The sequence below is a fragment of the Alsobacter metallidurans genome, assembly GCF_014636935.1.
Lineage (GTDB): Bacteria > Pseudomonadota > Alphaproteobacteria > Rhizobiales > Beijerinckiaceae > Alsobacter > Alsobacter metallidurans.
On sequence record NZ_BMES01000002.1, the window covers coordinates 1011749 to 1124632 of the forward strand.

General features: G+C 64.9%; 110 protein-coding genes and 5 pseudogenes (2 of these 115 only partly in view). 81 read left to right on the top strand and 34 right to left on the bottom strand.

Going from position 1 to position 112884, the window contains the following annotated elements; genetic code table 11:
• The 6 genes from IEV99_RS14970 to IEV99_RS14995 form a co-directional block, all read left to right on the top strand.
• Positions 1–1332 carry the 3' portion of a TRAP transporter large permease gene (locus IEV99_RS14970; protein WP_188518555.1) on the top strand. 558 nt of this gene lie to the left of the window's left edge, so the window shows 1332 of its 1890 coding nt (coding positions 559–1890); the start codon falls outside the window, past its left edge; the stop codon is at positions 1330–1332.
• 344 nt (positions 1333–1676) lie between these two features.
• Complete coding sequence (locus IEV99_RS14975) at positions 1677–2327, top strand: acetyltransferase (RefSeq protein ID WP_188518556.1); 651 nt, start codon at positions 1677–1679, stop codon at positions 2325–2327.
• Positions 2328–2330: 3 nt separating this feature from the next.
• Positions 2331–4160, top strand: a complete 1830-nt coding sequence (locus IEV99_RS14980; RefSeq protein WP_188518557.1) for an AMP-binding protein — start codon at positions 2331–2333, stop codon at positions 4158–4160.
• Positions 4161–4177: 17 nt separating this feature from the next.
• Positions 4178–4999, top strand: coding sequence for a hypothetical protein (locus IEV99_RS14985; protein ID WP_188518558.1), 822 nt, complete (start codon positions 4178–4180; stop codon positions 4997–4999).
• The gene (locus IEV99_RS14990) at positions 4996–6087 is read left to right on the top strand and encodes an MBOAT family O-acyltransferase (protein ID WP_188518559.1); all 1092 of its coding nucleotides are present in this window, start codon (positions 4996–4998) and stop codon (positions 6085–6087) included. The genes IEV99_RS14985 and IEV99_RS14990 overlap by 4 nt, the downstream gene beginning before the upstream one ends.
• Positions 6088–6551: 464 nt before the next feature.
• Positions 6552–6755, top strand: a complete 204-nt coding sequence (locus IEV99_RS14995) for a YgaP family membrane protein (RefSeq protein WP_188518560.1) — start codon at positions 6552–6554, stop codon at positions 6753–6755.
• A gap of 5 nt (positions 6756–6760) precedes the next feature.
• On the opposite strand, the gene IEV99_RS15000 is transcribed toward IEV99_RS14995, so the two are convergent.
• Entirely contained in the window at positions 6761–7102 is a 342-nt protein-coding gene (locus IEV99_RS15000) for an ArsR/SmtB family transcription factor (protein ID WP_188518561.1), read from the bottom strand.
• Between the two features lie 113 nt (positions 7103–7215).
• On the opposite strand from IEV99_RS15000, the gene IEV99_RS15005 reads away from it, so the two are divergent.
• Both IEV99_RS15005 and IEV99_RS15010 read left to right on the top strand, forming a co-directional pair.
• Positions 7216–8205, top strand: a complete 990-nt coding sequence (locus IEV99_RS15005; protein WP_188518562.1) for an efflux RND transporter periplasmic adaptor subunit — start codon at positions 7216–7218, stop codon at positions 8203–8205.
• Positions 8202–11447: an efflux RND transporter permease subunit gene (locus IEV99_RS15010; protein WP_188518563.1), complete on the top strand. Its 3246-nt coding sequence runs from the start codon at positions 8202–8204 to the stop codon at positions 11445–11447. The genes IEV99_RS15005 and IEV99_RS15010 overlap by 4 nt, the downstream gene beginning before the upstream one ends.
• Positions 11448–11644: 197 nt before the next feature.
• On the opposite strand, the gene IEV99_RS15015 is transcribed toward IEV99_RS15010, so the two are convergent.
• The 5 genes from IEV99_RS15015 to IEV99_RS15035 are packed head-to-tail and all read right to left on the bottom strand — an operon-like array spanning position 11645 to position 17424.
• Positions 11645–12988 carry an MFS transporter gene (locus tag IEV99_RS15015; RefSeq protein WP_188518564.1) on the bottom strand — a complete coding sequence of 448 codons (1344 nt, stop codon included), beginning with the start codon at positions 12986–12988 and terminating at the stop codon, positions 11645–11647.
• Between the two features lie 56 nt (positions 12989–13044).
• A complete protein-coding gene (locus IEV99_RS15020) occupies positions 13045–15360 on the bottom strand; it encodes a xanthine dehydrogenase family protein molybdopterin-binding subunit (RefSeq protein WP_188518565.1) in 2316 nt (771 codons plus the stop codon).
• Positions 15357–15857: a (2Fe-2S)-binding protein gene (locus IEV99_RS15025; protein ID WP_244643887.1), complete on the bottom strand. Its 501-nt coding sequence runs from the start codon at positions 15855–15857 to the stop codon at positions 15357–15359. The genes IEV99_RS15020 and IEV99_RS15025 overlap by 4 nt, the downstream gene beginning before the upstream one ends.
• Complete coding sequence (locus IEV99_RS15030) at positions 15854–16738, bottom strand: FAD binding domain-containing protein (protein WP_188518566.1); 885 nt, start codon at positions 16736–16738, stop codon at positions 15854–15856. Before IEV99_RS15030 ends, IEV99_RS15025 begins: the two co-directional genes overlap by 4 nt.
• Before the next feature lie 8 nt (positions 16739–16746).
• Positions 16747–17424, bottom strand: coding sequence for a GntR family transcriptional regulator (locus IEV99_RS15035; RefSeq protein ID WP_188518567.1), 678 nt, complete (start codon positions 17422–17424; stop codon positions 16747–16749).
• A 140-nt stretch (positions 17425–17564) separates the two neighbouring features.
• On the opposite strand from IEV99_RS15035, the gene IEV99_RS15040 reads away from it, so the two are divergent.
• Positions 17565–18353, top strand: a complete 789-nt coding sequence (locus IEV99_RS15040) for an alpha/beta fold hydrolase (protein WP_188518568.1) — start codon at positions 17565–17567, stop codon at positions 18351–18353.
• Positions 18354–18688: 335 nt separating this feature from the next.
• The gene (locus IEV99_RS15045; protein WP_188518569.1) at positions 18689–19579 is read left to right on the top strand and encodes a PhzF family phenazine biosynthesis protein; all 891 of its coding nucleotides are present in this window, start codon (positions 18689–18691) and stop codon (positions 19577–19579) included.
• A gap of 161 nt (positions 19580–19740) precedes the next feature.
• Here the strand turns inward: IEV99_RS15045 and IEV99_RS15050 are convergent, their stop codons facing one another.
• Positions 19741–20460: a GntR family transcriptional regulator gene (locus IEV99_RS15050; protein ID WP_188518570.1), complete on the bottom strand. Its 720-nt coding sequence runs from the start codon at positions 20458–20460 to the stop codon at positions 19741–19743.
• Positions 20461–20683: 223 nt separating this feature from the next.
• Here IEV99_RS15050 and IEV99_RS15055 point away from each other — a divergent pair, with 223 nt between their 5' ends.
• The 11 genes and pseudogenes from IEV99_RS15055 to IEV99_RS15105 all read left to right on the top strand — a co-directional run.
• Positions 20684–21742, top strand: a complete 1059-nt coding sequence (locus IEV99_RS15055; RefSeq protein WP_188518571.1) for an ABC transporter substrate-binding protein — start codon at positions 20684–20686, stop codon at positions 21740–21742.
• A 2-nt stretch (positions 21743–21744) separates the two neighbouring features.
• Entirely contained in the window at positions 21745–22626 is an 882-nt protein-coding gene (locus IEV99_RS15060; RefSeq protein WP_188518572.1) for an NAD(P)-dependent oxidoreductase, read from the top strand.
• Positions 22617–23426, top strand: a complete 810-nt coding sequence (locus IEV99_RS15065) for an ABC transporter ATP-binding protein (RefSeq protein WP_188518573.1) — start codon at positions 22617–22619, stop codon at positions 23424–23426. Before IEV99_RS15060 ends, IEV99_RS15065 begins: the two co-directional genes overlap by 10 nt.
• Entirely contained in the window at positions 23423–23743 is a 321-nt protein-coding gene (locus tag IEV99_RS15070) for a hypothetical protein (RefSeq protein ID WP_188518574.1), read from the top strand. Before IEV99_RS15065 ends, IEV99_RS15070 begins: the two co-directional genes overlap by 4 nt.
• A complete protein-coding gene (locus IEV99_RS15075; protein WP_188518575.1) occupies positions 23743–24585 on the top strand; it encodes an ABC transporter permease in 843 nt (280 codons plus the stop codon). The genes IEV99_RS15070 and IEV99_RS15075 overlap by 1 nt, the downstream gene beginning before the upstream one ends.
• Complete coding sequence (locus tag IEV99_RS15080; protein ID WP_188518576.1) at positions 24582–25361, top strand: ABC transporter permease; 780 nt, start codon at positions 24582–24584, stop codon at positions 25359–25361. Before IEV99_RS15075 ends, IEV99_RS15080 begins: the two co-directional genes overlap by 4 nt.
• Before the next feature lie 11 nt (positions 25362–25372).
• Complete coding sequence (locus IEV99_RS15085) at positions 25373–26917, top strand: sulfatase (protein ID WP_188518577.1); 1545 nt, start codon at positions 25373–25375, stop codon at positions 26915–26917.
• Positions 26917–27876, top strand: coding sequence for a Bug family tripartite tricarboxylate transporter substrate binding protein (locus IEV99_RS15090; protein WP_188518578.1), 960 nt, complete (start codon positions 26917–26919; stop codon positions 27874–27876). The genes IEV99_RS15085 and IEV99_RS15090 overlap by 1 nt, the downstream gene beginning before the upstream one ends.
• Before the next feature lie 54 nt (positions 27877–27930).
• Positions 27931–28602 carry an SDR family oxidoreductase gene (locus IEV99_RS15095; RefSeq protein ID WP_188518579.1) on the top strand — a complete coding sequence of 224 codons (672 nt, stop codon included), beginning with the start codon at positions 27931–27933 and terminating at the stop codon, positions 28600–28602.
• A 417-nt stretch (positions 28603–29019) separates the two neighbouring features.
• The gene (locus IEV99_RS15100; protein WP_188518580.1) at positions 29020–29238 is read left to right on the top strand and encodes a hypothetical protein; all 219 of its coding nucleotides are present in this window, start codon (positions 29020–29022) and stop codon (positions 29236–29238) included.
• Positions 29239–29246: 8 nt separating this feature from the next.
• Positions 29247–29369 (top strand): annotated as a pseudogene (locus tag IEV99_RS15105) (SDR family NAD(P)-dependent oxidoreductase); the annotation flags it as partial.
• Positions 29370–29378: 9 nt separating this feature from the next.
• On the opposite strand, the gene IEV99_RS15110 reads toward IEV99_RS15105, so the two are convergent.
• Both IEV99_RS15110 and IEV99_RS15115 read right to left on the bottom strand, forming a co-directional pair.
• Complete coding sequence (locus IEV99_RS15110) at positions 29379–30221, bottom strand: NADPH-dependent oxidoreductase (protein ID WP_188518581.1); 843 nt, start codon at positions 30219–30221, stop codon at positions 29379–29381.
• Positions 30222–30278: 57 nt separating this feature from the next.
• Positions 30279–31295 (bottom strand): alpha/beta fold hydrolase, encoded by a 1017-nt coding sequence (locus IEV99_RS15115; RefSeq protein ID WP_188518582.1) that lies wholly within the window; start codon positions 31293–31295, stop codon positions 30279–30281.
• An 18-nt stretch (positions 31296–31313) separates the two neighbouring features.
• Between IEV99_RS15115 and IEV99_RS23980 the strand changes: the two genes are divergently transcribed.
• Positions 31314–31610 carry a winged helix domain-containing protein gene (locus tag IEV99_RS23980; RefSeq protein ID WP_371875794.1) on the top strand — a complete coding sequence of 99 codons (297 nt, stop codon included), beginning with the start codon at positions 31314–31316 and terminating at the stop codon, positions 31608–31610.
• An 827-nt stretch (positions 31611–32437) separates the two neighbouring features.
• On the opposite strand, the gene IEV99_RS15120 is transcribed toward IEV99_RS23980, so the two are convergent.
• Positions 32438–33451, bottom strand: coding sequence for a MurR/RpiR family transcriptional regulator (locus tag IEV99_RS15120; RefSeq protein ID WP_188518583.1), 1014 nt, complete (start codon positions 33449–33451; stop codon positions 32438–32440).
• Positions 33452–33516: 65 nt separating this feature from the next.
• Here IEV99_RS15120 and IEV99_RS15125 point away from each other — a divergent pair, with 65 nt between their 5' ends.
• The 6 genes from IEV99_RS15125 (at position 33517) to IEV99_RS15150 (ending at position 38248) form a co-directional block, all read left to right on the top strand.
• Positions 33517–34296 (top strand): transporter substrate-binding domain-containing protein, encoded by a 780-nt coding sequence (locus IEV99_RS15125; RefSeq protein WP_188518584.1) that lies wholly within the window; start codon positions 33517–33519, stop codon positions 34294–34296.
• Between the two features lie 90 nt (positions 34297–34386).
• Positions 34387–35073: an ABC transporter permease gene (locus tag IEV99_RS15130; protein WP_188518585.1), complete on the top strand. Its 687-nt coding sequence runs from the start codon at positions 34387–34389 to the stop codon at positions 35071–35073.
• On the top strand, positions 35073–35795 hold the full coding sequence (locus tag IEV99_RS15135; protein WP_188518586.1) for an ABC transporter permease: 723 nt from the start codon (positions 35073–35075) through the stop codon (positions 35793–35795). Before IEV99_RS15130 ends, IEV99_RS15135 begins: the two co-directional genes overlap by 1 nt.
• 40 nt (positions 35796–35835) lie before the next feature.
• Entirely contained in the window at positions 35836–36951 is a 1116-nt protein-coding gene (locus tag IEV99_RS15140; protein WP_188518587.1) for a succinylglutamate desuccinylase/aspartoacylase family protein, read from the top strand.
• A 31-nt stretch (positions 36952–36982) separates the two neighbouring features.
• A complete protein-coding gene (locus IEV99_RS15145; protein ID WP_188518588.1) occupies positions 36983–37792 on the top strand; it encodes an ABC transporter ATP-binding protein in 810 nt (269 codons plus the stop codon).
• A gap of 165 nt (positions 37793–37957) precedes the next feature.
• Entirely contained in the window at positions 37958–38248 is a 291-nt protein-coding gene (locus IEV99_RS15150; protein ID WP_188518589.1) for a hypothetical protein, read from the top strand.
• Between the two features lie 35 nt (positions 38249–38283).
• Here IEV99_RS15150 and IEV99_RS15155 read toward each other — a convergent pair whose 3' ends face one another.
• Positions 38284–40119 (bottom strand): methyl-accepting chemotaxis protein, encoded by a 1836-nt coding sequence (locus IEV99_RS15155; RefSeq protein WP_188518590.1) that lies wholly within the window; start codon positions 40117–40119, stop codon positions 38284–38286.
• Between the two features lie 1062 nt (positions 40120–41181).
• Between IEV99_RS15155 and IEV99_RS15160 the strand changes: the two genes are divergently transcribed.
• From IEV99_RS15160 to IEV99_RS15190, 7 genes and pseudogenes are all read left to right on the top strand, one after another.
• Entirely contained in the window at positions 41182–41931 is a 750-nt protein-coding gene (locus IEV99_RS15160; RefSeq protein WP_188518591.1) for an SGNH/GDSL hydrolase family protein, read from the top strand.
• A gap of 432 nt (positions 41932–42363) precedes the next feature.
• Positions 42364–43647 carry a TAXI family TRAP transporter solute-binding subunit gene (locus tag IEV99_RS15165; RefSeq protein ID WP_188518592.1) on the top strand — a complete coding sequence of 428 codons (1284 nt, stop codon included), beginning with the start codon at positions 42364–42366 and terminating at the stop codon, positions 43645–43647.
• Between the two features lie 127 nt (positions 43648–43774).
• Positions 43775–44131 (top strand): hypothetical protein, encoded by a 357-nt coding sequence (locus IEV99_RS15170; protein ID WP_188518593.1) that lies wholly within the window; start codon positions 43775–43777, stop codon positions 44129–44131.
• Between the two features lie 287 nt (positions 44132–44418).
• Positions 44419–45045 carry a helix-turn-helix transcriptional regulator gene (locus tag IEV99_RS15175; protein ID WP_188518594.1) on the top strand — a complete coding sequence of 209 codons (627 nt, stop codon included), beginning with the start codon at positions 44419–44421 and terminating at the stop codon, positions 45043–45045.
• A gap of 135 nt (positions 45046–45180) precedes the next feature.
• A pseudogene (locus IEV99_RS23775) lies at positions 45181–45522 on the top strand (SDR family oxidoreductase); the annotation flags it as partial.
• Positions 45523–45528: 6 nt separating this feature from the next.
• Positions 45529–45837 (top strand): annotated as a pseudogene (locus IEV99_RS15185) (response regulator); the annotation flags it as partial.
• A gap of 291 nt (positions 45838–46128) precedes the next feature.
• Positions 46129–48144, top strand: a complete 2016-nt coding sequence (locus IEV99_RS15190; protein WP_188518595.1) for an ATP-binding protein — start codon at positions 46129–46131, stop codon at positions 48142–48144.
• Positions 48145–48662: 518 nt separating this feature from the next.
• Here the strand turns inward: IEV99_RS15190 and IEV99_RS15195 are convergent.
• The 11 genes and pseudogenes from IEV99_RS15195 to IEV99_RS15245 all read right to left on the bottom strand — a co-directional run bounded on the left by IEV99_RS15195 (position 48663) and on the right by IEV99_RS15245 (position 59873).
• Complete coding sequence (locus IEV99_RS15195) at positions 48663–49718, bottom strand: alcohol dehydrogenase (RefSeq protein ID WP_188518596.1); 1056 nt, start codon at positions 49716–49718, stop codon at positions 48663–48665.
• A 22-nt stretch (positions 49719–49740) separates the two neighbouring features.
• Positions 49741–50652, bottom strand: coding sequence for an alpha/beta hydrolase (locus IEV99_RS15200; protein WP_188518597.1), 912 nt, complete (start codon positions 50650–50652; stop codon positions 49741–49743).
• Entirely contained in the window at positions 50649–52265 is a 1617-nt protein-coding gene (locus IEV99_RS15205; protein ID WP_188518598.1) for a flavin-containing monooxygenase, read from the bottom strand. The genes IEV99_RS15200 and IEV99_RS15205 overlap by 4 nt, the downstream gene beginning before the upstream one ends.
• 69 nt (positions 52266–52334) lie before the next feature.
• Positions 52335–53552: an ABC transporter substrate-binding protein gene (locus tag IEV99_RS15210; RefSeq protein WP_188518599.1), complete on the bottom strand. Its 1218-nt coding sequence runs from the start codon at positions 53550–53552 to the stop codon at positions 52335–52337.
• Between the two features lie 160 nt (positions 53553–53712).
• Positions 53713–54054, bottom strand: a complete 342-nt coding sequence (locus tag IEV99_RS15215) for a helix-turn-helix domain-containing protein (RefSeq protein ID WP_188518600.1) — start codon at positions 54052–54054, stop codon at positions 53713–53715.
• Positions 54054–55220 (bottom strand): acyl-CoA dehydrogenase family protein, encoded by a 1167-nt coding sequence (locus tag IEV99_RS15220; RefSeq protein WP_188518601.1) that lies wholly within the window; start codon positions 55218–55220, stop codon positions 54054–54056. Before IEV99_RS15220 ends, IEV99_RS15215 begins: the two co-directional genes overlap by 1 nt.
• 39 nt (positions 55221–55259) lie before the next feature.
• Complete coding sequence (locus IEV99_RS15225) at positions 55260–56291, bottom strand: NADP-dependent oxidoreductase (protein ID WP_188518602.1); 1032 nt, start codon at positions 56289–56291, stop codon at positions 55260–55262.
• Positions 56292–56300: 9 nt separating this feature from the next.
• A pseudogene (gene kce, locus IEV99_RS15230) lies at positions 56301–57232 on the bottom strand (3,5-dioxohexanoate:acetyl-CoA acetone transferase).
• 24 nt (positions 57233–57256) lie between these two features.
• Entirely contained in the window at positions 57257–58525 is a 1269-nt protein-coding gene (locus IEV99_RS15235) for an acetyl-CoA hydrolase/transferase family protein (protein WP_188518603.1), read from the bottom strand.
• Complete coding sequence (locus IEV99_RS15240; protein WP_188518604.1) at positions 58525–59418, bottom strand: HpcH/HpaI aldolase/citrate lyase family protein; 894 nt, start codon at positions 59416–59418, stop codon at positions 58525–58527. The genes IEV99_RS15235 and IEV99_RS15240 overlap by 1 nt, the downstream gene beginning before the upstream one ends.
• The gene (locus tag IEV99_RS15245) at positions 59415–59873 is read right to left on the bottom strand and encodes a MaoC family dehydratase (protein WP_188518605.1); all 459 of its coding nucleotides are present in this window, start codon (positions 59871–59873) and stop codon (positions 59415–59417) included. The genes IEV99_RS15240 and IEV99_RS15245 overlap by 4 nt, the downstream gene beginning before the upstream one ends.
• Positions 59874–59979: 106 nt before the next feature.
• On the opposite strand from IEV99_RS15245, the gene IEV99_RS15250 reads away from it, so the two are divergent.
• The 15 genes from IEV99_RS15250 to IEV99_RS15320 all read left to right on the top strand — a co-directional run bounded on the left by IEV99_RS15250 (position 59980) and on the right by IEV99_RS15320 (position 76456).
• Entirely contained in the window at positions 59980–61389 is a 1410-nt protein-coding gene (locus IEV99_RS15250; protein ID WP_188518606.1) for a phosphotransferase family protein, read from the top strand.
• Complete coding sequence (locus IEV99_RS15255; protein ID WP_188518607.1) at positions 61382–62344, top strand: DUF7064 domain-containing protein; 963 nt, start codon at positions 61382–61384, stop codon at positions 62342–62344. The genes IEV99_RS15250 and IEV99_RS15255 overlap by 8 nt, the downstream gene beginning before the upstream one ends.
• An 11-nt stretch (positions 62345–62355) precedes the next feature.
• Positions 62356–63594 carry a CaiB/BaiF CoA transferase family protein gene (locus tag IEV99_RS15260; protein ID WP_188518608.1) on the top strand — a complete coding sequence of 413 codons (1239 nt, stop codon included), beginning with the start codon at positions 62356–62358 and terminating at the stop codon, positions 63592–63594.
• A 15-nt stretch (positions 63595–63609) separates the two neighbouring features.
• On the top strand, positions 63610–65628 hold the full coding sequence (locus tag IEV99_RS15265) for a hydantoinase/oxoprolinase family protein (RefSeq protein WP_188518609.1): 2019 nt from the start codon (positions 63610–63612) through the stop codon (positions 65626–65628).
• A gap of 1 nt (position 65629) precedes the next feature.
• Entirely contained in the window at positions 65630–67399 is a 1770-nt protein-coding gene (locus tag IEV99_RS15270; RefSeq protein WP_188518610.1) for a hydantoinase B/oxoprolinase family protein, read from the top strand.
• 38 nt (positions 67400–67437) lie between these two features.
• Positions 67438–68664, top strand: a complete 1227-nt coding sequence (locus IEV99_RS15275; RefSeq protein ID WP_188518611.1) for an ABC transporter substrate-binding protein — start codon at positions 67438–67440, stop codon at positions 68662–68664.
• Between the two features lie 59 nt (positions 68665–68723).
• Positions 68724–69614 carry a branched-chain amino acid ABC transporter permease gene (locus IEV99_RS15280; RefSeq protein ID WP_188518612.1) on the top strand — a complete coding sequence of 297 codons (891 nt, stop codon included), beginning with the start codon at positions 68724–68726 and terminating at the stop codon, positions 69612–69614.
• Entirely contained in the window at positions 69601–70632 is a 1032-nt protein-coding gene (locus tag IEV99_RS15285; RefSeq protein WP_188518613.1) for a branched-chain amino acid ABC transporter permease, read from the top strand. Before IEV99_RS15280 ends, IEV99_RS15285 begins: the two co-directional genes overlap by 14 nt.
• Positions 70629–71357: an ABC transporter ATP-binding protein gene (locus tag IEV99_RS15290; protein WP_188518614.1), complete on the top strand. Its 729-nt coding sequence runs from the start codon at positions 70629–70631 to the stop codon at positions 71355–71357. The genes IEV99_RS15285 and IEV99_RS15290 overlap by 4 nt, the downstream gene beginning before the upstream one ends.
• On the top strand, positions 71354–72070 hold the full coding sequence (locus tag IEV99_RS15295; RefSeq protein ID WP_188518615.1) for an ABC transporter ATP-binding protein: 717 nt from the start codon (positions 71354–71356) through the stop codon (positions 72068–72070). Before IEV99_RS15290 ends, IEV99_RS15295 begins: the two co-directional genes overlap by 4 nt.
• A gap of 54 nt (positions 72071–72124) precedes the next feature.
• Entirely contained in the window at positions 72125–72865 is a 741-nt protein-coding gene (locus tag IEV99_RS15300) for a FadR/GntR family transcriptional regulator (protein WP_188518616.1), read from the top strand.
• Positions 72866–73009: 144 nt separating this feature from the next.
• Positions 73010–73975, top strand: coding sequence for a Bug family tripartite tricarboxylate transporter substrate binding protein (locus IEV99_RS15305; protein ID WP_188518617.1), 966 nt, complete (start codon positions 73010–73012; stop codon positions 73973–73975).
• Between the two features lie 33 nt (positions 73976–74008).
• Entirely contained in the window at positions 74009–75343 is a 1335-nt protein-coding gene (locus IEV99_RS15310; protein ID WP_188518618.1) for an acyclic terpene utilization AtuA family protein, read from the top strand.
• Between the two features lies 1 nt (position 75344).
• Positions 75345–75674, top strand: coding sequence for an AtuA-related protein (locus tag IEV99_RS15315; protein ID WP_188518619.1), 330 nt, complete (start codon positions 75345–75347; stop codon positions 75672–75674).
• Positions 75671–76456 (top strand): SDR family NAD(P)-dependent oxidoreductase, encoded by a 786-nt coding sequence (locus IEV99_RS15320; protein WP_188518620.1) that lies wholly within the window; start codon positions 75671–75673, stop codon positions 76454–76456. The genes IEV99_RS15315 and IEV99_RS15320 overlap by 4 nt, the downstream gene beginning before the upstream one ends.
• Before the next feature lie 61 nt (positions 76457–76517).
• Here the strand turns inward: IEV99_RS15320 and IEV99_RS15325 are convergent, their stop codons facing one another.
• Positions 76518–77711 (bottom strand): ABC transporter substrate-binding protein, encoded by a 1194-nt coding sequence (locus IEV99_RS15325; protein ID WP_188518621.1) that lies wholly within the window; start codon positions 77709–77711, stop codon positions 76518–76520.
• A gap of 130 nt (positions 77712–77841) precedes the next feature.
• Between IEV99_RS15325 and IEV99_RS15330 the strand changes: the two genes are divergently transcribed.
• The 18 genes from IEV99_RS15330 to IEV99_RS15415 all read left to right on the top strand — a co-directional run bounded on the left by IEV99_RS15330 (position 77842) and on the right by IEV99_RS15415 (position 92465).
• Positions 77842–79023, top strand: a complete 1182-nt coding sequence (locus tag IEV99_RS15330) for an ABC transporter substrate-binding protein (protein ID WP_188518622.1) — start codon at positions 77842–77844, stop codon at positions 79021–79023.
• Between the two features lie 65 nt (positions 79024–79088).
• Complete coding sequence (locus tag IEV99_RS15335) at positions 79089–79964, top strand: branched-chain amino acid ABC transporter permease (protein WP_188518623.1); 876 nt, start codon at positions 79089–79091, stop codon at positions 79962–79964.
• Positions 79961–81748 (top strand): branched-chain amino acid ABC transporter ATP-binding protein/permease, encoded by a 1788-nt coding sequence (locus tag IEV99_RS15340; protein ID WP_188518624.1) that lies wholly within the window; start codon positions 79961–79963, stop codon positions 81746–81748. The genes IEV99_RS15335 and IEV99_RS15340 overlap by 4 nt, the downstream gene beginning before the upstream one ends.
• Positions 81749–81771: 23 nt before the next feature.
• Positions 81772–82515 (top strand): ABC transporter ATP-binding protein, encoded by a 744-nt coding sequence (locus IEV99_RS15345; protein ID WP_188518625.1) that lies wholly within the window; start codon positions 81772–81774, stop codon positions 82513–82515.
• 263 nt (positions 82516–82778) lie between these two features.
• The gene (locus tag IEV99_RS15350) at positions 82779–83462 is read left to right on the top strand and encodes an alpha/beta hydrolase family protein (protein WP_188518626.1); all 684 of its coding nucleotides are present in this window, start codon (positions 82779–82781) and stop codon (positions 83460–83462) included.
• A gap of 264 nt (positions 83463–83726) precedes the next feature.
• The gene (locus tag IEV99_RS15355; RefSeq protein WP_188518627.1) at positions 83727–84038 is read left to right on the top strand and encodes a hypothetical protein; all 312 of its coding nucleotides are present in this window, start codon (positions 83727–83729) and stop codon (positions 84036–84038) included.
• 227 nt (positions 84039–84265) lie between these two features.
• The gene (locus IEV99_RS15360; RefSeq protein ID WP_188518628.1) at positions 84266–85492 is read left to right on the top strand and encodes a tyrosine-type recombinase/integrase; all 1227 of its coding nucleotides are present in this window, start codon (positions 84266–84268) and stop codon (positions 85490–85492) included.
• Positions 85493–85589: 97 nt separating this feature from the next.
• Entirely contained in the window at positions 85590–86465 is an 876-nt protein-coding gene (locus IEV99_RS15365) for a hypothetical protein (protein ID WP_188518629.1), read from the top strand.
• A 179-nt stretch (positions 86466–86644) separates the two neighbouring features.
• Positions 86645–86881, top strand: a complete 237-nt coding sequence (locus IEV99_RS15370) for a helix-turn-helix domain-containing protein (RefSeq protein ID WP_210318665.1) — start codon at positions 86645–86647, stop codon at positions 86879–86881.
• A complete protein-coding gene (locus IEV99_RS15375) occupies positions 86881–87171 on the top strand; it encodes a helix-turn-helix transcriptional regulator (RefSeq protein ID WP_188518630.1) in 291 nt (96 codons plus the stop codon). Before IEV99_RS15370 ends, IEV99_RS15375 begins: the two co-directional genes overlap by 1 nt.
• Before the next feature lie 396 nt (positions 87172–87567).
• Positions 87568–88959: a replicative DNA helicase gene (locus IEV99_RS15380; protein WP_188518631.1), complete on the top strand. Its 1392-nt coding sequence runs from the start codon at positions 87568–87570 to the stop codon at positions 88957–88959.
• Complete coding sequence (locus tag IEV99_RS23985) at positions 88956–89843, top strand: helix-turn-helix domain-containing protein (RefSeq protein WP_188518632.1); 888 nt, start codon at positions 88956–88958, stop codon at positions 89841–89843. Before IEV99_RS15380 ends, IEV99_RS23985 begins: the two co-directional genes overlap by 4 nt.
• Positions 89840–90085 carry a hypothetical protein gene (locus IEV99_RS15390; protein ID WP_188518633.1) on the top strand — a complete coding sequence of 82 codons (246 nt, stop codon included), beginning with the start codon at positions 89840–89842 and terminating at the stop codon, positions 90083–90085. The genes IEV99_RS23985 and IEV99_RS15390 overlap by 4 nt, the downstream gene beginning before the upstream one ends.
• 101 nt (positions 90086–90186) lie before the next feature.
• Complete coding sequence (locus IEV99_RS15395; RefSeq protein WP_188518634.1) at positions 90187–90390, top strand: hypothetical protein; 204 nt, start codon at positions 90187–90189, stop codon at positions 90388–90390.
• A gap of 802 nt (positions 90391–91192) precedes the next feature.
• A complete protein-coding gene (locus IEV99_RS15400; RefSeq protein WP_188518635.1) occupies positions 91193–91615 on the top strand; it encodes a DUF5681 domain-containing protein in 423 nt (140 codons plus the stop codon).
• On the top strand, positions 91612–91839 hold the full coding sequence (locus IEV99_RS15405; protein ID WP_188518636.1) for a hypothetical protein: 228 nt from the start codon (positions 91612–91614) through the stop codon (positions 91837–91839). Before IEV99_RS15400 ends, IEV99_RS15405 begins: the two co-directional genes overlap by 4 nt.
• Positions 91840–91848: 9 nt before the next feature.
• Positions 91849–92187: a hypothetical protein gene (locus IEV99_RS15410; protein ID WP_188518637.1), complete on the top strand. Its 339-nt coding sequence runs from the start codon at positions 91849–91851 to the stop codon at positions 92185–92187.
• 2 nt (positions 92188–92189) lie between these two features.
• Positions 92190–92465, top strand: a complete 276-nt coding sequence (locus IEV99_RS15415) for a hypothetical protein (protein ID WP_188518638.1) — start codon at positions 92190–92192, stop codon at positions 92463–92465.
• A 44-nt stretch (positions 92466–92509) separates the two neighbouring features.
• Here IEV99_RS15415 and IEV99_RS15420 read toward each other — a convergent pair whose 3' ends face one another.
• Positions 92510–93412 (bottom strand): extensin-like domain-containing protein, encoded by a 903-nt coding sequence (locus tag IEV99_RS15420; protein ID WP_244643888.1) that lies wholly within the window; start codon positions 93410–93412, stop codon positions 92510–92512.
• A gap of 507 nt (positions 93413–93919) precedes the next feature.
• On the opposite strand from IEV99_RS15420, the gene IEV99_RS15425 reads away from it, so the two are divergent.
• Positions 93920–94798, top strand: a complete 879-nt coding sequence (locus IEV99_RS15425) for a YihY/virulence factor BrkB family protein (protein WP_280514682.1) — start codon at positions 93920–93922, stop codon at positions 94796–94798.
• A 208-nt stretch (positions 94799–95006) separates the two neighbouring features.
• Positions 95007–95639 (top strand): L,D-transpeptidase, encoded by a 633-nt coding sequence (locus IEV99_RS15430; protein WP_244643889.1) that lies wholly within the window; start codon positions 95007–95009, stop codon positions 95637–95639.
• 27 nt (positions 95640–95666) lie between these two features.
• On the opposite strand, the gene IEV99_RS15435 is transcribed toward IEV99_RS15430, so the two are convergent.
• Positions 95667–96326: a recombinase family protein gene (locus IEV99_RS15435; RefSeq protein WP_188518641.1), complete on the bottom strand. Its 660-nt coding sequence runs from the start codon at positions 96324–96326 to the stop codon at positions 95667–95669.
• A gap of 268 nt (positions 96327–96594) precedes the next feature.
• Here IEV99_RS15435 and IEV99_RS15440 point away from each other — a divergent pair, with 268 nt between their 5' ends.
• The 4 genes from IEV99_RS15440 (at position 96595) to IEV99_RS15450 (ending at position 99022) form a co-directional block, all read left to right on the top strand.
• Positions 96595–96852, top strand: a complete 258-nt coding sequence (locus IEV99_RS15440; protein ID WP_188518642.1) for a response regulator — start codon at positions 96595–96597, stop codon at positions 96850–96852.
• Between the two features lie 364 nt (positions 96853–97216).
• The gene (locus IEV99_RS15445) at positions 97217–97714 is read left to right on the top strand and encodes an ATP synthase subunit B family protein (RefSeq protein WP_188518643.1); all 498 of its coding nucleotides are present in this window, start codon (positions 97217–97219) and stop codon (positions 97712–97714) included.
• A 544-nt stretch (positions 97715–98258) separates the two neighbouring features.
• Positions 98259–98393, top strand: coding sequence for a hypothetical protein (locus tag IEV99_RS23865; protein ID WP_280514676.1), 135 nt, complete (start codon positions 98259–98261; stop codon positions 98391–98393).
• Positions 98394–98662: 269 nt separating this feature from the next.
• Complete coding sequence (locus tag IEV99_RS15450; protein WP_188518644.1) at positions 98663–99022, top strand: response regulator; 360 nt, start codon at positions 98663–98665, stop codon at positions 99020–99022.
• A gap of 270 nt (positions 99023–99292) precedes the next feature.
• Here the strand turns inward: IEV99_RS15450 and IEV99_RS15455 are convergent, their stop codons facing one another.
• Positions 99293–99913: an ATP-dependent DNA ligase gene (locus tag IEV99_RS15455; RefSeq protein ID WP_188518645.1), complete on the bottom strand. Its 621-nt coding sequence runs from the start codon at positions 99911–99913 to the stop codon at positions 99293–99295.
• Between the two features lie 361 nt (positions 99914–100274).
• Between IEV99_RS15455 and IEV99_RS15460 the strand changes: the two genes are divergently transcribed.
• From IEV99_RS15460 to IEV99_RS24025, 4 genes and pseudogenes are all read left to right on the top strand, one after another.
• Positions 100275–101546: a pilus assembly protein TadG-related protein gene (locus tag IEV99_RS15460; RefSeq protein ID WP_188518646.1), complete on the top strand. Its 1272-nt coding sequence runs from the start codon at positions 100275–100277 to the stop codon at positions 101544–101546.
• Positions 101547–101591: 45 nt separating this feature from the next.
• Positions 101592–102029, top strand: coding sequence for an EamA family transporter (locus tag IEV99_RS15465; RefSeq protein WP_188518647.1), 438 nt, complete (start codon positions 101592–101594; stop codon positions 102027–102029).
• A 54-nt stretch (positions 102030–102083) separates the two neighbouring features.
• A complete protein-coding gene (locus tag IEV99_RS15470; protein ID WP_188518648.1) occupies positions 102084–102653 on the top strand; it encodes a phosphatase PAP2 family protein in 570 nt (189 codons plus the stop codon).
• Positions 102654–102765: 112 nt separating this feature from the next.
• Positions 102766–102996: pseudogene (locus IEV99_RS24025) on the top strand (TSCPD domain-containing protein); the annotation flags it as partial.
• A 20-nt stretch (positions 102997–103016) separates the two neighbouring features.
• Here the strand turns inward: IEV99_RS24025 and IEV99_RS15475 are convergent.
• The 7 genes from IEV99_RS15475 to IEV99_RS15505 all read right to left on the bottom strand — a co-directional run bounded on the left by IEV99_RS15475 (position 103017) and on the right by IEV99_RS15505 (position 110472).
• Positions 103017–104177 (bottom strand): acyl-CoA dehydrogenase family protein, encoded by a 1161-nt coding sequence (locus IEV99_RS15475; protein WP_188518649.1) that lies wholly within the window; start codon positions 104175–104177, stop codon positions 103017–103019.
• Between the two features lie 9 nt (positions 104178–104186).
• Positions 104187–105413, bottom strand: coding sequence for an MBOAT family O-acyltransferase (locus IEV99_RS15480; RefSeq protein ID WP_188518650.1), 1227 nt, complete (start codon positions 105411–105413; stop codon positions 104187–104189).
• A 138-nt stretch (positions 105414–105551) separates the two neighbouring features.
• Positions 105552–106703, bottom strand: a complete 1152-nt coding sequence (locus tag IEV99_RS15485; protein ID WP_188518651.1) for a hypothetical protein — start codon at positions 106701–106703, stop codon at positions 105552–105554.
• Positions 106703–108220 carry a class I adenylate-forming enzyme family protein gene (locus IEV99_RS15490; protein WP_244643968.1) on the bottom strand — a complete coding sequence of 506 codons (1518 nt, stop codon included), beginning with the start codon at positions 108218–108220 and terminating at the stop codon, positions 106703–106705. The genes IEV99_RS15485 and IEV99_RS15490 overlap by 1 nt, the downstream gene beginning before the upstream one ends.
• A 16-nt stretch (positions 108221–108236) precedes the next feature.
• Positions 108237–109499, bottom strand: coding sequence for a type III PLP-dependent enzyme domain-containing protein (locus IEV99_RS15495; protein ID WP_244643969.1), 1263 nt, complete (start codon positions 109497–109499; stop codon positions 108237–108239).
• 2 nt (positions 109500–109501) lie between these two features.
• Positions 109502–109759, bottom strand: a complete 258-nt coding sequence (locus tag IEV99_RS15500) for an acyl carrier protein (RefSeq protein ID WP_188518654.1) — start codon at positions 109757–109759, stop codon at positions 109502–109504.
• A gap of 59 nt (positions 109760–109818) precedes the next feature.
• Positions 109819–110472 (bottom strand): GNAT family N-acetyltransferase, encoded by a 654-nt coding sequence (locus tag IEV99_RS15505; RefSeq protein ID WP_188518655.1) that lies wholly within the window; start codon positions 110470–110472, stop codon positions 109819–109821.
• 709 nt (positions 110473–111181) lie between these two features.
• Between IEV99_RS15505 and IEV99_RS23990 the strand changes: the two genes are divergently transcribed.
• Positions 111182–111607 (top strand): helix-turn-helix domain-containing protein, encoded by a 426-nt coding sequence (locus tag IEV99_RS23990; RefSeq protein ID WP_188518656.1) that lies wholly within the window; start codon positions 111182–111184, stop codon positions 111605–111607.
• An 86-nt stretch (positions 111608–111693) separates the two neighbouring features.
• A complete protein-coding gene (locus tag IEV99_RS15515; protein ID WP_188518657.1) occupies positions 111694–111855 on the top strand; it encodes a hypothetical protein in 162 nt (53 codons plus the stop codon).
• A gap of 215 nt (positions 111856–112070) precedes the next feature.
• On the opposite strand, the gene IEV99_RS23675 is transcribed toward IEV99_RS15515, so the two are convergent.
• Entirely contained in the window at positions 112071–112232 is a 162-nt protein-coding gene (locus tag IEV99_RS23675) for a hypothetical protein (protein WP_188518658.1), read from the bottom strand.
• Positions 112233–112356: 124 nt separating this feature from the next.
• Here IEV99_RS23675 and IEV99_RS15525 point away from each other — a divergent pair, with 124 nt between their 5' ends.
• Positions 112357–112884, top strand: partial view of a class I SAM-dependent methyltransferase gene (locus IEV99_RS15525; protein ID WP_188518659.1) — the 5' portion only. It continues 441 nt past the right edge of the window; 528 of the gene's 969 nt are visible here — the first part of the coding sequence; its start codon is at positions 112357–112359; its stop codon lies off the right edge, out of view.

Here is a 112884-nt window from a genome sequence, read left to right on the forward strand (position 1 = left end):
GCGCTGGGCCTTTATCTCGCCGCGCCGCTTCTGGTAACGGCCGGCAACTGGTCGCTGATGGTGTTTTTCGTCGGCCTGCTCGGAGCCGGCGTTCTGGCCGGCGTACCAATCGCCTTCTCGTTCGCGCTCGCTACGGCGGCCTATCTCCTCACCACCACCTCCACGCCGCTGACCATCGTGGTCGGCAGGATGGACGAGGGGATGAGCGGGCTCATCCTCCTCGCCATTCCGTTGTTCGTGTTGCTGGGGCAGCTCGTCGAAGTCACCGGCATGGCGCGGGTCATGGTGGCGTTTTTGGCTTCCCTGCTCGGCCACGTGAAGGCCGGCATGTCCTATGTGCTGCTGGGCGCCATGCTGCTGGTGTCGGGGATTTCGGGCTCCAAGACGGCCGACATGGCCGCAGTCGCGCCGGTGCTCTTCCCGGAAATGCGGCGTCGCGGCATGAAGGACGGAGAGTTGTTGTCTCTGCTCGCCGCCTCGGGCGCGATGAGCGAGACCATCCCGCCCTCCATCGTGCTGATCGCGATCGCTTCGGTGACGGGCGTGTCCATCGCGGCCCTGTTCACGGCCGGCATTATGCCGGCGCTGGTGCTGGCGCTCGTGCTGGCCGTCGTGGCGCGCTGGCGCGCCGGGCGCGAGGAGGACCAGACGGTGGTGGCCCGCGCTCCCATGAGCATCGTCGTCAAGTCGCTGGCGATCGCACTCCCGGCGCTGCTCCTGCCCTTCCTGATCCGCACCGCCGTGGTTGAAGGCTTCGCCACAGCCACCGAAGTGTCGACCATTGGCATTGCCTATTCGCTCGTGCTTGGCATCCTGGTTTACCGTGGCGGCCTTCGCTGGCGCGCCGCGATCCCGATGCTCGCCCGCACGGCGTCACTCTCGGGGGCCATCCTGTTCATCGTCGGCGCCGCCAGCGCCATGTCATGGGCGCTGACGCAGTCGGGCTTCTCCCACGCGCTGGCGGCCGCAATGGCGGCGGTTCCGGGCGGTCAGACCGGCTTTCTGCTGGTCTCGGTCGTCGCTTTCATGGTGCTCGGAAGCCTGCTCGAGGGCATCCCGGCCATCGTCCTCTTTGGGCCCCTGCTGTTCCCCATCGCCAAGCAGTTCGGGGTTCATGAAGTGCATTACAGCATGGTGGTAATCCTTGCGATGGGCCTTGGCCTCTTCGCGCCGCCCTTTGGCCTTTGCTACTACGCCGCCTGCATCATCGGCCAGGTCGCGCCAGAAGCCGGCATGCGGCGAATTTGGATCTACCTGGGCTCCTTGTTTGTAGGGCTGCTGTTCCTCACCTTCGTGCCGTGGTTCTCGATCGGATTCTTGCCGGGGAAGTAGCCGACCGCGGGGCGCTTTTTTCGCGCTGTCGGACCCAGGTCATTTTTACCTCCCGGAGTCATGCCGCAGTACTGCTAGTCGTTCAAACACGGAGAAGCGGTTTTCCGAGCCACGGCGAGAGCACAGTGAGCGATTTGGATTGAGACAACACGGATCCGGTGTTTTCGCCACCGTGAGGCGTGTTGGCGCATCCTCCCGAACTCACGAAAGGCGCCTCGAGACCGCGTCAGGAGAAATGATGATCCCTAGTACATTTGGAGGCGTAGCGCGATTTTGGTTAAGCGCACTAGGCTTGCGAAAGCAGAGATGTCAACTCCTCTGCGCGCAAGGGTGGAGACGCAGCGGTGATCTTGTTCGGAGTTCGATCGCCGCTGGCCTGTGAGTATGAAGAAACTTGCCATCGGCTCGGCTTGATCATCACAGCCGCAGTCAGCCTGAACGGAATACCGAGGCTGGTCGATCGCTCCGTCGTCGTCGAATTGGACGTCCTTCTGTCCGAGCACACAAGCGACGTTTTCCTGGCCTGCGCTTTCGCGCCGACACGCCGAGCCGCCCTGGTGAAGCAGGCCGCCGATCTCGGCCTGACGCTCGCCCCCGCACTGGTGGATCCGACTGTGATTACCGCCCGAACCGTACGGGTCGGCGCGGGAACGTTCATCAATGCCGGCTGTGTGATCGGCGCCCTTTCGATTATCGGCGAGGGGGTGCTCGTCAATCGGGCTACATCGCTGGGACATCACACCGTCCTGGGCGACTTCGTGAGCATCGGCCCCGGCGCCACGCTCGCCGGAAATGTCCATGTGGGCGCGGGAGCCATGATTGGCGCCGGGTCCGTGATCTTGCCGGACGTCCGGATCGGCGAAGGCGCCCTCGTGGCCGCTGGCTCCGTCGTTCGCCGCAATGTGCCCGATGGGGCTTACGTAGCCGGTCAACCAGCGATCGAAAAGCTGTTTGATCCGACGCGCTCATCGCTCCACGTCGAAGGCGGAGAATAACCGTTGTTGAGTCTTGCAGCGCTCTGGGAACGCGCCAATGCGAATCCATCGTCCGATTTCCTTTGCGGCCTGACGCGCAAGCTGTCGTTCGGCGATTTTTCGCATCTCCTCGGCCGGTTGCTGAAAATCTTCGACGCGCACGGGGTATCGTCGGGCGATCGTGTCATGATCCTGACCTCCAACGAGGAGCTTGCCGTCGTGGCTTTCACGGCGGCGCTCTTGGACGGTGTCGTTCCGGTTATGCTGACGCACGACACCGCGGAGCTCCGAGCCCAGGCGGTTGGTCACTCGGTCGAGCCGAAGCTCGTGATCTGCGACCTAGTCCGCCAACAACAGTCTTGGACCGAGGCTCACCCGGTTACATTCGCCGGGTCGCCGGCTGAGGCGCCGCAGAAGAGCTGGCGCCTATTCGGGTCAGGCAAAGTCGAGGATGCGGCGCGACGACTTGGCCTCGATCTGCCGCTCCAGGGACGAGAGCCGCGCCTGCCCGAAGCGTTGGACGAGATCGCCTATATCCTTTTCACGTCCGGCACGACGCAGTCGCCCAGCGGAGTCATGCTGAGCCGACGCAATCTCCTGGCCAATCTGGCAACGCTGTCACGTCTCTTTGCCTATGATCCCAGCTCGAGGATCTTCAACGACATGGTCCTCGCCCACGGCGATGGCTTGGTGCAGGGACCGATGCTCGCGCTGGCGAATGGCTGCGCGCTGATCCGGTCGGGCGGGTTCACGGTTCCGGGGTTGGAGAACTGGCTCAACCGGGTACGGCAGGAACGCGCCAGTCACGTCATCACAGTTCCGGCTGTCTGGTCCTTGATCGACCGCTACGCGCAGCACAACGACTACTTTGACGCCCCCGAATGCAAGGGACTGCTTTCCGTTGCGGCCCGGCTCGATCCCGCCCTCTGGCTCCGTCTCGAAACGCGGTTCGGCAGGCCCGTTTTCAACCAGTATGGTCTCACCGAAACTGTGGCGAGCGCGCTTTACGCCGGACCACAGGCGGAAATGGGCGCATTTGGAACAATCGGCCGCCCGGTCGACTGCGACGCCCGCATAGCGCCGTTGCCGGGCGGCGCGGCCGCTGATGGCTCGGGAGAGTTGCAGCTTCGCGGCGACAATGTTTTTCCCGGCTACTGGCGGGATGCTGCTCGCACCGCCGCGACGTTCACGCCGGACGGCTGGATGCGCACCGGCGACTTGGCGGTCCAAGGCCCGGAACAATCCTTCGACATCGTCGGGCGAATTAAAACCGTGATCATGTCTGGTGGTTTCTTGATCCGGCCGGACGAAATCGACGAGGCGATGCTCGCGCACGAGAACGTCATCGAGTCGGCGACGGTGGCCCTGCCGGACGAAACCTTTGGAGAAGTTCCGGTGACGGCCGTTGTGATTGAAGGATCGATCAACGAGGCGACGCTCACGTCTCACGCGCGCGCCAATCTGGAGCCGCTGAAGGTCCCCAAACGGATCCTCGCGTTGCCCGCGATCCCGCGTGGCGACGCTGGCAAGCCGAACCTGGGGCTGCTGCGCGAGGCGATTGCGGCATCGCTCGCGCAAGAAGGAAAGCAGTCAGACGGAGACGGCCGGACCACCGGGGCTGCCGCCCTCGCCACGCAGGTTCTCGGCCTCGCCGCGGAAGTGTTTCGCGTCGAACCGACATCGTTGAGCACGACTTCAACTCCGGCGTCGGTCGCCGCGTGGGATAGTTTTTCGCAATTGTCGCTCGTCTTTGCTGCGGAAGAGCGGTTCAAGATCAGGATTCCAGCTGCGCGCGTCGCTGGCCTCCGCAGCCTGGCAGATCTTGTGCAACTCGTTTCAGAGTCGAAGCGGTGACCACAAGACAGCTAGGCGTGATCTGGGCGTTCGCGGGGCTGTTGTCCGTCGCCATCCTCATGAGCTGCGCGGCGCTGGGACGTGCGGCCGCTGCTCGTCCTCCCGAGACCGGAAGCGCGGCCGTGGTGGCCATCGGCTCGTCGCTTCTCCGCTACAGCATCCCGCCGCGCGGCTCAGCGCAACAGTCGTTGTTGGGCGATGGCGCGGAGCATGTTCGGCTTGCTCTGGATCAGATCACCGAAACGGAGCAGATGGAGTTGCTCGGCAAAGCTCTGAGCAGCCGCGCCAAGACGATCCTTCTTGAAGTGAACCCGCTCGTTTTCGACTTCCGTGACCAAACGCCCGAACGTCACGCCAGCAGGTCGCTCAGCGAGCGACTGGGCGCTTGGCAGAGACGGCTTGGCGAGTGGGTGCGCAGCGGACTGAAAAACCTGTTGGGAGCGACGCAAACACCGCTCGCCCTCACGGAAGCGCCCAGCCTCAATCAGCCGAACCGGATCAGCAGCGCCAAACTGGCGGCCTTGTATCCGCTCTCCTTGCATAGACCTCGCGAGGAGGGAACGCTGCAGACGATGATCGCGCAAGCCAAGCGTCAAGGCGCAACCATCGTGCTGATTTGTCCGCCGCGTTCGCAAACAGCGGCAGAATTCATGGGTCCGATCGCAGCCGAGACCCTCCGCGCGCACATTCAGGCAACCGCCGACCGGCTCGGGCTGCCCCTGTTTGCTCCAGCCTTCGCTTGGCCCGACACCTATTTCATCGATCAAGGCCACATGAACTGGCAAGGGCGACGCAAGTTCATGGGAGAACTGGCGAACTGGTGGGCGCGCCGCGGGTGAACACGAACGTCGCCCTGCTGATCCTCGCATCCCTGCTTGCGACGCCCCTCGCCTGGCTTCTGCCAAGGCGATGGGGGCTGGACGCCGTTGTCGCCGTGACGGCGCTCACCTTGGCGCTCTTGTCGCCGTTCTCAGCGCTGTGGATGACGGCCGCGATCGCCAGCGCAGCCTTGGCGATGAAGCTCGGCGACGCCTTTTCGCGACGTGGCCTGTTCGCGTCGCTGGGGGCCGCGGGGCTGCTGGCGGCGCTCGTCTTGTCGCGCTCGCGCGTGGACGTCCTATGGATTGGCGGGGCCTATTTTACCCTGCGCATTCTCCATGTCCTTTTCGATTGGTGGATGGGCCGACTGGCGGCGCCAGGCGTCGCGCGGCTCGTTCGATACAACTTCTTTCTGCCCGTATTGGCGACCGGACCGATCAACCGCATTCAGCACTTCGAACGCCAAAGCGAGCGGAGACGGTGGGATCCTTCGGCCTTTTACACAGGGGCCGAGCGTGCTCTTTTTGGGCTGGCGCAGGCCACCGTTCTGGGAGTCTGGTTGATCTCCCATGTGGAGCGCGCCGTGGCCGGGGCCACAAGGGAATGGCCTCCGTTCTTGCAGGATTGGTCCGTATCGGTCATCGATTGGATCCAACTCTATCTCAATTTCGCGGGGCTCAGCTCGGTCGCACTTGGCCTGTCTCTGATGATGGGGCTCAGGCTCGAAGAAAACTTCAATAGCCCTTGGACCGCGACCAATCTCATCGCCTTCTGGACGCGATGGCACATGACCCTCTCCTTCTGGTGCCGCGATTATGTTTTCAACCCGGTAACAGCGCTCACACGGTCGCCGCTTGCAGGCTTGGCGGCGGCCATGCTGGCGATCGCGCTCTGGCACGAGATCTCAACCTACTATCTGTTCTGGGCGTTGTGGCAGGTCACCGGTATCGTCATCACCCGTGGCTGGCGCACATGGTCGGCGAACCGGCATCCTGATTTGCCGACAGCGACGCTGTGGTCCCGTATTCTCGGTCCCATCGCGGTTCTCGGGTGGCTGTCGCTGGCCCGACCGACTCTCGCTCATGTTTTTGGGATCGCGCCGCTATGACGCCGCTGACCCTGTTGCTTCAGCGCCACCTCCCGCGACGTTTCGTAGGCGTGACCTTGTTCATCATCTACACCCTGGTGGCGGTGGCGTGCTTGATCACGATCGGCCTGCCGACCGACCGCTCCTACTACGTCGACGTAGGGCGTTAGCTGTGGTCCCGCTACGTTCTTTTTGCCGCCACGATCCGCATAAGCGATGGAGAGACAGTCGCTGAAGGCTCCTCACCAAAAAGGCGAACACCGCGGCAACTTGATAAAATCGTTATTTCGAATATATGATTTGTTGTGACGGATGAAGCGTGGAAGGCGGGCGGCCTGAATTTGGAAACGCCACGCGAATTGCTGGCGTGGCGAAAACGCCGAAACCTTTCAAGCCAAGCTTGCGCTCGCCATGCTCGGGACCGGCAAGCTCAGCGACATTCACCAGGAGGCGGCGCGAGCGGCCTCCCCATCAGGAGATCGAACATGACGATTGACCGCGCCGTTCTGGTTTTCGCCGGGTGCATGGTCCTGCTGTCCGCAGGGCTCGTGTATTGGGTCTCATCCTGGTTCTTGCTGCTCACGGCCTTTATCGGCCTGAACCTGATCCAGTCCGCGTTCACGGGCTTCTGCCCGGCCGCCCTGGTGTTCAAGGGGCTTGGCTGCCGCGTCGGCGAAGCGTTCCGCTGATCCCTTCAGGCGTCGGCTTTCGCTTTGCCGGCCTGCTGAGTGGCCGGCGCAGGGCAGAACGTGGCCTGCAGGACTTCCATGACGCTGATCACGCGCATGTCCGCCAGCGAATACCAGATCGTCTGGCCGTCACGCCGGGTCTTCACCAGGCCGTCCTTGCGCAGCAGCGCGAGATGTTGGGACACTACGCTCTGGCGCACGCCCAGCAGCTCGGCCAGTTCGCCGACGGACGCCTCCTGCCCGGTGATCGAGCACAGGATGCGCAGCCGCACCGGGCTCGCCAGGGATTTCAGGAACTCGCTGGCTTCGTCGGCCGCGGCGGACAGGATGTCGACATCGATGTTCATGCTTGTACATTTGCGGACATTCGAATATATGTCAACCGGAGGCGGAGCCGCTTGGGCGGCGCGCTGATTTAGCCGAACACGGCGGTCCGCTGGATCGCCACAGGAGACGCCCCATGCGGATGGCCCTCGCCCCCGTAGCGCTTTCGCTCGCCTTGCTGACGCTTGCGCCCGCCGCGCAGGCGGGCGAGTTCATCGTCCAGCGATCGACCGTGCAGGACATGAAGGCCGTATTCGGCCAAGTGCAGAGCCGCGACACGGTTTCGGCGCGGGCCCGTCTTGGTGGCGTGCTGATCTCCCGCACCGTCGAGGAAGGCAGCGCCGTGAAGGCCGGCGAGGTCATCGCAACCGTGGGCGACGAAAAGCTCGCCCTGCAGGCGCAGGCCATCGACGCGCGCATCAAGGCTTTGGAGGCCCAACTCGCGAACGCCCGCTCGGATCTGGAGCGCTCCCAGGCGCTGATCGCGCGCGGGGTTGAGACCCAGAGCCGGCTCGACCAACTGCGCACCGCCGCCAACGTGCTGACCAACCAGATCGAGGCCGCCAGGGCCGACCGCGCCGTAATCGCCCAGCAGACCGCTGAGGGCCAGGTCCTCGCCCCTAAAGATGGCCGCGTGCTCACCGTTCCGGCTGCGCCGGGCGGCGTCGTGATGCCCGGCGAGACGGTCGCCCGCATCGCGGCGGGCGGCTACTTCCTGCGCGTCGCTCTGCCGGAGCGGCACGCGGCGCGCATCAAGGTGGGCGATGTGGTGAGCGTCGGCGAGCGTGGACCGGGAGTCCCGGATCAGGGGCTCGCCTGGCGTCAGGGCCGGATCGTCAAGGTTTATCCCGAGCTCGACGGTGGGCGCGTCATCGCGGACGCGGAGGTCGAGGGCCTGGGCGACTACTTCGTCGGCGAGCGAGTCGCGGTGTGGATCGCGGTTGCCGAAAGGCAGGCGATCATAGTCCCGGTCGCGGCCGTGCGTTCACGGGCAGGGATCGACTATGTCCGGGTGATGGAGGGCGCCGACGCTCTCGATGTTCCGGTGATCATCAGGCCTCTGGCCGACGCCCGCGTCGAGATCCTGTCCGGCCTGCGCGCCGGCGACAAGGTTCTGACGCCATGAGCCCGCCGCCCGCCAGTCCGCATCGCCTCGGCGCCGCCGGCGCATTGACGCGGTTCTTTATCCGCTCGCCGCTGACGCCGCTGGTCCTGCTCGCGTCTTTTGCGCTCGGGCTCGTGGCTCTCGTCACGCTTCCGCGCGAGGAGGAGCCGCAGATCTCCGTGCCCATGGTGGACATCCTGGTACGGGCCGACGGCCTCAAGGCCGAGGACGCCGCCAAGCTGGTGACCGAGCCGCTGGAGACCATCGTCAAGAGCATCAACGGCGTCGAGCACGTCTACTCGCAGACCAAGGACGACGCCGTGATGGTGACGGCCCGGTTCCTGGTCGGCACGAGTTCCGACACCGCCGTGCTGCGCGTGCACGAGAAGGTCCGCGCCAACATTGACCGGATCCCCGTCGGCATTCCCGAGCCGCAGATCATCGGCCGCGGCATCGACGACGTCGCCATCGTGGTGCTCACTCTGACGCCCAAAGCCGAGGCGGCGTCGCGCTGGGACGCCAACGGGTTGACCCGCGTCGCCCGCGAATTGCGCGCATCCCTGGCCAAGCTGGAGGACGTCGGCCTCACTTACATCGTCGGCGAGCAGCCGGAGGAAATCAGGGTCGAGCCGAACCCGGAGGCCCTGGCCCGCACCGGCGTCACCCTGCAGCAGCTCGCCGCCAAGCTGGAGGGCGCCAACCGGTCGTTCCAAGCCGGCCAGGTGCGCGTCGATGGCCGCCAGCTGTCGCTCGTCGCCGGCCAAACACTGCAGAGCTTCGAGGAAATCGGCAACCTGCTGGTCACGACGCGCGACGAGCGGCCCGTCTATGTCCGCGACGTGGCGACGATCACGCTCGCGACCCAACCGGCCGAAGCCCTCACGTCGAGCCTCGTCCGCGAGGACAAGGCCACGTCCGGCTTCGTGCAGACGCCGGCCGTGTCGATCGCGGTCGCCAAGCGCGCGGGCGCCAACGCGGTGGTGATTTCCGAGCGGATCGTCGAGAGCGTCGCGCGCCTGAAGGGCGGCCTCATCCCTGCCGATCTCGACGCGACGGTCACCCGCAACTACGGCGAAACCGCCAACGAGAAAGCTAATGAGCTCCTGTTCCACCTGGGGCTCGCGACGGTCTCGATCGTGCTGCTGATCGCGATTTCGATCGGGTGGCGCGAAGCCATTGTGGTCGCCGTCGTGATCCCGACCACGATCCTGCTGACGCTCTTCGCAGCGCGGATCATGGGCTATACCCTCAACCGCGTCAGCCTGTTCGCGCTCATCTTCTCTATCGGCATCCTGGTCGACGACGCTATCGTGGTGATCGAGAACATCTCACGGCACTGGGCCATGCGGGACGGACGCAAGCCGACGCAGGCCGCTGTGGACGCGGTGGCGGAGGTCGGCAATCCCACCATCGTGGCGACCCTCACGGTCGTGGCGGCGCTGCTGCCCATGCTCTTCGTCTCGGGCATGATCGGCCCCTATATGAGCCCGATCCCGGCGAACGCCTCGGCCGCGATGGTGTTCTCGTTCTTTGTCGCCGTCATTCTCACGCCTTGGCTGATGCTCAAGATCGCCAGCAGGGCCTTCGCAAGCGGCGCGCCGCATGTGCCGGAGGTCCGCAATGGGCATGCCGGGATCGGCGCGCTGGGGCGCGCCTATCTGCGTGTCGCCAAGCCCCTGCTCGCCTCGAAGGCCCGCGCGTGGGTGTTCCTAGCCCTGGTGGGCTTCGCCACGATCGGCTCGCTGGCGCTGTTCGCCACGAAGCACGTCACCGTCAAGCTGCTGCCCTTTGACAACAAGTCGGAACTGCAGGTGATCGTCGACCTGCCGGAGGGCTCCTCGGTCGAGGACACCCACCGGACCCTGCAGGCAATCGCCCAGCGCCTCTCGGACGTGCCGGAGATCACCGCGTTCCAGACTTATGCGGGCACGGCTGCGCCGTTCAACTTCAACGGCCTCGTGCGCCACTACGCCCTGCGGGTTTCGCCGGAGCTTGGAGACGTTCAGGTCAACCTCACGCCCAAGGAGGCGCGCGGGCGCACAAGCCACGCCATCGCGCTGGAGCTGCGTCGCCGCCTCATCGACCTTCCGGTTCCAGCGGAGACCTCCGTCAAGGTTGTGGAGCCGCCGCCCGGCCCGCCCGTCCTGGCGACGCTGCTGGCCGAGATCTATGGTCCCGACCCCGAAACCCGCCGCGCCGTCGCGGCCAGGGTGCGCGCAGCCTTCGCGAGCGTGCCCTTCATCGTGGACGTGGACGACAGCTACGGCCATCCGGCTCCGCGCATCCGCGTCGCCATTGACCAGGACAATCTTGAATTCCATGGCGTCGAGCAGCGCGACGTTTACGACACGCTGCGCGCCTTGCACGGCGGCGCCACCGTGGGCTATTCGCACCGCGGCGGCGGACGCCCGCCCATCCCGATCCGGCTGGAGCTCTCCAAGGAGCATCGCGTGCTGGACGAGCGCGCGTTGTCGACCCCCGTCCCGGCCAACCTGCTGCCCGGCAATCGCACCGTCGTGGAACTTGGCGATGTCGTGAGCCTGCGGCGGGAAGCCGCCTCGTTCCCGATCTTCCGCCACAACGGCCGCGCCGCCGAGATGGTGACGGCCGAGCTGGCCGGCGCCTTCGAGGCGCCGATCTACGGCATGCTGGCCGTCAACGACGCGCTAGCAAAAATGGATTGGGGCGCCCTGCCCCGGCCTGAGATCGCCCTCCACGGCCAGCCCTTAGACGAGAGCAAGCCGACGCTGCTGTGGGACGGCGAGTGGGAGGTCACCTGGGTGACGTTCCGCGACATGGGCGGCGCCTTCATGGTGGCGCTGCTGGGGATTTACATCCTGGTGGTGGCCCAGTTCGGCTCGTTCAAGCTGCCGCTGGTCATCCTCACGCCAATCCCGCTCACCTTCATCGGCATCATGCTGGGCCACTGGCTCTTCAACGCCGCCTTCACAGCCACCTCGATGATCGGCTTCATTGCGCTGGCCGGCATTATCGTCCGCAACTCGATCCTGCTGGTGGACTTTATCCGCCATGCTGATCGCACGGGCCGCAGCCTCCACGACATCGTGCTGGAGGCCGGGGCCATCCGCTTCAAGCCCATTCTGCTGACGGCCCTCGCGGCCATGATTGGCGCAGCCGTGATTCTGACCGACCCCATTTTTCAGGGCCTCGCCATCTCGCTGCTGTTCGGCTTGGCGTCGTCGACGCTGCTCACCGTGTTGGTGATCCCGGCGATCTACTTGGTGTTGCGGGGCGACGCATAGGGCGCCGTCCCACCACCCTTGATCGCATGCGCTAGATCTTCCGCCATCAACGGAAGATCGCGAGTTGCAGGGCTGCTGCTTTACCTTGTTTGTCCAAGTCAAACAGCTGAGAGGACCGAGTGGTCAGCAGCAGGACGTCTTTCGCCCGCCGGAGATCGATCGGTTTCGAAATCCGACGGGCGCGTTGCGCACGGCCCTCACGCCACTTCCTCAAGGCCGCGACGCGCCGGCTCGATGCCCCAGAGCGCCACCACGACGATCTGGATCGCCAGGAGTGCGATCATGAAGAATGTGACGCCGCTGACGCCATAGCCCTTGAACAGAGCCACCACGATGAACGGCGACACCACGGTCGCGCCCCGGCCCAGCATGTTGCAGATGCCGTTGGCCCGCAGCCGCACCTCGGTAGGGAACAGCTCGGGCGTGTAGACGCCGTAGAGCAGCGCCACCAGCACGTAGATGGCCAGCAGCAGCACGAAGCCGGTCGGGATCAGGAACATCGGGTCGACCGCGTAGGGGTAGAGCGCGCCGAACAGGATCGTCACCAGCGAGGCCCCGATGATGGTGGGCTTTCGGCCCAATCGGTCGGCCAGCACAGCCCCGAGCGCGCAGCCGATGGGCGCCGCGAACGAGATCGCGACCGTGTAGTTGAACGAGCGCACCAGCGTCAGGCCCTGCTGCACGAAGAAGGTCGGCAGCCAGGTCACGAATCCGAAGATCAGCGTGTTGATGACGATCAGCACCGCCGAGCCGACGACCATGCGGGGCAGCAGCTTGGGGCCGAACAGGTCGCCGGCCGCCACCGGCGCCACCGCGGGCGCGGCGGGCAGGACGGGACGCTCGTTGACGCCCGATTCACGTTCGATCGCGGTGACCAGCGCCTCGGCCTCCTCGGCGCGGCCGCGCGATTCAAGCCAGCGCGGCGATTCCGGCATGGACTTGCGCATCTGCCAGACCACCAGCGCGCCGACGCCCGCGAGCGCGAACATGGGCCGCCATCCGACGAGCGGAATGATGACGGCGCCGAGCAGCGTGGTGACCGGAAGGCCCGACACCACCACCATGGCCATCAGCGACAGCCAGCGCCCGCGCCGGGAGGGGGGCACGAATTCCGACAACGTGGAATAGCCGACCACGATCTCGGCCCCGAGGCCGAGCCCCATCAGGAAGCGGGCCGCGATGAGCCAATCCATGCTGGGGGCCAGCGCGGCCGCGAAAGATGCGATGCCGAAGATCAGCAGGTTGGTCTGGTACGTGAACCGGCGGCCGTAGCTGTCGCCCAGGAATCCGGCGATGAAGGCGCCGATCGTCATCCCGAGAAAGGTCATCGAGACGAACTGGGCGTTCTGGGCCAGCGTCGAGAAGCCGCTCGACACGGTGGAGCCGAGCACGCTGGTGCCGACATACAGATCATAGCCGTCAAAGAACATGCCGGCTCCGATGAGCCAGAAGATGCGCTTGTGAAAGCTCGAAATCGGCAGGCGGTCGAGCCTTGGGCCCGACTGCACAGACGCCAGTGGCGGACGCGGCGCAATGGTCATTGTAGTTCCCTCCCCTGCCCCGGCGGACTGCGCCGCCTGGTGCGTCGTTTTTCGCGTTAGTCGAGCATCGCCACGATGTCCTGCGGCGAGATTGGATGATGGGCGACAAAGGGCGCCGCGGGTCCGAGCGCATCCTGGATGGCCGAGATCACGCAGGCGGCGGCCGGAATGGTCCCGCCCTCGCCCGCGCCCTTGACGCCGAGCGGATTGCGCGGCGACGGCGTCTCGATGTGGTGCACCTCGATGCGCGGCATCTCGGTGGCGATCGGCAGCAGGTAATCCGCGTAGGTGGTGGTGAGCGGCTGCCCCTCGGGGTCGTGCAGCATGCGCTCGAACAGGGCGTTGCCGATGCCGTGCACCACGCCACCGATGATCTGGCCATCCACGATCTGCGGGTTGATGAGCCGGCCGCAGTCGTGAACCACCACATAGCGGACCACGCGCGCGTCACCCGTGTCGGGGTCGATCTCCACCTCGCAGGCGTTGGAGCCATACGCGAAAGTCAGCCCCTGCGACTCGAAATAGGCAGTGGCGGCCAGGTCCGGCTCCATGCCGTAGGGCGTGCTCATGCCGGCGGCCCCTGCCAGAGCCCGCGACACCTCGGCGAGCGTGATCGACATCCCAGGCACGCCCTTCACCTGGATTGCGCCGTCGACGATCTCGAGATCCTGCTCGCCGGCTTCCAGCCGGTTGGACGCAAATCGCAGGGCCTTGGCGCGCACCTTCTGGGCCGCCATCTCGACCGAAGATCCGGCCGTCACCGCAATGCGGCTCGCGATGGTGGAGATGCCGAGCGGAAACTTGTCGGTGTCGGCCGCGTCCACGATCACGTCGTTGATGTCGACGCCGAGCGCGTCGGCGGCGATCTGGGCGAACACGGTGCGATGGCCCTGGCCCTGGCTGGACGCGCCCGTCGCGATCACGACCTTGCCGGCCGGCGTCACCCGCACAGTGGCGCCCTCGAAAGGACCGAGCCCCGTGTCCTCGACGCAGGACGCCATGCCGAGGCCGAGCAGCTTGCCGCGCCGGAGGGCGGCCTCGCGCCGGGCCGGGAAGCCCGCGACGTCGATCTTGCTCAGCGCAAGGTCGAGCGCCTGCCGATAGTCGCCGCTGTCATACGAGATGGGCGAGCCATCGCGCGCCTTGCCGCCGGTCTCGTACGGCATCTGGTCGGCGCGCACGAAGCTGCGGCGGCGGACCTCCTCGCGCGGCAGGCCGAGATGGGCCGCCACCCGATCGGCCATGCGCTCCAGCACGAAAGCCACGATGGGGCGCGACGCGCCGCGCACCGGGCTGGTCGGCACCATGTTGGTGAGCGCGACGTCCAGCGTGACGTCCAGGGCTTCCAGCGCATAAGGGCCTGGGAAGCAGCCGAGCGCATTGATGGGCAGGATGAGCCCGTAGGGCGCATAGGCGCCGTTGTCGTGCACGCCGCGCCCGCGCAGCCCCAGCATGCGGCCCTCGGCCGTGAAGGCGACCTCGACGGTCCAGATCTGGTCGCGCTGCTGGGTGGTGGTGAGGAAGTGCTCCTGCCGGTCCTCGATCCACTTCACCGGGCGGCCGAGCTTCAGCGCCGCGAGCGCGACCGCGAACTCCTCCGGGTAGACGTTGGCCTTGGGACCGAAGCCGCCGCCGACGTCCGGCGCGACGACGCGGACGTGACGCTCGTCGCGGCCGAGATAGGCGGCGAGAATGCGCCGCACCAGAAACGGCGACTGCGACGACGTGTAGACGGTCAGGTCCTCGCCCATCGCGTCCGGAACCGCCACGACGCCACGACACTCCATGGCGTGGCATCCGCCGCGATGGGTCACGATGGTTTCGGCCACCACATGGTCGGCGCCGGCGAACACCGCATCGGCGTCGCCGAACTTGGCGGCGAGGCGCGCCGCCAGATTGGAGTCGCGATCCGAATGCGCGCGGGGCGCATCGGCGGCCAGCGCCGCGATGGCGTCGGCCGCCACCGGCAGGGGCTCGATGTCGACCTCGACGGCCGCCGCCGCGTCCTCGGCGGCGTGACGGCTGTCGGCCACCACCATCGCGATGGCCTCGCCGACATGCCGCACCTCGGTGGCGGCGAGCGGCCAATATGTGATGGGCGTCTTGATGAGCGGATGCGGCGCCAGCGGCGGCATCGGCCCCGACGCGAGATCGGCGAAGTCCGCCATGGTGAACACCGCGACCACGCCGGCCATGCGGGCGGCCGCGCCCGCATCGACGCCCCGGACCAGGCCGTGGGCGCGCTGCGAGCGCACGAACGCCACATGCAGCAGACCGGCGGGATGCAGGTCGTCCACGTAGCGGCCGGCGCCCGAAACGAGCTTCGGGTCTTCGAGCCGGTTCACGGCGGCTCCGAAGTAGCGCGCGCTCATGCGGGCTCTCCCTGCCGGTCTTTGGCGGCCGTGAGGGCGGCCTCAACGATGCCCTGGTAGCCCGTGCAGCGGCAGATGTTGCCCGAGATGGCGTCGCGAACGTCCGTCTCGGTCGGGTTCAGCACGGTGCGAAGCAGCGCCTCCAGCGTCATCAGCATGCCGGGCGTGCAGAAGCCACACTGCAGCGCATGATGCTCCGAAAAGGCCCGCTGCAGCCGCGACAGCGAGCCGCTGGCGCCAGTAAGCCCTTCCACCGTCTCGACGGCGGCGCCGTCGACCTGCACGGCCAGCATCAGGCAGGACCGCACCGGGCGTCCGTCGACGATCACCGTGCAGCTGCCGCACACCCCGTGCTCGCAGCCCACATGCGTGCCCGTGAGCCCGACTTCGTGGCGCAGGAAATCCGCCAGGTGCATGCGCGGGTCGGCCGCGCGCTCCACCGGGCGGCCGTTGATGGTGGCCGTGATGACGAGCGGCTGTTGCATCGTCTCGCTCATGCCTTGGCCCCCGTGGCGCGGGCGAGCGCATCGGCGAACGCGCGGCCGATCATCACGCGCGCCAGGCGGCGGCGATAGACGGCGTTGACGTGGATGTCCTCCATGACGTCCAGCGCGTCGACCTCGCCGAGATGCGACGCAGGATTGAAGCCCGCGGCGGCTTGGCCCAGGGACGCGGCCTCCAAGGCGGGCAGTCGCGTCGGCGACGGCTCGACGCCAAACAGCACCACGGCGGCCCGGCCGATCGCGCCGGCTTGGTCGACCCGCACCAGCGCCGCGCAGCCCACGATGGCGTAGTCGCCATGGCGGCGCGCATATTCGGCGAAGCCGTAGCCGCACCGGCCATCGGCGCCGTCGCGCCAGGGCGTGAAGCGGATCGCTTCCAGGTACTCGTCGTCGGCCAGCGCCGACTGGAGCATGCCGACGCTCCAGTCCGCCGCCTCGACGGTGCGCCTGCCGGCCGCGCCCACCACGTGGAAGCGGGCGTCATACAGCGCCGCCATGGCGGGCTGCTCCGAGGAGGGATCGAGGTGGCAGCAGCTGCCCCCATAGGTGCCGCGCGAGCGCGTCTGGATGTGGCCAACATGGCGCAGCGCCTCGGCCAGCACGGGCAGGCGCTCGGCGACGACCGACGACGCGAGCACGTCGGCCTGGCGCGTCATCGCGCCGACCACCACGTCCTCGCCCTCCACCTTGATCCCGGCGAGGCCCTCGACGCGGTTGATGTCGATGAGGTGGTCCGGAAAGGCCAGCCGCAGATTGAGCATCGGCATCAGCGACTGGCCGCCGGCCAGCACCTTGGCGTTCTCCAGCGAGCCCAGAAGCGCGGCGAGTTCCTCGCCGGTCGTCGGACGGTGATAGGTGAACGGGGGAGCTTTCATGACCGCGCCTATGCGACCACGGCAAAGCGCGACAGGGCCGCGAGCACGCGCTTGCGCGCCTTCACGACGTGGTCGGCGAGCAGGCGCCCGGCCTGCCGGCCGTCACGCGCCTGCAAGGCGTCGATGATCGCGCCGTGCTCGGCAAGAAGCTTCTCGGGGCCCTGCGCGGCGGGCTGGCTCACGCTCATGATCACCAGCCGGTCGAACTGCTCGATCAGCTCCACGGTGGCGTCTCGCAGCCTCCGGTTGGCCGAGAGCCCCGCCAGCGTGATGTGGAAATCGCGGTTGTAGACCACGAAGGGCGGCTGCTCGGCGCTGTTGCGCAGCCGCGCATAGGCCTGGAGGCTGCGAAACGCATCCAGGCGCGACAGCTCGGCCTCGGGCGCGCGCGCCACGGCGTCGCGGGCGCAGGCGGGCTCCAGGATGGCGCGCAGGTCGAACAGGTCGGCGGCGTCCGACAACGAGATCGCGGCGGCCTGATATCCCCGGCGCGGATGCACCACGACGAGCCGCTCGGTCTCGAGCTTCAGAAGAGCGTCGCGAATGGGCGATTTCGACACCCCGTAGCGGTCCGCAAGCTCACTCTCGCGGAGCTCGGCCCCTGGCGGGATGGTGCAATCGAGGATTTGCCGCCGGAGCTCGCGGTGGACTTCATCGCGCATCAGGTTGGACGTTTGCAAGGACATGTGGAATATCATACGGCGGGTTGCGGCGAACACAAGCGTCCGTCGAGCAGGATCGGTCGGCCTAACCCACACGGTATCTACTTGGCATTTGACCCTTAAGCGAATGCTGGTGAGATATCACGGAATGGAGGAAACAGTTTATGGTGGATGTCAGGCAGATCGAACTGGGAGCATCAGGTCTCACCGCGGCGCGTACGGGATCCGGGCCGGATCTGGTCGTCATCCATTCGCTCCTGGCTGATCGCACCGCCTTCGACGCGGTTCTGCCCTGGTTGGCGGAGCGCTTCACGGTCACGCTCGTGAACCTGCCGGGCTTCCATGGCTCTCGCGTCATCGAGCCCGGCATCGAGCGCTATGCGGACCATGTCACGCAGGGATTGAGGGAGGGCGGCGTGCGCGAGGGCGCGACCGTGCTGGCCAACGGCTTCGGCGGCACCGTCGCGCTGGCGCTCGCCCTGCGCCATCCAGCCGCTTTTGGAAAGCTCCTGCTGTCGGACGCAGCGGCCGGCTTTCCTCCGGCCGGCGCCGACGCGTTCCGGGTGATGGCCGAGAAGGTGACCGCCGAAGGCATCGGATCAGTGGCGACGATTTCGGCCAACCGGGTGTTCCACCCGGCCTATCTGGCGGCACACCCCGGCGCCGTGGACGAGCGTCGAAGCGTGCTGATGGCGATGGACCCAGCCGCCTTCGTGGCGGCGTGCCAGACGCTGATGAGGACCAACCTGGTTTCCGAGTTGTGGCGGATCCAGGCGCCCACCCTTGTGGTCTGCGGCGAGCTCGACGCCGCAACGCCGCCAGCCCTTTGCCGGCAGGTCGCGCAGAACATCCCGGGCGCGGAGTACCGTGAACTGCCGGGCTGCGGCCACTGTCCACCCCTGGAGCAACCAGACGCGTTCATCGCCGCCGTGGAAGGGTTCCTGGCGCGTTGAGTCCGCCACGGCCCAGGGCTTTGGGCGCTACCGGGCTGGCGCCAAAGCGGCTTGATGATCCAAAGAGTGGCTTCCCTCCCCGATTTAAGCCGCGCCAGCGTTAAGGAAGTAACGTTTAGCGCGCAATTACTAGGATGACATTATCTTAAGACGCTCAGGTTCGCCGAGCCGCCGTCCGCATTCGTGCAGGTCGCCGATTGTTGATCTTGAAGTGCGCCTCAGCGCTGGCCCTTTTGCAGGACAGCGCCGGTGATCCTTAGCATTCCAATACTTCATTGGATTTCAACCGGCAGCGGAGGCACCAAACTCGGAGCCAACAAGGTAGGGGGTCCGCCATGCCGCGATTTCCATACGAAACAGTCGACGTCTTCACCGACAAACCCTTCGGCGGCAATCCGCTCGCTGTGTTCACGGATGCGCGTGAGCTGACTGACGAGCATATGCAGTCTCTGGCCGCGGAGATGAATTATAGTGAGACTACATTCGTCCTGCCCCCAGACAATCCGTCCAATGATGCGCGCGTCCGCATCTTTCATCGTACGGCCGAGATGCCGTTTGCCGGCCACCCGAATGTCGGAACAGCCTATGTGCTGGCTCGCAACGGACAGGGTGGCGAAGGCCGTCTTCGCTTTGAACAGAAAGCAGGTTTGGTGGAGATTGCCGTGGAGCGGGATCTCTCAGGTGAGGTGACGGGTGCGGTAATAGCCGCGCCCCAGAGCCTGTCGTTGGGCGTCGAATTTCCGGCTGCGTCGATTGCGGCATGCGCCAACGTTTCAGCTGATGCGGTCATCACGACGGCGCATAATCCCGTGCAAGCCTCAGTGGGGGTCGCCTTCGTGTTGGCGCAAGTCACACCCGAAGGCCTTGGAAGCGCCGCTCCCGATCTAGCGGCTTTTAAAAACCTCGCCCGGCAGCACGCCGAGCTTGCCGGCCGTTTGTCTCTGTTCCTGTATTCGCGCACCAACGAGGGTATCCGAGCGCGGATGTTCGCCCCACTCGCCGGGACCTGGGAGGATCCGGCAACCGGAAGCGCGAGCGCCACGCTCGGCGCACTGCTGCTCTCGATCGAGGGTGGCGACAAGGCGACGTTCACCATCACGCAGGGTGTCGAGATGGGTCGACCCAGCCTCCTCAGGGTGATGTCGCGCCGCGCGCAGGACGGCTTTCGGTCCCGTGTCGGCGGCAACTGCGCGCCCATGTTCCGTGGCGAAGCGCTGTTTCGATGACCCGTGAGGCCTTACAGCGGCAGATACTGAGGACGTTTATGAGCCAGCATCGCGGTCGACGCGGTGCTCCGACACGGCCAAACTGACCGCTGTGTTTGGAGGGCGGCCCCGATCGGCCGTGCTCGACTGAGATGAGTGATCCAGCTCCGTTAAGCTCGGAACTATCTCGCTGCGTCGCGCTCGAGACTTCTCACGATATGATTTGACAGGGCTTCCGAAGCCTCCGCGATATCGCCGGCGGACAAGGATCTGATGATGTCCTGGTGTTCGTGAGCGATCAGCTCCCGGTCAGGAATGCCGGTTTCAAAATGAACCCGGGAAAACTGGGCGCCTAACCAGATCTGGTCATAAGCCTTGATCAGGAACGGGTTCGCTGACATCCCGATGAGCTTGCGATGAAATTCCCGGTTCAGCTCTGAAAAGAGCTTCACCCCTGCGAAGTCTTTTCCGAAATGGGCGTGGGCGATCTGGTCGTTAAGCTTGCGCAGCATGGCCAGATCCTCGGGCGAGACACGCGTTGCCGATGCGTTCAGGGCGCCGACCTCAAGCACGAGACGCGCCTGCATCCAGTGATGATAGTCCGCCATGCTGGGCAGCGGAGCGACTCGGTAGCCGAAGTTGTTCGTGAACGTCGCGACGCCTTCGGCGTGCAGCCTGGCCAGCGCCTCGCGAACCGGTGTCTGACTCACCCCGAACTCTCGGACGATGGCTGCGATTACGAGCGGCTGGTTCTCTTCCAGTTGCCCTTCGGTAATTTTTCGGCGGAGCGCCTCATAGACCTGGCCGGCAAGGCTGGACGCCCTGATGAGAGGTGGCGCCGTTCCTCGTTGGGGCTGGCTGGCGCCAACACGCTCCGAGATTTCGGTCCCTCGTTTGGACATTTCCAAATCCCCCTCGACCGAGAATGCGACAGGCGCGTTTGAACTCGAGCATTGTGCCTTTGCAGCTTGGGTAGCTGAACCGCGCCCGCGTCACTAGCCCCGTCCGCTACGGCCGCCCGCAACCGGGCAAATGATCCGAACCCCTCTAGACTGGACAATAACATATATCGTATATGATTATCGCACAAACAGGCCGACAGCGCCTGATGCGGGAGGATGACCGATGATCGGACGCCGGGACTTCATCACAGGAACGCTCGCGGGCGTGGCCCTGGGCGCGGCAGGCCAACGCGCCGTGGGCCAAACGACGAATACGCTTCCGATCAAGGTTGGCGTTTCGACGTCGTCCGAATTCGTCGTGATCTATTACGGGGTTGAAGCCGGCATCTTCGCGAAGCATGGGCTGGATGCAAAGCCTGTGTCTTACCCGTCCGGCGTCGAGATGGTGAACGGCCTCATTGCGGGCGCCCAGGACGTCAACACGATGGGCTCCCTCCCCTTCCTGTCGGGCGTCGCGCGCGGCTTTCCGATCGTGCTCATCGGCCATCTGCATGGCGACCCGATCGCGACGAGCTACGCGCCCAACCAATCGATTGTCGCCGCCCCCAACCTCAAGGCGGCGCCCGGCGATCTCAAGGCGTTGATCGGCAAGACGGTCGGCATGCCGCGCGGAGCCTCGGCGGAAGGCTATCTGCGGGGCATGATGCGGCAGAACAAGATCGCCGACGATCAATACAAGCTGGTCAATCTCGCGCCGCCCAACATGATCGCGTCCCTGCGGGGCGGAGATGTGGACGCCATCGCGGTCTGGGAGCCTTGGGCCGAGGGCGCGCTGCGGGCGGTCGAAGGAACGGTGCGCCTGTCGCTCGGCGGCTGCGACACCTGCTACGATCCCGGCACAATCCTGACCACGAAGGCGCTGACGACGTCCAAAGCCGAGGAACTGCGGCGCTTCATGCTCGCCGTTGCCGAGTGCCAGCAATGGGTTAGGGCCAACAAGGCCGGCGCCGCTGTGGATGTTGCAATGCGGTGGATTCCCGGCCTGACGCCCGACGCCTGGCGGGCCGGCATCCCGATCGTCAACTACGACCAGCGGATCTCCAAGCGCACGCTCGAAAACTACATGTCCAAAACCATTCCCGACCTCGCCAGCATGGGCGTGCTGCGGAACACGCCGGATATGAAGGATGCGATCGACCCCCAGTTCACGCGCTTCGCGCAGGAGAAAGGCCCGCAGTTCTTCTCCGACCTCGCGCCCATCCCGGCCGACTTGAGGGTTTGACGATGAACCCGACTGCGACGGTCGCGTTCGTCGGGCTCGGCGTCATGGGCCTGCCCATGGCCGCGAACCTGGCTCGCGGCGGCTTTCGCGTGCTCGGCCACGACCTCGCGCCCGGCGCGCAGGCCGCGGCTCGCTCGCGACAGGTTGGCTGGTCGGACACGCTGCCGGCTGCCGCCGAGGCGGCGGATGTGGTCATCACGATGCTGCCCAATGGCGCCGCGGCGCACGACGTGGCCGAAGTGTTGACGCAGCACATGCGGCCGGACGCGCTCTACATCGACATGAGCACGATTGCGCCTGACGACACCGACAAGCTGAACCTGCGCTTCACCGAGCGCGGGATCCGGATGGTGGACGCCCCGGTGGCGCGGTCGTCCAAGGAGGCCGAGGAAGGCCGGCTCCTGATCATGGCCGGCGGGCGGGACGAAGACATCGATCGTGCGCGTCCGCTGTTCTCCCTGCTGGCCGACACGGTGATGCATTGCGGGCCGGTCGGCAGCGGCAGCCGCATGAAGCTCGTCAATAACTACATGTCGCTCACCATCAATGTCGTCACGGCCGAGGCCCTCGCGATGGCGCAGCGCTCGGGGCTGCAGCTCGATACGGTGTACGGCGTGCTGTCGCAAACGGTGGCCGGCAAGGGACACCTCACCACCACCTATCCGGCCAAGGCCTTCAAGGGCGATCTCGAGCCCGGCTTCATGATCGACCTCGCCAGAAAGGACATCGGCCTCATTCTCGCGATGGCGGAGAGCGCCGGCGTCCCGGCCGCGACGGCCCGCGCCGCCCTGACGGTCTATGACACGGCAAGCCGCAACGGCAGAGGCCGGCAGGACCATACGGCGGTCTACGAAATGTGCCTGAAGGGTGGCCCATGGAGCTGAGCGGCCTGTCGTCTCCCGTCAAGATCGCGGTTCGCGGCCTGACCATCGACTATCCGGGCGCGGCGCCGGCCGAACGTCAGCGCGTGCTGGACGGCGTCGACATCGACCTTCACGATGGCGAATTCCTGTGTGTGGTGGGCCCGAGCGGCTGCGGGAAATCCACGCTCATCAGCGCCATTGCGGGCTTTCTGACGCCGGAGGCGGGCTCGATCAGCCTTGACGGCAAGCGGGTCCAAGGCCCCGGCGCGGATCGCGGCGTCGTGTTTCAGGAATACGCCCTCCTGCCCTGGCGCTCGGTGCTCGACAATGTGGCGCTAGGCCTGAAGATTCGCGGCATGCGCCGGGAGGAGCGCGAGGCCAAGGCGCGTCATTTCCTGGAGCTCGTCGGGCTCGCGGACGTCGCGGCAAAGTATCCGCACCAGCTCTCGGGCGGCATGAAGCAGCGGGCCGCCGTGGCGCGGACGCTGACCAGCGAGCCCGAGATCGTGCTTATGGACGAGCCCTTTGCGGCCATCGACGCCCAGAACAGGCTGATCCTCCAGGAGGAGGTTCTGCGCCTCTGGTCCACGCTCGGCCTCACGATCCTGTTCGTCACCCACAGCGTCGACGAGGCGGTGTTTCTCGGGGATCGGGTGATCGTCATGGCCCCGCATCCTGGCCGCGTCGCCTCCGTCGTGGCCGTCGACATCCCGCGAGAGCGCCGGCGCTGGCCGGCGATCGGCTCCGATCCGGATTTCATCCGCCTTCGTGACGACGTGCTGGCCAGGGTGCGCGCCGAACATGGGGCGCGTCGCCAGTGAACGGGATCCTGCGCGCGCCGGCCTTCTGGATCACGGCCGCGATCGCGGTGATGGTGCTGGGTGACGGCGTCATCCAGCGGTTCGACGGCGAAGCCAAGCGAAGAGCGGCGGGGCTCACGGAGACGACCGGCCCGGAAAACGTCGCCGTCACGCTCACGGTCGCGCCGGAGCAATTCCACATGAGCCGGCTTCAACAATGGGGCACGATGACGGGCGCCGAAGGCCGCACCGTCCGGCTGCGCAACGTTTCGCCGGCCAACATCGACGCCCTCGCGAGCCGGTCCTGGGTGGCCGGCATCCAGAGGCTCGACCGCTGATGACGGCCGCCGCGGAGCTCGGCACGACGCCCCCGCGCGCGATGCGCCGGGATCGCTGGTGGGCGCGAGCCTGGCAGGACGGCGTCGAGCCGCTGCTGGGCTTCGCCATCGTGATCGCCGCCTGGCAGGCGGGGTCCAGCCTCTCGGGCGTACCAAAGGTCCTGTTCCCCTCCCCGGCCGACGTGGTTTGGGCGCTTCTCGACCTTTTCAACACCGGGATCCTGGTCGAGTACGTCAAGCTCAGCCTGCTGCACTACCTTACCGGCGTGGCGATCGGCGCCCTGGCGGGAGTCGCGCTGGGCCTCGCCATCGCGTCCAACAGACGCGTGTCCGATCTCCTGATGCCGTTGGTGAACTTCACCTACGCCATCGTGGAGGTCGCCTGGATCCCGCTGCTGATCCTGTGGTGGGGCTACGGGCCGTCCATCATCATCGTCGCGGTCGCGTATGTGGTCGCGTCGCCGCTGGTCCATAACGTGGTGACGGGTGTGCTATCCGTGCCGCCGGTCTATGGCCGGGCCATTCGATCACTCGGCGGCGGCTCCTGGTCCGTTCTGCGCGAGGTGACGCTGCCGGCCATCCTGCCCTCCGTTTTCAACGGCGTGCGCGTCGGCGCTGGCTTCGGCTTCCGGGCTCTGATCTTCGCCGAGATGATCGCCCAGCAGGAGGGCGTCGGCTACCTCATCTTCACGTCCGCCGCGACCCAGCAGACCGCCCGCACGGTGGCCGGAATGGTTGTCATGGGCGTGCTCTGGCTGTTTCTCGACCGCGTTTACCTGCGGCCGCTCGAACGCGCCTCGGTGGAGCGTTGGGGCCTGACCAGCGATGCAGGCGAGCGATGACGGGACGGCCAAAGCTCCAATCCGCTCTGCTCGGCCTGACGCCGTTCGTCGCCCTGGTGCTGATCTGGCAGGTCGCGCCGTCCGTGTTCAGCTATCCGGCCTACATGCTGCCGACCGTCTCGGAAGTCGGGCGGCGGTTCATCGAGCTCACGCTGAACGGCGAACTCGCGCGGTCGGTCGGCGCCAGCCTGCTCCGCCTCGCGGCCGCATTCGTGGTCGGCAACCTCATCGCCATTCCGCTCGGCGTGCTGCTGGCCATGAACGCGCGGGTGTCGCGGATTGTAATGCCGGTCGCCGTCTTCCTGCAGGCGGTCGCCGGCATCGCCTGGGCTCCGCTCGCGGTGCTGTGGTTTGGCCTCGGCAACACGGCCGTGACGTTCCTGGTGGTGAACTCGGTTTTCTTCAGCTCCTTCTACAACGCCATCTCGGGCGTCCGCTCCATTCCGCCGGTGCTGTGGCGCGCGGTGCGATCGCTCGGCGCCTCGCCCTGGCAGGTCGTGCGCGAGTTGGTCCTGCCCGGCGCCATGGTCCAGCTGCTCCTTGGCCTGCGCACATCGCTGGCGCTCGGCTGGAGAGCGCTCGTGGCGGCAGAACTCATCATCGGCACCAACGGCATCGGCTTCCTAATGATGGACGCCACCAAGTGGTACGGCACCGACACCATTATCTGCGGCATCGTGGTCATCGGCGTGCTCTGGCTGGCTGTCGATCGCTTCGTCTTCGCGGCGATCGAACGCAACACGGTCCGCCGCTGGGGCATGGTCAACGACAACTGAGAGAACGGCGCATGCGGCTCGTCTACCTGCTCTTCGACTCCCTGAACCGCCATGCGCTCGGCTGCTATGGCGGCGACGCCATTGAGACGCCAGCCTTCGACCGCCTCGCGCAAAAGTCGGCTGTGTTCGACAACGCCTATGTGGGCAGCCTGCCCTGCATGCCGGCGCGGCGCGACCTCCACACCGGACGGCTGAACTTTCTCCATCGGCCATGGGGGCCGCTGGAGCCGTTCGACAACTCTTTTCCGCAGATCCTGGGCGAGCGCGGCGTCTACTCGCACCTGATCACCGACCACTACCATTACTTCGAAGATGGCGGGGTCGGCTTCCATGGGCGTTACTCGTCGTGGGAGTTCGTCCGCGGCCAGGAAAAAGACAAGTGGCAGGGCGTCGCCAAGCCGGATCTCGCCGGCTTGCAGCAGGACTACCATCCGCTCGTCTTCAACGGCCAGACCGGCCCGAACTCCAATCTGCCCTATGTGCTGTCCCGCGAGGCTATCTCGGGCGAGAGCGATTTTCCCCTCGTGCAATGCTTCGAGGGCGCGCTGAAGTTTCTGGAGCGGAACAAGCGCGACGACGACTGGATCCTCCATCTCGAATGCTTCGACCCGCATGAGCCCTTCTTCGCGGCCAACCGTTTCAGGCAGGGTCTGCCGACTGGCTACCAGGGGCCCGTGCTCGACTGGCCACCCTATGGCCGCATGGACCTGTCCGGCCCGGAAGGCGACGAGTTGCGCGCCAACTACCTGGCTCTGGTGAAGATGTGCGACGAGTACCTCGGCAGGCTCCTCGACTACTTCGACGAAAACGATCTCTGGTCCGACACCGCGCTGATCGTTTCGACAGACCACGGCTTGTTGCTGGGCGAGCATGAGTTCTGGGGCAAGAACCGGCCGCCCTTCTTCAACGAAGTAACGCACATTCCGCTGTTCATCCACGATCCCCGCCAACCGTCGGCGGACGGCCAGCGACGCTCGGCTTTAGCGCAAACGACCGACCTGATGCCGACGGTGCTCGATCTGTTCGGAGCCCCCATCCCGCCGGAGGTGCGCGGTCGCTCCCTGCTGCCGACTGTCGGAGACGACAGGCCCGTGCGGCCCGCCTGCATTTACGGGCAGTTCGGCGGCGCCGTGAACGTCACCGACGGGCGATACACCTACTTCCGCTATCCGGAGGGCGACGAACAACTCTATCACTACACCTTGATGCCGGTTCACATGCGCAGCTTCTTCGAGCCGATCGAGCTCGCGCAGGCCACGCTGTTTGGACCCTTCGATTTCACCAAAGGCTGTCAGGTCCTGAAGCTGCCGGTGGTCGCGGACGCCAAAGCCAACATGGTCTCGCGCTATCCGCTCCTCGAGGCCGAGACGGCGCTCTACGACCTGTCCAGCGATCCCGGCCAGACCGTCCCACGCCGCCTCGCCGAGGTGGAAGAACGGATGATCGGACTGCTCATCGGCGAGATGCGGGCGCATGACGCGCCCATCGAAGTTTATCGAAGGCTTGGGCTGCAAGAGCGCAATGCCGCAATGGCCGATAACAAGGAGAATGCATAATGAAAAACTTGTTTGCGGCCATTCTGCTGCTCGCCTCCGGCGCAGCCGCCGTCGCGGACACTTATCCGTCAAAGCCGATCACCCTGGTGGTGGGGTTCGCGCCAGGCGGCGGCGTGGACGTCGTCGCACGGCAGCTCGCCGAACAGCTCAGCAAGCAGATGGGCCAGCGTGTCACGGTCCTAAACAAGGCCGGCGCGGGCGGGAACATCGCGGCTGAGACCGTCGCGAAGGCGGAGCCGGACGGCTACACGCTCCTGGCCGAAAACCTCGGCATCGTGTCGATCAACCCCTACCTTTACGACATGAAGTCCTTCGACCCCGAAAAGGACTTCGCCCATATCGCGCGCACCGTTGTCACGCCGCTGCTGATTGCGGTGCCGAAAACATCCCCGGCGAAGACGGTGGCCGATTTCATCGCGCTCGCAAAGGAGAAGCCCGGCGCCCTCAACTACGGCTCGGGCGGCGTCGGCAACATCAACCATCTCGCCGTCGAGCTGTTCGCCAGCCGTGAAGGCGTCAAGCTGCAGCACGTGCCGTTTCGCGGGAGCGCCCCGGCGATCAACGAACTCGTAGCGGGACGCATCGATCTGATCGTCGATGGCGTGAACCTTGTGCAACCCTTCGCCGAATCCGGCGACATCCGGGCGTTGGCGCTGACCGGCGCTGCCCGATCGAATACCGCGCCAGATGTTCCGACAGCGGCCGAGGCGGGCGTCAAGGACTTCGTCGTGCTGGGGTGGCAAGGCCTCGCGGCCCCCGCCGGAACGCCAAGGGAGGTGCTTGCGCGCCTCGACGCCGAGGTCCGGGCTGCCTTGGGGGATCCGGTTCTCGCAAACGTCCTTTCCAAGCAGGGCACCGACCCCGCCTATCTGGGTCCAGACGCATACGCGTCCTTTATCGCGGCGGAAAAGCAGCGCTGGAAGACTGTCGTTCAAGAGACGGGCGCGCAAATCAAATAGGCGCCGTCCTCCGGTGCAGCGCGCCCCCGGAAGGCACAACACAGGAGGGCCGATTTGCCCACGGTTCTGATCACCGGATGCGACACCGGACTCGGACGGGAGTTCGCGCGCCAATACGCGGCGGACGGCTACCGCGTGTTCGCGACGTTCCTGGATCCCGCAAAGGCCGCGAACGCGTCCGATCTCGCCGGGAATGTCGAGGCGCTCAGCCTCGACGTCACGGATCATGCCGCCATCTCTGAGCTCGCCGCGCGCCTTTCCGGCGAGCCGATCGACATTGTCGTCAGCAATGCGGGAATTGGACATCCCCACAAGCCTTTCGGGCAAATGGACTACCCTCACTGGCGGCGTGTGCTCGAAACCAACCTGATCGGCCCGATGAAGATCGCCGAGTCCTTCGCCGATCACGTGGCGCGCAGCGATCTCCGCCTGATGGCGTTCGTGTCCAGCCGGATGGGATCGGTCAACCTGAACCTGACCGGAGGAGCCTATGCGTACCGCACCAGCAAGGCGGGGCTGAACATGATGATCCGCTCGCTCGCGGTGGATCTCGCCCCGCGCCGGATATGCGTCATGGCGCTTCACCCAGGCTGGGCGGCCACCGAGCCAGGCGGTCGTGTTCCGGTCGAGGAAAGCGTCGCCGGCATGCGAGGCGTCCTGCACAGGGCCGGCCCCCATCACAGCGGTAGCTTCGTGACCTACCATGACCAGCTGCTTCCCTGGTGAGGAGGCGTCGCCGAGTACCCTGTCCGCTCAGCGCCCGAAGCTGAAGTTCGCCAGAGCCGCCCAAGCGGACCCAACTGCCGCAACAGAGAGTGCGCGCAGTCGTCCCTGTCACAGCTACCTTGGCGGCAGCGAGATATCGGCCGATGGCCAGCCCTTTCTCAGCCCAGTGTCGCGCTTGGCCGCCGACGCCGTCCTCAAATTCGAAGCCGGCTTCTGATCGCTCCAGCAACGGCCCAAGCACCCGAAGTTCAGGCGCCGCCGCCATGCAGTTCACGATGAAGGCGTGCGTGAACTGGAGAACGATGCCGCGCCGGGCGATCACTTCGCCACGCGGCACGTCGCTGATCCAATTATGCGGCAGGTTCGGGCCGGTCATCACGAGATTGCCGGGCCGGAATGTCCCGATGAAGGGCGGCCATGCTGGGCGCGGTCGCGGGCGGCGTGCATGCCAACCTGCATGCCGGCATGGACGCCATGTCGCCGGAGGCCGTCGCTTACGAGCCCGCCGCGGGCGACCTCGCACAGGTTCACCAGCAGCGTTACGCCGCTTTTGAACGACTTGAGCGATGCGCCCGCGAGGCGATGCTGACCGATCTCGCGAGGCCCGCCAGCACCCCACAGGGAGGCGCGCTGTGACACAGGACATGGAAGGAAGGGTCGCGGCGATCACCGGAGCCGCATCCGGCATCGGGCACGCCTGCGCGCTCCGGCTCCTGAACGCCGGAGCGCAGGTGATCCTGATCGATCGCGACAGCGCAGCCCTGGCCCAAAGCCTGTTACTTCAAGGCGAAGCCCCGGGCGGCAAGCGCCTCGCGGAGACGGTGGCGGCCACTCAGGGACTCCGGGCCGCGCACACGCTGCAAGGCGGTGTCCGACCAGCCGTTTGCCGCTATTCCTTGTTCGAGCTGAAAGCTGCGCAGCGCAGCATCGTAGCCGGCGACGAGGTCTGCGGAGGGTGGTCCGCCGTAGCACTCGGCATGGAGTACCGCCTCGACCGGGAGGCGTGGTTTAACCGAAGCAGGGCAGGCTTCGTCCGGGAGCCCGACGCACAGACCGAACACCGCCACCACGTCAGCCGGCAGGCCGAGCGTCGCCGCAACCTCCTCCGGCCGGTTGCGCATGCCGCCGATGTAGACGGTTCCATAGCCCAGCGACTCCAGGGCTACGACTGCGTTTTGGGCGGCAAGGGACGCATCCACGACTGCCACGAGAAGGCTTTCCAGATAATCGAGCCCGTCCGTGGCACGGCCCCGTTCCGAGCCAAGCACCCTTAGGCGCGACAGGTCGGCGAGCCAGACCAGGAACAAGGGGCATGTTTCCACGTGCCGCTGGTGTCCGGCGAGCTCAGCGAGGCGCGCCTTTCGCGCCGGATCCTCGACGGCCACGACGCTCCAGACCTGGAGGTTGGATGAGGTGGGCGCGGATTGGGCCGCAGCCACCGCCGTGCGGAGCACGGCCGGAGGCACGGGATCTGGGCGATAGGCCCTGACGCTGCGATGGGTCAGGAGCGTGGCGAGCGCCGCATTCCACGGAGTGTCGGCCTGCTTCGGATCAGCACGGTAGCGGGCCGCGAGAGCCGCAACAGCGGCCTCGCGGCTGGTGGACTGCACATCGGTCATGAGCGCCTTGAGCGTTTGGGTCCGGTCAGTAGGGTGAGCAATGTTCTGCGCGCGACCTTAAGTGCGCGAAAGCCACTCGCGCACCGCGTTTCGCAGGAAAGCCGCATCGGCCGGGTTGGTTGCGGGATTGCCGGCCCGATGTCCCCAGATACTCGGTATCGGCCGCAGTTCCGCATGGCGAAGGTGGGCCATCTCGCCTGCGTTGTCAGCCACGGGGAAATATAGGTCCGTGCGCGACGGCATAAGCAGCATGCGAACCCTTATAGACTGGAGCGCCAGCACGAGATCCCCTTGGTAGAGCGCGTTGGCGCTGATGTCGGAGGCAAGCCAGGTGGAGCACTGGGCGTAGAGGTCCTCCGCCTTGCGGCGCAGGAACCCGGGCGCCCAAACGCGGTCGAGGAAGTCGTCAAGCGAGGCGGCGCCGGATGGAGTGAGGTGCAGGTTGGCGCGGTACCAGTCCTGGCTCAACGCCATGGTGGCGTAGATCCTGGCGAAGGCGCGCATGGCCGCGTCGGGTTGGGACGAGAAGCGGCCGCCGCCAAGATGCTCGGGAGCCGCCTCCAGCGTAGCCTGGAGAGCCTGCAGGAAAACCTGGTTGTGAACCGCGGTCCGCGCGCTGCCGCAGACCACGATGGCCCTCTCCACGGCATCGGGATAGAGCGCGGCCCAGTGATAGGCCTGCTGCCCGCCCATTGAGAAACCGTAGACACAGGCTACGGCGTCGATGCCGAACACGTCGGTGAGAAGCCGCCGCTGCATGCGGACGTTGTCGGCCGTCGTCACCAGCGCCGGATAGTCAGGCGCGTGGCTCGGACTGGACGACAGCCCGTTGCCGAACATGTCCGGGACGACGATGAACCATCGCGTTGGGTCGAGGATCCCGTCGGGGCCGATCAGCCACTCTTGGTCCCTATGCTGGGCTGAGTAGCTCGTGGGAAACACGATGACGTTTCCGCGGTCGGCCGAGAGCGTTCCGTAGCTCTTCCAGTTCAGGGAGGCGTTCCTCAAGACCTCGCCCGAACCGAGCACGATGTCGCCCGGCTCATAGCGCCCCGTCTGTGTGTCCCAATCCATCAGCGTCTTGGCTCCCGCATGTCAGCCTCCGGCAACTTAGGGCGGCAGGGAGCAACGACCAGCCGCTACACACGAGGTCAACCTGGCGGGAACACGGTCCACCTGCGCGACCGCCACGGCGGCGTCATTGGGACCATCGTGGAAACGCACGGCGCCTTCTACCGCGGCCGTCATAATCGTTATGTGCTGCGCTGCCGGCTGGATCTGCTCTCGGTAGAGCGACGAGGGCGGGAAGCCGCCCCGGCTTTCCTGACGTCACATAGAGGCGCTGGGCGGCCCTTCGGGACTGCCCATCCAGAAGAGAACCATGGCTGATCTCTCCCCGCCGACTGCGAGGGCAACGGCTTACACGGAGCGCCCCGCAACGTCACCGTGCATACACGCAACCAGACCATACAGGGGGGCAGCACCATGGCCGATAACCTCTTCCCTCGGCGAGCAGCCCGGAGACTTGCAATGACACGCATCAAGGCGGCGGTCGGGAGTGCGCTCACTATCCCGATAAGGGAAAGTTCAGGTGGCATTCATGGCGTGCTTGAGGTGGGGACGGTCCCGGCCACTTCGTGCGATTGGGGTCGCTATGCTGGCTTTGTCATTGACGTCCTGCGGGCTGCCCCGCCTGGAGGCAATCAACAAGGCGACGGAATCCCGACAGCTTTCAGGAGTCACAGATGAATTGCTCTGCAGCCCACTTGTAAGAACCACCCCACCTGTAGCGGCAGAGAGACAGCAACGCGGGCTCGGTGATTGCAAAGTTTTCTGGGAGTATTCCTGGGAACACCCGTGGGGACCTAATCCGCCCGGTCCAATGGTTGGCGGAGCAGGAAATATTGTTTTCATTCCTTTCATGATACAGGACCTCAATGAGAGGGGAAAAGACCTTCAGACCGTTTCGTCGGCAACTTGTCCTTGGTTTCCCGGAAAGACGGTTTCGAACCCAGGGTGTCCCAACACAAGAAAGCGCTCAGGGCTCGCCAAAAGCTTGTCCGACAAACAAGCAACCAACGCCCCGGGACCTGACATCCATGTCCATCGACGCCTGTTCGACGACCGACCCGCGGCTTTTCTCGCCCGCCTTGGACGCGTGCGGGATCGCGCCCGATCGCACTCAGGAGACGAAGCCTCCCACCTCCTTTGCAGAATCAACCAGGACGTTCGCTTGTTTTCAAACTGCGCCGCCTGACTGGTGAGCGGGAACCATTATCGCCGAACAGGTAAGACGAGATCGCCTCGGTGAGTTTTGCCGCCTGGTCGACATTGGCCTGGTTCGAGGTCATGAGCGCCGCCACGATGGTCTCCACCACAACGACGAGGCCGAGCGTGCTGCTCGACAAGATCGGGTGGCTGCTGCGCGCCAGCAGAACGCAGTCCGCGAGCGGAATGAGAGGCGAGGCCGACGAGTCGGTGATCGCGATGACCGAGGCCTTACGGTCGCGGGCGTAGGCGGCGAGATGGACGGCGTCGCTGGCGTAGCGTGGGATGGACAGCGCCACGATGACGTCGCCTTCCCCGACATTGAGGAGCCGCCCCGCCGCGACTTCAGTCCCGCCGAACTCCACGACGTTCTGGACGCCATGGCAGAACGGCTGCAGACCGAGCGTCAGCACGCCGGCCACATGGGCGCTCAGGCCGAACCCCATGACATAGACATTGCGGGCCGTCGTCAGGCGCTCCACCACCTCGGCGATGAGGGCGGGATGCAGCCCCTCGGCCGTTCCGCGGACGTTGGAGAGCGCAGCCTCAAGGCTGTCCGACAGGGGCGTCGGCGCGTTGGCGGGCTGAGCGTCGAAGCGGCCGCGCAACTTCTCAACGGGGTTGATCATCGCCTCGACCGTGGCGGCGACGTCGCTGCGCAGCGCGGCGTAGCCCGGATAGCCGAGCAGCCGGGCGAACCGGCTCAGAGAGGCGGGCGAAACCGCCGCGACCTCGGCGAGGCTCTCGATGCTCCACGAGGTCGCCTGAACCGGATGACGCAAGAGTATGTCCGCGATGGCGCGGTTGGCGGCGGAGCCCTTGTCCAGCATGGCCCTGAGGTGGGCGCCCAGAGGCGACTGGGCGAAACGCATCTCGGCGCTGGCTGCGCTCGCGGGAGCAGGCTGCGGAGAGGCCGACGTCCGTGCAGTTTCGATGCCGCCGCTATCGTTGGTTTTTTTCATCTGTTGATTCTATGAAAATTTCCGGTCACATTGAAGTCGCAATTTCATCCGGCAGGAGACATCGCATGTTTCGTCGTTCGTTCTTTGTGGCCGCGCTCGCCGCCCTGTCTGCGTCCCTGATCCATTCTCCCTTATCTGCCCAGTCGGCGAAGCTCCGTGTCGGCGTGGAGGGAAGCTATCCCCCGTTTTCGCAGATCAGCCCGGACGGCAAGCTCTCGGGCTTCGACATCGACATCGCCAACGCGATCTGCGCCGAGATGAAAGCGGACTGCGCGTTCGTGCAGCAGGAATGGGACGGCATGATCCCTGCGCTGAACGCCAAGAAGTTCGACATGATCGTGGCTTCCATGTCGATCACCGAGGAGCGCAAGAAAGCGGTCGAGTTCTCGGACCCCTACTACGACGTCCCGTCTCGCTGGGTGGCCAAGGCCGGCGCCTTCACGGAAGCCACGCCGGCCTCGCTGAAGGGCAAGACGATCGTGGTGCTGCGCAACTCGCCTCGGGCCAAGTGGGTGCAAGACACCTACAAGGACAGCACTGTCCTGCTCGCCGGCAAGGAGCCAGAAGTCTACATGGAGCTGGCGGCCGGACGCGGCGACATCGCCTTCGGGTCATCCGTGGTGTCGGGCGAAGCGTTCCTGAAGAAGCCGGAGGGCAAGGGCTTCGCCCAGGTTGGCCAGCCGGTGCGCCTCGACGCGGGCGGCGGCGGCGTGGGCATCGCGCTGCGCAAGGCTGACGGCGAACTCCGCGAGCGCGTCAACGCGGCCCTGAAGGCCATCAAGGCGAATGGCGTCTACAGGACGCTGCAGGACAAGTATTTCGACTTCGACATCTCGGGCGGCTGACCAGGCGGCGGCGCGGCTCCTGCAGGGCTGCGCGCGGCCGAACCGGCTCCGAATTCCGTCGCCTTCCGCTCCAGCCGGAACATGTTGCGCATGCTGTACGGATACCTCCCGGCCGTCCTCGAGGGTCTCGTCACGACGCTGAAGGTGTCGGCGCTTTCGCTGGCGATCGCCTGCGTGTTCGGCCTCGTCGGCGCCGCGGCGCGCCTGTCGGAATCGCGGATCGCGCGGCTTCTGGCGGGGGTCTACACCACCCTGATCCGGGGACTGCCTGAGCTCGTGCTCATGCTGATGATCTTCTATGGCGGGCAGATGGGCGTCAACGCGTTGTCGGATCGCCTGGGTGGCGGCTACGTCGATATCGACCCCTTCGTGGCCGGCACGGCCACCCTTGGGTTCATCTTCGGCGCCTACCTGACGGAGACGTTCAGGGGCGCCATCCTGGCCATCCCCAAAGGGCAGATCGAGGCGGGGCACGCCTTCGGGCTCACCCGGCTGCAGGTCGCGCGCCGCATCGTCGCGCCGCAGATGGTGCGCCACGCCATCCCGGGCTTCGCCAACAACTGGCTGGTGATGGTCAAGGCGACGGCGCTGGTCTCGGTGATCGGCCTCGACGACATGATGCATCGCGCGGGTCTCGCCTCCGCGTCGACGCGCCAGCCTTTCACGTTCTACGCCGCGATCGCGTGCATCTACCTGGCCGTCACGACGGTCTCGCTGCTCGCTCTCCACGTCCTGGAGAAGCGCTTCTCGCTTGGCGTGCGCAGGGTTGATTTCTGATGGATGCGCCTCCGGTCGACTGGTCCGTCATCTTCGGCGCGCTGCCGAACTTCTGGCGCGGTCTGCAGATCACGCTGATGCTGCTCGCGATCTCGATGTCGTCCGGGCTCCTCCTGTCGATCCCGCTCGGCGTGCTGCGGGTGTCGCCGCGGCGCTGGGTCTCGGGCTCGGTGTGGTTCTACACCTATGTGATCCGCGGCACGCCGCTGCTGGTGCAGCTGTTCATGATCTACTTCGGCCTGGCGCAGTTCGAGGCCGTGCGCGAGAGCGTCGCCTGGCCGTTGCTCAAATCGGCCTGGTTCTGCGCCTGGCTCGCCTTCACCCTGAACACGACGGCCTACACCACCGAAATCGTCGCCGGCGCATTGCGCGCCACACCGCCGGGCGAGCTCGAGGCGGCGCGCAGCCTGGGCATGGGCACGGCGGCGATCTACCGGCGCATTCTGCTGCCGGGCGCCCTGCGACGGGCGTTGCCGCAATACGGCAACGAGGTGGTGATGATGATGCACGCCACGGCCCTGGCCAGCACGGTCAGCATCGTGGAGCTGACGCGGGTCGCCCGCGACGTCTATTCCGATCATCTGCTGCCGGCCGAGGCGTTCGGCACGGTGGCGGTGTTCTACTTCGTGCTCACCTTCACCCTGGTGGGGATCTTCAAGCTGCTCGAACAACGCTATCTCGCCCACCTGCGGCCCAAGCAGCCGGAGCGCAAGGCCGGCTAAACGTGAATCCAGAACCGCATCCACAGCTATCGAAGGCATCATGGCAGTCGAATTCATCGATCTTCAGTCCGACCTCCCGGGCGCCCGCCAGTCTCTGGCCGTCCACCGCTTCGGCGTTCCCGGCGCGCGGCCGCTCGTCTACGTGCAGGGCGCGCTGCACGCCGACGAGATCCCCGGAATGGCGGCGGCTCGCGCGCTGGCGGACCGGCTCGAGGCGCTGGATCGCCAGGGCCGCGTGCGGGGCGAGATCGTGGTCGTGCCGGTCGCCAACCCCATAGGGCTTGGCCAGCGCATCCATGGGCACGCTCATGGTCGTTTCGACCTGGCCACCGGGGTGAACTTCAACCGCGGTTACGCCGCCCTCACGGACCGGCTGGCGCAGCGACTGGAGGGACGTCTCGGGGCCGACGAGGACGCCAACCGGGCGCTCATCCGCGAGGCGATGCGCCTCGAGATCGCCGTGATCGAAGCCGTGAGCGCCACGGACAGGCTGAAGCGCACGCTGCTCTCGCTTGCGGCCCCGGCCGATGTGGTGCTCGACCTGCATTGCGACAGCGAAGCCGTGGTTCATCTCTATACGCTCACGCCGTTCGCGGACCGGATCGGGACGCTGGGCCGGCTGCTCGGCGCCCAGGCGATTCTGCTCGCGGTGGAGTCGGGCGACGAGCCCTTCGACGAGGCCGCGAGCCGTCCGTGGCTGGAGCTGCGCGATCGCTTTCCGGGCGCGGCCATCCCTCTCGGGTGCTTCGCCGTCACCGTCGAGCTGCGTGGCCAGCAGGACGTCGACGCCGCAACCGTCGCGGCGGACGCCGATGCGCTTGTCGCCTTCCTGGTTCATGAGGGCGCGATCGAGGGCGCCCTGCCGGATTTGCCGGACGGCCGCTGCGAACCAACGCCGCTGGCGGCCTCCGAGCCGCTCACCGCCTCGACCTCCGGCATCGTGATGTTCCACGCGGCTCCCGGCGACCGTCTCGAGGCGGGCGCGCTCGTCGCCGTCATCGTCGATCCCGTCACAGGCGCGCAGACGGAGGTCCGTTGCCAGTCGGCCGGCCTGCTCTACGCCCGCAGCGCCGCGCGCTTCGCCGTGCCTGGCCAGAGGCTGGGCAAGGTGGCCGGTTCGGCCGTTACGCGGTCGGGCAAACTGCTCAGCCCCTGAACCCATCGCATTTTTGATCGAAGGACCCGCCATGGCCATCGCCACCACGGTTGCACCCCAGACATCGACCACAGCCCCGGCCCTCGAAGCCGAAGGCGTCCGCAAATCGTTCGGCGCGGTCGAAGTGCTGAAGGGCGTCTCAGTGGCTGCGGGCTCCGGCGACGTCATCGCGATGATCGGGTCGTCGGGCTCGGGCAAGAGCACCTTCCTGCGCTGCCTCAATCTGCTTGAGCGTCCCAGCGCCGGGCGCATCCTGCTTGGCGGCGAGGAACTGGCGTTGCAACCGGGAGGCGACGGAAGCCTGGGGCCGAGGGACCCGGCGCAGCTTCAACGCTTCCGAAGCCGCATCGCCATGGTGTTCCAGCAGTTCAACCTGTGGGCGCACATGACCGCGCTCCAGAATGTCATGGAAGCGCCCGTGCAGGTGCTCGGTCTGGGCAAGGCCGAGGCGCGCGACCGGGCGCTGCGCTATCTGGAGCGCGTCGGCGTAGCGCATCGCAAGGACGCCTATCCGGCGCATCTCTCCGGCGGCGAGCAGCAGCGCGTGGCCATCGCGCGCGCCCTGGCGATGGAGCCGGACGTCATGCTCTTCGACGAGCCGACGTCGGCGCTGGATCCCGAGCTCGTCGGCGAGGTGCTGCGCGTGATGCGATCTCTCGCCGAGGAAGGCCGGACCATGATCGTGGTCACCCATGAGATGAGCTTCGCCCGTGACGTGAGCAACCGCGTTCTGTTCTTGCATCAGGGCGTGCTGGAGGAGGACGGCGCTCCGGATGACCTTTTGCGACATCCCCGCAGCGAACGCCTGAGGACGTTCTTGGCGTCGACCCTGCACGCTTGATGCGCTCCGTCGAAGGCGAAGCCCAGACCCAAGCCGTCGTCTTCAGGCCGAACGTGACACGGGATCCTTCAGATTGCCGTTACGGCTCGTAATGCCAAGCCGCACTACACGCCTGAAGGCGGTGGAGGTCGTTCAGTCCGGGACTGAGCAGAGCGGAGAGCGATGATGAAAAAGACCGGGGAGCGGTCCGAGTTGGCGGCGGGCGGCAAGCGTGTGACTTACTACGTCGCGCTGCCATTCACGCGCGACGCGGAAGGCGAGTTGGCCGCCGGTGAGGCCGCCGAGTTCCAGAGCCCGGGCGCCGCAACGCAAGCTGCGAACGCGCTGTCAAAGAAGCACGGAGGGGCTGTAGCGTTCTCCCGATCGGGCGATCCCTCAAGCGGCGAGTTCGACGACGCCGTCGTGCTAATCCGAGTTGGCGACGTGCCGGCTGACCTTGAAAGCTTTACCAGCTAGAACGCAGTGGGCGCATAGAGCCGCGGCCGGTGCGCTCAGGCGCCGGCCCGCACCTTGCGGATGAAGCCTTCCAGATCGTCCCGGATGCCTTGGACACGATCGGCGTGAAATTGCGTGCCTTTCGCCAGGCGCGACGCTCCATCCACCGCGGCGAAGATCTGCTCGTCCGTACGCTCCAAGAGTTCGGCCATCTGTTCCACTTGCTGGGACGAGATCTCGGACGCTGATCCAATTCGATGCGTGCTTTCAGCACACACGTTGGCTGCGGTCGCGAGGTTGGCTGCCGTCGACTGCATTTCGGCTGAGATAGATGCGACGTCGTCGATCTCCTCCAGAGAACGCGTCACAAGTTCCTGGATGCTGCCGACAAGCCTGAAAATGTGCTCCGCCGCTCCAGCTGACTGGGTCGATAGTGCCTTTACCTCACCCGCAACCACGGCGAAGCCGCGGCCGGCGTGGCCAGCTCTCGCAGCTTCAATGGTGGCATTCAGGGCCAACAGATTGGTCTGAGCGGCGATGTCCTGGATCGCCGAAACGATGCGCTCGATCTGTTCGGAGTCGTGAGCAAGGTGTCTCACTGTCGCGAGACACCGCGCGACCTTCTGCGCGCTAGCTTCCGCCGCATTCGCGACGGTCGACGACATCACGGCGACGTCTTTGACGGAGGAAGACAGGGCTTCCGCCTCAGCGGCCAATTCTCCAGACCGCTTCACTGTTCCGGCCGCTACGCCTCGAGCCATCACGGTCGCAGTGGACGCCTCGTGAGCTCGCTCAAGCATCGTATCCAGTTCGGTGCTGATCTCCGCGGCGGACGTCGCAATCGACTGGACCGCCCCGCCGATGTTCCTCTCCAGCCGAGCTGCGGTGTCTTCCAGGGCGCGGTGCTTTTCGAGTTGACGGCGCTCCTCCTCGGCAATTCGATCCGAGACGTCGACGATGACACCGTCCCACAACAATCGATCGCCCTCGGTTCGAGGCACAGCGTCCCACTGGAGCCAGAGCGTCTTGCCTTCAATCACATACCGGCCGCAAAAAGTGCTCGGCGCCATGGTGCGCGCCGATTGCTCCATCGCGTCCCTACACTGCGCCCGATCATCATGATGAATGGTAGCCAAGAGCCGTCTCGGGTTCTTCAGCAGTTCGGATGGCGACATGTGCAGGAGAGATAAAACGCCGTCGGACACATAGGTGAAGCCAATCTGACCACTTTTGTCGCTGAACATCTGGAACACACAGCCCTTCATGTTCTGGACGACGGCCTGCAGGCGGCGATCGGTGTCCGCTAGCGCTTGCGTCGTGCGCATCTGGGCGAAATGCCAAAGCAGCAGACGTCCCAAGACGTACGCGACCATGAAATTGGCGGCGCTCGCCAGCAGGAGCAGAAGCCACAAGGAGCGTATCTGGTCAGCGCTACCGAGAGTGATCGTGCCTCCTCCGGTGGCGATCCCCGCAAGAGCAGCATATCCGAACACGTCGTTGCGAAGGCGCCCGGGGCGGAGCGCCGCCAGCAAGGCTGCGGTTATTGAAACGATCCCGATGCTGGCCAGCCCCGGCCACATCCCGACACCGCCCATGTAGGCGCGCACTGCGCTGACTGTGGCTCCAGACAGCAATACAGCCACTGGCCCGCCCCATCCGGCGACGATGGCGAGAACTGCATTCCGTCCATCGAAGCGGAAGCCGCCTTCGACAATAATCGGATCGGACATGCTCAGGACAGCTATTACGGTTCCCAGAGCACCGATCACGACAGGACCAAGGACATTTCCGAGCCGATCGATGCGGCGGCATAATATGCTGGCCGCCAGAACCGCGCACACCAGCTGCGACGTGTTGTGGAAATAGCTGAAGGCGACTTGTGCGGCGTTCATGTCGCAACCTGAACACGAACAACTAAGTCTGAGGTTAACTGGGACGCGGTCGGCCAAGCGACAGCGGCCCACCGATACGACGCTCGTGATGAGGAGGCCGACGGTACGCGGGTAAGGCGGGAACTTGTGATTGGCCCAGACGAATGCGTTCCCCTAAAACTGACGAACGTCAATATGGATACTGACGTCTCAATGTATTCTGCAGTCTTCTTACGCCAGCCTCTACAGAGGTGAAGCCTGCCTGCTGGGTGATCTGATGAAGACGTTTCACGCCCTTTGCGCGGCGCTCTCGGCAGCCGCATCGCTGGCAGCAACTCCCGCCATGTCTCAACGGTGGCACGGGCCCAGTCTGGGTCGAACCTATCACGGGATTGGCCACCAAGGAGGCAATGTCGCCCTCCGTCATGCCGCGTTCCGCCCCGGGGTGGGTTATGCGGGTCGTGGATATCGCGGGCACTATCCGAGATATGGATACGGCGCGTATTACCGGCGCAGTTATCCCTATGCCGTCGCAGGCGCACTTGTGGGCGGGCTGACGGTCGGAGCGTTCGGCAGCTACGGAGGAACGTATTACTACGGCTATCCTGGATACCCCTACACGATCCCGGACGGCGCGTATTACGATATGGGATATGGCGAGGACTGTGTTTGGCAACGCGTCCAAAATCGGTGGGGCAGGTTTGTAAGCGTTCCGGTATGCCGCTAGTAAAAGGGTCAGCCTGAGTTCTCGTCCTTACGGGATATGCCTAGCTTTTCTTGAGGCGCGCAGGGCTGGCTTTACCGCCACCAGATCTCTTCGGCATTGCGTTGAACCACTGACAACGATCGCCTACGTCCAGCCTGATGACAGATCTATGGAGGAAAGTCCTGCGCAGTTGGCTCGTGGCGACTTTGGTGGCCAGCGTAGCCGCATCGACGTTCATAGCTGCGGTAGATCCCTATGATGCTGAACCGATCCCCGGTTTCGGGCTAGGCTACACGCGGGCGCAGGCACCACGCACGGCGCATGCAAGTCGCGCCCGGGATCCGGCGTTTGACGCTGCGATCATAGGAAATTCGCACGTGCAGCTTCTCAATCCGCTTCGCCTTGGGCAGGCGACCGGCGCGCGATTCGTATCGTTGGCGGTCCCGGGATCCGGCGTGCCGGAACAAAAGGCTTTGCTGGATTATTTCCTGCGAAAGCATCCCGAGCCCCCGAAGGCGGTTGTGATAGGGATCGACGAGTACACGTGCCGGGCAGGCCCTATCAAACGGGAACAGTTGCAGGGTGGCCCTTTTCCTTTCTGGCTCTACGCTTCTGATCTCTTGACCTACGCCAAGGGCGCGTTCCGGTCGGCTGTGTTCGAGGACGCTGTTGCGCTTGCGCTCGGCGTTGGGGGCGCGAACGTGCTGGCCGGCCGCGACGGATACTGGAATTACGAGTCGGGAAGGACATGGCGCGCTCCTGAGGCAGCAGTGGCGGCCAGGACGATGTCGCTGGCGGACAGCCCAGGACCATTCCGAGGTATTGAGATTCTGCGAGACATGCTCGACGCAATCCCACCGCTCACGCCAGTTATCCTCGTGATCACACCAGTTTATGCCCCGTGGCGCCCCCCCTTGGAGACCCCAGCGGGTTTGTCAGAGATCGCTTGCAAGGACGCCATCCGCGCGATAGCGGCGCGTATAAATGTACGAGTGCTCGATTTTCGACGCGATATCCCCCTAACGCGCGATCCGCACTCTTTCTGGGACGGCTCGCACATGACTGAAGCGGCGGCGCTGCTTATTGAAGCGGCGATCTCGGAGGCATTTCAAGCCATGAAAAAATGATTGGTAGCGATCAAGAAGTGACGATCGACCCGGCGATCGGGAATTCACTCTCAGTGTAGCAATCCAGGTCCATCAAGCCCTTTGCGCCCCGCAAGAGGAAGCAATGCGGGCTTCCGATGGGGTGCCGAGATTGACTGTCCATCAAGCCCTCCCGTTCTGGATCTGCCAACCGCCTTAGCGTTGGCCGGACGGCTGCTCGGGACGCAGGGGCGGGCCCGGTTGGGTCGCCTAGGCTGCAGCATCGGGGGATCATCCGCGGCGGTTCTGGCGTTTTCTGCTGTTCTCCATTCATTACTACGACCCCGATCAGAAAATCTTGGGGGTCGCTAGCCGGCGTCGCTCAGCGCGGAAGCCAATAACTGCGCGTGATCAGGCGCCGCGGCATCGTATGCGCCAAGCTGTGCCTCCGATTATCCCTTTCGGGAGCAGCCCGTGAGCCGCTCGCTTTTCTACAGCGTAACAGCTGGCGTCCTGGTCGCGGCCTGCGTTGCAGGAATCGCGTTCTATCTTGGGTCGCCGCACGACCGCTTGCGGATCACGGCAGGCCCGGTTGGCGGCGCCGCCGAGCGGTTCGTCGCCGCGATGATCGCTGTTGCCAAGAAACAGAACCCGCTAGTCTCCTTTGAGCCCGTCGAGACCGGGAGCCTTCAGGACAGCAGCGCCCTTCTGGATGCGCGCAAGGTCGATCTTGCCATCGTGCGCTCCGACGCCTCACCGCCCGCCAACGGCCAAACCATCGTTATTCTGCGGAGAGATATCGCCGCCATCCTCGGTCTCCCCAAGTCGAAGGTGGAGGGCTTGGCTGGGCTGAGCGGAAAGACCGTGATCATGCTCGCGAGCCGCGTGCAATTCGCCGACGAGGCGCTGCTCGACGCGCTGCTTGGCTACGCAAACGTTTCGCCTCAATCGGTTTCCCGCATGATCGTGCGCCCCGAGAATCTTGGCAAAGTTTTGCGCGAAAAGTCCGTCGCGGCCGTGTTCGCTGTTGGGCCGGTCGGGGCCGGGGGACTTTCCGATATCGTCACGACCATCACTAAAAGTGTGGGAGCCCCGACGTTGATGGCCTTCGACAACGCAGACGCCATCGCCAACAGCATTCCCGGAACTGAAAGCCTCGACTTGGCCAAGGGATCGCTTCGTATCCATCCTGACATTCCAGACGACAGCACGACTGTAGTAGCTGTTACTTACCGGCTGGCGGCGCCCTTTTCGATGCTGAACCTGCACGCCGGCGCGATCGCGCGAGCGATTCTGACTGCCAAGGGCAAGCTGATGGAGGCCTATCCCCAAGCGGCCTCGATCGAGGCGCCCGATCCCGACAAGAGCTCGACGGTGCTGCCGATCCATCCCGGCGTGGCGCAGTACCTTTCGTCAGGGGAGCAGAGCTTCCTTGATGAGGCGCAGAGCTATTTTTACGCCGCCGCGATGGTGTTCAGCGTCGTCGGCTCCCTTTGGGCCATGGTGGCGAGGCGCCTAAGTAGGAAGCGCGACGCGATGGAACGCAATCGCATCGGCCGTCTGATCCAGATCGCCGACGAAGCCCGGGGCGCGCCGAAGCAAGACCTATCAAGGCTGAGCGGTGAGCTTCACAAGACGCTTTCGGAGATCGTCGAGGCCGGCATGAGCGACCCGACCACCGCCCTGGCGGCGTCCCATGCCGAGGCGGTGTTCGCGGCGCGCCGCCAGACCGTCGAGACGGAAGGCCGCAGCGCTTGACGTCTCGGCACGGTTCGACAGATCCGTTCTTCGAAAGGCGAATTCCCGACTTAGAGATGACCCTGATCAATTTACATCTGAGACGCAGTCCTACTGTTGGGTGTCATCAAACGATTGGAGACCTGCCATGCGTGCTTCAATCCTGAGCGCCGTCATCATCGGATCTTTCGCCAGCACGGGTGTGGCGCTCGCCCAAAATGAAATCACCGTCACCAAGTCGCTTCCTCAATGGAACGAGCAAGGTTGGCTACTTACGCCGGCTCCGACATTGCGACAGGTTGGCCCCGCCTACTCGCAGCCGAGCGGTGTGCGTGTAGGGCGCGGGAGCGTGATTCCGGCGTGGGTGAGCTCGGGTCAATTCCAAAACGTGAACGTCCCCGGCCTCAGCCGTGGCGGCTACTACGAATATTATATCTCGCCGGACGACCGCGTTGTGGTCTTCACCCCGACAGACCGGCGCGTCGCGAAAGTTTTCTGGCATTAATGCCGCCGTGCAACCCACTGCCGGAGGAGCGGGCGCCGTTCCTCCGGCAGAAACGGCGCCCGTATGCCTTGAGACTTCATGCCGTTCGCGCAGGTTTGGAACATTGTCCGTCCCGCGCATTGTTACCGTTCAACGATCGATCGCCTTCGAGCAGATCGCAGAGGCTCGTAAACCCATACGTCGCGCGGATCGCCGGCGCGAACAGCGGGATGCTTGCTGCGACAGCCCCGATGATCCGTTCAGCATTGCTCCGCTTGACGCCAAGAAGGCTGTCATGAAGGAGAACGATGGATCCCGGGCTTGACGATCGGCGGATCTCCGAACTGTATTGCGCGCAGAGCTTTCTCGCGGGCGAACTGGGCGCCGATGTGCTGGCGACGTGCTCGGATGAACGCCAGGTCTTGATGGCCGTAATGCGAGACAGGGCTGATTTCGCGATCGTCAACTTTCGCAGACCGCAGGCGAGACTTTCAACGCTCTTTGATCAGATCCGCAGCCTTGATCGATCGATCCGCATCGTCGCGCTATTTAAGTCGCCAACAGCTGGACAGTTGTTGGCCGGCGCCCGAAGCGGCGCTGCCATATGCAGCATGAGTTCTGATCTAGCAGAACTGAGGGCTCTGCTCACCGATGAGGCGTCGAAACGACGCGCAACACTTCCGGAGCCGCCAGCAATCACAGGCGCTGACGGGCATGGCGATGTCACGCGCATCTTAACTACCCGCGAAATAGAGGTCGTGCGCGCGGTTGCTCGCGGGATGGTGAGCCGCGCAGTGGCGTCGCAACTCCGAATTTCCGAAGGGACAGTCAAGGTTCATCTCAGTCGAATCTACCAGAAGATCGGCGTCCATAACCGGACTGAGCTCGCTCACCAGCTCCGCCATTTGCTGCCCTCGCCGACAATCGAACGCTAGCCGCGTGCTTTGTACCACAATCGGAAGGCAGATCGCGCGGCTTGGCCTCTCGACCGGCCGGCAGGCGGAACAGCACATCTCCAAACAATACTCAGATTTTGATCAGGAGATCGGACGCAGGCCGTTCACTCTCGCGTCACGGGTCGCCGGCAGGACGCGCTGGACGCAGCGGTGCAGGCGATCGGCGGCCGTGTCACAGGCGTCCGAGGCGACATGTCGAACCTCGCCGACATCGACCGGCTCTACGATGCCGTCCAGCAGCAGCACGCGTAGATCGATGTCCTCTTCGCCAATGCAGGAGGCGGCGCGTTCGCGCCACTGGGCGCCATCACAGAGGAGCACTTCGACACAACCTTTGCGACCAACGTGAAGGGCACGCTTTTCACGGTGCAGAAGGCCCTTCCGCTCCTGAAGGATGGCGGGACGGTAATCCTGACCGGCTCGACGGCTTGCGCCGAGGGGACGCCTGCCTTCACCGAGGCGCTCGGCGAATTGGGTTACCGGGTGATCGAAGCCGATGGCGCGGCTGCCGCACTGAGGCAACTGGAAGCCCATCCGGAAACTGTTCTGATGTTCACCGACATCGTCATGCCCGGGATGAACGGCGCCAAATTGGCCGAAGAAGCGCTAAGGCGGAAGCCGGAGCTCAAGATCCTTTTCACCACCGGGTACACCCGCAATGCGGTGGTTCACAACGGCGTCCTGGATTCGGGAGTTCAACTGCCAGGCAAGCCCTATTCGCTCGACGATCTTGCCGCGAAAGTTTGTGCCATCCTGGATGGCGCAGGATAGTTCGCAACGGATCGTTCCTGGCAGCCGCCATGGTCGGGAGTGACTCCAGGCGGAACCAAAGCAATTCTGCTTAGGGCTTTTCGGCCGAACTCTCGGCTTCTCTCGACGCAAGAGATCAGTCAGGGCGGCAGGACGGCTCGGAGGGCTCAGCCTTGAAAAGTTTGCCTGGCCAGCTAAAAGCCTTTGGTGGGGCGTCGTTCAACTCAGGAGAGAAGCTGCAGAGATGCGGCTTCTAGAGGCTGCTTGACGTCCAAACACACGAAGCGGGCCGCGAGGACACGACGCGAAGCCTTGGTCGCCTTTAGCGAAGTGCTTCGCGATCTAAAGGACCCGTCGGAAATCGCGTTTAAGGCGGCCGAGATTGTCGGACGGTCGCTTGGTGCCAGTCGCGTAGGCTATTCCTCCATTGATCAAGATGCCGAGACGCTTCACACGGATCGTGATTGGTCCTGTCCGGGCGTCGAGTCTCTTGTAGGCGTTCTCAGCCTGCGAGAGTACGGCTCCTTTATCGAGAGCCTGAAGCGTGGCGAATTCATCGCCATCTCCGACGTGCGCAACGATCCTCGTACCTGCGGAGCCCCCGCTGCAGTTCTAGAGAGCAAGAGCGCCCGATCGTTCGTCAACGTCCCGGTCATCGAGCAGGGCCGGCTCGTCGCAGTGTTCTTCGTAAACTATGCCGACGTCCGCGCTTGGAGCGAGAGCGAGCTGACATTCATCCGGGAGTTCGCGGATCGGACTCGGACGGCGGTAGAGCGTGCGCGTGGCGAACTACGGCTACGAGAACTCAACGAGTCGCTGAAAGGAGAGGTCGTCGCCCGCTCGGCAGAGCGCGACCAACTCTGGAACTTGTCCCAGGACATGCTGGCGCGAGCGGACTACAGCGGCATGATGTCCGCCGTGAGCCCCGCTTGGACACGGGTTCTCGGCTGGAGTGAAGCCGAACTGCTTTCCCGCGGCTACGCGACGTTCATGCACCCCGACGACATGCCTCCCACACTGGAGGCAATCGGTCGAATGGCGGAGTCAGGTCGACCGACGCGGTTCGAGAATCGCATCGCGACGAGTGATGGAAGCTGGAAGTACATCGAATGGACAGTCGCGCCGGAAGCAGACGGCGTGAACTTCATCGCTGTCGGACGTGACCTCAGTCTCACGCGAGCCCGTGAGGCTGAGCTCGAGGTAGCGCGCGAAGCGCTGCGCCAGAGCCAGAAAATGGAGGCGATGGGGCAACTGACCGGAGGGGTCGCGCACGACTTTAATAACCTGCTCACACCGATCGTCGGCGCGCTCGATATGCTTCAGCGAAGGGGGATCGGGGGAGATCGAGAAAAGCGGCTCATCCAGGGCGCAGCTCAATCGGCCGAGCGGGCCAGGACGCTCGTCCAGCGCCTCCTGGCTTTCGCTCGGCGCCAGCCTCTGCAATCGGTGGCAGTAGATATTGGCCAACTCGTCCAGAACATGGCCGGACTGATCGAAAGCACCACAGGGCCGCAGATTCAAGTTCTTGTCGATGTTGCCGAGGACCTCACGCCGGCGAAGGCGGATCCTAATCAGCTCGAGATGGCGCTCCTGAACCTTGCCGTGAATGCCCGCGATGCTATGCCCGCAGGCGGCGCACTGACAATCAAGGCGATGCTTGCAGACAACCAGCCCGGTTTGACCCCCGGACTTGAGCCGGGGCGTTACGTCAATCTCTCGGTTTCCGATACCGGCGCTGGCATGGACGAGGCGACACTCTCGCGCGCCGTGGAGCCCTTCTTTTCCACCAAGGGAGTCGGCAAGGGTACCGGGCTTGGCCTTTCGATGGTTCATGGTCTGGCGGCGCAGCTCGGTGGTGCGCTCGCCATCAACAGCCGCGAGGGTCATGGCACATCCGTGGTGCTCTGGCTTCCAGTGAGCGACTCCGTTCCGGAGAGCTCGGTGGCCAGTGAAGCTGCTCTCTTCGCCGGCCCTCGCGGGGTTGCCCTCCTGGTAGATGACGAAGAGCTGGTGCGCGTGAGTACTGCCGACATGCTCGATGACCTCGGGTTCAGGGTTATCGAGGCGGGCTCGGCCGAGGAAGCGCTTCAGACGATCGCAGGCGGAGTTGCACCAGACCTTCTCGTCACGGACCACCTGATGCCGGGCATGAGCGGTGCCGAACTTGCCGCCAAGGCACGGCGTCTGAAGCCGCACCTGCCTGTGGTCATCGTTTCCGGATACTCCGAAGTGGAGGGGATCTCTCCCGCTTTGCCGAGGCTCACAAAGCCGTTCTTAAAGTCGGAGCTTGCGGCGATCCTCTCCAATCTGAATCCATCGCCTCGCTGAATTCGGGAGCGTCGGTCCGTGACATCAGGCCACGGTCCCAATGCCCCGTCGGGGTGCGGACGTCGGACTGCATCATCAAACTTCTTGGAGAGCTGCGCAGCTAACCGCCGCTTTGGTGCGCTTCGGGACCCGGGTGAATTTGCGTCCGTGCGAATGGCGGCATGCCAAGTTAGAAGTGAGAAAGTGGACGGTTCGGTGCGCAAAATCCACGAATGGGCGCGGTCTCGGGGAAGAGAAATGGGCCGATCTCGAAGGCTTTTCCGACGCTGAGTGTAGGAAGCTTTCCGACTTTATCGAACAGTTGGAGGAGAGCGCTCGCGAGCGCAGCTGGGAGACGCTCTACCGAGCCATGGCCAAACTCGTCCGGCGCCCCCGCCGCCACAGGGAGCGTTCCTTGGACGGCCCCAATCTGGGCCTGAAACCAAGCGTCTCGTGTGAGCCAACTCCGTTGGAATTATAAAATTGAGGAAGCGTTTCGATCACGTCGCCGGCTTTTCAAAGCGGCGGACGCGCACCGATCAGGAATCCACCAGAACGGCACGACCCGTAATCTCGCCTGCCTTCAGCTGCCGCATTGCAAGGTTCGCGTCGTCCTTTGGGAAGCGCGTGACCGGGAGCGGCGGCAGCTTGCCGGACTGCGCCAGCGCAACTACGGCGCGCAAATCTTTCACTGTGCCGGTGTTGCTGCCCATGATGCTGAGCGCGCGGAACACCATCCCGGCGAGCGACAGGGTCAGTTCGCCGCCAGCTACGCCGACATTGACGAGCTTGCCACCCTTGGCCAGGGCGCCCATGGCGGCGGTAGCCGTGGCGCTGGCGTTCACGAAGTCGATTACGGCGTCCACCGGGCCGCCTGCGGCTTTGATGATCTTTTGAGCCACGTCGTCGCCCGACCCGTCTACGGCCGCCGTCGCGCCCAAGTCGAGCGCGGCCTCCCGCTTGGCGCGGTCGATGTCGACCGACACGATCGCGCGATGGTCGAAGGCGCGCAGCATCGAAATGGCCGCGAGCCCCAGCCCGCCAGCGCCAATGAGCACGATGGGCTTGTCAGGCCCCATCGGCATCACTTTCTGAATGGCGCTGTAGACCGTGATGCCCGAGCAGGCGAACGTCGACGCGAGCGCCGGGTCGAGGTTGCCCAGCGGCACGAGGTAACGCGGGTGCGGCGCCACCACTTCACTGGCAAAGCCGCCATGGCGCACGACCCCAATGCTGCTCTGCTTGGCGCAGAGGTTGTCGTCCTCGTTCAGGCAGTGCTCGCAATGGCCGCAGCCGATCCAGGGGTACACCACATAGCGTTCGCCCACGGTTACGCCGGTCGCCTCGGGCCCGACGGCGACGACCCGGCCGGCGATCTCATGGCCGGGCGCCCGAGGCAGGGTCACGCCGCGGTCGGCAAGGGTGAGCACCTTGCCACCCCCCATGTTGTAGACGCCCTTCCAGAAATGCAGGTCGGAGTGGCAGACGCCGCACGCCTCGACGGCAACCACGACCTCGGTCCCGGTCGGCTCCGGGCGCTTGACCTCGATGCATTCGAGCGGCTCGCTGTGGCGAACGACGGCCCAAGCTTTCATGTCGTTGTTCCTTCCCTGAGCATCAGCCCGCCACGCGGGAGGCGCGGGCCGCAAATTCGGCGACTGCCTCGACTTCCCGGGCAGCCACGTCAAAGAGGTTGTGGAGGCGTATGAAGCCGTGGGTGACGCCCTCGGCTGTGCGGCGCATGACCGGAACGCCGGCGCGTTCGAGCGCATCGGCAAAAGCGCGTCCCTCGTCGGCGAGCACGTCGCATTCCGCGAGGACGACCAGCGTCGGAGGCAGGCCCGCGAGGTCGTCGGCCGCCCGAAGCGGCGCGATGTCTGGTGAGGTCCACTGGGCTTCGGGCGCGTAATGGCGGAAGAACCAGACCATGTCATCGCGCGTGAGCGGCAGGCCAGCCCCGTACGCGTGATAGGATGGCCGGCCGAAGTCGCAGTCCGCCACGGGATAGATCAGGGCCTGCCCGGCGAGGGCGACCTTGCCGCGCAACTTGCGGGCCGCCACAGCGGCCAGGTTTGCGCCCGCGCTGTCGCCGGCGACCAGCAGAGGCGTTGCGGGACCGGCGAGCTCACGCCCGTGGGTGAGCGCGTCGACGGCGTCATCCAATCCAGCCGGAAACTGATGCTCGGGCGCCAAGCGGTAGTCGGGCAGCAGAACGGAGCAGCCGCTTTGAGCCGCCAAGGTGCGAGCCAGCGTGTCGTAATCGTCCAGCGCCCCGACCACCCATCCGCCGCCGTGGAGATAGACGAGTAGGCCGGCCGGCGCATCCGTCGGGCGGAAATGGCGCGCCGCGATCGACCCGGCGCGGGTCGGGACCTGGATGTCGCGCACCTCGGCCATAGCCGGCCCCTGCCCGATCACGGCCCTGGCGGCGGCCACCATGGCGCGCGCGTCCTCGGGCGATCCGGACGACAGGGCCGGGCGTCCCTTCAACTGCTCGAGCATGGCCGCGACGAAGGGATGGAGCGTCATGCGAGAACGAAGCCTTCGTAGTTCTTGGCCGCGACCTCGCTGCAGATGCGCCGGTAGCGGTCCACGCCGCCCACATACGGCATCATGATGCGCGGCTTGCCGGGGATGTTGGCGCCCATGTACCAGGACGCGGCTTTGGGCAGCAGCGTCCCGGCGGCCGCCTCGCCGACATGCGCAACCCACCGCTCCTCCGCGCCGACGTCAGCATCGATTCGCGCCAGGCCCTTGCTCCGCATGTGGTCGATGCAGTCGGTGATGAACTCGACATGCTGCTCGATCGACATGATGACGTTGCTGAGGACGGACGGGCTGCCCGGGCCGGTGACCATGAACAGGTTGGGAAACCCGGCGCTCATGAGGCCGAGATAGGCCTTGGGGCCGTCCCGCCACTTGTCGCGCAGTGAGGCGCCCCCCTCGCCGCGGATGTCGACCCGAAGCAGCGCCCCCGTCATGGCGTCAAACCCGGTGGCGTAAACCAGCGCGTCGAAGCCGTAGCGAGCGGCGGATCGGGTGACGAGGCCAACCGGCGTGATCGCCTCGATGGGGTCGCGGCGGATGTCCACGAGGGTCACGTTCGGCCGGTTGAACGTGGCGTAGTAGTCGCTGTCCACGCAGATGCGCTTGGTGAAGATCGGGTAGTCCGTCGGGGTGAGGAGTTCGGCCGTCTGCGGGTCCTGGACGATCTCCCGGATCTTCCGGCGCACGAAGTCGGCAGCGGTCTCGTTGGACTGCTCGTTCACGACGAGGTCGTTGTATGCGTGCATGAAGTTCGCGCCGCCCTTGTCCCACCGCCGCTGGTACTCGGCCTCGCGCTCCTCCGGGGTGGCCTCCAGCGCGGACTTCACGGCGAACTCATAGATCGTGCCCGAGCGCGTCTCCTCGCGGGCGCGCTTGCGCAGCGCCGGGTAGTCGCTCTTCCAGCGCGCGATCTCGTCGGGCGTCAGCGGCGCGTTGCGGGCCGGCACGCTGAAATTCGGTGTGCGCTGAAAAACGTAGAGGTGGCCGGCCTGCTCCGCGAGTTCGGGGATCGCCTGAATGGCCGAGGAGCCTGTGCCGATCACCCCGACGGTCTTTCCGCCGAAATCGACCGGTTCATGCGGCCAGGCGCCAGTATGATAGATTTCCCCCGCAAAGGATGCCGCGCCCGGGATTTCCGGAATGCGCGAGGCCGAGAGGCACCCCGTCGCCATCACGCAGAAGCGGGCCCGGATCCTCTCGCCCTTGTCGGTCGCCAATGTCCAGCTTTGCGTCGTCTCGTCGTAGTCGGCGCGTGTCACGGTGGTGTTGAACTGGACGAAGCGCTTGAGGTCGAAGCGTTCGGCGACGTGCCGGGCGTAGGCCAGGATCTCGGGCTGGGTGGCGAAGCGCTCGGACCAGTTCCAGTCCTGCTGCAAGCCGTCGTCGAACGAGTAGGAGTACTGCATGCTCTCGACGTCGCAGCGGGCGCCCGGGTAGCGGTTCCAGTACCAGGTGCCCCCGACGTCGCCGGCGCTGTCAAACGCCTTCACCGAGAAGCCCAAGCGGCTCAGCCGGTGGATGAGGTAGAGCCCCGAAAAGCCGGCGCCGACCACCGCGACGTCGAGCAGGCCATCGTTGAGCGTGCGATCGGACATATGCAACTCCCGGATCGTGGAGCCGGCGCGGCTCGCGGGCGACGCCGGCGTGGGGCGCTGGTCGGCGGCCTACTTGGCCAAGGGGCAGACCGAAGGATCGGCGGGCGCGAAAGCGTCCTCGGGGGCGATCTCGGCGACCTGCTTGTAGAGGTCCCACTCGCCCTTCGACTCCTCGGGCTTCTTGACCTCGAAGACGTACATCTGGCGCATCACGCGGCCGTCCGGACGGATCGAGCCGTTGTGGGTCATGAAGTCGTTGATGGGCGTCTCGCGCATCTTCTTGTTCACGGCCGCGGTGTCGTCCGTGCCGGCGGCCTTCACAGCGTTGAGGTAGTGCATCACCGCCCCGTAGGCGCTCGCCTGGATCATGTTAGGCATCTTGCCGAAGCGGTCGAAGTAGCGCTTGGAGAAGGCGCGGGTCTGGTCATTCTGGTCCCAGTAGAAGGGCGCGGTCTCGAGCAGGCCCTGAGCGGTCTTGAGGCCCATCGCCTTGGTGTCGTGCAGCGTGAGGCTGAGGGCCGCGAGCTGCTGCTTGGGCCGGATGCCGAACTCGTCCGCCTGCTTGACGATGTTGGCCGCGTGCGCGGTGGTGGTCGCGAGGGCGACGACCTTGGCGCCGGACGCCTGCGACTTTAGCAAGTCGGATGAAAAGTCCGTGGTGTCGAAGGGATGCTTGGTGGAGCCGAGTATCGTTCCGCCGGCCTTCTTCACCATCGCGGTGGTGTCGCGCTCGACGTTGACGCCGTAGCCGTAGTCGACCGTCATGAAATACCAGCTGTCGTGCTTCTGCTTCATCAGCTGGTTCACGACGCCGAGGGCCTGGCTGTAGTTGTTGTAGGTCCAGTGGATGCCGTTGGGGCTGCACTTGGCGCCGGTCAGATCGGAGCTGGCCGTCGACAGGTAGATGACGAGCTTGTCCTTGTTCTTGGACAGCTCCTGCATGCCGAGCGCCACGGTGGTGATGCCGATGTCGAAGATTGCGGTGACGTCTTCGTCATACCATTTGCGGGCCATCCCGAGCCCCACGTCGGGCTTGTTGAGATGATCGCCGTTCAAGAGCTGGATGGGACGGCCCAGCACGGTTCCGCCGAAATCCTCGATGGCCATCGTCATGGCCACGTTGGTGCCCGGGCCCGAGAGGTCGCGCACGATGCCGGACATGTCGCTGAGCTGGCCGATCTTGAGCGGCTTGGCCTGCGCGAGCGCGTCGCTGGCGAGAGTTCCGAAGATGGCCAGCGCGCCGGCCGCAAGGGCAACGGTGGGCCGGCGGCCTGTGGTCCGCGTCATGGTGCTCTCCTCCCGCCATACGGCGCCGCGCCATTCTGTCCGGCGCTTGTGGCCAGTTTTGGCACGATGAATTCATTGGTCAACCAATGATTGAGCGCGGAGGCCTCGAGAGAGGTGCGCAACTGCGCTTACCCGGGCGCGCGTTTTCCCAAACGGCTCTTCATGCGTCGCCGGCCCGGCGGCTCTCGCGCTCGCAGAAGACCGCGAAACGCACCGCGGCCGCCACGCGCGAACGCTCGCCGAGCTTGCCAAGCACGGCCGAGATGTGCGCCTTCACGGTCGCCTCGCTGATCCCGCACCGATGCGCGATCTGCTTGTTGATCTGCCCCTGGGCCACGAGGCCTAGGATCGCCCGCTGGGCCGGCGTGAGGCTGCGCACCCGCTCGGCGAAGAGATCCGGGTTCTCCAGGAAGACGCGGCCAGGCGGCAGCGCGCCGGGCGTGTCCCCTCGAGCCAGGACGCCCGGTCCAGGCGGATCGGGCAGGCGAAACATGCGCCCCATCAGTAGGATTTCGGCAGGCCGAGCACGCGTTCGGCGATAAAGGACAGGATGAGCTGTTCGGTGACGGGCGCGATGCGGGGCAGCATCGATTCGCGGAACAGGCGCTCGACCTGGTACTCGCGGGCATATCCCATGCCGCCATGCGTCATCACGGCCTTGGTGCAGGCGTCGAACGCCGCGCGGGCGCCGAGAAATTTGCCGGCGTTGGCCTCCGCCCCGCAGGACTGGCCGTTGTCGTAGAGCCATGCGGCCCGCATCAGCATCCAGTAGGCGGACTCCAGGTAAGTCCAGGCTTCCGCCAGAGGGTGTTGCACGCCCTGGTTCTGGCCGATGGGCCGGCCAAAGACGACGCGATCCTTGGCGTATTGCGCCGCCCTGTTGAGCGCGTCGCGCCCGACCCCGATGGCCTCAATGCCGACCAGGATGCGCTCGGGGTTCAGGCTGTCCAGCAGGTACTCGAACCCCCTGCCCTCCTCGCCGACGCGGTCCTCCTCGCGGATAAACAGGCCGTCGATGAAAACGGCGTTGGAGTCGACGGCGTTGCGGCCCATCTTCTTGATGCGCCGCACCTCGATCTTGCTGCGGTCAAGGTCGGTGTAGAACAGCGTCATGCCCTGTGTGGGCTTGCGGCACTGGTCCTTGGGGGTGGTGCGGGTGAGCAGCAGGATCTTGTCGGCCACCTGGGCGGTGGAGGTCCACATCTTGCGGCCGTGCACCACGTAGCCACCCGGCGCCCGGGTGGCGACCGTCTTGATGCTGGTGGTGTCGAGGCCGGCGTCAGGCTCGGTGACGCCGAAGCAGGCCTTCTGCTCGCCCTTCACCAGCGGGGTCAACCAGCGCTGCTTCTGCTCGGGGGAGCCGTGCACCACGATGGCGTGGGGACCGAACAGGTTGATGTGGATCGCGGACGCCGCGGAGTAGCCGCCGCCACTGGAGGTCGCGGCGTGCATCATGATGGCCGCCTCGGTGACGCCGAGGCCCGCGCCGCCGACCTCCTCGGGCATGGTGATGCCGAGCCAGCCGTTCTGGGCCATGAGGGCGTAGTACTCGCTGGGGAAGCGGGCCTCTTCCTCGCATTCCGTCCAATAGTCGTCATCGAAGGAGGAGCAGATCTGGCGGACGCTGGCGTCGATGGCCTTCTGGTCGTCGCTGAGCTGGATGTCCATGAGGGTGTCCGATGCTGGGGAAAGGGGCAGGCGGCGCGTTCAGCCGATGAAGATCAGCTTCTTGCCGAGGTTTTCGCCGGCGTAGAGGGACGCGATGGCCCCTGGCGCTTCCTCGATGCCTTGGGCGAGGTCGATGTCGTAGGTGAGCGTTCCGGCCTTGCAGAGCCGCGCGAGGTCGTCGCAGGCGGCCGCGTAGCGGGCCATGTGGTCGAAGATCACGAAGCCGCTCCACACCAGGCGCCGCAACATGATCTCGCGCTCGTTGCGGGGGCCGGTCGGAAGCGGGTTCCACGAAGCCACGGAGGCGGTGCCGCACTGGACGATGCGCCCGCCGATGGCCATGCGGCGCAGCACGGTGTCGAGGATGCTGCCGCCCGTGTTGTCGAAATAGACGTTCACGCCATCCGGCGCCGCCTTGGCGACGGCGGCGTCGAGGTCGGCCGTCTTGTAGTTGATCGCGTCCGCATAGCCGTAGCGCTCGCGGCAGAGCGCCACCTTGCGGTCGTCGCCGGTGAGGCCGATCGCGCGGGCCCCGAGGTTGCGACCGATCTGGCCGACGAAGCTGCCGACGGAGCCGGCCGCCGTGGACACCACGAGGGTGTCGCCCTCGCGGGGCCGGCCCAGCTCGGTAAGGGCCAGATAGGCGGTGACGCCGTTGATGCCGAGCAGGCTCCCGAAGGCGGCGAGCGGCAGGTCCTGCGTGGCGCGGTGGATCACCTGCGCGGGCGTCGCGACCGCGTAGTCCTGCCAGCCGAACCAGCCATAGAGCGCATCCCCGGCCTTGAAGTCCGGATGGCGGCTCTCCTGCACGACGCCCACCGCCAGCGCCCGCATGGGGCCGCCGAGCGGCACGGGCGCGGAGTAATTCGCCTCGGCCGAGGCCCAGCCGCGCTGCGCCGGGTCGACGGACAGGTAGACGTTGCGGACCAGGATCTCGCCGTTGCCCGGCTCGGGCACGGACGCGCTGGCGAGCTCGAAGTCGCTCGCCTGCGGGACTCCCGCCGGGCGCCTGGCCAGCAGAACCTGCCGGTTCTCGCCTGGGGTGGAGTATGTCGGGATGTCGGTCGGCATCGGGGGCTCCTAGAAGGCGACGTTGGCGGCGCCCTTGGTTCCGAGCATGCGGCGGGCGTCATCCGGGGTGGCGACCTCGAGCGACAGCTCCTCCAGGATGCGGCGGATCTTGGCGACCTGGTCGGCGTTGGAGGGCGCGAGCTGGCCCTTGCCGAGATAGAGGTTGTCCTCCAGCCCGACGCGGACATTGCGCCCAGGATGGCCCCCATGGTGACGAAGGGCAGCTGGTGACGGCCCGCGGCCAGGATCGACAGGTAGTAGTCCTGGCCGAAGAGCCGGTCGGCGGTCGCCTTCATGTGCATCAGGTTCTCGGGCTCGGGCCCGATGCCGCCCAGGATGCCGAAGATCGACTGGACGAAGAACGGCGGCTTCACGAGCCCGCGATCTGCGAAGTGCGCCAGGTTGTAGAGGTGGCCGACGTCGTAGCACTCGAACTCGAAGCGGGTCCCGAGCGCGCCGAGCTCCGTCATGCCGCGCTCGATCTGCGTGAACGTGTTGGAGAGGATGAAGTCCTTCGTCATCTCCAGGTAAGGCTGCTCCCAGTCGTTCTTGTATTCGGCGATGCGCCCGCCCGCGGCCGAGATGTTGAAGTTGAAGGAGCCCATGTTCATGGAGGCGATCTCGGGAGGGGCCCACTTGGCCGCCGCCAGGCGCTCGTCCAGCGTCATGCCGAGGCCGCCGCCCGTCGTGATGTTGATGATGCCGTCGCAGCCCTGCTTGATGGTCGGCAGAAAGCGCTTGAACATCTCGGGATCCTGCGTGGGCCGCCCCGTCTCGGGGTTGCGCGCGTGGAGATGCAGGATCGCGGCGCCGGCCTTGGCGGCCCCGATGGCGCTCTGGGCGATCTGGTCGGGCGTGACCGGCAAATGCGGCGACATGCTGGGCGTGTGGATCGAGCCCGTGATGGCGCAGCTGATGATGACCTTCTCGGCGCGTTTCATGTGCGTTTCCCTGTTGCGGCGCGCTCAGAACCGCGCGGCGATGTCCTTCCAGGCGTCCTGCAGCGCTCCGCGATGCTCCGGGGCCGCGATCGCGACCAGGCGCTCCGCCCGCTCGGTCACGGCGAGGCCGCGCAGGTCCGCCACGCCGTGCTCGGTGATCACCACGTCGATGGCGTGGCGCGGCAGGGAACACACGCCATCGAGGCGCGCGGTGATGCGCGACACGGCGTTGCGGCCGGAGGTCGCCGGCAGTGCGATGATGCTGACGCCGTCATGCGCGAGGCTTGCGGCCTGCGCGAAATCGGCCGCGCCGCCGACGCCGCTGATCATGCGACCGTCCAGCATTTCGAGATTGGCCTGGCCGAACAGGTCGACGCTCAGCGCCGAGTTCACGGCGACGAGCCGCGGCAGGCCGGCCAGCGTCGCGGGCCCGTGCGTGTAGTCGCAGGCCCGCACCGCGAAATCGGCGCGATCGGCGAGCCAGTCGTAATAGGCGGCCGTCCCGACATGGACGCAGCTGGCGTGCAACGCTCGTGGGTCGAGCGAGCCGCCATCGGCCAGCAGGCGGGTCGCATCCGACAGCATGCCGGAGTGAAGACGCAGCCCGCGGCGGTCGGCGACAATGCGCATCAGCGCGTCAGGCGTCTTGCCGAGCCCAACCTGGAGCGTTGATCCGTCGATCACGAAACCGGCGATCAGTTCCGCGATGCGCGAGGCCTGAGGGGACGGGGTCCCCACGTCGTATTCGCGCAACGGCGTGTCCAGCTCCAGAACGGCGTCGGCCCGGGCGAGCGCGAATGTTTCTGCGCCAGGGATGCGCGGCATCCGCGGGTTGACCACCGCGAAGATGCGCCGGCACCGCTGCAGCGCAATGGGGGTGAACTCCACCGCGATTCCGAGCGAACAGAGACCATTGGCGTCAGGCGGCGACACGTGGACGAAGCCAACGTCGAACGTGGCGCCGCGCAAGTGGGACGCGAAGGCGCCGTAGGACATCGGCAGATGCCGCAAGCGTCCGCCGGCCTGCGAGCCCGACGGCGCGGGCTGCGCGAAGGGACTGGACCAGATGGAGCCCTCGGGCAGCCGTTCCACCGGGACCGGATTGATGCCGGGGACGAATGCGCCCGTGATATGAAGAGGCGGCGCACTGGCGGCGCAGAGCGCATCCACCAGCGCCGGAACCTCGGCGCCGGCGCCCGGAAGGTAAATGCGGTCGCCCGCCGAGAGCAGCCGCACGAGCCCGGCTGGATCGTTGACGCGCCGCGCGGCGCCCGGTGTGCCGGCCTCCCGCATCAGGCTCGCGCTCCGGCTCGGCCGGCAATCGCGGCCGCGCGGGCGAGCACCTGCTCGGCCTGCCTGAGATGCGGGATGTCCAGCATCTTGCCGTCGAGGCCGACGACGCCGATGCCCGGGCTGGCCGAGAACGCGTCCACGACCCTCCGGGCATGGTCGATTTCGGCCTGCGACGGCGAAAACGCCGCGTTGATGCCCGCCACCTGGTCGGGGTGTATGGCGATACGGCCGGTGAACCCCTCGCGGGACGCTTCGGCGCAATCGTGTCGCAGGCCGGCATCGTCGCGGAAATCGGCGTAGAGCGTCTCGATCGCGGCTACGCCGCAGGCCTTGGCGGCCAGGAGGCACTGCGACCGGACCATCCGGTAGGTGAAGGCCCATCGGCCCGATGGGTCCCGGTTGGTGCTGGCGCCCAACGCGGTGCTGAGATCTTCCGCGCCCCAGGTCAGCCCGAACAGGCGCGGCAGCGGCGTGTCGTGATAATGCGCGAGCCCAAAGGGCGCCTTCGGGGTTTCGGTCGCGACAGGCAGGAGCCGGATGGACTTGGCGACGCCGTCGCGGCGCTCCAGCGCGTCCAGGAACGCGCTGATGCGAACGAGGTCGGCCGGGCGGTCCGCCTTCGGGACCACGATCCCGTCCGGCGCGGCCCGGACCACGCCGACAAGGTCGTCGAGGCCGCCGTCCGCGAGCGGGTTCATGCGCACCCACAGCTCAGATCCGCCCGTGCGCGGAGCGGCGATGTAGTCGCGCACCATGTCGCGCGCCAGCGCCTTGCGGGACGGCGCGACCGAATCCTCGAGATCCAGGATCAGCGCATCGGCGCCCGAGCCGGCGCCCTTGGCGAGCTTCTTCTCGCTGTCGCCGGGAACGAACAAGAAGGACCGGAGCGTCATGCCGCCGGCCTCCTGCGTTGTAGGCCGGAGCGCTTGCAGTGGGCGACGAGCTCGTTGCGTTGGTTAAAGGCGCGATGGAGGAAGACCACGATCCCGGCTTCGGGCCGGGACCGGCTCTCGCGCAGCTCGACCACCTCGGTTTCAACCCGGATGGTGTCACCGTGGAACAGCGGCTTGGGGAAGCGCACTTCGTCCCACCCCAAATTGGCGATCGCGGTGCCAAGCGTAGTGTCCCCGACCGAAATGCCCACCATCAGGCCGAGAGTGAAGGCGCTGTTGACGAGGCGCTGCCCGAACTCCGTCTCGGTCCGGCAATACTCTTCGTCGAGGTGCAGATAAGCCGGATTGTGCGTGACGCAGCTGAACCAGACGTTGTCCGCCTCCGTGACGGTGCGCCGGATCTCGTGGCGAAACACCTGTCCAACGGTGAGTTCGTCAAAAAACAGACCGGCCATCCGTTCGCCTCCCTAATTCATCGCTCTTTTATAAGGTCTGATAATTTACTTGCGCGGCGTTGTCGAGCCTCTTATCGTCGCGCCAAGCAAACGAGGAAACGCTCCGTTGAACCACGAGCCGGCACAGCGGCCAGTCGATACGCATGGCGCGGCGGAAGGCCGGGCGGCCAGCACCGACGAACTCCGCTCATGGATCCAGCGCGAGACCGGGGGAGCCATTGTTGATTGGCGTCAGATCAGCGGCGGCAACCGGTGCCGCTCCTGGGCGGTAGACGTCGACACGGGATCGGGCGTAGAGGCTCTCTACCTGCGCTATCAACCGCCACGGCCGCCCTCCGCCGAGCCTTACACGGTGTGGCGTGAGGCGGAGTTCTACAAGGCGCTCGGCGGCACCAGAGTGCCGGCCCCGCGGCTCATCGCCGTTCACCCCACCTCCCAGGCCATCTTGACCGAACGCGCGCCCGGCCGCGCCGACTACCGCCGGATCGGCGACCAGGCCGAGCGGATCGCGATCGCACGGGATTTCGTGGCGGCCCTCGCGACCCTGCACGGGACGTCGACGGCCGGCATGCGCCTGCCCGGCCTCGACGGCGCCTCCACGATGGCTGACTGCGTGCGCCGCGAACTCGCCGCCTGGCGCGCCATGTATGACGAGGCCGGGACGGCCGATCCGCTGATCGACTTCGCGCTGGCGTGGCTCGACCGGAACGTCCCCGAGCCGGCCGGGCGGCCGGTGCTCGTCCACGGCGACGCGGGGCCCGGCAACTTCCTGTTCGACAAGGGGCGTCTGACGGCCTTGCTCGATTGGGAGCTCGCCCATCCGGGCGACCCCATGGAGGACCTGGCCTGGTTCTCGATGCGTTGCGTGATGGAGCCGGTGCCCGATTTTGCGGCGTGCCTGCGGGAGTATGGCCGGCTCACCGGCGCCCAGCCCGATCTCACGCGCATCCGGTACCACCGCGTGTTCGTGTCGACCCGCGTCGTGATTATCCGGCATCGCAACGTCACCGGCCTGCCGGCAAATTCCATCGTGTCGCGCGCATTGAACCGGCGCCTGCTGGTCGCCGCGCTCGCGGAGGCGACGGGCGTGAGGCTCAAGCCGCCGCAGCCGATCCGGGCGCCGACGTCGGATCGCACGGCGTTGTTCGATCACGTGCTGAACGAATTGCGCCATGACATCGCGGATGCGAGCGCCGACGCGGGCGTCGTGACGGCGGCCAAGAACGCCGCCAAGGTGGTGAAGTTCCTGCGCGAGCATGACCGTCTCGGGCCGACGCTGGATGCGCAGGAGCGGGACGAACTCGCGGCGCTGCTGGGCGAGCGCCCCGCCACGGTCGCGGCCGGGATGGCCCAGCTCAGCGCCGCCCTGAAGGCCGGGCGGGTGCCCTTTGAAACCGCGCTTCGATTTTTCGCCGCGAGCGTCGCGCGCGACGGCGAACTCGCCGCCTCCGCGTCGGGCGGCCTCGCGAACCGCAGCTTCCCCCCCTTGTCCAGCTCCGGAACCGACCATGCCTGAAACCGCCCTCGCCTCGCCTTTCACCGCCAGGGACGACAACTTCCACTTCGACCAGATGAGCGATCGGTGGTGGGAGACCGAAACCGCCTGGTTCGCGTTCTGCAATCCCGAGCGCAAGCTCGGCGGATGGCTCTACAGCATGGCGCGGCCCAATATCGGGACGATCGCGGGCGGGTGCTGGATCTGGGACGAGACGGCCGTTGTTCCGTGGGAAGTGCCCTATTCGGCCAACTACACGGCGCTGCGCCTGCCCCGGGACCAGGACCTCTCCGACATCACGCTGCCGACCGGCGTCAGGATCAAGGCCCTGGAGCCGCTGAAGCGCTATGACATCGGCTTCGAGGACGAGGACCGGGTGCGCGTCGCCCTCACGTTCGACGCCGTGATGCCGGCCCGCCCGCTGCGCAAGGGCGACTCGTCGTTCAAGAACCTCAACCACTTCGACCAGTTCGGCCGTGTGACGGGCGAGATCGTCCTGCATGGCGAGCGCATCCCGATCGACTGCTACGCCATTCGCGACCGGAGCTGGGGGCCCCGGCCCGAGCACCGGCCCGGCAAGAGCGCCTACGTGACCGGCATCGCATCTCCGGACGATGCGTTCCTGGCGGTGACCAAGTGGAACGACGAGACGGATCCGATCGCGTACGGGTTCATGATCAGGGACGGCAAGATCGGCGACCTCTTGTCCGGCCGGCGCAGCGTCGAGCGGGACCCTCAGACCGGGATCGTGTCGACCATCACGATCGAGGCCAAGGACGAGTTCGGGCGCGACCTCCTGGCGACCGGCCGCCGGCTCAGCGGCATCATCATCAACCGCCACAGCTTCATCGACAGCAACGGCCTCATCGAGTGGACGATCAACGGCAAGACCGGGCATGGCGAGGACCAGGACATGTGGCCCGTCCATCGCTGGTCCGCCTTTCGGCGGGACGCTCGGAAAGGGTCCGCCTCGTGAGCTCCGCGAACGTGACCGCCGCATCGCCGGCGCCTGACAGCGCGCGCCAGCCGCTCGACGGCGTGGTGGTGATCGACCTCAGCCAGATCTACAACGGCCCCTACGCGACGTTCCTGATGGCGGCCGCGGGCGCGACGGTGATCAAGATCGAGCCGCCGGGCGGCGAGCCGCTGCGGCGCAGGGGCGTGGTCGGCGGAGCCGCCCTGCCCTTTGCGATGCTGAACGCCTGCAAGCAGTGCGTGGTGCTCGACCTGAAAGCCGAGGAGGGCAAGGCCGCGCTGCGCGACCTGGTTCGCGACGCCGACGTGCTGGTGGAGAATTTCGCGCCGGGGGCGATGGAACGGCTCGGCCTTGGCTCCGACGTGCTGCAGGCGTTGAATCCGCGCCTGATCTACGCCTCCAGCTCGGGTTTCGGCAGCGACGGGCCTTATCGCAACTACCCAGCGATGGACCTGACCGTCCAGGCGATGGCGGGCGTGATGAGCACCACGGGCTTTCCGGATCGCCCGCCCGTGAAGGCCGGCCCGGCCCTGTGCGACTTCTTTGCCGGCGTGCATCTCTACGGCGCGATCGCAACCGCCCTCTTCGAGCGCGAGCGCACCGGCGTGGCGCGCAAGCTCGAAGTCGCCATGCAGGACGCCGTGTACCCGTCGCTGAGCTCCAGCCTCGGCATGTTCTGGGGCCAGCGCGGCGCCGAGAACCCGCCGCCTCCCCGCACGGGCAATCGCCATGGCGGCCTCGCCGAGGCGCCTTACAACGTTTACCCGACAAGCGACGGCTGGATCGCGATCATCTGCGTCGGCGACGCGCACTGGGCCTCGCTGGTGCGGACCATGGGCCGGCCGGAGCTGGCCGAGGACCCGCGCTTCACGAGCCTGAAGCTGCGCGTCGCCGCCATGGACGCCGTGGACGCGCTGGTGACCACCTGGACGAGCCAGCGCACCAAGGAAGAGGCCTTCCAGGCGCTGATGGCCAACAAGGTGCCCTGCGCGCCGGTGCGCGACCTCGAGGAGGTCGTGAACGACCCCAACATGCACGCGCGCGGCTCGCTGCAATGGCAGGACCACCCGGAGCTCGGCCGCATCGTCGTGCAGCATTCGCCGCTGCGCTACGCCGGCGCGCCGCGCCGCACGCTGGAGCCCAGCCACCTCCTCGGCGCCGACACGGCCGCCGTGCTGCGCGAGCGGCTCGGCTGGGACGACGCCACGATCGCGCAGGCGCTGCCGCGCCTGTCGCGCACGCAAGCTTAGAGAGCAGGACGCGCCATGGGCGGAATCGTTGGCATCGACGTGGGCGGCACGTTCACCGATCTGTTCTACTCGGCCGACGGCCTGAGCGTGGACGCGGTGCTGAAGGTGCCGTCGACGCCGGACGACCCCAGCCGCGGGCTGATCGACGCCCTGAAGGCGGTCGGCGCCGCGCCGGCGTCGCTCGACGTCATCCTGCACGGCACCACCATCGCGACCAATGCGGTGATCGAGCGCCGCGGCGCCCGCTGTGCGCTGATCACCACGCAGGGCTTTCGCGACATCCTGGAGCTGGGCCGGCGCGACCGGCAACGCATGTACGGCCTCACGGGCGTGCAGCAGCCGCTGATCCCGCGCGAGATGCGCTGGGAAGTGGAGGAGCGTCTCGACCACAGGGGCGAAGTGCTGACGCCGCTGGACGAGGCCGGGCTGGAGCGCCTTGCCGGGGCGCTGGCCCGCGAGCCGGTAGACGCCGTGGTGATCTCGTTTCTGCACGCCTACGCCAACCCGGCGCATGAGCGCCGCGCCAGGGAGATCGTGCAGGCCGCCAACCCGGGCTGGGAGGTCGTGATCTCCAGCGACGTGGTGCGCGAGTACTACGAATTCGAGCGCACCAGCACGGCGACCGTGCAGGCCTATCTGCAGCCGCTCGTGTCGCGCTACGCCCGCAATCTCACCGAAAAACTCGGCGAACTCGGTTTCGAGCGCCAAACGCTGGTGATGCAGTCCAATGGCGGGCTGATCCCGCTGTCGCAGCTGTCGCAGCGAGCCGCCAACATCGTGCGCTCCGGACCGGCGGCCGGCGTGATGGCGGCGGCGCGGCTCGCCGCCGAGGCGGGCTTCACGCACGTGATCACGGGCGACATGGGCGGCACCAGCTACGACGTCGCCGTCGTGGTGAACGGCGCGCCGCGGATCGCCGAAACCACCGAGCTCGACTTTCGCGTGCCGCTGCGGCTGCCCATGATCGACGTGCACACGATCGGCGCCGGCGGCGGCAGCATCGCGTTTCTGGATCGCGGCGGCACCCTGCAGGTCGGGCCGCGCAGCGCCGGCGCCGTGCCGGGACCGGTGTGCTTCGGCCGCGGCGGAGTGGAGCCCACCGTCACGGACGCGAACGCGGTGCTGGGGCGCATCAACGCCGAGCATCCAATCGGCATGAAGCACCTCACACACCTCGACGTCGAGGGCGCCCGCGCCGCCATGGCGAAGCTCGGCGAGCCGCTGGGCCTCGGCGTCGAGCAGACCGCGGAGGCGATCCTGACCATCGTGGATCACGTGATGGCGCGCCGCACGCGCCTGCTCAGCGTCGAGCAGGGGCACGATCCGCGCGACTTCGCGCTCGTGGCGTTCGGCGGCGCGGGACCCTTGCACGGTGCGGCGATCATGCGCGAGGTCGGCATCCGCACCATGCTGCTGCCGCCGCATCCGGGCGTGCTCTGCGCGCTGGGCTGCGCGGTCGCGGACCTGCGCTACGACCTCTCCCAGACGGTGGAGACGCCTCTGGCCGAGGTCGCGCCGACATTCGTGAGCGAGGTGCTTACCCGCCAGCGCCGCGAGGGCGAGGAGCGCCTGGCCGCCAGCGGCACGCCGCTCGACACCGTGGCGGTCTCGCATGCGGCCGAGATGTCCTATCTCGGCCAGATCCATACGCTGCGCGCCGCCGTGGAGCCGTCCTGGGACCACGCCCGCATGGTGCAGGCCTTCGAGGAGGTCTACCGGCTGGAATACGGCAATGTGCTGGGCGACATCCCGGTCGTGCTGGTCGGCCTGAAGACGGCCGTTCAGGGCGTACGGGCCAAGCCGGCGAGCGCGCCCGGCCGGCTGGAGCATCGCCCAGCGCCGGTGCGCGACCACCGGGACGTGTATTTCGGCGGCTGGAAGCCCACGCCGATCTATGACCGTACGGCATTGTCGCCCGGCATGGTGTTCGACGGTCCCGCCATTATCGAGCAGGCGGACACCACCAGCGTGGTCGAGCCCGGCATGCACGCCAGGGTCGACGCTTTTGGCAACATCCTGATCGAGGTGGCCTGACATGGATCCGGTGACGCTCGCCGTGGTTCGCGGCGCCCTCGAGCAGATCGCGGACGAGATGGACCTGCATCTCATCCGGGCGGCGCTCTCGCCCATCATCTCGGAAACCAACGACTGCGCGCACGGCCTCTACGAGCCGACCACAGGCGAGACCATCGCGCAGGGCGGCTACGGCCTCCCGATGTTCCTCGCCAACATGCAGTTCACCGTGCAGCGGCTGATCCCGATCGCGGAGGCGGCCGGCGGCTTCAGGCCGGGTGATGTCTGGATCACCAACGACCCCTATCTGAGCGGCACGCATCTCAACGACGTCGTGCTCGTGTCGCCGCATTTCGTGGACGGAAAGCTGTTTGCGCTGTTCGCCAACACCGGCCACTGGATGGACATGGGCGGCAGCGTTCCGGGCGGCTGGGCCCCGACCGCGCGCGAGATCCACCAGGAAGGGATCATCATCCCGCCGCTGCGGTTGTTCGAGAACGGCAGGCGCAACGACGCCGTGGTGGGGCTGATCACCGCCAATGTGCGGCTGCCGCAGCAGCTGCTGGGCGACCTGGAAGCGATGACCAACGTGTTCAGCCTCGGACGCCGCGGCCTCGACGCGCTGGTGGCCCGCTACGGCGCGGACGTCCTCAAATCCTGCATGGACGAGATGATGCGCCGCTCCGAGGCCGAGATGCGCTCCTATATCGCGGAAATCCCCGACGGCACGTACCGGATCACCGATTATTTCGACAATGACGGCGTGGTGGACGAGCCCCTGACGGTGGCGCTCGCCGTGACGGTTGCGGGATCGGACATGATCTTCGATTTCACCGGCACGTCCGCCAGGGCGGTCGGCCCGATGAACATCTCGGACGCGACCACGCGCTCGCTCTGCCTGGTGGCGTTGAAGCACATCTTCCCCGAGGCGCCGGTGAGCGGCGGCGCGTTCCGGCCGGCGAAGTTCGTGATCCCGAAGCCCAGCATCCTGGCGGCGGAGTACCCCTCTGCGGTGGGCGGCACGACCGACGTCACACAACGCATCGTCGACGTGGTGTTCGGCGCGCTGGCGCAGGCCATTCCGGAGCACACGCCCGCTGCGCCGTTCGGCACCACCGGGGTGGCGACGGTTTCCGGCCGCCATCCTGCGACCGGCAAGTACTTCGTCGCTGTGTACCCCTACCCAGGCGGCTATGGGGCCAGCCAAGCGTCTGACGGCCTGTTGAACGGCACGCCGCCGGGCTCCATGGCCAAGTTCATGTCGGTGGAGATGTCGGAGCATCGCTACCCCGTGCGCTTCCGCAGCTATGGCGTGCGCGAGGGCTCAGGCGGAGCCGGCATGCACCGCGGCGGATGCGGCTCGCATTACGAGATCGAGACGCTCTCGGACGCGGTGGTGTCCATCCTTGGCGACCGCGTCGATCATGCCCCGTTCGGCGTGCAGGGCGGGTCTTCGGCCGCGCCCAACAGCGTCGAGCTCCATACGGGGGGAAAGACGTGGATCCCGCCCATGCGCAGCAAGGCCGAGAAGGCGCCCTTCGCGGCAGGCGACAGCTTCCATCTCGGCTCGCCGGGCGGCGGCGGCTTCGGCGATCCGCTCGATCGGGACCTTGCGGCCGTGGAGGCCGACCTGAATGGCGGGTTCATCGACGCGGGTGCGGCGGAGACCGTTTATGGCGCGGTGGTCGCGACCAAGCGGATGATCGACGACCGCCCCGTCTATGCGCTGGACGCGGAACGCAGCCGGGCGAAGCGAAGCGGAATGCGGCCGGAGCAGCGCCGCGCCGTCTAGAACGATACGCAAACAAAAAAACAGAACGGGAGGACACCATGACGCTCACGAGACGGCAGTTTGGAGCCCTGGCGACGGGCGCGGCCCTCATGGCCGGTTCGCGCTCCAGCTTCGCGCAGGGCGCGCCCATCAAGATCGGGGCCGTGAACCCCTACTCGGGCGCGATGGCGCAGTATGGCGACGAGGTGACCCGCTGCTACGAACTCGCGGCCGAATGGGCGAACGCCCAGGGCGGCCTGCTTGGCCGTCAGGTGCAAATCGTGCGCGGCAACGCCACGTCGGCGCAGGAGGGCATCGGCGCGGTGGAGCAGCTCGTCGGGCGCGACAAGGTCGACATCCTGGCCGGCACCTATGTGACCGCCATCTCCAACGCGGCGAGCGAGAGCGCGCTGAACTACGGCAAGCTCTATTGGGAAACCAACGCGCTGGCGCGCGACCTCACCGATCGCGGGTTGCCCAACTTCGTGCGCACGGGCCCGAGCAGCAACGAATTCGCGTCCCGGGCCGTGGAAGGCGCCATCAAGGTGGTGGGCGCGAAGCTGAACAAGCAGCCCAAGGACCTGAAGGTCTGGATCGAGCACGAGGACTCGGCCTACGGCACCTCCATCGCGCTGGAACAACAACGCCTCTTCAAGGCGGCCGGCGTCACGGTCGGCATCGGCTCGCACAGCGCCAAGGCGATCGACGTGACGGATTCCATTCTGCGGGCGAAGAACTTCGCGCCCGACGTCTGGATCAGCACCGCCTATGTGGTGGACACCAACCTGCTGCTGCGGGCGGCCCGCGACCAGGGCTTCAAGCCCGCCGCCATGATGTCGTGCGGCGTCGGCGACACCAAGGAGACGCTGGAGGCCATCGGCAAGGATTACCTCGACGGCATCCTGCTGGTGTCCTACCCCCGCCCGGACGTGAGCGAGAAGTACGGGCCCGGCGCAGGCGTCTTCCTGAGGCTCTATCGCGACAAGCTCGGCCGCGACCCCGTCGCCCCGCAGGGCATGAACGCCTTCGTGGGCATGAAAATCCTGTTCGAGGCCATCAAGGCCGCCGGCAGCGTCGAATTCGAGAAGGTGATCAAGGCGGCGGCCGCCATGGACAAGCCGCTCGGGGCCTACGAGACCGGCTACGGGGTGAAGTTCGACGACAAGATGCAGAACACCCGGGCGCTGCCGGTTGTCGCGCAGTGGCAGGGCGGCGCCGTGAAGGCCGTCTACCCCACCGAGGCGGCGTCCGAGGGCGTCTCGGTCATCAACGTTCCCCGAGCCTGACGCCATGGGCGGGGGCGTCCCGACGCCCTCGCCCCAAGCTCGCAACCGGAGAGCCTCTGGTGGCCGAATTTCTCAACATCGTGGCGATCGGCCTTTTGCTGGGCGGCATCTACAGCCTCGTCAGCGTCGGCCTGAACCTCATCTTCGGCGTGATCCGCATCGTCAACTTCGCCCAGGGCGAGTTCGTGATGCTGGGCATGTACGGCGCGTTCGCGGCCCAGGTGGCGATGGGGATGGATCCCTACATCGCCCCGGTGGTGGTTGCGCCGGCGTTGTTCGCGCTGGGCTGCGTCGTCTACTGGATCCTGCTGCGGCCGCTGCAGGGCGAGCCGATGATGCAGGTCTTCGCCACCTTCGGACTGCTCATGGTGCTCGAGAACGTGGTGCTGGCGCTGACGCGCGGCGTGAGCCTCAGCGTCAACTCGGCCGCCGCTCAGATATCCATGTCGCTTGGGCCCGTGCAGATGCCGCTGGCCCGCATCCTCGTGCTGGTCGCCGCCACCGTGGTGGCGGGCGCGCTCGGCTGGTGGCTGCGGGTCACGCTCCCTGGCAAAGCGATCCGGGCGGTTGCTCAGGACCGCAAGGCCGCGCGGCTGATGGGGATCAATGTCGAGCGCATGTACATGGTGAGCTTCGGCGTGGGCGCGGCGCTGGCAGGGCTCGCCGGCTGCCTCCTCGCGCCGCTTTATTCCATGTCGCCGCAGATCGGCATGAACTTCATCATGCCGGCCTTCGCGGTGGTGGTGCTGGGCGGGCTGGGCAGCGTCGCGGGCGCCTATGTGGGCGGCTTCATCGTGGGGCTGACGGAGGCGTTGGCGGGCTTCTACCTGGATCCTGCGCTCAAGCATGCCGTGCTGTTTCTTGTCTTCATCGCCGTCTTGATCATTCGCCCCGCCGGCCTCTTCGGCGTCGCGGGCGCGGAGGAAGTGGGGCTCCGTGAGCAATCGTGAGCAACGCCTCGCCTGGCGCAAAACGGGCGGCGTGAAAACGCTGCGCCACGAGCTGCCGGTCACGTTCGGGGCACTGGCGGCGCTGGGCGCGCTGGTGGCGGCGATGTCGGGGGACAGCTTCACGCTGAACATCCTGGCCAGCACGTTTCTGTTCGCCGGGCTGGCGACCGCGTGGAACGTCATCGGCGGGCTCGGCGGCCAGTTCTCGCTTGGGCACAGCGTGTTCTTTGCGATCGGCGCCTTCACGGTCAGCAATCTCTATCTCGGCCTGCAGGTGTCGCCCTGGTTGGCCCTGCTGCCGGCCGCGCTGCTGTCGGCCGTGCTCGGCGTCCTGATCTCGTGGCCGGTGTTTCGCCTGCGCGGGCCGTTCTTCGCCATCGCCACCATGGCGATGACGGAGGTGCTGCTGTCGCTGTCGCTTTACTTCGACCGATTCACCGGCGGCTCGCGCGGAGTCTCGATCCCGTTTCGGGCCGGGCTCCAGAACATGATCTTCCGGGACCGACTGTCCTACGCCCTGCTGATGCTTGGGTTCCTGGCCGTCTGCCTCGTCGTGATGGCGGCCGTGACCCGCAGCCGGCTCGGCTACTCGCTGCAGGCCGTCCGCGACAACGAGGATGCGGCCGCGGCGGCCGGCATCGACGTGCTGCGCACCAAGCTCGCCGGGATGGCGATCAGCGCTGCGCTCACCGGCATGGGCGGGGTGCTCTACATCATGTATGTGCGCGTCGCCGACCCGCCGACGTTGTTCTCGCTGTTCGACATCGGCGTGAAGATGGCGCTGATCGCCCTGATCGGGGGGATCGGGACCATCTACGGCCCGATGCTGGGCGCGCTCCTGATCATCCCGCTCGAAAGCTGGCTGCGGGCCGAGCTTGGCGGGTCCATTCCGGGCGCGAACCTGATCGTGCTCGGCTTCATCCTGATGCTGACGGCCCTGTTTCTGCGCCGCGGCATCGTGGGCGGGCTGAAGCGACTGTGGAGCCGACCGGGCGCCGCGAAGGGAGCCGGCCGATGACGGGCGCTTCGTTTCTTCAGGTGCAAGGCGCGTCGCGCCACTTCGGGGGCCTGCGCGCGGTGGACGCCGTCAGCTTCGACGTCGCGCCCGGCGAGATCGTCAGCATCATCGGACCTAATGGCGCCGGTAAGACGACGCTGTTCAACCTGCTGACCGGCCAGTTGCCGCCGTCGAGCGGCAAGATCCTGTTTCGCGGCCAAGACATCGGGCCTTTGCGGCCGAATGAGCGGGCGCGGCTCGGGTTTGGTCGCACGTTCCAGATCTCACAGACGCTCACCTCCCTAAGCGTGCTGGAGAACGGCATGGTGGGCGCCTTCCTGCATCACCGCTCGCTACCCGCCGCCGCCGCCAGGGCCGCCGAGGCGCTGGAGCTCGTCGGGCTCGCCAAGCGGGCGGGCCACCGGGCGGGCGATCTCACGCTCGGCGAACGGCGCCGGCTGGAAGTCGCCAGGGCGCTGGCCATGGAGCCGCAGATCGTCCTGCTGGACGAAGTGATGGCGGGGCTGAACCAGACCGAGGTGCAGGACATCATCGAGATGGTGCACACGCTGAACGCCGGCGGCGTGGCCTTCCTGGTGATCGAGCACAACCTCAAGGTCGTGCGCGCCTTCTCGCGCCGCGTGATCGTGATGAACCGCGGCAAGCTGCTGCGCGAAGGCTCGGCCGAGGACGTTCTGTCCGACCCCGAGGTGATCGAGGCCTATGTGGGCAAGAGGCGCGCATGAGCGATCAACTCGTCGTGGAAGACCTTTCGGCGGGCTACAACGACATGCCGGTGCTGCATGACGTCGCCTTCCGGGTTCCCAAGGGCGCGGTGACGGCGATTGTCGGCGCGAACGGGGCGGGCAAGACCACGCTCCTCGCGACCGTAGCGGGATTGATCAAGCCGAGCCGCGGCCGCGTCACCTTCGATGGCCGGGACATCACGGGCGCGCGCGCGGACGCCCTCCCGGGCCTGGGCCTCGCGCTGGTGCCCGAAGGCGGGCGGCTGTTCCCGTTCATGACCGTGCAGGAGAACCTGCAGCTGGGCGCTTATGCGCCGAACGCGAGGCCTCACCTGGCTGCGCGCATGCGCGAGGTGATGGACGCCTTCCCGATCCTGCTGGAGCGTCGTGACCAGCACGCCGGCAAGCTGTCGGGCGGCGAGCGGCAGATGTGCGCCATCGCGCGGGCGCTGATGTGCCGGCCTGCTCTTCTGCTCCTGGACGAACCTTCGGTCGGCCTCTCGCCCCTCATGGCCGAACGAGTGCTCGAAATCGTCACGCGCCTGGCTCGGGAGGAAGGCCTGACGGTGGTGATCGTCGAGCAGCGCGTCACCGAGGTTCTGGAGATCGCCGACGAGGCGCATATCCTGGACCACGGCCGCATCGCGCGTTCCGGTACGGCCGCGCAATTCCTGGCGGATCGGTCCATTCAGGAAACCTACATGGGTCTCTAGTAAACAGTTGGACCATTCCGCCGGAATGACCGATACAGACGCGGGGAGACCTGCATGACGATCAAGTTGAACACGCTCATTTCGCCGGTTGTGGTCCCGAAGGCGTCGGACATCCTGGCGACGCGACTGCGCGAACTGATTGTGAAGGGCCAGATCACGCCCGGTAGCTTTCTCCCCACCGAGCGAGACCTCGTGGTCGAGTCCGGGCTGAGCCGAACTTCCGTGCGCGATGCGCTGCGCGTGCTGGAATCCGAAGGGCTGATCACCACCAAGGTGGGCCGGACCGGCGGATCCATGGTGACGCTGCCCGGCCGAGCGTCCGTGGCGCGGTCGGTGGAGCTGTTCGTCCGCACGCATGGCATCCGCCTGGATTCGCTGCTGGAGTGCCGCGTGGCCGTTGAGCCGACGCTGGCCCGCTTGGCCGCCCGGCACCGCACCGAGGAGCAACTGGCCGAGATGGACGCGATCCACGAGCAGTTCACCGCCTCGGTGAACGACGTGGCCGTCTACAAGAACATCAATCTCGATTGGCATCTCGCCATCGCGCGGGCCAGCCGCAACGAACCCCTCATGGCGCTCATGGAGGCGATCGCGACCCCCATCCGGGACGCCATGGACTACCAGCACGTCACGACGCCCGAACTGCGGGCCATCGCCGTCAAGGCGCATACGGTGATTCTGAAGGCCATCCGCGACCAGGATGAGGACGCCGCGTTCAAGCGCATGGACCGCCATGTCAGCGGCTATCGCGACATCGCGACCTCCACGACCGCGGCCGGCGCCGAGCCGGCCTAGCCAACGCTATTTGGCGATCATTCAAATAATCAGACCTTTTTGTTGATCCCTCGCCGCCGAGACTTTAACGTCTCATGACGACGTGCGCCGACCGGCGTGCGCACGCAAAATGACGTCGACGAGACGCGGCTACGGGAGACAACGATGAGGAGCTTGGCGAGAGCAGTGCTGGGCCTGCTGGCGTGTGTCGGGATCACGGCTCCGGCCGGCGCCCAGACCTATCCGACCCGGCTCATCACCATCGTGGTGCCCTTCGCGGCCGGCAGCGGCAGCGACACCGCCGCCCGCATGCTGGGGCAATACCTCGCTCCTCGCCTCGGCCAGGGCTTCGTGGTCGAGAACCGCATCGGCGCCACGGGCGCGATCGCCACGACGGCCGTGTCCCGCGCGGCCGCGGATGGCTACACGCTCCTCCTGGGCACCAACTCCACCCACGGCTCCAACAGCGCGCTCTACAAGAAGCTCAACTACGATCCCATCAAGGATTTCGCCCCCATCGCCCACACGGGCGTGTTCTCCTATTTCCTGGTGGTCGACCCCAAGCTGCCGGTGAAGAGCGTCGCCGAACTCGTGTCGCTGGCCAGGGCGAAGCCCGGTGACGTGACCTATGCGGCGGGCAGCTCGACCAGCATCGTGATGGCGGAGAGCTTCGCCAGGGGCTCGGGCGTGCAAATGCTTAAGGTGCCCTACCGCAGCAATCCCCCTGCCCTCACGGACGTGATGGGCGGCCGCGTCAACATCATGTTCTGCGACATGTCGTCGGCCGTCACCTCCGTGCAGGCGGGCTCGCTGCGGGCGCTGGCGGTCACCACCAAGGCGCGCAGCACGCTCGCTCCCGACCTGCCGACGATCCACGAAACGGCGGTGAAAGATTTCGACCTTGCCTCCTGGACCGGGCTGTTCGCCCCGGCCGGAACGCCCAAGGACGTCATCGAGCGGCTCAACCGCGAAGTGAACGCCGTGCTGGCGATGCCCGAGGTCAAGGAGCGCTTCGCCACGCTCGGCATCGAGGCGCAGCCTCAGTCCGTCGACACCTTCGCGGGCTATGTGAAGAGCGAGGTCGCCAAGTGGACGACCCTCGTCAAGGAAGCCGGCATCGAGGCGGAGTGACGCCATGGCGGCGCATCGCGGCGGAGAGGTCCAATGAAGACGATCAGGATCGGCGCAGGCTCGGGCTTTGGCGGGGATCGCATCGAGCCGGCCGTCGAACTCGCCGAGAAGGGCGCGCTCGACTACCTGGTTTTCGAGTGCCTGGCCGAGCGCACCATCGCACTCGCCCAACAGGCGCGGCTGCAGGACCCGAACGCCGGTTACGACCGGCTCCTCGACGAGCGGATGCGCGCGGTGCTGCCGGTCTGCCGTCGCAGCCACGTGCGAATCGTCAGCAACATGGGCGCGGCGAACCCCGCGGCGGCCGCGCAAGCGATCGCTTCCATCGGTCGCGACCTCGGCTACGCGGGATTGAAGATCGCCTATGTGCTCGGCGACGACGTTCTTGGTCAGGTGCGCGAGACCAGCCCCGCCCTCACGGATGGCCCGGGGGCGTTTGCGGACATCGCCGACCGGGCGATCTCGGCCAACGCCTATCTGGGCGTTGCCCCCATCGTTGAGGCGCTGGCGGGCGGCGCGGACGTGGTGATCACCGGTCGGGTTGGCGACCCGGCGCTGTTCATGGCGCCGCTGGCGCATGAATTCGGCTGGCGGGAGGACGACTGGGAGCGCCTCGGCCGCGGGGCGCTGATCGGGCACCTGCTGGAGTGCGGCTCTCAACTGACGGGCGGTTATTTTGCGGACCCCGGCGTCAAGGATGTCGCCGACCTCGCACGCCTGGGCTTCCCCCTCGCGGAGGTCGACGCCGACGGCGGGGCGCTGTTCAGCAAGGTGGAGGGATCGGGAGGCGAGCTCAGCCTTCGCACCTGCAAGGAGCAGTTGCTCTACGAGGTGCACGATCCGGCGCGCTACATTCAGCCCGACGTCGTCGCGGACTTCACGAGCGCGCGCTTTGAGCAGGTCGGACCGAACCGCGTGCGGCTTTCGGGTGGTGGCGGCTCTCCGCGCACGGACAGCCTCAAGGTGACGATCGGCCACCATGACGGCTTCATCGGCGAAGGCCAGATCTCCTATGCGGGAGCCGGGGCCGAAGCCCGGGCGCGGCTCGCGCTCGCCATCGTGGAGGAACGCCTGCGGATGCTCGGCGTGGCGGTTTCCGAGCTTCGGCTGGACGTGATCGGGGTCGACTCCGTTTACCGCGGTCCGAGGCCCGACGCCGAGGTCCTGGACGTTCGCGCCCGCGTTGCGGGTCGCACCGCGAGCTTGCAGGACGCCCAACGCATCGGCCGCGAGGTCGAGGCTGTGTGGATCAACGGCCCTGCGGGAGGCGGCGGCGCGACCTGGTCCGCACGGCAGGTCGTCGCGGCGGCCTCAGCGCTGCTGCCGCGGTCGCTTATCGCCCCAACCGTTCACTGGCTGGAGGCCTGAGATGCGGCTGCGCGAACTTGCCCACGCCCGCGCGGGCGACAAAGGCGACATCTCCAACATCGCGGTGATCGCGTACGAGCCGGGCGACTACGCGTTTCTGGTGGAGCACGTCACCGCCGAACGCGTAAAGGCGTTTTTTGCAGGCGTCGTTCACGGCGATGTGGCGCGCTATGAACTGCCGGGCCTTGGGGCGCTGAACTTCGTAATGACGGGTGCGCTGGGAGGCGGCGTCACGCGCTCGCTGGCCCTCGACCCCCACGGCAAGAGCCTCAGCGGGGCGCTGCTCGAGCTCGAGCTGCCAGCCCGTCAAAACCGGATGCCTACCCCATGACCACTCAAGCCCGCTTTGCCGGCAAGACCATCCTGATCACCGGCGCCACAGGCGGCATCGGCAAGGCCGCGGCCCGCCGCCTCGCCGCGGAGGGCGCGCAGCTCGCGCTGACCGACATCGGCCCGAAGTCGCTAGAGGCGCTTTCGGGCGAACTCGGCGGGCCCGTGGTCTGCAGCGCAGGCGACGTCACGCAGGAAAGCGCCATGGACGACGCCATCCAGGCGGCACTCGATGCGTTCGGGCGCATCGACGGCGCCTTCCTGAACGCCGGGACCGAGGGCAAAATTGCGATGCTCGGAGCGGCTGAGGTCGCGGACTTCGATCGCGTGATGGCGATCAATGTCAGGGGGCCGTTTATCGGCTTGAGCCGCCTCATGCCGCTGATGAAGCGCCAGGGAGGCGGATCGATCGTCCTCACCTCCTCCACCGCCGGCCTGCGCGGCAGCCCAGCCATGGCCCCCTATGTGGCCAGCAAGCACGCCGTGCTCGGCCTGATGCGCTGCGCCGCGCTGGAGGGCGCTCCGCAGGGCGTGCGGGTTAACACCCTCCACCCAGGTCCGATCGACACGCAGATGATCCACAATATCGAGCACGGCTTCGCGCCCGAGAACCCGCAAGCCGCCGCCCGGGCGTCGCTCGCCCGCCTGCCGCTGAAACGCTACGGAACGCCGGACGAGGTCGCGGCCCTGCTGGCGTACGTGCTCAGCGACGAAGCCGCCTTCTGCACCGGCAGCGCCTTCTCCATCGATGGCGGCCTGATGGCCGGAACCCCGATGTCGTGAGGCGGACTGCGCCGGACGCGCCCTCCCCTATCGCGGAGGCGCCCGTCCGGCGTCGGCACATTTACCAGGCGCCGAGCGCGTCGACGAAGTCGCCGATCGGAACCCACTTACCGTTACGGATCTGCACCCGAAGCACTTCGGTCGTGCCGAGGTGCTTCTCGGGTGTCAGCGTGACCTTGCCGATGATGCCGGAGTCGTAGTTCTTCAGCTTCTCGAAGCCCTGCACCAGCGTCGTGCGGTTCAGGGGCTCGCCGGCCTGCCGAATGGCCTCGGCGGTGATCTTCGCCAGCGCATAGGTGAGCAGCGAGCCATAGTCTGGCTGCTCGTTCGGGGCGTATTTCGCCAGGGCTTCGCGGTACTCACGCACGGCCGGCTGGTCCGATTCAACTGTGTACGACAGCGACACGCTGCGCAGGCCCTCCACGGCCTCGCCGCCGATCTTGATTAGATCGGCGCTGACATTGCCGCCGTAGGTGAAGAGCTGCGTCTGCACCTTCTGCTGCTTCAGTTCCTTGGCGAGCAACGAGAGTTCCTGGATAGTGCCGATGAACACCAGCGCGTCCGGAGCCTTCCGGGCCACCTCGAGGGCGATGGGCGCATAGTCGCTGGTTCCGAGCTTCACCGGCATCATCTCGACTTTCGAGTCGGCTGCGGCCGACTTCACGCCAGGCTCCACATTCGACGCGACCTTCTCGAAGGCCGGCGCAGCGGCGTGGATGACGACGACGTTCTTGAATCCGTCCTTGCCGGCCCAGCGACCGACGGCCCGGGCCTGGTAGTCGAGCAAGGTCTGCGCGCCAACCAGCAGCGGGCGGGTGGGTTCGTACCAGTCGAGCGCGCCGCCGTACGGCATGACGTAGGGTACGCCCGCTTGTGTCAGGTACGGGAAGGTGGCGGCGCTCGGGCCAGTCGCGTAGGAGCCCTGGATGGCCAGCACCTTGTCGCTGTCCACCAGTTTACGCGCAGCCGCGACCGCCTGTTGCGGATTGTAGCCATGATCTTCCACGACGACGCGGATCTTACGGCCGTTGACGCCGCCCGCGTCGTTCAGCCGGCTGAAAAACGCGGTCTGCCCAGCGACGCCCGGCACGCCATAAAGAGCGAAAGGTCCCTTCAGGGCGGACCAGCTCCCCAGCGTGATCTCCGTCTTGGATACGCCAGACGCCTCCTGGGAAAGTGCAGGCTGGGCCGCCAGAATGCCCAGTGCAGCGGTGCAAATCGCGCCAAAGTGAAGCTTTGCCCGGCTCACGGCCATGCGTTCCTCCCGGTCTATTGCGAGCACAAAATCATCGCTCTTTGATATGGTCTAATAATTTAGTTGCGCGACGATGTCGAGCCTTCTACGCTGTTTGCAGAAGGCGAAGACCTTGACTTGGGAGGGACCGATGAAGACCTGGGCTGGCGCAGCGGCGCTGCTGGCGGGTATGCTTCTGACCGGAGCGCATGCGCTCGCTCAGGTCGGGCCGGGCGTGACCGACAAGGAGATCAAGCTCGGATCTTGGCAGCCGCTCAGCGGGCCGGTTTCGATCTATGGCGTGCCCGTGCGGGCCGGCGCCGACGCCTATTTCAACATGATCAACGATCAGGGCGGCGTAAAAGGCCGCAAGATCAAGTTCATCGTCGAGGATAACGCCTTCAACCCGCAGCGCACGGTCGCAGCGGCGCGCAAGCTCATCGGCAGCGACGAGGTTTTGGCCATCGCGGTCGGCTTCGGCACGGGGCCGTCCGCCGCCGCCTTCCCGTATGTGCTGCAGCAGGAGAAAGTGCCCTTCGTGACGCCCTACGCCGGCGCCGAGGACTGGTACACCCCCCCGCGCCCCGGCCTCCTGAGCGCGCAGGTGCTCTATGAGAACCAGGCCGCCGCCGTGGGTCGCTGGGCCGTCAAGGACGGTCGCAAGAACATCCTCGTGATCCACTCGGACCCGGCCGCCTACCACAAGCCCGGCGAAAGCGCCGTGGCGGCCATCCGCAAGGCGGACGCGTCGGCCAAGGTCGAGGCGATATCGGTGAAGTGGGGCACGCAGGACTACGCCCCCATCGCGCTCGACGCGCTGCGCCGCGCGCCCGACGCCATTATCCAGATCGCCGTGGTCCAGGAGGTTTCAGCTCTCGCTAAGGAACTGCGCCAGCAGAATTCGCAGATCCCGATCTACACCTACTCGCCCAACGTCACCCAGTCGCTGCCGCTCCTGGGCGGAGCCGCCGTGGAAGGCGTCAAGGGCGTGTCCTGGACCGTGCCGGCCTCGCTCGACACCCCGGCTCTCAAGGAATATCGCGCCGCCCTGGCCAAATACGCGCCGGACCAGAAGCCCGACTTCGACTCTCTCCTCAGCTTCGGCTTCGCCAAGGTTGTGGTCGAGGCGCTGCGTCGGGCAGACGAGCCGCTCAACCGCGCCACCTTCATCGAGGGCTTCTACAAACTCAAGGATTACGACAGCGGCGTCCTCCCGCCGGTCACCTTCGCGCCCGACCGGCCGCTCGGCCTCACCACGCTGCAGCGGGTGGTCTTGAAGAACGGCGTCTGGGAAGCCGTCGGCGAGCCGATCGACACCACCGCGGAGTGGTGACCTGCGCGTAAGCGCCCCTCAACCGCTCGAAATCGCGCTCCCGCACTCGACTGGAAGGACACAAGATGGGCGACCTGCCGGCCGTCATCGCCTCGGGCCTGGTCAGCGGATCGGCCTATGCGCTGCTCGCGCTCGGCATCGTGATCATCTTCCGCTCCACCGACACGGTGAACTTCGCCATCGGGGACACCGCAACCCTGGCGGTGTTCCTTACCACCTCGGCGATGGCGGCCGGTTTGCCGCCCGCCGCAGCCCTAGTGCTGGCGGTCCTCATCGCGGGCCTCGCCGGTATGGCGACGGAGCGCTTTCTTATCCGGCCGCTGGGAGCCGGGCATAAAAGCCTCTTCATCGCTCTGGTGGTGACCATCGGGCTCGGGCTCATCATTCATGCGGTAATCGGCGTGATCTGGGGCCAGCGGCCCATCGTGGTCGCCCCGGTGGCGACCGGGACGGTCCGCGTGTTTGGCGTCGCGCTCACGCTCAACAAGATCATCGCGACCGGGATTGCGCTCGCAGCCATGGCGGCGATCGCCTGGCTGTTTCGCTTCACAGCGATCGGCGTCGCCATGCGGGCCAGCGCCGAGGATCACTTCGCCGCCCGGATCATCGGCATCCGGCCGACCGTCATCGCGTCGCTGGCCTGGTTCATCGGCTGCGGCATCGCCGCCATCGCGGCCTTTTTTCTCGCCGCGGACGGTTCGGCCAACGCCAACCTCACGCTCTCGCCGTTGTTCCGCGCCTTCGCGGGCGTGTTCCTCGGCGGGCTCACCAGCATGCTGGGGGCGGCCGTCGGCGCGTTCACGATCGGCGTGCTGGACAACGTGGCCGGCCGCTATCTCTCGGCCAACTACCGCGACACCATCGTGTTCGGAATCATTGTGGCGGTGCTGTTCATCCGCCCGTCAGGCTTTTTGGGCGCCGCCCGCAAGGAGCGCGTATGAACGCCTGGCTCCGCCGCATCCTCACGCTCGCGGGCGGCGCGCTGGTCGCCGCCGTGGTCGGCTGGCCCGGCATTGTTGGCGACTATGGCCAGTTCGTCATCGCCTCCATCGCCTTCTACGCCATTGCGGTGGCGGCGGTCAGCCTCCTGGCCGGTTTGTGCGGCATCTGGTCCATGGGCCACACGGCCTTTATGGCCATCGGCGCCTACACGGCCGCCCAATTCGCCCTGCATGGCTGGCCAGTCGAACTATCGATCCTCTCCGCCATAGGGCTGGCGTCCATCGCCGGTTTTATTCTCGGCATCAGCGCCGGGCGCTTTTCCGTGCTGTATTTCGGCCTGCTCACTTTGGCGCTCTGCATGGCGGCCACGGAGGTCATCGGGCACTGGACATCCATCACGGGCGGCGACGAGGGCATCCAGGTCTCCCCCGCCCGCAGCATCCTGCTCGGCCGCACGCTGGACCTGCGCGGCGCGGTGGTGATGACCGTCACGCTGGCGACGCTCGCTCTCATTGTCGTCGACGTGGTGGCGTCCGGCCCGATCGGCCGGCGCTGGCTGGCCGTAAAGAGCCAGCGCACGGCCTCCGCCGCCATGGGTCTGCGCCCGCATGTGGAGAACGCCAAGGCCTTCGCGTTCAGCGCCGCCGTTGCGTCGCTCGCCGGCGTTGGCATCGCGTTCACGATTTCCTATCTCGACCCGATCGCGTTCAGCCTGGACGCCTCGGTTCAGCTCATCGTCGCCACGGTGGTCGGCGGCGCCGGCAACCTTCTCGGCGCCCTGCTTGGGGCGGCGTTCATCGTCGCCGTCCCGGAGGCCGCGCGTGGCATCCCCAACATCTCCGTCTTCGTGTTCGGAGCCGCCACCGTGGCGGTGCTCCTGTTCATGCAGAAGGGCATCGTGCCGACCCTTGCGCACTTGCTCCGCCCATCCCGGCGCAAAGCGGGCGAGAGCGTTCAGGCGGCCGCCATCGACTCCGCCGCCATTGAGGAACTGGTGCGCGCCTGCTTGCCTCGCGCCACCGAAGGTTTGGTGGTGGACGGCCTCGACCTCAGCTTTGGCGGCGTAAAAGCCCTCCAAGACATCTCATTCACGGTCCCGGCCGGCTCGGCGCTCGGACTGATAGGACCCAACGGGGCCGGCAAGACCAGCCTGCTCAACGTCATCGGCGGCTTCTACCGCGCGACGTCTGCACGCGCCGTGCGCTTCGGCGCGCAAGACCTCATCCGCCAGCCGCCCTATGCGCGCGCGGCGCTCGGCATGGGCCGCACCTTCCAGCACGCCGAGCTCTTCGCCGAACTCACACTGCGCGAGAACATCGCGTCCGCGGCGCGCCTCGGCGCCGCCCGACGCGCACAGGCGGGACTCTCCGCCAGATCGCCCGAAGAGATCACCTCCTTGATCCTCGACGCGCTCGGCCTCGCCGCCAACGCGGAAGCCCTGCCGAGCGCCCTCCCCTTCGGCGTGCAGAAGGTCGCCGACATCGGCCGCACGCTGGCGCTCGCGCCGTCGCTGGTCGCCATGGACGAGCCGTTCTCCGGGCTCGACGAACGGGAGCGCTCCGCCATCCGGGCGATTCTGCAAGGCATGCGCGACGCAGGGGTCACGATCCTGATCATCGACCACGCCGTGCAGGAGGTGCTGCGCGTCGCCGACCGGATCGTGGTTCTAGAGTTCGGCCGCGTGCTAGCCGAAGGCGCGCCGGAGCAGATCCGCAACGATCCCGAGGTTCATCGCGCCTATTTCGGCGCGGACGGGGCTCCGGCCCGGACCGCAGCTGCGTAAACGACTCCACCGAGGCCCTGTCCATGAGCCAAGACGCAACATCGATGATCGAAGCCGCCGGCGTCGAGCACCGCTACGAAGGCGTTCTGGCGTTGCACGACGTCAGCGTTTCGGCCCCGGCCGGCTCCTTTACGGCGATCGTCGGGCCGAACGGAGCCGGCAAGTCGACGCTGGCGCTGATCCTCGCGGGCGCGATCCGCCCGACCGCGGGTCGCCTGCTGCTGGATGGCGCCGACGTCACCGAACGCGCCGGCCGGCGCGGCCTCGTGGAAGCCGGCGTGGCTCTCATCCCCGAAGGACGCCGCCTCTTCGGCCAGTTGACCGTAGATGAAAACCTGACGCTTGGAGCGTTTGGCGCCGGCGCCGGCCGCGCGGAAACCGCCCGCCGCCTGGCCGAGGTCTACGGACTGATGCCGGAAGCGGTTCGCAAAGGAAAGGATCGCGCCGTTGCAACGCTCAGCGGCGGCGAGCAACAGATGGTCGCTATCGGCCGCGCCCTGATGGCCCGGCCGCGCCTGGTGCTCATCGATGAGCCCTCGCTCGGCCTCGCTCCCATCCTGATCGACAAGGTGTATGAGACGTTGGCCATGCTCCGCCAGACCGGCGTCACCGTGATGGTCTTCGAGCAACTAGCCGTGAAGGCTCTGCAATATGTCGACCGCTTCGCGGTGATCGAGCGCGGCCAGATCCGCCACCAGGGCCTGGCTTCGGACCCTGACGCCCGCGAGATGCTGCGGATGGGCTACATGGGCGCCGAAGCCGCGTAGCACGAGCGGACGCGTATCCCAGGATACGCTCTGCCAGCGTTTGAACTCGACTGAGTTCCGAAGCGCCAAGGTCGGGCGACTGCAGGAGCGCTGGCACGTCCTTCATGACCTGGTCAGCGCACCTACATTTCGAAGCATTCCCGAGACAGGGCGCGCCGCGTCATAGAGCCCGTGATAGGCCCCTCCTCCCGCGCCGGCGTCGGCGACACCGGGAGCCAATCGCCTGCTTTTGCCAGATCGGGCCGCGCCGGCCACACTGCGGCATGACCACGCTTTCATTTCTCGACGATGGCCCTCGCGACGCCGAGGCCACCCTGCTGCTGGCGCATGGTGCGGGAGCTCCGATGGACTCCGCAGCCATGCAGGCCATTGCCGAAGCGCTGGCCGGCGCAGGGCTGCGCGTCATGCGGTTCGAGTTCGCCTACATGGCGGCGCGGCGGATCGGCGCCCGCAAGCCACCGCCCAATGCCGAGAGCCTTCTTCCGGAATACCGTGCGGCCGTCGCGGCGGCGCGCGTCCAGGCGGGTCCCACGCGTCTGGTGATTGGCGGAAAGTCGTTGGGCGGGCGGGTGGCCTCGATGGTCGCCGACGCGTTGCACAACGCCCAAGAAGTCGCCGGCCTGCTGTGCCTGGGTTACCCCTTTCACCCACCCAAACAGCCGACCAAGACGCGCACCGCGCATCTGGCCGCGCTCCGCACGCCCACGCTGATCGTTCAAGGGACGCGCGATCCCTTCGGAACTGAAGACGAGGTCGCCCAATACCAGCTCTCGCCCGCCATCGAACTGCTTTGGCTGCCGGACGGCGACCACGACCTGACGCCGCGCAAGTCCGTGTCCGGGTTCACAGCCGCCGACCATCGGGCCACCCTCGCCGTACGGGTCAAGTCGTGGCTGAACGAGCGGACCTGTGCGCCGGCGTTTCCGCCCAGTCTGCCGGCCCTGTAGGCTGCGTGGCGTCCGGGACATCTTCTCCCGGTTCGGTGGCCAGGTCGCCAGTCTCAATGCACCGCTCACGGGAACGAGAGCGGCCCGCTCGCAACGGCGGTTCTTACGCCCAACCCGCTCTATCCAGATTGTTCGCCGCCATGGCTGGAGCATACCGCCGCCGGTTGCATGGGTCGACTACCGCCCCAATGGTCCCTTCCGTGCTTCACGACGGACGGCGCTCGGCGGAAATACCGAACGAGAGTCGCTTCAAGCGATAGTTCGATGATCGGCCGGACGGACCGCCAGGCGATCACGCACCTGCTGCTGGCGCGTCTGAGTCGCCGAAGCGGCACGGAAAGTGGCAACCATTCGAGCATGACGCCTCTGCATCTCGGCGGCACAACGCCGGGAGGAGGACGATCCAGCGCAATGGGTAAACGCCTCGCTTTGTTGTTCATTGAAAGCGAAACTCATCCGACCGACCGCCAAGCGCCGCTCACTTTCGTGGCGCTACAGGCCCGAAATCAGTCGAGCCGCGCCTTCGCGGAGCAAAAGCGGGGGTGGCACGGAAAGTGGCGCCCCTATAACGGTTAGGCTTCTTGGCCTGCTTCCAGGCCGTCAAAAATTTGCGAAGTTTTGAAAACCATAACAACAACATGGCGGAGACGGAGTCCGCCAAACTACGGTTCGCTGGAGCCCGAAGCGGTTCGCATGTGACACTGAATCTACTGCGATATCTGATCTAATCAGCTTTCACAGTTCGCCTTAGTTCGCTATGATCCGCGTCAATCGTTAGGGTAGATGTTGGGGCGAACGATTGCATGGCGAGGGCGATTAACAAACTCTCCGCTCGGACGGCGGCGACGGTCACTAAGCCTGGCCGCCACTCTGATGGGGGCGGATTGTACCTCGTCGTTGATCCTAGCGGGGCAAAACGGTGGGCCTTCCTCTTTCGTTGGGAAGGCAAGCTCAAGGAATTGGGACTGGGCGGGATTGTCACGGTCAGCTTGGCCGAGGCACGTGAGAAGGCCAGCGACGCCCGCCGGCTCGTCGCCTCTGGCATCAATCCTATCGAAGCCAAACGAACTTCATCAGCCGCTGCGAAGCACCCGACCACATTCGGCGGCTTTGCCGACCAGCTGCTTGCCGACATCACGCCAGGCTTCAGAAACGCGAAGCACCGACAGCAGTGGACGAACACGCTGCAGACATACGCAGCCCCCCTTCGTGACAAGCGGCTCGACTCTATCCAGACTGACCATGTGCTTGAGGTGCTCAAGCCGCTCTGGCTGACGAAGCATGAAACCGCCTCACGGCTCCGCGGCCGGATCGAGCGGGTGCTCGACGCGGCTCGAGCAAAAGGGCTGAGGACGGGTGAGAACCCCGCCAGGTGGCGTGGGCATCTCGAAAACCTGCTGCCTAAGCGCCAACGGCTCACCAGAGGCCACCACGCAGCGCTGCCGTATACGGATGTGCCTGCGTTCATGGTCGAACTTCGGGCACGAGACGGAATGGCCGCGCGAGCGCTCGAACTCTGCATCCTGTGCGCCAGTCGGTCAGGAGAGGTGCTTGGAGCTGAGTGGTCCGAGATTGATCTGAAAGCAAGGATTTGGACGATCCCGGGCACCCGGATGAAGGCGGGCAAGGAGCACAGGGTGCCTCTCACTGACGCGGCGTTGGCAGTTCTGTCCACCGTTATCCAAGCGCGAACTAGCACGACTGCAGATTTCGTTTTCCCTGGGCTGCGCGCAGGCAGGCCCCTCTCGGTCATGGCTATGGAAATGGTCCTTCGGCGCATGAAGCGCGACGAGATCACCGTCCATGGCTTCCGATCCAGCTTTCGGGATTGGTGCGGCGAGGCAACGAGCTTTCCGCGCGAGATAGCAGAGGCAGCGCTGGCTCATCAGGTAGGCGATGCTACCGAGCGTGCATACCGCCGCGGGGACGCTCTCGAACGACGGCGCGGGCTTCTTCAAGCTTGGGCCGGGTACCTCTGTGAGACTAGCAGTGAACAAGTTGTCCCGCCTCGCCCTACGATACTGGCCTGAGGTGGATACGAGACGCGCGGGGATAGGCCGGCCAGCCGACAAGCCGAGAGCACCCTCGGTTTCCCCGTCGCGCAATGGTGCATCGCAAGGTGTAGCGATGACTACTGACTCAAACAACAGCTCACAATCAAGTCGGCTTGCGAAGGAGAGCCGAGATCGGCTCATCGCGGTTTTGCTTGAGAGATTAGACGAACTTGAGGCTAGCACTCACCCCGACAAAGGGATAGCAGCCCTCGGAAAAGATCTAGCTGCGCTCCAGGCTCTTCAAGTCGCCGGTGAGCTGGTCCAAGCGGTAGCAGGCTGGGCAATTGACCATCAAATTGGGCTTGCTGTGTCTGGACTATCGTTCGTTCCACTTCAGCCACATGGAACCAAGGAGCACCCTGAGTATCTGGCGCTGAGATCTCAGGTGGATGACCACCGGCACGAGATCGCCGGCCGAGGGGACCTTCTCAGGCTAGCGGACGTGGATGACGCAACACACCGCCGTGTTCTTTTCAACATGCTGATCGGCAACTCGGGGGCACTACCGCTTACGACCCAGCAAAAGATGATCGAAGCGCTGAAAGCCTTAGATACAGGCGAGTTGCTCCCGATCATCAAGCCGCGCCAAACAACAAAAAAAGTTAGATACAGAGAGTCTCAGCTTCAACTCAAAGCACTAGCAATCGTAGAATTTATGGTCCACTCGGACATGAAGCGGTTCAAAGCGCAAGAGATGGTTGCAACTGCCTACGGCGTGAGTACTGAAACACTGCGGACGTGGGAAAAGCGCGTCCGGGAGGACTTGGGAGCTCTCGAAGTTTCGCGTACGCTATCTTTTGCACGAAATGCTGCAGCATCGACTAAGGAAGCGAGAAAAGCGCTCTTTTCTGGATCAAATCAGATCCATTCAGATTATGGGCGGAGCTACAGTGATGCATCGCTCAAAAGGGCGGCACTGGCATACCGAAATGTGCGCCGTGAAACTTAGATTTCTGGTTCGTAACGCCATCCGTCTGAACCAAAACAATGTTGACCCAGCGTTCACCGCTGAACCACTTTTAGTGCTCGCACGTCAAAGTATTCGCACCGCGCAAGAAGCGAGTCAAATCGAACAGATGAGGTCACGAACCGCCGCAATACCGCGCTGGTTCGGGGAGCCTCGTACACATGACATATGCCGAAAAAAAATACGAAGCGCCGGATATCAGCGCTCCCCTCGCCTATAATGCTGAGAATTTCCTTCGGGCAGCGGGTATCGGTAAGACAAAATTACACGAGGAAATCAACGCTGGACGTCTGAAGGCACTCAAAGTCGGTCGCCGTCTCATCATCACCCATGACGACGCGAAGGCTTGGCTAAACAGCCTGCCGGCTCGTCACGCCTCCAAGAAGGAGGTTGCGTGATGCAGTTCAATAAGGACCTCATGGCTCGTGAACTGCTCCAGCAGCCACCGGCCCACAACACCGAACAACTTCTAAGTCGTGCGGACGCCGCCACCTACGTGCATTCGCGTTGGGGAGCCAAGTGCAGCCGCTCCTTCCTGGCGAAAATGGCATGCCTAGGGGGCGGCCCGCGATTCGTGAAGATTGGCCGGAGCGCCGTGTACTCCCGGCCGGATCTCGATGCTTGGTGCCGCTCCAGAATGAGCGCGCCGGCATCGAAAGCTTCCTCTGAACAGGAGGCCATTGCCTGATGGGTAAAATGGTGAAGCCGGCGCGTCTCGGGAACGCGCCAGCTCCTAGGTATCGCTTCACGGCTGAAGGATGCGCCACCAAATATGCAAATTCCGGCAACAAGTCCAGTCTGCCGCTTGCTGATCTGCAAGCATTTTGGCTTGCGAGTCGCGCTCGCATTTCCCTCGATCATGCGCGCGCCGTACGCGAGCTGGCCTTCCCAGCGAGGCCGGCATGAGCGTGATTATGTTACCTCGCCGGCAGCCTCAACGCCGATACCCAAGTGCTTTAGACAAGCGTCTGGAAGGGCAAGAGCCTGCAACACCCGAAGAGTTTGCGAGGGTGACGGAATTGATGAAGCGCCGTGCTGCTGAAAAGTGGCGGCGGAAGTGCGCGGAACGCCGGGGGAGGTTCCGTTGAACGCTCATCTCCCAAGCTCAGACGGCCTGCAAGCTGAACAGGCGCTGCTAGGCGCAGCTCTCCACCACCCGGCCGTTATCGACCAAGTGCGCGGCATCATAGCGGCCGGCGACATCGGGGAGCCTGTACATAGGCTCCTCTTCCAGGCGATGGCCCGCAAACGAGACGAAGGCGGGACGTTCGATGCCCCGCTGCTGCGCATGCTCGTCGAGGACCTGGATCTGGGCGGGCTGACTGTCGGGGAGTACATCGGTCGCCTACACGCCTCAGCCACCACGATCGGCCACGCAGTCGAATACGCAAAAGAGATCCGCAGGCAGGCGGATCGGCGCCGACTGTGGGGCGTCGCCCATGACATCAAGTGGGCCCTAGACACGCCGGTTGGAAGGCCGGCTGATGTGGCCGCCTCGGCAATTGAGATGCTGGACGAGATTGTCGCCAGCGCTCCTGGCGCGGGGCCGCGGTGTGTGAATGTCGCCGAGGCCGCAGACCAGGTTCTGGCCGAGATCGGCCGCATCCGCGGCGGGGGCAAGCGGGCTGGTGCTCCCTACGGCATGCCTTCACTGGATCGGATGACGCTCGGTATGAAGCCAGGCGAACTCATCATTGCCGCGGGCCGACCCGGGATGGGCAAAAGTACCTTTGGCATCGCCGTGGGGCTGAACACGTCTGAGCGAAACGCCGGGACGTATTACGTCAGCTTAGAGATGGAAGCGCAGCAGCTCACCGAGCGCGCCCTTGCGGCCCTAGCGTTCGATGACCTGGGCAACGTGTTGACCTATCGAACGATCGGCGAGGCGGTCAATCTCACCGACAAGGACCTTTGGCGGCTCCAGAAGGCTCGTGACAGGCTCAAGGGCGTGCCGCTCAGCATCGAGCAGCAACCCGGCCTGACTTTGTCGCAGATCGGTGCGCGTGCACGCCAGCGACAGGCGCGCATGGAGCGCGAGGGCAAGCACCTGCGGCTGATCATCGTGGATCACCTCGGCCTCGTGCGACCGTCCACCCGGTATTCGGGGAACCGCGTCCAGGAAGTCAGTGAGATCACTGCCGGGCTCAAGGTGCTTGCGAAGGAGCTTGGTGTGGCCGTGATGGCCTTGTGTCAGCTCAGCCGTGGGATCGAAAGCCGCGAGGACAAACGCCCGACGCTTTCGGACCTGCGCGATTCCGGCTCAATCGAGCAGGACGCCGACCTGGTGCTCGGCCTTTACCGCGAAGCTTATTATTTGGAGCGCAAGCTTAGCCGAACCGATGAGGAGGACGAACGCCTGCTGAATGCGCAGCAAGAGCTGGTCGTGGAGATCCTGAAGCAGCGGCAAGGCCCGACCGGCAGCGTGCGGCTGTTCTGCTCCGCGCCATGCAACGTCGTTGCGGAGAAGCGCGCATGAGCAATTCTGCGACCAATTGGGCTCGCCAGCAGACTACAGGAAGCCCTACCCGCAAAGCCGTGCTCATGGCATTGGCCGATCGCGCCAATGATCATGGTGCGTGCTGGCCATCCGTCCGTACGATCTGCCGAGATACAGAGATCTGCGAGCGGTCAGTTCGCAAGGCGCTCGGCGAGTTGGAAGAGGCTGGGTTACTAACCAGGGCTCGGCGTGAGAGCGACGAAGTCCAGATCCCAAACCTGATCACGCTGGCGGTTGAAAGGGGTGCGTGTGATGCACCACCCCCTGCACCTCATGCACCCACCCCTGCTTCTGATGCACCCACCCCCCTGCATGTAGTGCAGGGGGTGGGTGCGCCACATGCACCCAAACCATCTATAGAACCATCACTAGAACCTCTCTCGTCCGCTGCCGCGGACGTGCATGCATGTACACCGAGGAAAGCGCGGTCCGGAAGCCCTGCAGTCGAAGAGCCCTTCAATCGGTTCTGGCAGGAGTATCCTCGGCGTGATGGGCCAAACCCAAAGAAGCCTGCGCGAGCGAAGTTTGAGGCGGCCGTGAAACGGGGAGCCGATCCCGAGGCAATCATCCGCGGTGTTCGGCAGATGGCACAGCGTCACGCGAACCAGCCAAAATCCGATCGCAGGTTCATCCCGCACGCTGTCACTTGGCTCAATCAAGAGCGCTGGCGGGATGTTGAGCCAGCCCAGGACCCCACGCCCGTAGCGGCCATGCCTACCGATGAGAAGTGGCGTAGGTGGGTCACAAACTGGCAAAAGACCGGCAGCTGGTCGGCGGCAATGGGCCCTGCGCCGAACGAGCCAGATACCCTCGTTCCGGCTCACATATGGCCTCGCCGCAACGGTACTGAGGCAGCGGCATGATCGCCGGCGTTCTCATCCGCGGAGCGCTGCGCGACCAGCGCCGGGCTTTACTCGCCGGCGAGGTCGATGCCCGCTGCCCAACATGCGGGTTTGTCTCGACCCACCACCTTTACGGCCGCCGCTCCGCGAATGGCTCACTGGTGGTCTCGGCGAATGCCGTTACGGGCGACGGCCTTGGTGAGATGATGCGTTTCGCACAAAGCAGCACTTCGCTTGAAGACGATTTCGATATTCCATTTTAGTTTCGGCAGAAAGTAAGCGAGATACACTCAAGGTAAACGAAGTACCATTATCCTGCAGCCCCGATCTGATCTATGATTTTCGTAGATCGATCGGAGGAAACATGAGCAACAGGACCCTGACGCAGGAGAAATTTCTTCTCTGCGCACCTGTCGGATTCTCCGTCGCGATGAAAAAGGCGGCGCAACGGCAGATGACGACCAGCTCGGGTTTCGCCCGTCTCGCCATTGTCGAGAAGATCCGCAGCCTGGGGATCGAGATCGATGACGTTCCGCCCGCGCCGGAGCACAAGGCGTCACGTCAATGACTGCGCCGATCACGAGCGACCAGACCAGAGACGATCTCGCAGCGAACTTCGCGAGCATCCAAGCGCTGTTGGCGGACCCTCAGGCTAAACCCCGCGATGCGAACAAGCCGCGAGTCCGGGCCAGATCTCGAGCGCTTTCTGAAGCCGCGGCTCTCGCTGCCTTGGTCTTCATCGGCATGATCATAGCCGGGTTTGCAACATGATTTCGGAAATAGAGCGGGGAATGAGAGTGAGCGGGCATGTCTAGGCCAGGTGGCGGCGGCAGGCTGAAGACCACCGGCATGTTCGAGCTAGATATTCGCTGGCTCGGCCGGAATGGCTATCTGGAGCGGGGGTCAGCGCGCCGGGTGCGTCAAACGATCAACGGGCACCTGATCGCGGACGCCCGCATAGAGGCAAAGACTGACGCGCTGCGGGTGACGATCGGCGAGCGCTGCGACTGGGTGGACATCGCGCGCACGGAGCAGCGCCTAGGCGGGGAGCGGCGGTGGTTCATGTGCGATGAATGCGGCCGGCGCGCCGCGGTCCTGTACGGCTTTCCGCTGTCCTGCAGAACGTGCCAGGGGCTCGCCTACCCTTCGCAGCGTGAGACAGAGCGCGATAGGGGCCTCAGGAAAGCCAGGAAAGCCCGCGCCCGCGTGGGAGGCTCCGGCAACCTCGTGGCGCCCTTCCCTGGCCGCCCCAAGGGCATGCACCAGGTCACCTATGATCGGCACTGGGCTGCTTCCATCCAAGCGGAGCAAGTGTCCCTCTCTCTAACGGCGAGGCTCGTCGCTAACAGCGCAACAGTGAGGCGTGGGCGATGACCGGACGTTTTCAGAAAGGCCAGAGCGGCAATCCTCGAGGAAAGCAGCCCGGACTCCGCAGCGAACTCGCGCGCAAGATCGACGGGCTGCTCGAGGACGAGGCCGAGGCGCTAATCTCCAAGGCGATCGATCTCGCAAAGGCCGGCGACATCGGGGCGTTGCGCCTTTGCCTAGAGCGCCTCGCGCCAGTGCGCAAAGACCGTCCCGTGGTGTTCCCTATTCCCGAGATCAACAGCACCGCCGACGTCGTGAAAGCCTCCGCGGCGCTCCTCCAGGCCGTGGCATCTGGCGAGCTGACGCCGTCTGAAGCCGCGGAGCTTGGAAAGCTGGTCGAGGCGCACGTACGCGCGATCGAGGTGACCGAGATTCAGGACCGGCTCGTGCGGCTGGAGGACATGGGCATGGGGGGCAAGCGATGAAGCGAGATGTAGTGGTGCGCCTGGAGCGCCTGGAGGCTCGTCGGGCGTCCTATGTGGCGATCGTGCCGAAGGCGACGCGGGACGCAGCCGTGGCTGCCTCTCTGGCGAGCTACCGCACTGCCGGCGGCTTCCTCGCCTCTATGGGGCCTCTGGGCGGCTCTCGCCACGTGACCGTCGACCAGCAGCGCGCCGCGATCGAAGCGGCGTTCAGAGCCGACGACTAAGGGGCGATCATGCGCATGATCGAAGGGCGCCTACGGGAGCTGGAAGCCGCCCAGCGTAAGCGCTTTGGCAGCCGCATCGAGCAGATGACGGACGTGGAGCTAAATGCCGAAATTCAGAAGTTCTACGCCAAGATTTTTCCGACTCTGGCGGAGATAGAGCGGTCTAGCGGGGCAGGCTGGAAGGACTATGTCAGGGCTTGGTGGCTCCACGGTCTGGCCGACGAAAACAGCCCAGACTTCCAGAGCGTCTCAGGTGCGTTCGACAAGATCCTCACTGCCTACGAGGCTCAGCGCGAAAGTGAAGTCGGCCAGAGCGAGTTTTGTCACTCCATAAAAAGAGGGGGATAGGCATGCGCGCCTTTGAGAGCCGACTGCGAAAAATCGAGACAGCTCAGCGTCGGATTCGCGGTACGTCGCTGGAGCGGATGACGGACGATCAGCTATGGGCGGAGCTTTTTTCCGCCTGCGCCCAGTTGGAGCGGATCGAGGGCGCGCGCTGGAAGGAGATCGTAGCGGCTACTTGGTTTGATCGTCCTGGCGAGGGGCCGTCCTATCTGTTCCACAAAGAGACTCAGGAGCAGGTTCTTGCGGATCTTTACGCGGGCTACGAGGCCCGCCGCAGCTAGGGTCACCCGTCCTGCTTTTGCAGGAGGATGCAGGGCAGTGACGCTTATTGGCAGATGCGATAACTGCTACTGCTAGCTCGCAGGTCGAGATGGAGATGGTCGGCGTGGTCTGCGTTGGCACCGGGCCCCAGCACGGTCGTGAAATACCGGCAGGCGCCGCTGCGTACGGCAGCGGCGAATCGCCCTTCCGGCGTATCCGGCCCAGTCTTGCCGACCTCAACGCTGGCCCGCTTCTCGAACTCGAAGCTCGCCAAGTCGACGGCATTGGCGAAAGCGTGCTCGCTCAGCTTGGCTCCGGCCCGGTGGTTCACGGACCGGCATTGATAGGACGTGCCGATATTAATGCGCTTAGGCGAGACGTTCAGCTCACGTTCGGCGGCGACGCTGACCACGTCGCGTGACCATGTAGCGAGTGCTTCAGCCGCGGGGCATGTCAGGGTGATGGGCAGCGACAGCGTCATACCGTCAGGGAGCGCGCTGACCTGAAAAGGCCGGCGCGTACCGCAAGCCCCACTCTCGATCGGCGGAAGGGGCTTGAACACGACACCAAGCTTGGTGAGCCGGTCCGCGCAGCCCTCGTCGTCGGGCCCGGGCTGCACCTGCTCCTCCTTCCCCACAGGCCGGTTCTGCACCGGCGGCGGGAGGTCATCCAGATCGCGCGGGCGTTCGGGCGGCAGGGGAGCTACGGCCTGATCACTGGGATTGTCCTCGGAGGCTGAGCCGGCCTGCGACCCAAGCCGCGACTTGGCCTGGGGCTGCATCCCGAATTCCGCCGGTCTGTCGGGCGGCAGTGGCACTGCACCTTCGACAGCCGGAACCGCGGTCGGGGCCGGTCGGCTCTCCGCGGCGCTCCAGGAATGATCCGCCTCACCCAGCATAAAGACGGCTAACAAAATCGCAGCAAGGGCGGCCGATCGGATCGCGGAGGAGAAGGCTGCTTTGCTCACCTTCTCCAACGCTCGAGCCACCGCGCTGGTTACACGCCTGATCCCTGTGCTTTGCGTCGGCTGGGCACGCGCTCAAGATCTACGCCACCCAGCGGTCCGAAACGCTCACACACTGCATACGGAACTGGGTAACGCGATCAACGTCTCCGGCACTGTTGAGCGGTGAATGCCGTCGACGGTGACGATTCAAGCCCGCTTCCTAGCCGTCGTGCTATTGTCCCCACCCCGTCATGAGGGGCTTCTGCCGGCGGGGCAATCGCAATTAAGCTCTGTCGCTTACGGCCGGACCATAAACGTCAGGCGCTTGCAACCGGAGGGGCCCCCACGTTTAGTCCACCAAACACGCCAGGTCATGGACCGGAGGATCGCATTGAAGCGGACTCTCGCGAGCCGACATCGGCGGAGCTGCGCGCCGCGACAAAACGAGCTGGCGAATGGAACCGAGGGCGCGCAGCAGAGGCGCCGAGCGATATACCAATTCGGGGTTGGCACGACATTCTCTGGCGGATTTGGGGAGAGTTCAACCGAACCAGAATTATGTCGGTCGCCGCAGGTGTGACGTTCTATGTCCTGTTATCGATTTTTCCGACGATAGCGGCGCTTGTTTCTCTTTACGGTTTTGTAGCCGACCGAGCGTTGATTGCCCGTCATCTCGACCTGTTCGCAGGTGTTTTGCCCGTCGCAGCAATCGAGCTGCTGGGGTCAGAAATTACACGGATCGCTGGACAACCCGAGGCTACTCTAAGCGGTGCCTTCTTCTTTGGCCTCGCGATTTCCGTGTGGAGCGCAAGCACCGGAATCAAGGGCTTGTTCGAAGCGATGAACGTCGTCTATGGCGAGGACGAGAAACGAAGTCTGCTCGTCATCAACATACTTTCCCTGTGCTGCACGATTGCTCTGATCTTGTTCGTTCTGGTCGCGTTGTCGGCTCTTGTCGTTCTCCCGATCGTCTTGGCTTATCTTGGCATGTCAAGCGGTACCGAGACTATAATCTCGCTCCTCCGATGGCCGATCCTCGCGATTGTTGTTCTATCCGGTCTTTCCGCCTTGTATCGATATGGACCCAGTCGCGAGAACGCTCAATGGAAATGGGTCACGCCCGGGAGTTTGCTGGCGACGGTCTGCTGGCTGGCCGGTTCCGGAGCCTTCTCGTGGTATGTCGTCTCTTTTGGACGATACAATTTGACCTACGGTTCGTTAGGAGCCGCAGTCGCCTTCATGACCTGGATCTGGCTGTCCATGATCATAATTCTTTTGGGGGGCCAGCTTAACGCTGAGATGGAGCATCAGACTTCACATGATACGACCGTGGGCCCCACGAAGCCGCTGGGATCCAGACATGCTCACATGGCTGACACCTTGGGCCAGGCGATTGGGAAGAAATAGGCAGTCGAGGCGTGCATGACCGCCTTACCGCTTGGGTACTGACTGACCAAACGCCGGTACCGCCTCCGGGGCATCAACGCGGCAACATCGTTAACCACTTCAGAGGATACCGTTCTGAAAGATCGGAGTGTCCCAAATGAACATATCTCGACGAGGCTTCATACTTTCCGCTTCGAGCTTAGCCGCCCCCCTGTCTGGGTGCGGCACAATGAGCGATTCCCCGCTTTTCTCTGCCGTGTTGCGCTCCGGGTCAAAGGGTGGCGAAACGCTTAGCCGGCCGAATTACGCCGAAGTATATGGAGGCTATGCAGGCGAACCCTTCGCGGTGAAGCCCTTCGCATACTCAAAGGTTGATCCGACCTATCTCCGCCAGCATGTTGCGTACTTGGGCGCTGAGCCTCCTGGCACCATCGTGGTCGAGACCCGCCAACGGCTGCTCTATTTCGTTGAGCCAGACCACAAAGCGACCCGTTATGGGATCGGAGTAGGCCGCGCGGGATACGCTTGGTCGGGAGCAGCGCAGATCAACATGCGCAGAAGTTGGCCCGATTGGATTCCCCCCAAGGAGATGGTGGCGCGTGATCCGAACATCCGGTCACAGCTTGTAGCCACCGCCCGCGGCCAGGGTGTCGAAGGAGGGGCAGGTAATCCTCTGGGGGCTCGCGCCCTGTACCTGTATGGTCCGGAGGGCGATACCGGCTTCCGCATCCATGGCACAACCGAGCCCGAGACGATCGGGACAGAGGTTTCATCCGGCTGCATACGCTTAGTGAACCAAGATGTCATCCACCTCTACGGACGCGCCCCCGACGGCACCAAGGTAGTCGTCTTACAGGGATGAACAGGCCGGAGATGCAGGCGCAAACTATCAGCTGTGAGCCGCTAGCACTTCCTTGACGGCCATGTGGCTGATCGTGATCCCCTGCCCCGCCATCTCCGCTGAGATTGACCGTAGCGACTTTCCCGCTGCCCGGGCGGACGCCATGGCTTTGATGGCGTCCTGTTCCGCTTGGTGCTCGACAAGTCGACCTTCAGCGTCGACCCGGTATCCAAATGGGACGCTGCCGCCCAGATAGCGGCCGCGTGCCTTCTGATCGGCCTTCACCGTCGCGACGCGCTCGCGGATGCGATCCCGCTCAGCTTCGGCAACGGCGCTGAGGATCGTGAAGACCAGCTTGGCAATACCATTGCTGCAGACGTCTCCTCCGAGATCGATCATGTGGAGGTGCACGCCTAGGCGCTTCAAGTGCTCCAGATTGGCGAGCGCATCGCTGGCGCTGCGGAACATGCGATCCAGCTTTGGCGTGATCACCACGTCGCCAGCCTTCAGAACCGAGAGCAGCTCGCCGCCCACAGGACGCTCGATGAGAGGCTTGGAGCCAGACACGCCGCGCTCAACAAAGGTCCGCTCTATCTCCAAGCCGTGCATCAGCGCGTAGCCGGAAACAGTGCGCTCCTGGACGTCAAGGCTTTCACCCTCGCTCGCCTGCCGATCAGTCGAGACTCTCGTGTAGGCGAAGGTGGCCATCGGCTTGCCCCTGTAATCCTGTAAACCTGCGATTTCACTGTCTCACAGGGGAGTCGACGTGTAAACCTCCTAAAGGAAGTTGACAGAGCCGAAGTAGGCGAAAGAAAGTTCAGGTAACATGTATTCCTAACCCGAGGCGCGAAAGCCTAACTGGCTCAAAACTGCGGCAGGCGCGTCCGGACCCTGGCGCTCGCGACCGGAACGAACCACGGCGAAGCATCCTTGTCTCTGTAGCGGGTTGCTCGTCCGGAAACGGAGCCGGTGTCCCATGTCCCTCGCGGATGCACGTATCCTCGTCGTTGAAGACAAGGCCCTCATCGCGCTCAGCCTACAGTTTGAGATTGAGTTGGCAGGCGCTGTGGTGCTCGGCCCCGTGCCCAGCGTTCGCGAAGCGCTTGATCTGCTGGATGCCGAGGAGATCGATGCGGCGATCATGAACGTCACTCTGATCGACGGAGACTCCTACCCGGTCGCAAGTGTCCTGCAGGAGAAACGAAAGCCCTTCGTGTTTGTAACGGCCTTTTGAGCACGCCATGCTCCCAGGCACGTTTGTTACAGTGCCGGTGCTCTCGAAACCGCTCACGCCGTCGATGCTGCTCAAACGCCTTTCGGAGGTGCTGGCTCTTGATGGCGGGCCTCAGAGCGGCGAGTAGCCCCGTTAACCGTGGAATTCCGGTAAGCTCTTCAAAATCGCAATTGTGCGCGAAGTCACAGCGGTCATATGCGATGAGAGTTGCTCCCTCGGAGCGCCCCTCCAGAGGCAACTCAGGCCCCGTCAGCCACGGGGCCTTATTCTTGTCAGCAGTTTGCGGACTCGCCGCGCGCTGGGATTTAACCCGGCATTAACTACAAAAAGTTAGCTTCCGTTAGCTTTTGCACCGGTGACCATAATGCGCAGAGATCCGCTGGATTTGGATACGTTACTCGCTCACCCAGATATGGCGGAGCAGGGCGAACATGCATTCAGCGAATTCGCGAGTATCCTAGCCCTGGCCGAACGCTCGCGGCAGAGCGGATTCGGAGATGAGACGCGGCGCGGCAACAAGCCCGGCGGTCACGCAACTCACCAGCGCGACTTGGACCGTGCATTAAGCCTTGTTGGACGCGCGTCTACTCTACTGGAGCGCTCGGACCGACGGATCCGCACAATTGAGAGTGAAGCTGCGGCGGGGGTTGCTGCCCTCACTGAGGAGTTGACGCGCGCCCGGGCCAAAGTACGCGACCTTGAGCAGCAGGTCGCGGAAGCCGAGGTCCGCATCAAGGAGGCAGATGGCCGGATAGCGGAAGCCGAGTGTCGTCTCCAGAGCGCAAACGACTGGGTGCACAAGCTTCATGACGCAATTACTAGGGCGTTCTCAGCCTACGAGGGCACGGCAGCCAATCGGTGAAACAGCTGTTCGCCTGGCCTCGACGAACTGAGATAGCGCAGACTAACTATTAGCTTGAAGCGTAAACGAAGCCGGGCCGAATTGACCGAACGGCTGACCCCATAGGGGGCTCTGCATTAGCAGCGAGTACGCGACCCGGCATTCAGGCGGCTACGGCGTTAACTCGGCTGTACCTTAGCGGGACGCGGTCCCACTGAGCGTAGACAATTGGTCCGGCAGACGTGCAACCGTGCTCGATGTGGAACAGCGCCGATATTCGAGCTAACGTGGGTTGTCCCACTGCATGGGATATTCCCTCCTTCGGGCCGCCAGTTGGGCGGCCCCCTTTTTGCCGAGCGCTGCTGGCCGGCGTAGCCGCTCGCGTGGGACACGAGGAGGCCGTCATTCTTGTCCCCACGCAGTTCTCCCGATCGTAGTGCGCCCAACAGAAAGCTGGCGGGGAGTCTGTCACCCTGGCGGGATGCGTTATCATCTCCATCAGAAGTTCGCAGGCCGACGTCTTCTCGACACCGTGGGCTTTGAAGCCGATTCAGAAGTACAGGCCGTGGCTCACGCCACCTCGGCTTACGACGATCTGCAACGGCTGTTTGGGGCGCTGATCAGCGTCGAGCTCGAAAGCGCGGAGGGTCGTTCGATCATGATCCTGACGCGGAGCGAGCGCGTCACGAGCCAGGCGTAGCCGTTCTACCTAGTCGCGCAACACCAGCCGCAATCCGCCGCGCCTCGTCCCAGGTAAGATCCCTGCCCTGCGATCGGCGTAGTAGACGCACTCGAGAGCATAGCCCGGCGAGTTCACCCGATACATGCCGTCGCGGTCTCCCCGCTCCACGGGCCAGCCAGGATCTCCATTCACAGGCTCGCCAAACCGCGCATGTGATAGCCACGCTATCCGGTGCAGGAACGATTCAGCTCCCCAGCCCTTAGCCTATGGACAGCCCATGGAGGCCCATGTCCCTTACCCGGTTGCGTGTTCTTGTTGTTGAAGACGAATTTCTGATTGCGCTCCATCTCCAGTGCGAGCTGGAAGAGGTTGGCGTGGAGGTTGTCGGACCGACAGCGACGGTGAGAGATGCGCTACGCTTAGTTGAAGAAGGCTCATTCGATGTTGCGACCCTGGATGTCGCGCTGAAAGATGGCCCGTCGTTCCCCGTCGCAGATGCCCTGCAGTCCGCGTCAAAGCCATTCTTGTTTGTAACCTCTCACAACATCGTGGAGTTGGCGCAAGCCTACCCTACCGTTGTTACGGTACCCAAGCCGATCTTGTTTTCTCGGCTTTTTGCAGCTCTGCGGTTGAAGGCCGGCCGGTAACGCACGCGGGTTGCTACAAACAGCGCCCTTTCAGCCAAGGTCAGTGACGCACAACTCTCTTGCTTTCCATTCGGTCCAGCGCCGCCTTAACGCGTGCGGCCCTTTCAGCCATGGACAGCCGATCCCAGTTGCGCCGGTCGACAAGCGACTTAAACCGCGCCAATTGCTCGCACAGCAAGTCCAGGACCTCCTCGACCTGGAGACCCGCGGCAAGCGCTTTCTCCAACTCTCTCGATGGGCAAGGACGTGGCATGGTTTCTCTCCCATGCGTCAGGGCCTTCGATAATCCGGGCACCGCGCCTTCAGCCAAGCTGGCGACGGCCCCGACCTGTTAGGCGCATCCTTGCGCTTGCAGATGATCCCTTCAAGGCCCATCGCGCAGGCGTGGCGGAACAGTTCCGGCCCATATGCGTCGTGAGCGTCAACGAAGGCGATGCCATCGATTGGCGAGGCCAGCAGGTGGGCCAGCTCGGCGCGGCGCTCGACCAGCGGCCACGAGCGGAGATCCTGGCCATCGAGCTCGAGCAAATCGAACGCCATCAGCACGGCTCGTCCGGCGCCAGAGCGGGAGCGTAGGGAGTGGAAGTCATCCCGGCCGTTAGGGAGCTGCACCACGGCCTCGCCATCGAGCACGCAGGAGCAGCAGGGAAGGCTTAGGAGGCCGGCAGCGATGCGGGGAAGCTGATCGGTCCACACGAGCCCGTTGCGGCTGTAGAGGCGGGCATCCTGCCCTGTCCGATGGCCCTGCATGCGAAAGCCGTCGTGTTTCACCTGGTAGAGCCAGCCTGGCGCGATCGGGATCACGTCGGTAAGCGTCGCCAGCATAGGCGAAATGAACCCCTCAGGGCTCCTCCGATCCCGAGCGGATAAGCGTTGGTAGGAAATCAGCAACAGCCCCCCCTCCTGAGAGCGGAGCGTCGATATTGCGCTCGCCGTCGGCAGCGACTGCCAACGTCCCCTCAACGTTGACGGCCGCCACTCGCGGATAGGCCCCCGTGCAAAAGATGCGTCTGGCGCGCCCGGCACGCAACGTCACAAACGGCTTAGGGCATGGGGCACTTCAGCAATCGATTCGCCACCCGTCCATCTCCGAGATGAGATGGTAGCAGTGGCAGATGCACGTCTGGGCTGACCGTGGGCTGGTACGCCCAAAAGCACACGCCTTATGAAGCCTTGCTCATTATTTCGGCAAATTGAAACGATTGCTCAAGGCGTATCAGGCAAGCTGACCACTTGGTTCTGAGTACCCGGCATGATCCTGATGGAATTCTGGCGCGACGAACGGGGCGGCATTGCACTTTTCTTCGGCTTGGCTTTGCCGGCCCTTGTGGGTGCAGGAGCATTTGCGGTCGAGCACACCCGCATCATGCATCGAACTGTGCAGCTCCAGGGGATTGCAGACGCCGCTGCACTGGCCGGAGCCCAGGAGCTGGCGATTTCGGGAGCCACTGTGTCAGTCGGCAACCAAACGGCACTGCGGACTGCCGGCGCAAATCTCAGCGTGACCCAGCAGAACGGAGAAAGCGCGCGCGTCGACGCAAAGACCGACGTTGAACACTCCGAGGTGACGGTCTCGATCGCCGAGCCAATGAAAAGCTATTTCGGGCAGTTGCTCACCGCCCCGACCTATCAGATCGCTGTTAAATCAACGGCGCGGCTGATGGGAGCGCGCAAACTGTGCGTGATGACGCTGGACCCCTCCGCCAAGAGTGCGACCAAGCTGGACAAGAACGCCCGACTGACCGCGGAAGGCTGCAGCGTTCAATCCAACTCGAACAACAACAAGGGCCTGAGCGCGCTTCAGAATGCCTTCCTGAAAGCCGACCGCATCTGCTCGGTTGGAGGCTATGAAGGCAAGAAAGGGTCGAATGTCAGCCCCGAGCCGATCGCGTGCCCCTTCATGAAGGATCCTCTGGAGTCGCGTCAGGCGCCATCGGCAGCGGGTGGCGGGTGCAGCAAGGGAATGTTGTCGCCCGCAAAGCCCTATATCGTGACGGCAAGAGCAGAGACGCTCAGTCCGGGGGTTTATTGCGGCGGGCTGACGATCACTGACGGGGCGTCCGCCTCGCTCCTCTCGGGCGTGTACGTCTTCGAGGGTGGCCCTCTGATCGTCGACAAAGGAGCGTCCCTCTCGGGCGACTATGTCGGGTTCTATTTCAAGGGCGACAAAGCTACCCTGACCTTCGCGGGCGACAGCACCATCAGCCTCAGTGCGCCAAAGTCTGGCGACATGGCTGGGCTCCTCATGTTCGAGGATCGCAGCGCCCCGGCAGGGCGCAAGTTCAAGGTGACCAGCGATAACGCCCGGAAGCTGCTCGGCACGATCTACCTCCCTCAAGGCTCGCTCCTGATTGACGCCAACAAGCCTGTCGCGGATCAGTCGGCCTACACCGTGGTTGTGTCACGGACGCTGGAACTCGATGCCGGGCCCAACCTTGTGCTGAACGTCAACTATGGGGCAACCGACGTGCCTGTTCCGAAAGGCGTTGGGCCGCTATCGGGGCAGGTCAGCTTGACGAGGTGAGAAGGCGGAGCTGTTCTTCGCGTGCGACACGGCGGAGACGGCTTGATGAAGACGCTTGTTCAATCGTGGCAGCTTTGGGCCGTACTCTCTGCAGGGTTTGCCGCTCTGACTGCCATTTTCGCCAAGGTAGGCATTGAGAACGTCAATTCAGATTTCGCTACGTTCATTCGAACATGCGTCATCATTTGCACGCTTGGGGCTATTCTCGTTGGCACAGGGCAGTGGCAGCCCCTGTCCTCGGTATCAGGGCGGACCTACACGTTCCTCATTCTGTCGGGCTTGGCGACTGGCGGCTCCTGGATTTGCTACTTCCGGGCTCTGAAGCTTGGCGACGCATCCCGTGTTGCCCCTATCGATAAACTGAGCGTGGTGCTCGTCGCCATATTTGGCGTGCTCTTCCTTGGCGAGCGCCTTACCGCGCCCAACTGGGCTGGGGTCGGCCTTATCGCGGCCGGTGCTGTTCTGGTCGCCTACAAAGGTTAGGTATTGGACTTCGCCTTTTCCGTTTCTGGCGCTGAAATCACAATGGGAGCCAACATGAGCCTGATGGCTGAAGCCCGGGCAGTGTCGATCGCCGTGCGCGCCCGCGTTGAGGAGATTGGCCCACTGTGGCTGTTGCTCTTGGCGCCTGCGCTTGTGTTGGGATTTGGCACACTGGCCGAGGAGGTGAGCGAGGGCGATACAACCGATTTTGATCGTTATGTGCTGCTGCTTTTCCACGTCCCCCACGATCCAAGCAGGCCGATCGGTCCAGCGTGGTTGCAGGAAGCGGCTCGCGATGTGACCAGCTTCGGAAGCGTGTCGTGGCTCGGATTTATCTTCCTCGCCGTTGTGGGTTTCCTGTGGCTCAGCCGCAAGCGCGATGCGTGCCTTCTGATGCTGGCGGCAGTCGGCGGGGGGCAACTCATCAGCACCCTTCTAAAAATATGGTTCGAGCGCCCCCGCCCCGATCTCATTCCAAACGCACCGCAGGTCTTCACGGCAAGCTTTCCAAGCGGACACGCGATGCTGTCCGCCGTGACATACCTGACATTGGGAGCCCTGCTGACCCATCGCTTACGGCTGATAAAACAGCCGGGAAACAGCCAAGGGGGGCGGAGCTGGTAGGGCGCGATCCGAGCACCGAAGTCCGCCCCCTGCTGGTTCCCGAAACCGGAGGGTTTTTGCCAGCCACCGGCCTGCGCCAGCGCACTGCACGCCGTAGCTGGAGAAAGTGGCCGTGAACCGCACCCGCCTCCCCGATCGGCGCAACGCTGAGACATTCGAAATCCAACACAACGGCCAGCGCTTCGCCGCAAGCGTCGGGCGCTATGACGATGGCTCGCCCGCCGAGATCTTCGTCACCGGGCCGAAGTCCGGCACGGACCTGCGCGAGAGTCTCCACGATGCAAGCATTCTGCTGAGCTTGGCCCTGCAGCACGGTTGCGCCATCGAGACAATCGCGGCGGCATTGTCGAGGGATTCATCAGCTCAGATTGCTTCTTCGATAAAGCGTTCAATATTTGCGTTTGCCGTGCCAAGGCGGAAGTTCGAGATCATGACTTTGGCGCTCAAAGCATCTCTGATCGGCTGCGAAATGCTAAAGGGCCCCCGCTCCGAGTAGCCGCTTATGCCCAGTATCTCCAATGCGTCGACGCAAAGCTTTGTCAGCGTTTCCGAGCAGACTATCTTCAGGCGCTTGATCCGAGCCGTTTGCCTGAAACTGAGATTCGGCGCCGCGGAAACGTCCGGATTTTCCCATCCGGCGATCGCGTCACGGATCAGGGCGATCATCGTGAACTGGAGATCGACGAGCCTGCTGAGTTCAAGACGCATCGAATTGGCTGCGGCTGCGTCATGGTCAGCCTGTTTCTCTACGAACTGCCGAACTTTCCCGAGGATGTCCGCCGCGATCCCGCTCCATGCGGAAGCCCAAAGAATGTGGATGACGGGTGTCATCGTCTCTCGTGCGATTGCCGCAAACGGACGCGCAAACACAGCTTCCGGCGCAAACCGCGCCGTGACCACATAGGGCGCATTCGACATCCCACCCATGCCCATAAACTCCGCCGGGGCTCCGGACGCGATATCCATGTTGGCGGTTTCGGCTGCAATCAGCACCTGTGACGGTCGGCCGCTTCGCCCCTGACGCATCGCGGTGATGAGGATGGCTCCAGCCAGGTCCAGGTAGGAGATGTTCGGGCTATCCTTGGTCACCAGCGAGGCGCCAGTCGGCGCATCGTCGACGGTGCAAAGCGACTTGAAGATGTCGCCGCTCGGACCTTTTTCAGATGTCCCGCTGGCGATCAGGTGCTGCCCGCCGATCATGCGCGCCTGCAGGTCTTTTAGAAACAGCGAATCCTCGCAATGGCGCACGATGCACAGCGCCTGCGAGGCATGCATGGCGAAAATCAGTCCCGCTGACCCGGATTGGCGAGCGATGGCGCTGGTCATGCGAGCCAAATCGCTGAGCGACGCCGCCCTTCCGCCGCACTCGGCAGCTCCCATTGACCAGACGATCCCGTCTTCCCGCATTTGCTGGAGCATGGCGTCGACAAAAGCCTTTTCGGCTCCGGGAGTGCGCTTGACGGCAATCCGTTCCGTCAACGAACCGCAGAGAGCGACGAGATCTTCAGTGTTGGACGTCACCATTGAAGCACCTCATCCTAGTCCGATTGCGCGGAGCATCAGACCGAGGGAGTCCGTCAGCGTGCCCGTGGGGTGGAAAGCGACCAGCCCGCCGCCGAGCGTGACGTAAAACATCGTAATGGCCCAAGCCATCACTCTGCCCAAGGGCGTTTTAAACATCTTGATCCGTCGACGCGCCGAGAAGCGACCCCACCATTGCGTCAACGCTTGCCCCACTCCATGCCAAAGCCCCCATGCGAGCCACTGGAGAGAACCGGCGTGCCAGAGCCCGACAGCCGTAAAGGTGATGATGATCGCCAAATAAGGGTTCCGCGTATAACCCACGAGTGGCATGTAGACATAAACGCGGCACCACGACGTCAAGGACATGTGCCATCGACGCCAGAACTCGGTCAGGTTCGTCACGACCAGCGGATACTGGAAATTTTCGATGATCTTGAAACCGAACAAACGGCTGACGCCGATTGCGATGTCCGAATACGCTGAAAAATCTAGGTACAGCACGATGAGAGCAAGCGTCAGGTAAGCCCAAATGCGCAGGACTCCGGCAAGTCCGTGTGCGTTGGCGACGAATTTGTTCAGGTCTGGACCCGTTATTCTGGTGATGATCGCCGTGATCGCGGCAGCCACGATCAGCTTTTTCACCAAGCCGAAAACAATGCGGGTCAGGCCTTCAACAACAAGTCCTGAGCTCAAGCGCTCATTTCGCCCGGCGAGGAAGTGATCGAAGGGTTCGATCGGTCCGGCCGTGAATGTCGGCACAAGGAAAAGCCAGACCAGGAACTCCTGGGTCGCGTGCGCCGGCAGAGCACCCCTTCCCTGCTCGATCGCGTAATGGATTAGTTTAAAACAGAAGTAGCTAATTCCGAGCGGCGCCAAGATCTGCGCAATCGGGGAGTCGGCCTGCCAGACCCGCACGATCGGCGGCGCAAACTTGTACCAGAACAAGTATCCGAGGATCAGCACCACCGGCGGTCCGGCCCGTCCGACGCTCGACGCCGCCACCTGAACAAAGCCCCGCCCACCACCCGCCAGGGCGATCATCTTGGGGCTGGTTGCGAAGCTCAGCCTGACGACGATGCTCAAGGCCACCATCAGGACGCAAGCTGCCGGTGCGAGCATCATCAGGAAAGCGATGCTGGCGGCCGCCAGGAAGTGCAGCCTGACAGCGGCGGGAAGCAACCAGAACGTCGCCAGCGAAGCTGCCGTGAAAAGCCACCATTCGCCTAACTGGATCATGGGTTCGCCACAGCTTAATAGCCTTGGTAACTAAATGGCGCCACGTCCCCCGACAGCGCTAGTAGGCCCAGGATCGCGAAGAACAGCAATGGACCCACGATGATCCCTTGCAGCAGTTGCCCTAACCGCCAGCCGAGATCACTGGCGTCCGGCAGCGAATCCCGCTTCATCGTGACCTCCCGGATTGATGCCCGCCCTCACACATTCGGCTAACCCACGGCGAAGCTTGGCCTGAGAAAGTCGGTCCGTGACATGAATGTAATCAGGATAGGATTCAGGCGGCGGCTGGTAAATCGCTTGAAGTGGGCAGTAGGAGGCGCCAAGATCGCGCGCCAGCTTCTCCGCGCTCTGCAAGTATTCATCATATTTTCGTGTAAAGTCCGGCGTGATGAGCAAAGGACTGACAGGCTCTTCGACGAGGATCACGGCGGAGCCCCTGGTGTGTAAGTTCTGGATCGTGTTCCTGAGCATGTCGACGACGAAGTGGCCATCCTCCGCGCTCCTGGCGAGGCTGCGGAGCAGCAGCTCCTTCCGTTTGGCCAGTTCGCCCGTGGTGAGCGGCCGGGTCGGCGCATAGGCGGCGATCTGCGGGTATGCGGGCCTGTTCAACAGCGCCCGTCCGCTGAAAATTCCTGCGTTGCGCAACAGGAACTTGGCGTTGTCGATGGCGTAGACGCCGGTCTCGACGGGCGGGCTCTCGCCCAGGGTTTCGACCAGCTTGTCGGCCCAAGCCGACCGCAGCCCCACCCGGTTTTTCTGATGCAATCGCAACAAACTCTCAGGCGTCGCCTCGAAACGAAGAAAGCTCGAGCCGAGCACTACCAGGCAGGGGCCGCTGCGCGTGGCGTAATCGGCCAGGGTCGCCTCGTCCAACGGACCTTGAAGCGGCGTCGTCATCAGCGACGCTTCCCAGGTTAGCCCCGTCGCGGAGGCCAACGCGGCGCTCACCTCGTCTTCGCGCGCGAGCGCCTGGGCCAGAATCGAGTTCGCAATCACGCACAAGCGTCGTACACGAGCGGCCGGTGGCGTCAGGGACAGGCGGGCGGCGCTGATCGTGGCACGCGCTTCGGTGTCGTTTTTCGATCGAGGGAAGAACTTCCCGTAGGGACCAGCCAGGAGCTGCAGGGTGACGGAATGCAGGACGACACCGCTGGTCGCGATGCAACTGGCCAGGATCAGGCTCAACGCGAACGCGCTCGGCGTGATGAAGCCCGTCCACAGGCTCCGGATGAACAGCCCAAAGCGCGCTCTTCTGGCCAGGCCTGGCGCATCGGCTACGGACATCGCCATCATCGATCGTCCAGCATCAACGCCCGGATCCGCGGAACATCCGGTTTCCCGTTGGGCGTCAGTGGGAACGATTGAAAGGAACGATAAGCCCGCGGCTGCATGTAAGGAGACATGATCCTCCTCGCGGCAGCCTTGAGTTCGGGGAGTGGGTCCGAGCCTTCGTCCGCCGCAACGACGGCGGCTACGACCTGCTCCCCGATGAGGTCATGCGGCAGTCCGAATACGATCGCGTCCGCGACGAGCCCGGTGCCTCTCAGCAATTCCTCGACTTCGTCCGGACTGACGCGCACTCCCATGGACTTCACCAGCCGGTCGCGGCGGCATTTCACGTACAGCAGACCCGAGGCGTCCTTCCAGCCCAGGTCCCCGCTGAACACCGCTTTGGGGGCGTCGACGCCAGGATACCGCCACAGGGGGTCCGGTCGACGAACCTTTTCCGTTGCGCTCGGATCCCCCCAATACCCCAGGAAGACGCCGACCCCCCGGTGAACGATCTCCCCCATTTCATCGATGGCCGCTTCGGTCCCGTCCTCGCGTATGATCGCGACGCTGACGCCCGGATAAGCGAAACCGACCGACTCCGGATACCGATCGGCAAGGTCGACGGGCAGTCCGGCAGTTCTGTAGGTTTCGGTCATCCCATAATTCAGAGAAAACTTAGCGCCGTTAAAGACGCCAGCCATGTCGGCGAAGATCGCGGGCGGAATCTTCCCGCCCGTATTCATGATCAGCCGCAAGGATCGCAGATCCGTTCCGCGCAAAGGTGAGACGCCGCGAGTCAGCAGGGCGAAGATGGACGGGATGCCGGCGAAGACAGTCGGCTTGCCCGAGCTGATCGCATTGCAGATCGCCACCCCGCCTCTCGCTTCCGGCAGAATCTGCGTGACGCCCAGCAGGACCGTGGTAAGGAGTTGGCCGTAGCCGTAGTCGAACGACCATGGGATCGGACACAGGATCCGATCCTCGATCGTGAGGCCGAGATGGCCGGCGACCATCTGGCAGCCAGCAACCAAGTTCGCGTGCGATTGCGTGACCCCTTTCGGAGCCCCGGTCGATCCCGACGTAAAAAAGACGGACGCAGGTTCGTGATCGTGCGCCAGGCCAGGGCCGGTGGACGCGAGGCATTCCGCTGATGTAGGCTGCAAGACATGGATCCTGGTCGTAACGGCTCTCTCGGCAGCCTCGGCGAGCCTGCTTTCGACGATGCAGAGCACGGGCTGTAGAACGCCAGCAGCATGGAGGAAGTGGGTCGCGGGCGCTTCGTCGTTCACGATCCCGACGATTGCGCCAAGCCTCCAGCAGGCCAGTATGCTCGCGGCCAGCTCAGCGCTGTTGGACGCCCAGAACAGACACCGGTCGCCGGGGCAAACGCCTGCGGCCGCCAAGTCCGTCGCTCCCGCAAGGGCGGCGGACCGCAGCTCTCCAAACGAAACGTCACGGGGACCTTGGACGAGCGCAGATCGGGTGGCGAAGCGCCGGGATGTCGCCTCGAACTTGCGCCAAAGAGCACCTGGCATCGCATCGGCCCTTTCGTTATCGACACCCACGATGCTGATCCCGAACGACCGGCTTCTCGGCGGGAGATCCGCGTTCGGTCGCGTCGCGTGCGGCTCCGTCGATCAGGACGATTTCGGCGGGCTCGGGGTGGCTGATGAACCGTGTCGGGCTGGCCGTCAGCCCATAGGCGCCGGAATTAGCGATCGCGAGAGTGTCGTCGACCCTGACTTCCGGAAGCTCTATGTCGGACGCAAGCACGTCGATGCTGGTGCACAATGGCCCCACCAACGTATAACGATGCATCGCCGCGTCAGGGTTGGACACATTCTCAATTCGCCAGTTCCGGCGGATCACGGTTCCCATCATCCCGCATGCGGCGAGGTGATTATTGAAACCAGCGTCGCACATGCGAAAATCGACGGCCCTGCTGAGCTTCTCGGCGACAACGGACGTCAGCAGCCACCCGGCCGGCCCGACGATCCATCGGCCCATTTCCAGAACGAACATGGTGTCGGCGAAAACAGGTTCGCTCCTCATCTCGGCGATGGAGGGAATGACCAGGCGACCGATGGCGTCGATGTCCAGTTCGGCCTCGGATGCCAGGTAGGGGATCCCGAATCCCGAACCAAAGATGAGCTTGGCTGGCCGAAGTTCCGCAAGCTGGCAGGCACGTCTGAAAATCCGGATAAAAATCGCGAAGTTGTCCGAAACCGCCTGCGCGTTGAGACTGTTTGTGCCCGAATAGATATGGAATCCGGTCAGCTTCAGATTGTTCAACGATTGGATACGTTCGATAGCTGTCGACAGTTCTTCTTCGTCTACGCCGAACTGGCTCGCCTTACCTGAGAAGCTCACTCCGAAATGTCGCGGCGACGTCGCCGGATTGATGCGGAGGATGACATCCTGGCGAACGTGAAGCTCCGCAGCGATTCTGTTTGCCTCGGCGGCTTCCCTCACCGACTCCAGCACCAGGCCGCCGATGCATGCCGATATGGCGTCCCGCAGTTCGCGGGGCCGTTTCGCGGGGCCGGAGAAAGTCACACGATCGGCGGGAAACCCGGCCTCGGTGGACCGATGGACCTCTGCGACGGATGAGGCGTCCGCCAGCGCAACTTGTCCGGCGAGGCTCGCCAACAAAGTCGGGTTTGGGTTCGCCTTGAGAGCGTAGCTCACCGAAAAGTGTGGAGCGAATACGCGTGCGAGATCCGCCAGACGCGCGCGTACGACATCCAGATCGTAGACATAGGCCGGCGTGCCGAACTCTTTCGCGACCTGAACCAACGCTTTCCGTGCCGCCATGGTCACTTGGCGCGTTCCCGTTCAGTCATCTTATCTGCGTAAGCTACGATCCTGGAGATCGAATCGAAGTTATGAAGGTTGACGTCCGAAGGAGAGATGACGATTCCAGCCTGTTTTTCGATAAACGACATCAGCGAGACGAGCGCGAAACTGTCGATCAGCCCGCCACTGAACAGCAATGTTTCATCCGTGAATTCATTCACGTCCACAAACAATTCGCTCTCAATGTATTTTTGAAGCTCCTCCTTGGATAGGCGCATACTTGATCTCCTAACAGAAACGCGAAAACTGGTTATCTCGATCGTCCCAGCTCAACTGGTTACAGCGGCTTGACATACCGGATCATGCCTGGGAACCGGCCTGAATAGTCCTCGCGGGTGAGGCGATAAAGTTCCTTAAACCCGAATCTAAGATAAGCTCGCGAGGCACGATCATTTCCTATCATTGCGGATATCCCAAGTGTGTCGCACCCATTATCTTTTGCGCGGGCTGCGTGAGCAGCGAGCAGATGTCGAATGAGACCTAATCCCCGTCTCTCTTCGATCACAGCCGCGTATTCGATCACGTATCGGGCAGGCTGCTGAAGCTGCGGCGACGATCCAAACAGCCCAAACAATCTAACAAATTTTTGATAAAAGTGGTTTGTTACTTCGGTGGACCATTCAAGCTGTTCAGCCAGCTTGGATAATCCGTTTGGCGTAATGGGCCGTAGATCTTCTGGATCGGGCGCGTAGGCTGCAGCCGCGCCGATAGGCCCCTGATCGTCTTCCAGGATCAGGAAATCCTTCAGCTGCCCCCACTTGCTTGTCGCGGTGCGAAGCATTGCCTCGTTAAAAAGAAGAGGGCTGGCGCCAGTTCCAGCCAGGGCATCGTCGAACAGGCCCTGCCCGACACCCGCCACGGTCGATTGATACATGATGTTCGCTAGGAACGTGATGTCGTCCGGCTCAGCTGCTCGAATACGTTCGATCATTAACTCCGAAGTCGCCGGACTCGTCCGTAACTTTTCGCACATACCTGTTTGCGCCCGCGTCCAGCCAAACGATCTCTGATTTAATTATCACGCATCTACACTCGCGGCCCACTACAACGGATTGTCTATGTCGTTTGCCGCGGGGAAAGCAGCCACACTGCGCCAACATTCAGCGCGATGCCGCATGGCCACTCATCGGACGCAACCCAAACCAAGCGCCGAGACCCTTACAAGCAGCCTCGCAATCGTGCGGCGAGTTCAGGAGGCCCTAGAAGCCGCCGGTGTCGTGTTTCTGAATCAGGGAAGGCCAAGCGTGCAGTTGAAGGCCAAGGCATGAACTGGCGCAAGGCACAACTTTTCTTGGCGAATTTCGGAGAACTAACAACCCAATCATTTCCGCGCCTGTGAATAACTGGGCTAAGTCCCGATTACGTCGCATCACGCGCTATACTCGCGTCATCGATTTGGCTCTCGGGAGTAGTAGCCGATCAATGAATTGAAAGCCGCGTCGAGAGCAAAGGATCATGGACGAGCAACATCTGCTCACTTTGCCGGAAGCTTGCAAATCGCTAGTACGCGGTCCTTTGAGGCCCGCCATGACTAGCATTGTCTCCGCCATCTGTTCCCTGAACGAGACAGATCATGGCTGAGGCTGTCAGGGAGCTACTCACGCTCGACCAGGCCACCTCGGTCCTCGGCGAGACAGATCATGGCTGAGGCTGTCAGGGAGCTACTCACGCTCGACCAGGCCGCCTCGGTCCTCGGCATCAGCGCGAAAACGCTGCGCGCTCACGTCGACGATGGCGAGATCGCCTTCATCAATGTCCGACGGGGCTTGCTCCGGACCCGCAGAATGTTCGACCCTGCCGACCTCGACGCGTTTAAGTCGGCTCGTAGGAGAATAGTTCAAGCCTCCGATCTTGAGAGTGGAATTGGGTGGGGTGAACGCTGCCTTCAAGTTCGACCAAGTGGTCGAGCCCAACCAGTTTTTTCCATACGGCCGGCCTACTTAGCTCTGCATTCGCGTGATCCCCACGGCAATCCGCCGCGCCTTATCCAGGTGAGATCCCCTGCCTGGCAGTTCGACGCAGGCACGTGGTCAGCGCGAAGCCTACGCTGTCACACCCGGTACTAGACCTTCGTCGTGTGCCGTCCGACACATCAAGAAGGTTGATGTAGGTGCAGCGTAGCTGGAGGGGCACCCTTCTTGGGAGAGTTGCCATGGCTATCGCCAGCGTGTTCTCGCCATCCACTCAGACCGTTGTGGCCCAGCCAGCCGCATCCGGGATGTATCCAGTGCTGCTGTTCGTGGCCTTAGGTCTTGCAGCGAGCGTCGCTCTGCTGTTGAGCGGATGGCTCACCGTACCTTTGGAAAGCTGGTGAGCGCCGGACTGGAGCAGATGCCAGCGCAGATCGCCAGCCGTGCTGGCCTAAGCTGGCATCGAATGTGCCCTGCCCAACGCGACACTACCGCCGGCGGGCTGCCACAGTGGGCCGTGAACATGCTCCTAAGTCTGGGTTGTGCTTTCTCCATGGCTGCCTGGCTGGGCTTCCTCGCGTGGTCGTGCTGGAGGGTGCTGCTGGTTTGACGGCCGCGCTCAATCAGGAGCGACGCGGCGCGACGGTGTTGGCGTCCAGGTAGGAATACGCTGGATCCCCGCCGCGATCCGCCGCGCCTCATCCCAGGTGATATCTCCAGCCCTGCGATCGGCGTAGTAGATGCAGGCCAGCGCATAGCCTGGCGAGTTCACCCGAAACATGCCGTCGCTATCCTTACACACCACGGGCCGGGCTCTTGCCCAGCTCGGCCCTCTCCCCTTCCAACAGCGCCGGCAATTGCGCTACGAAGCCGCTGACCAGTGGGTTGTTTCGCCGGAGGCAGCAGTGAACCAAATCGAGCAGCCCGTAACCTGCAACCTCTGCGGGTCTGCGCCAGACCGGCATCAGGAGCTGATCACCACGCCGGTGAAGAAGCCGCACTGGCCGGGGTCGCCCACCTGCCGGGTGGCGTGCTGCGAGGTTTGCGGCTTCACGTTCCTGTCGCCGCGTCTCGATCAGGCCGGCTACAACCAATATTATGCGGCCGACTACTACGAGGAAATGTCCGGCGGGCAGCTTGCCGCCATCGTAGCCAAGAACGAGGGCGTGATGCGCCGTGTGCTTGACGAAGTGGCACCCCATGTCGTCTTCCGCCCGGATATGAAGGTGATTGACGTCGGCTGCGGCTATGGCGAAATGCTGTCGGAGCTCCGCAAGCGCCATGGCGGGCAGGTGGTGGGCGTCGAGTTGTCCGCCGAGGCGGCCCGCTTCGCCCGAGAAAACTACGGGCTCACGGTGCTGGAGGAGGACGTCAACGAGCGCATCAGCGCCGGTGACCGCTACGACCTCGTCTTCCTGATCGCCACGCTGGAG

Coding starts and splice junctions, on each gene's coding strand:
- IEV99_RS14995 (WP_188518560.1), top strand. CDS start 6,552: ATGACGATTGACCGCGCCGTTCTGGTTTTCGCCGGGTGCATGGTCCTG.
- IEV99_RS15000 (WP_188518561.1), bottom strand. CDS start 7,102: ATGAACATCGATGTCGACATCCTGTCCGCCGCGGCCGACGAAGCCAGC.
- IEV99_RS15005 (WP_188518562.1), top strand. CDS start 7,216: ATGCGGATGGCCCTCGCCCCCGTAGCGCTTTCGCTCGCCTTGCTGACG.
- IEV99_RS15010 (WP_188518563.1), top strand. CDS start 8,202: ATGAGCCCGCCGCCCGCCAGTCCGCATCGCCTCGGCGCCGCCGGCGCA.
- IEV99_RS15015 (WP_188518564.1), bottom strand. CDS start 12,988: ATGACCATTGCGCCGCGTCCGCCACTGGCGTCTGTGCAGTCGGGCCCA.
- IEV99_RS15020 (WP_188518565.1), bottom strand. CDS start 15,360: ATGAGCGCGCGCTACTTCGGAGCCGCCGTGAACCGGCTCGAAGACCCG.
- IEV99_RS15025 (WP_244643887.1), bottom strand. CDS start 15,857: ATGAGCGAGACGATGCAACAGCCGCTCGTCATCACGGCCACCATCAAC.
- IEV99_RS15030 (WP_188518566.1), bottom strand. CDS start 16,738: ATGAAAGCTCCCCCGTTCACCTATCACCGTCCGACGACCGGCGAGGAA.
- IEV99_RS15035 (WP_188518567.1), bottom strand. CDS start 17,424: ATGTCCTTGCAAACGTCCAACCTGATGCGCGATGAAGTCCACCGCGAG.
- IEV99_RS15040 (WP_188518568.1), top strand. CDS start 17,565: ATGGTGGATGTCAGGCAGATCGAACTGGGAGCATCAGGTCTCACCGCG.
- IEV99_RS15045 (WP_188518569.1), top strand. CDS start 18,689: ATGCCGCGATTTCCATACGAAACAGTCGACGTCTTCACCGACAAACCC.
- IEV99_RS15050 (WP_188518570.1), bottom strand. CDS start 20,460: ATGTCCAAACGAGGGACCGAAATCTCGGAGCGTGTTGGCGCCAGCCAG.
- IEV99_RS15055 (WP_188518571.1), top strand. CDS start 20,684: ATGATCGGACGCCGGGACTTCATCACAGGAACGCTCGCGGGCGTGGCC.
- IEV99_RS15060 (WP_188518572.1), top strand. CDS start 21,745: ATGAACCCGACTGCGACGGTCGCGTTCGTCGGGCTCGGCGTCATGGGC.
- IEV99_RS15065 (WP_188518573.1), top strand. CDS start 22,617: ATGGAGCTGAGCGGCCTGTCGTCTCCCGTCAAGATCGCGGTTCGCGGC.
- IEV99_RS15075 (WP_188518575.1), top strand. CDS start 23,743: ATGACGGCCGCCGCGGAGCTCGGCACGACGCCCCCGCGCGCGATGCGC.
- IEV99_RS15080 (WP_188518576.1), top strand. CDS start 24,582: ATGACGGGACGGCCAAAGCTCCAATCCGCTCTGCTCGGCCTGACGCCG.
- IEV99_RS15085 (WP_188518577.1), top strand. CDS start 25,373: ATGCGGCTCGTCTACCTGCTCTTCGACTCCCTGAACCGCCATGCGCTC.
- IEV99_RS15090 (WP_188518578.1), top strand. CDS start 26,917: ATGAAAAACTTGTTTGCGGCCATTCTGCTGCTCGCCTCCGGCGCAGCC.
- IEV99_RS15100 (WP_188518580.1), top strand. CDS start 29,020: ATGCTGGGCGCGGTCGCGGGCGGCGTGCATGCCAACCTGCATGCCGGC.
- IEV99_RS15110 (WP_188518581.1), bottom strand. CDS start 30,221: ATGACCGATGTGCAGTCCACCAGCCGCGAGGCCGCTGTTGCGGCTCTC.
- IEV99_RS15115 (WP_188518582.1), bottom strand. CDS start 31,295: ATGGATTGGGACACACAGACGGGGCGCTATGAGCCGGGCGACATCGTG.
- IEV99_RS23980 (WP_371875794.1), top strand. CDS start 31,314: ATGTCAGCCTCCGGCAACTTAGGGCGGCAGGGAGCAACGACCAGCCGC.
- IEV99_RS15120 (WP_188518583.1), bottom strand. CDS start 33,451: ATGAAAAAAACCAACGATAGCGGCGGCATCGAAACTGCACGGACGTCG.
- IEV99_RS15125 (WP_188518584.1), top strand. CDS start 33,517: ATGTTTCGTCGTTCGTTCTTTGTGGCCGCGCTCGCCGCCCTGTCTGCG.
- IEV99_RS15130 (WP_188518585.1), top strand. CDS start 34,387: ATGCTGTACGGATACCTCCCGGCCGTCCTCGAGGGTCTCGTCACGACG.
- IEV99_RS15135 (WP_188518586.1), top strand. CDS start 35,073: ATGGATGCGCCTCCGGTCGACTGGTCCGTCATCTTCGGCGCGCTGCCG.
- IEV99_RS15140 (WP_188518587.1), top strand. CDS start 35,836: ATGGCAGTCGAATTCATCGATCTTCAGTCCGACCTCCCGGGCGCCCGC.
- IEV99_RS15145 (WP_188518588.1), top strand. CDS start 36,983: ATGGCCATCGCCACCACGGTTGCACCCCAGACATCGACCACAGCCCCG.
- IEV99_RS15150 (WP_188518589.1), top strand. CDS start 37,958: ATGAAAAAGACCGGGGAGCGGTCCGAGTTGGCGGCGGGCGGCAAGCGT.
- IEV99_RS15155 (WP_188518590.1), bottom strand. CDS start 40,119: ATGAACGCCGCACAAGTCGCCTTCAGCTATTTCCACAACACGTCGCAG.
- IEV99_RS15170 (WP_188518593.1), top strand. CDS start 43,775: ATGCGTGCTTCAATCCTGAGCGCCGTCATCATCGGATCTTTCGCCAGC.
- IEV99_RS15175 (WP_188518594.1), top strand. CDS start 44,419: ATGGATCCCGGGCTTGACGATCGGCGGATCTCCGAACTGTATTGCGCG.
- IEV99_RS15195 (WP_188518596.1), bottom strand. CDS start 49,718: ATGAAAGCTTGGGCCGTCGTTCGCCACAGCGAGCCGCTCGAATGCATC.
- IEV99_RS15200 (WP_188518597.1), bottom strand. CDS start 50,652: ATGACGCTCCATCCCTTCGTCGCGGCCATGCTCGAGCAGTTGAAGGGA.
- IEV99_RS15205 (WP_188518598.1), bottom strand. CDS start 52,265: ATGTCCGATCGCACGCTCAACGATGGCCTGCTCGACGTCGCGGTGGTC.
- IEV99_RS15210 (WP_188518599.1), bottom strand. CDS start 53,552: ATGACGCGGACCACAGGCCGCCGGCCCACCGTTGCCCTTGCGGCCGGC.
- IEV99_RS15215 (WP_188518600.1), bottom strand. CDS start 54,054: ATGGGGCGCATGTTTCGCCTGCCCGATCCGCCTGGACCGGGCGTCCTG.
- IEV99_RS15220 (WP_188518601.1), bottom strand. CDS start 55,220: ATGGACATCCAGCTCAGCGACGACCAGAAGGCCATCGACGCCAGCGTC.
- IEV99_RS15225 (WP_188518602.1), bottom strand. CDS start 56,291: ATGCCGACCGACATCCCGACATACTCCACCCCAGGCGAGAACCGGCAG.
- IEV99_RS15235 (WP_188518603.1), bottom strand. CDS start 58,525: ATGCGGGAGGCCGGCACACCGGGCGCCGCGCGGCGCGTCAACGATCCA.
- IEV99_RS15240 (WP_188518604.1), bottom strand. CDS start 59,418: ATGACGCTCCGGTCCTTCTTGTTCGTTCCCGGCGACAGCGAGAAGAAG.
- IEV99_RS15245 (WP_188518605.1), bottom strand. CDS start 59,873: ATGGCCGGTCTGTTTTTTGACGAACTCACCGTTGGACAGGTGTTTCGC.
- IEV99_RS15255 (WP_188518607.1), top strand. CDS start 61,382: ATGCCTGAAACCGCCCTCGCCTCGCCTTTCACCGCCAGGGACGACAAC.
- IEV99_RS15265 (WP_188518609.1), top strand. CDS start 63,610: ATGGGCGGAATCGTTGGCATCGACGTGGGCGGCACGTTCACCGATCTG.
- IEV99_RS15270 (WP_188518610.1), top strand. CDS start 65,630: ATGGATCCGGTGACGCTCGCCGTGGTTCGCGGCGCCCTCGAGCAGATC.
- IEV99_RS15275 (WP_188518611.1), top strand. CDS start 67,438: ATGACGCTCACGAGACGGCAGTTTGGAGCCCTGGCGACGGGCGCGGCC.
- IEV99_RS15290 (WP_188518614.1), top strand. CDS start 70,629: ATGACGGGCGCTTCGTTTCTTCAGGTGCAAGGCGCGTCGCGCCACTTC.
- IEV99_RS15295 (WP_188518615.1), top strand. CDS start 71,354: ATGAGCGATCAACTCGTCGTGGAAGACCTTTCGGCGGGCTACAACGAC.
- IEV99_RS15300 (WP_188518616.1), top strand. CDS start 72,125: ATGACGATCAAGTTGAACACGCTCATTTCGCCGGTTGTGGTCCCGAAG.
- IEV99_RS15305 (WP_188518617.1), top strand. CDS start 73,010: ATGAGGAGCTTGGCGAGAGCAGTGCTGGGCCTGCTGGCGTGTGTCGGG.
- IEV99_RS15310 (WP_188518618.1), top strand. CDS start 74,009: ATGAAGACGATCAGGATCGGCGCAGGCTCGGGCTTTGGCGGGGATCGC.
- IEV99_RS15315 (WP_188518619.1), top strand. CDS start 75,345: ATGCGGCTGCGCGAACTTGCCCACGCCCGCGCGGGCGACAAAGGCGAC.
- IEV99_RS15320 (WP_188518620.1), top strand. CDS start 75,671: ATGACCACTCAAGCCCGCTTTGCCGGCAAGACCATCCTGATCACCGGC.
- IEV99_RS15325 (WP_188518621.1), bottom strand. CDS start 77,711: ATGGCCGTGAGCCGGGCAAAGCTTCACTTTGGCGCGATTTGCACCGCT.
- IEV99_RS15330 (WP_188518622.1), top strand. CDS start 77,842: ATGAAGACCTGGGCTGGCGCAGCGGCGCTGCTGGCGGGTATGCTTCTG.
- IEV99_RS15335 (WP_188518623.1), top strand. CDS start 79,089: ATGGGCGACCTGCCGGCCGTCATCGCCTCGGGCCTGGTCAGCGGATCG.
- IEV99_RS15340 (WP_188518624.1), top strand. CDS start 79,961: ATGAACGCCTGGCTCCGCCGCATCCTCACGCTCGCGGGCGGCGCGCTG.
- IEV99_RS15345 (WP_188518625.1), top strand. CDS start 81,772: ATGAGCCAAGACGCAACATCGATGATCGAAGCCGCCGGCGTCGAGCAC.
- IEV99_RS15350 (WP_188518626.1), top strand. CDS start 82,779: ATGACCACGCTTTCATTTCTCGACGATGGCCCTCGCGACGCCGAGGCC.
- IEV99_RS15355 (WP_188518627.1), top strand. CDS start 83,727: ATGATCGGCCGGACGGACCGCCAGGCGATCACGCACCTGCTGCTGGCG.
- IEV99_RS15360 (WP_188518628.1), top strand. CDS start 84,266: ATGGCGAGGGCGATTAACAAACTCTCCGCTCGGACGGCGGCGACGGTC.
- IEV99_RS15365 (WP_188518629.1), top strand. CDS start 85,590: ATGACTACTGACTCAAACAACAGCTCACAATCAAGTCGGCTTGCGAAG.
- IEV99_RS15370 (WP_210318665.1), top strand. CDS start 86,645: ATGACATATGCCGAAAAAAAATACGAAGCGCCGGATATCAGCGCTCCC.
- IEV99_RS15375 (WP_188518630.1), top strand. CDS start 86,881: ATGCAGTTCAATAAGGACCTCATGGCTCGTGAACTGCTCCAGCAGCCA.
- IEV99_RS23985 (WP_188518632.1), top strand. CDS start 88,956: ATGAGCAATTCTGCGACCAATTGGGCTCGCCAGCAGACTACAGGAAGC.
- IEV99_RS15390 (WP_188518633.1), top strand. CDS start 89,840: ATGATCGCCGGCGTTCTCATCCGCGGAGCGCTGCGCGACCAGCGCCGG.
- IEV99_RS15395 (WP_188518634.1), top strand. CDS start 90,187: ATGAGCAACAGGACCCTGACGCAGGAGAAATTTCTTCTCTGCGCACCT.
- IEV99_RS15400 (WP_188518635.1), top strand. CDS start 91,193: ATGACCGGACGTTTTCAGAAAGGCCAGAGCGGCAATCCTCGAGGAAAG.
- IEV99_RS15405 (WP_188518636.1), top strand. CDS start 91,612: ATGAAGCGAGATGTAGTGGTGCGCCTGGAGCGCCTGGAGGCTCGTCGG.
- IEV99_RS15410 (WP_188518637.1), top strand. CDS start 91,849: ATGCGCATGATCGAAGGGCGCCTACGGGAGCTGGAAGCCGCCCAGCGT.
- IEV99_RS15415 (WP_188518638.1), top strand. CDS start 92,190: ATGCGCGCCTTTGAGAGCCGACTGCGAAAAATCGAGACAGCTCAGCGT.
- IEV99_RS15430 (WP_244643889.1), top strand. CDS start 95,007: ATGAGCGATTCCCCGCTTTTCTCTGCCGTGTTGCGCTCCGGGTCAAAG.
- IEV99_RS15435 (WP_188518641.1), bottom strand. CDS start 96,326: ATGGCCACCTTCGCCTACACGAGAGTCTCGACTGATCGGCAGGCGAGC.
- IEV99_RS15440 (WP_188518642.1), top strand. CDS start 96,595: ATGTCCCTCGCGGATGCACGTATCCTCGTCGTTGAAGACAAGGCCCTC.
- IEV99_RS15445 (WP_188518643.1), top strand. CDS start 97,217: ATGCGCAGAGATCCGCTGGATTTGGATACGTTACTCGCTCACCCAGAT.
- IEV99_RS15450 (WP_188518644.1), top strand. CDS start 98,663: ATGTCCCTTACCCGGTTGCGTGTTCTTGTTGTTGAAGACGAATTTCTG.
- IEV99_RS15460 (WP_188518646.1), top strand. CDS start 100,275: ATGATCCTGATGGAATTCTGGCGCGACGAACGGGGCGGCATTGCACTT.
- IEV99_RS15465 (WP_188518647.1), top strand. CDS start 101,592: ATGAAGACGCTTGTTCAATCGTGGCAGCTTTGGGCCGTACTCTCTGCA.
- IEV99_RS15470 (WP_188518648.1), top strand. CDS start 102,084: ATGAGCCTGATGGCTGAAGCCCGGGCAGTGTCGATCGCCGTGCGCGCC.
- IEV99_RS15475 (WP_188518649.1), bottom strand. CDS start 104,177: ATGGTGACGTCCAACACTGAAGATCTCGTCGCTCTCTGCGGTTCGTTG.
- IEV99_RS15480 (WP_188518650.1), bottom strand. CDS start 105,413: ATGATCCAGTTAGGCGAATGGTGGCTTTTCACGGCAGCTTCGCTGGCG.
- IEV99_RS15485 (WP_188518651.1), bottom strand. CDS start 106,703: ATGGCGATGTCCGTAGCCGATGCGCCAGGCCTGGCCAGAAGAGCGCGC.
- IEV99_RS15490 (WP_244643968.1), bottom strand. CDS start 108,220: ATGCCAGGTGCTCTTTGGCGCAAGTTCGAGGCGACATCCCGGCGCTTC.
- IEV99_RS15495 (WP_244643969.1), bottom strand. CDS start 109,499: ATGGCGGCACGGAAAGCGTTGGTTCAGGTCGCGAAAGAGTTCGGCACG.
- IEV99_RS15500 (WP_188518654.1), bottom strand. CDS start 109,759: ATGCGCCTATCCAAGGAGGAGCTTCAAAAATACATTGAGAGCGAATTG.
- IEV99_RS15505 (WP_188518655.1), bottom strand. CDS start 110,472: ATGATCGAACGTATTCGAGCAGCTGAGCCGGACGACATCACGTTCCTA.
- IEV99_RS23990 (WP_188518656.1), top strand. CDS start 111,182: ATGGCTGAGGCTGTCAGGGAGCTACTCACGCTCGACCAGGCCGCCTCG.
- IEV99_RS15515 (WP_188518657.1), top strand. CDS start 111,694: ATGGCTATCGCCAGCGTGTTCTCGCCATCCACTCAGACCGTTGTGGCC.
- IEV99_RS23675 (WP_188518658.1), bottom strand. CDS start 112,232: ATGTTTCGGGTGAACTCGCCAGGCTATGCGCTGGCCTGCATCTACTAC.